The organism is Acetobacter senegalensis, assembly GCF_001499615.1.
Taxonomy (GTDB): domain Bacteria; phylum Pseudomonadota; class Alphaproteobacteria; order Acetobacterales; family Acetobacteraceae; genus Acetobacter; species Acetobacter senegalensis.
This window is the reverse complement of sequence record NZ_LN606600.1, coordinates 230,686-346,028: the sequence shown is the minus strand read 5'-3', so window position 1 is coordinate 346,028 and position 115,343 is coordinate 230,686. Positions and strand designations below refer to the sequence as shown.

Annotated in this window: 96 protein-coding genes, 1 tRNA gene and 1 pseudogene (2 of these 98 only partly in view); 52 read left to right on the top strand and 46 right to left on the bottom strand. The window is 58.8% G+C overall.

The features are described 5' to 3' along the window. The 6 genes in view from topA to gltX are tightly spaced (at most 32 nt apart) and all read right to left on the bottom strand, a layout consistent with a single transcriptional unit that may run on beyond the window. Positions 1-1,364: the 5' portion of a type I DNA topoisomerase gene (topA, locus tag ASN_RS01470; RefSeq protein WP_058987001.1), read on the bottom strand. 1,333 nt of this gene lie to the left of the window's left edge; the window shows 1,364 of its 2,697 coding nt (coding positions 1-1,364); it begins with the start codon at positions 1,362-1,364; the stop codon falls past the left edge of the window. Positions 1,365-1,396: 32 nt separating this feature from the next. Beyond that, positions 1,397-2,614: a DNA-processing protein DprA gene (gene dprA, locus ASN_RS01465; protein WP_058987000.1), complete on the bottom strand. Its 1,218-nt coding sequence runs from the start codon at positions 2,612-2,614 to the stop codon at positions 1,397-1,399. Positions 2,615-2,624: 10 nt separating this feature from the next. After that, entirely contained in the window at positions 2,625-3,266 is a 642-nt protein-coding gene (gene plsY / locus ASN_RS01460) for a glycerol-3-phosphate 1-O-acyltransferase PlsY (RefSeq protein WP_081473560.1), read from the bottom strand. Continuing rightward, on the bottom strand, positions 3,266-4,558 hold the full coding sequence (locus tag ASN_RS01455; RefSeq protein WP_058986999.1) for a dihydroorotase: 1,293 nt from the start codon (positions 4,556-4,558) through the stop codon (positions 3,266-3,268). Before ASN_RS01455 ends, plsY begins: the two co-directional genes overlap by 1 nt. After that, the gene (locus ASN_RS01450; protein WP_006558571.1) at positions 4,555-5,496 is read right to left on the bottom strand and encodes an aspartate carbamoyltransferase catalytic subunit; all 942 of its coding nucleotides are present in this window, start codon (positions 5,494-5,496) and stop codon (positions 4,555-4,557) included. Before ASN_RS01450 ends, ASN_RS01455 begins: the two co-directional genes overlap by 4 nt. After that, a complete protein-coding gene (gene gltX, locus ASN_RS01445; RefSeq protein WP_058986998.1) occupies positions 5,489-6,895 on the bottom strand; it encodes a glutamate--tRNA ligase in 1,407 nt (468 codons plus the stop codon). The genes ASN_RS01450 and gltX overlap by 8 nt, the downstream gene beginning before the upstream one ends. Between gltX and ASN_RS19380 the strand changes: the two genes are divergently transcribed. Both ASN_RS19380 and ASN_RS01440 read left to right on the top strand, forming a co-directional pair. Beyond that, a complete protein-coding gene (locus tag ASN_RS19380; RefSeq protein WP_157765074.1) occupies positions 6,894-7,052 on the top strand; it encodes a hypothetical protein in 159 nt (52 codons plus the stop codon). The genes gltX and ASN_RS19380 overlap by 2 nt on opposite strands. Further along, a complete protein-coding gene (locus tag ASN_RS01440) occupies positions 7,049-9,271 on the top strand; it encodes a ComEC/Rec2 family competence protein (RefSeq protein ID WP_082666534.1) in 2,223 nt (740 codons plus the stop codon). The genes ASN_RS19380 and ASN_RS01440 overlap by 4 nt, the downstream gene beginning before the upstream one ends. Positions 9,272-9,367: 96 nt before the next feature. Here ASN_RS01440 and ASN_RS01435 read toward each other — a convergent pair whose 3' ends face one another. Next, on the bottom strand, positions 9,368-9,706 hold the full coding sequence (locus tag ASN_RS01435) for a carboxymuconolactone decarboxylase family protein (protein ID WP_058989046.1): 339 nt from the start codon (positions 9,704-9,706) through the stop codon (positions 9,368-9,370). A gap of 131 nt (positions 9,707-9,837) precedes the next feature. Between ASN_RS01435 and zapE the strand changes: the two genes are divergently transcribed. The 6 genes from zapE to dld all read left to right on the top strand — a co-directional run bounded on the left by zapE (position 9,838) and on the right by dld (position 20,396). Beyond that, on the top strand, positions 9,838-11,031 hold the full coding sequence (gene zapE / locus ASN_RS01430) for a cell division protein ZapE (protein ID WP_006558576.1): 1,194 nt from the start codon (positions 9,838-9,840) through the stop codon (positions 11,029-11,031). A 284-nt stretch (positions 11,032-11,315) separates the two neighbouring features. After that, positions 11,316-14,192, top strand: coding sequence for a 2-oxoglutarate dehydrogenase E1 component (locus ASN_RS01425; RefSeq protein WP_058989045.1), 2,877 nt, complete (start codon positions 11,316-11,318; stop codon positions 14,190-14,192). 115 nt (positions 14,193-14,307) lie between these two features. Beyond that, complete coding sequence (gene odhB / locus ASN_RS01420; RefSeq protein ID WP_006558578.1) at positions 14,308-15,549, top strand: 2-oxoglutarate dehydrogenase complex dihydrolipoyllysine-residue succinyltransferase; 1,242 nt, start codon at positions 14,308-14,310, stop codon at positions 15,547-15,549. Between the two features lie 78 nt (positions 15,550-15,627). After that, entirely contained in the window at positions 15,628-17,379 is a 1,752-nt protein-coding gene (gene lpdA, locus ASN_RS01415; protein WP_006558579.1) for a dihydrolipoyl dehydrogenase, read from the top strand. A 64-nt stretch (positions 17,380-17,443) separates the two neighbouring features. Continuing rightward, the gene (locus ASN_RS01410) at positions 17,444-18,451 is read left to right on the top strand and encodes a L,D-transpeptidase (RefSeq protein WP_058986997.1); all 1,008 of its coding nucleotides are present in this window, start codon (positions 17,444-17,446) and stop codon (positions 18,449-18,451) included. A gap of 226 nt (positions 18,452-18,677) precedes the next feature. Continuing rightward, on the top strand, positions 18,678-20,396 hold the full coding sequence (gene dld, locus ASN_RS01405; RefSeq protein WP_058986996.1) for a D-lactate dehydrogenase: 1,719 nt from the start codon (positions 18,678-18,680) through the stop codon (positions 20,394-20,396). A gap of 247 nt (positions 20,397-20,643) precedes the next feature. Here the strand turns inward: dld and ASN_RS01400 are convergent, their stop codons facing one another. Next, on the bottom strand, positions 20,644-21,051 hold the full coding sequence (locus ASN_RS01400; protein WP_006558582.1) for a DUF3597 domain-containing protein: 408 nt from the start codon (positions 21,049-21,051) through the stop codon (positions 20,644-20,646). A gap of 463 nt (positions 21,052-21,514) precedes the next feature. Further along, positions 21,515-22,804 (bottom strand): adenosylhomocysteinase, encoded by a 1,290-nt coding sequence (gene ahcY, locus ASN_RS01395; protein WP_058986995.1) that lies wholly within the window; start codon positions 22,802-22,804, stop codon positions 21,515-21,517. Between the two features lie 175 nt (positions 22,805-22,979). Here ahcY and ASN_RS01390 point away from each other — a divergent pair, with 175 nt between their 5' ends. From ASN_RS01390 to ASN_RS01380, 3 genes are all read left to right on the top strand, one after another. Beyond that, positions 22,980-23,681, top strand: a complete 702-nt coding sequence (locus tag ASN_RS01390) for a lysophospholipid acyltransferase family protein (RefSeq protein ID WP_058989044.1) — start codon at positions 22,980-22,982, stop codon at positions 23,679-23,681. A gap of 451 nt (positions 23,682-24,132) precedes the next feature. Then, positions 24,133-24,813: a class I SAM-dependent methyltransferase gene (locus ASN_RS01385; protein WP_167541275.1), complete on the top strand. Its 681-nt coding sequence runs from the start codon at positions 24,133-24,135 to the stop codon at positions 24,811-24,813. 204 nt (positions 24,814-25,017) lie between these two features. Beyond that, on the top strand, positions 25,018-26,205 hold the full coding sequence (locus tag ASN_RS01380) for a DUF2125 domain-containing protein (protein WP_058986993.1): 1,188 nt from the start codon (positions 25,018-25,020) through the stop codon (positions 26,203-26,205). 129 nt (positions 26,206-26,334) lie between these two features. On the opposite strand, the gene gloB is transcribed toward ASN_RS01380, so the two are convergent. Next, the gene (gene gloB / locus ASN_RS01375) at positions 26,335-27,060 is read right to left on the bottom strand and encodes a hydroxyacylglutathione hydrolase (protein ID WP_058986992.1); all 726 of its coding nucleotides are present in this window, start codon (positions 27,058-27,060) and stop codon (positions 26,335-26,337) included. A 78-nt stretch (positions 27,061-27,138) separates the two neighbouring features. Here gloB and ASN_RS01370 point away from each other — a divergent pair, with 78 nt between their 5' ends. The 7 genes from ASN_RS01370 (at position 27,139) to ASN_RS01340 (ending at position 34,716) form a co-directional block, all read left to right on the top strand. After that, positions 27,139-27,903 (top strand): class I SAM-dependent methyltransferase, encoded by a 765-nt coding sequence (locus tag ASN_RS01370; RefSeq protein WP_006560097.1) that lies wholly within the window; start codon positions 27,139-27,141, stop codon positions 27,901-27,903. Between the two features lie 133 nt (positions 27,904-28,036). Continuing rightward, a complete protein-coding gene (locus tag ASN_RS01365; RefSeq protein ID WP_058986991.1) occupies positions 28,037-29,797 on the top strand; it encodes a hypothetical protein in 1,761 nt (586 codons plus the stop codon). Continuing rightward, entirely contained in the window at positions 29,794-30,813 is a 1,020-nt protein-coding gene (locus tag ASN_RS01360; protein WP_058986990.1) for a hypothetical protein, read from the top strand. The genes ASN_RS01365 and ASN_RS01360 overlap by 4 nt, the downstream gene beginning before the upstream one ends. After that, positions 30,810-31,541 carry a hypothetical protein gene (locus ASN_RS01355; RefSeq protein WP_058986989.1) on the top strand — a complete coding sequence of 244 codons (732 nt, stop codon included), beginning with the start codon at positions 30,810-30,812 and terminating at the stop codon, positions 31,539-31,541. The genes ASN_RS01360 and ASN_RS01355 overlap by 4 nt, the downstream gene beginning before the upstream one ends. Further along, on the top strand, positions 31,538-32,659 hold the full coding sequence (locus ASN_RS01350; RefSeq protein ID WP_058986988.1) for a hypothetical protein: 1,122 nt from the start codon (positions 31,538-31,540) through the stop codon (positions 32,657-32,659). The genes ASN_RS01355 and ASN_RS01350 overlap by 4 nt, the downstream gene beginning before the upstream one ends. Continuing rightward, on the top strand, positions 32,659-34,158 hold the full coding sequence (locus tag ASN_RS01345) for a hydrogenase large subunit (RefSeq protein WP_058986987.1): 1,500 nt from the start codon (positions 32,659-32,661) through the stop codon (positions 34,156-34,158). Before ASN_RS01350 ends, ASN_RS01345 begins: the two co-directional genes overlap by 1 nt. A gap of 36 nt (positions 34,159-34,194) precedes the next feature. Next, complete coding sequence (locus tag ASN_RS01340; protein ID WP_058986986.1) at positions 34,195-34,716, top strand: NADH-quinone oxidoreductase subunit B family protein; 522 nt, start codon at positions 34,195-34,197, stop codon at positions 34,714-34,716. On the opposite strand, the gene ASN_RS01335 is transcribed toward ASN_RS01340, so the two are convergent. The 6 genes from ASN_RS01335 to aroB form a co-directional block, all read right to left on the bottom strand. Continuing rightward, entirely contained in the window at positions 34,677-35,612 is a 936-nt protein-coding gene (locus tag ASN_RS01335) for a CDP-alcohol phosphatidyltransferase family protein (RefSeq protein ID WP_227004936.1), read from the bottom strand. The genes ASN_RS01340 and ASN_RS01335 overlap by 40 nt on opposite strands. A gap of 137 nt (positions 35,613-35,749) precedes the next feature. Next, on the bottom strand, positions 35,750-36,439 hold the full coding sequence (locus ASN_RS01330) for a phosphatidylserine decarboxylase (protein WP_058986985.1): 690 nt from the start codon (positions 36,437-36,439) through the stop codon (positions 35,750-35,752). Positions 36,440-36,520: 81 nt separating this feature from the next. Continuing rightward, on the bottom strand, positions 36,521-39,166 hold the full coding sequence (alaS, locus tag ASN_RS01325) for an alanine--tRNA ligase (RefSeq protein WP_058989043.1): 2,646 nt from the start codon (positions 39,164-39,166) through the stop codon (positions 36,521-36,523). Positions 39,167-39,373: 207 nt separating this feature from the next. Next, a complete protein-coding gene (locus ASN_RS01320; RefSeq protein WP_045542369.1) occupies positions 39,374-39,832 on the bottom strand; it encodes a GtrA family protein in 459 nt (152 codons plus the stop codon). A gap of 148 nt (positions 39,833-39,980) precedes the next feature. Then, a complete protein-coding gene (locus tag ASN_RS01315; protein ID WP_039904484.1) occupies positions 39,981-41,117 on the bottom strand; it encodes an OmpA family protein in 1,137 nt (378 codons plus the stop codon). Positions 41,118-41,453: 336 nt separating this feature from the next. After that, positions 41,454-43,187: a 3-dehydroquinate synthase gene (aroB, locus tag ASN_RS01310; RefSeq protein ID WP_082666762.1), complete on the bottom strand. Its 1,734-nt coding sequence runs from the start codon at positions 43,185-43,187 to the stop codon at positions 41,454-41,456. 64 nt (positions 43,188-43,251) lie between these two features. On the opposite strand from aroB, the gene ASN_RS01305 reads away from it, so the two are divergent. The 3 genes from ASN_RS01305 (at position 43,252) to ASN_RS01295 (ending at position 45,520) form a co-directional block, all read left to right on the top strand. Then, positions 43,252-43,539, top strand: a complete 288-nt coding sequence (locus tag ASN_RS01305; protein ID WP_058986984.1) for a hypothetical protein — start codon at positions 43,252-43,254, stop codon at positions 43,537-43,539. A 17-nt stretch (positions 43,540-43,556) separates the two neighbouring features. Beyond that, positions 43,557-44,492, top strand: coding sequence for a site-specific tyrosine recombinase XerD (locus tag ASN_RS01300; RefSeq protein WP_058986983.1), 936 nt, complete (start codon positions 43,557-43,559; stop codon positions 44,490-44,492). Between the two features lie 71 nt (positions 44,493-44,563). Further along, complete coding sequence (locus ASN_RS01295; RefSeq protein WP_039904497.1) at positions 44,564-45,520, top strand: acetyl-CoA carboxylase carboxyltransferase subunit alpha; 957 nt, start codon at positions 44,564-44,566, stop codon at positions 45,518-45,520. A gap of 25 nt (positions 45,521-45,545) precedes the next feature. Here the strand turns inward: ASN_RS01295 and ASN_RS01290 are convergent, their stop codons facing one another. Further along, positions 45,546-46,298, bottom strand: coding sequence for a competence/damage-inducible protein A (locus tag ASN_RS01290; protein WP_035379305.1), 753 nt, complete (start codon positions 46,296-46,298; stop codon positions 45,546-45,548). Between the two features lie 165 nt (positions 46,299-46,463). Between ASN_RS01290 and ASN_RS01285 the strand changes: the two genes are divergently transcribed. From ASN_RS01285 to ASN_RS01275, 3 genes are read left to right on the top strand one after another with little or no spacing between them, the layout of a single operon-like run. Next, a complete protein-coding gene (locus tag ASN_RS01285) occupies positions 46,464-48,092 on the top strand; it encodes a lysine--tRNA ligase (RefSeq protein WP_058989041.1) in 1,629 nt (542 codons plus the stop codon). 18 nt (positions 48,093-48,110) lie between these two features. Then, positions 48,111-50,183, top strand: a complete 2,073-nt coding sequence (locus ASN_RS01280; protein WP_152833945.1) for a lysylphosphatidylglycerol synthase domain-containing protein — start codon at positions 48,111-48,113, stop codon at positions 50,181-50,183. 48 nt (positions 50,184-50,231) lie between these two features. Further along, entirely contained in the window at positions 50,232-50,963 is a 732-nt protein-coding gene (locus ASN_RS01275; RefSeq protein ID WP_058986982.1) for a MarC family protein, read from the top strand. 152 nt (positions 50,964-51,115) lie between these two features. Here the strand turns inward: ASN_RS01275 and ASN_RS01270 are convergent, their stop codons facing one another. Continuing rightward, positions 51,116-51,937, bottom strand: coding sequence for a 23S rRNA (adenine(2030)-N(6))-methyltransferase RlmJ (locus tag ASN_RS01270; protein ID WP_058986981.1), 822 nt, complete (start codon positions 51,935-51,937; stop codon positions 51,116-51,118). Next, a complete protein-coding gene (gene tsaD / locus ASN_RS01265; protein ID WP_052051281.1) occupies positions 51,934-53,049 on the bottom strand; it encodes a tRNA (adenosine(37)-N6)-threonylcarbamoyltransferase complex transferase subunit TsaD in 1,116 nt (371 codons plus the stop codon). The genes ASN_RS01270 and tsaD overlap by 4 nt, the downstream gene beginning before the upstream one ends. A gap of 31 nt (positions 53,050-53,080) precedes the next feature. Here tsaD and ASN_RS19805 point away from each other — a divergent pair, with 31 nt between their 5' ends. The 3 genes from ASN_RS19805 (at position 53,081) to ASN_RS01250 (ending at position 55,280) form a co-directional block, all read left to right on the top strand. After that, positions 53,081-53,257 (top strand): hypothetical protein, encoded by a 177-nt coding sequence (locus tag ASN_RS19805; protein ID WP_167541274.1) that lies wholly within the window; start codon positions 53,081-53,083, stop codon positions 53,255-53,257. Positions 53,258-53,339: 82 nt separating this feature from the next. Beyond that, positions 53,340-54,410 carry a hydroxymethylbilane synthase gene (hemC, locus tag ASN_RS01255; protein WP_006558793.1) on the top strand — a complete coding sequence of 357 codons (1,071 nt, stop codon included), beginning with the start codon at positions 53,340-53,342 and terminating at the stop codon, positions 54,408-54,410. A 12-nt stretch (positions 54,411-54,422) separates the two neighbouring features. Next, positions 54,423-55,280, top strand: coding sequence for a uroporphyrinogen-III synthase (locus ASN_RS01250; RefSeq protein WP_231948318.1), 858 nt, complete (start codon positions 54,423-54,425; stop codon positions 55,278-55,280). 624 nt (positions 55,281-55,904) lie between these two features. On the opposite strand, the gene secB is transcribed toward ASN_RS01250, so the two are convergent. Then, on the bottom strand, positions 55,905-56,402 hold the full coding sequence (secB, locus tag ASN_RS01240) for a protein-export chaperone SecB (RefSeq protein ID WP_035379461.1): 498 nt from the start codon (positions 56,400-56,402) through the stop codon (positions 55,905-55,907). Between the two features lie 376 nt (positions 56,403-56,778). Then, positions 56,779-57,297, bottom strand: a complete 519-nt coding sequence (locus ASN_RS01235) for a histidine phosphatase family protein (RefSeq protein WP_006560135.1) — start codon at positions 57,295-57,297, stop codon at positions 56,779-56,781. 176 nt (positions 57,298-57,473) lie between these two features. Here ASN_RS01235 and ASN_RS01230 point away from each other — a divergent pair, with 176 nt between their 5' ends. The 4 genes from ASN_RS01230 to ASN_RS01215 all read left to right on the top strand — a co-directional run bounded on the left by ASN_RS01230 (position 57,474) and on the right by ASN_RS01215 (position 61,249). Then, entirely contained in the window at positions 57,474-58,154 is a 681-nt protein-coding gene (locus tag ASN_RS01230) for a Tim44/TimA family putative adaptor protein (protein WP_006560134.1), read from the top strand. Then, on the top strand, positions 58,151-58,999 hold the full coding sequence (locus ASN_RS01225; RefSeq protein ID WP_058986979.1) for a DNA-methyltransferase: 849 nt from the start codon (positions 58,151-58,153) through the stop codon (positions 58,997-58,999). The genes ASN_RS01230 and ASN_RS01225 overlap by 4 nt, the downstream gene beginning before the upstream one ends. Before the next feature lie 127 nt (positions 59,000-59,126). Further along, a complete protein-coding gene (locus tag ASN_RS01220; RefSeq protein ID WP_039905741.1) occupies positions 59,127-60,545 on the top strand; it encodes a cytochrome-c peroxidase in 1,419 nt (472 codons plus the stop codon). Positions 60,546-60,556: 11 nt separating this feature from the next. Beyond that, entirely contained in the window at positions 60,557-61,249 is a 693-nt protein-coding gene (locus tag ASN_RS01215) for a Smr/MutS family protein (RefSeq protein ID WP_407922290.1), read from the top strand. Here ASN_RS01215 and ASN_RS01210 read toward each other — a convergent pair. The 3 genes from ASN_RS01210 to hemF all read right to left on the bottom strand — a co-directional run bounded on the left by ASN_RS01210 (position 61,214) and on the right by hemF (position 63,379). Then, positions 61,214-61,909, bottom strand: a complete 696-nt coding sequence (locus ASN_RS01210) for a hypothetical protein (protein WP_157765073.1) — start codon at positions 61,907-61,909, stop codon at positions 61,214-61,216. The two genes, ASN_RS01215 and ASN_RS01210, sit on opposite strands and share 36 nt — an antisense overlap. Then, a complete protein-coding gene (locus tag ASN_RS01205; protein ID WP_157765072.1) occupies positions 61,864-62,340 on the bottom strand; it encodes a hypothetical protein in 477 nt (158 codons plus the stop codon). The genes ASN_RS01210 and ASN_RS01205 overlap by 46 nt, the downstream gene beginning before the upstream one ends. Positions 62,341-62,464: 124 nt before the next feature. Next, a complete protein-coding gene (hemF, locus tag ASN_RS01200) occupies positions 62,465-63,379 on the bottom strand; it encodes an oxygen-dependent coproporphyrinogen oxidase (RefSeq protein WP_058986976.1) in 915 nt (304 codons plus the stop codon). Positions 63,380-63,646: 267 nt separating this feature from the next. Between hemF and ASN_RS01195 the strand changes: the two genes are divergently transcribed. The 4 genes from ASN_RS01195 to ASN_RS01180 all read left to right on the top strand — a co-directional run bounded on the left by ASN_RS01195 (position 63,647) and on the right by ASN_RS01180 (position 67,474). Further along, positions 63,647-64,834 (top strand): cytochrome b, encoded by a 1,188-nt coding sequence (locus tag ASN_RS01195; protein ID WP_058986975.1) that lies wholly within the window; start codon positions 63,647-63,649, stop codon positions 64,832-64,834. Continuing rightward, positions 64,831-65,700, top strand: coding sequence for a cytochrome c1 (locus ASN_RS01190; protein ID WP_058986974.1), 870 nt, complete (start codon positions 64,831-64,833; stop codon positions 65,698-65,700). The genes ASN_RS01195 and ASN_RS01190 overlap by 4 nt, the downstream gene beginning before the upstream one ends. Then, the gene (locus ASN_RS01185; protein WP_006560008.1) at positions 65,687-66,577 is read left to right on the top strand and encodes an S-methyl-5'-thioadenosine phosphorylase; all 891 of its coding nucleotides are present in this window, start codon (positions 65,687-65,689) and stop codon (positions 66,575-66,577) included. The genes ASN_RS01190 and ASN_RS01185 overlap by 14 nt, the downstream gene beginning before the upstream one ends. Positions 66,578-66,652: 75 nt before the next feature. Then, positions 66,653-67,474 (top strand): SDR family NAD(P)-dependent oxidoreductase, encoded by an 822-nt coding sequence (locus tag ASN_RS01180; protein ID WP_039905600.1) that lies wholly within the window; start codon positions 66,653-66,655, stop codon positions 67,472-67,474. A gap of 78 nt (positions 67,475-67,552) precedes the next feature. On the opposite strand, the gene ASN_RS01175 is transcribed toward ASN_RS01180, so the two are convergent. Further along, positions 67,553-68,212 (bottom strand): TrmH family RNA methyltransferase, encoded by a 660-nt coding sequence (locus tag ASN_RS01175; protein WP_058986973.1) that lies wholly within the window; start codon positions 68,210-68,212, stop codon positions 67,553-67,555. A 364-nt stretch (positions 68,213-68,576) separates the two neighbouring features. After that, positions 68,577-70,316 (bottom strand): Hint domain-containing protein, encoded by a 1,740-nt coding sequence (locus tag ASN_RS18405; RefSeq protein WP_082666533.1) that lies wholly within the window; start codon positions 70,314-70,316, stop codon positions 68,577-68,579. 209 nt (positions 70,317-70,525) lie between these two features. On the opposite strand from ASN_RS18405, the gene ASN_RS01165 reads away from it, so the two are divergent. Continuing rightward, entirely contained in the window at positions 70,526-71,119 is a 594-nt protein-coding gene (locus ASN_RS01165) for a recombinase family protein (RefSeq protein WP_058986972.1), read from the top strand. Between the two features lie 170 nt (positions 71,120-71,289). Here ASN_RS01165 and ASN_RS01160 read toward each other — a convergent pair whose 3' ends face one another. From ASN_RS01160 to ASN_RS01145, 4 genes are all read right to left on the bottom strand, one after another. Then, the gene (locus ASN_RS01160; protein ID WP_157765071.1) at positions 71,290-72,987 is read right to left on the bottom strand and encodes an OprO/OprP family phosphate-selective porin; all 1,698 of its coding nucleotides are present in this window, start codon (positions 72,985-72,987) and stop codon (positions 71,290-71,292) included. Between the two features lie 44 nt (positions 72,988-73,031). Next, entirely contained in the window at positions 73,032-74,381 is a 1,350-nt protein-coding gene (gene tcuC / locus ASN_RS01155) for an MFS transporter (protein ID WP_006559443.1), read from the bottom strand. A 154-nt stretch (positions 74,382-74,535) separates the two neighbouring features. Beyond that, positions 74,536-75,537, bottom strand: a complete 1,002-nt coding sequence (locus tag ASN_RS01150) for an Lnb N-terminal periplasmic domain-containing protein (protein ID WP_197603316.1) — start codon at positions 75,535-75,537, stop codon at positions 74,536-74,538. Further along, a complete protein-coding gene (locus tag ASN_RS01145) occupies positions 75,534-77,558 on the bottom strand; it encodes an esterase/lipase family protein (protein WP_058989036.1) in 2,025 nt (674 codons plus the stop codon). The genes ASN_RS01150 and ASN_RS01145 overlap by 4 nt, the downstream gene beginning before the upstream one ends. A gap of 1,422 nt (positions 77,559-78,980) precedes the next feature. Here ASN_RS01145 and tnpA point away from each other — a divergent pair. The 3 genes from tnpA to tnpC all read left to right on the top strand — a co-directional run bounded on the left by tnpA (position 78,981) and on the right by tnpC (position 81,358). Further along, entirely contained in the window at positions 78,981-79,340 is a 360-nt protein-coding gene (gene tnpA, locus ASN_RS19125; RefSeq protein ID WP_058986867.1) for an IS66-like element accessory protein TnpA, read from the top strand. Beyond that, positions 79,337-79,684: an IS66 family insertion sequence element accessory protein TnpB gene (gene tnpB / locus ASN_RS01130; protein ID WP_010510701.1), complete on the top strand. Its 348-nt coding sequence runs from the start codon at positions 79,337-79,339 to the stop codon at positions 79,682-79,684. Before tnpA ends, tnpB begins: the two co-directional genes overlap by 4 nt. A gap of 63 nt (positions 79,685-79,747) precedes the next feature. Beyond that, positions 79,748-81,358 (top strand): IS66 family transposase, encoded by a 1,611-nt coding sequence (gene tnpC, locus ASN_RS01125; protein WP_058986868.1) that lies wholly within the window; start codon positions 79,748-79,750, stop codon positions 81,356-81,358. Between the two features lie 717 nt (positions 81,359-82,075). Here tnpC and ASN_RS01120 read toward each other — a convergent pair. After that, positions 82,076-82,161 (bottom strand) — tRNA-Tyr (locus tag ASN_RS01120). 165 nt (positions 82,162-82,326) lie between these two features. Here ASN_RS01120 and panB point away from each other — a divergent pair. Further along, on the top strand, positions 82,327-83,142 hold the full coding sequence (gene panB / locus ASN_RS01115; protein ID WP_058986969.1) for a 3-methyl-2-oxobutanoate hydroxymethyltransferase: 816 nt from the start codon (positions 82,327-82,329) through the stop codon (positions 83,140-83,142). 88 nt (positions 83,143-83,230) lie between these two features. On the opposite strand, the gene ASN_RS01110 is transcribed toward panB, so the two are convergent. Continuing rightward, positions 83,231-84,322 carry an NADH:flavin oxidoreductase/NADH oxidase gene (locus ASN_RS01110; RefSeq protein WP_058986968.1) on the bottom strand — a complete coding sequence of 364 codons (1,092 nt, stop codon included), beginning with the start codon at positions 84,320-84,322 and terminating at the stop codon, positions 83,231-83,233. 96 nt (positions 84,323-84,418) lie between these two features. On the opposite strand from ASN_RS01110, the gene ASN_RS01105 reads away from it, so the two are divergent. Next, complete coding sequence (locus ASN_RS01105; protein WP_058986967.1) at positions 84,419-84,757, top strand: ArsR/SmtB family transcription factor; 339 nt, start codon at positions 84,419-84,421, stop codon at positions 84,755-84,757. 50 nt (positions 84,758-84,807) lie between these two features. Here the strand turns inward: ASN_RS01105 and ASN_RS01100 are convergent, their stop codons facing one another. The 7 genes from ASN_RS01100 to argH all read right to left on the bottom strand — a co-directional run bounded on the left by ASN_RS01100 (position 84,808) and on the right by argH (position 93,828). Beyond that, entirely contained in the window at positions 84,808-85,791 is a 984-nt protein-coding gene (locus ASN_RS01100) for a zinc-dependent alcohol dehydrogenase family protein (RefSeq protein WP_058986966.1), read from the bottom strand. A 75-nt stretch (positions 85,792-85,866) separates the two neighbouring features. Beyond that, complete coding sequence (locus tag ASN_RS01095; protein ID WP_231948316.1) at positions 85,867-86,760, bottom strand: trypsin-like serine peptidase; 894 nt, start codon at positions 86,758-86,760, stop codon at positions 85,867-85,869. Continuing rightward, positions 86,750-87,736: a UDP-glucose 4-epimerase GalE gene (galE, locus tag ASN_RS01090; protein WP_058986965.1), complete on the bottom strand. Its 987-nt coding sequence runs from the start codon at positions 87,734-87,736 to the stop codon at positions 86,750-86,752. The genes ASN_RS01095 and galE overlap by 11 nt, the downstream gene beginning before the upstream one ends. Positions 87,737-87,818: 82 nt before the next feature. Further along, the gene (locus tag ASN_RS01085) at positions 87,819-90,650 is read right to left on the bottom strand and encodes a DUF4175 domain-containing protein (RefSeq protein ID WP_058986964.1); all 2,832 of its coding nucleotides are present in this window, start codon (positions 90,648-90,650) and stop codon (positions 87,819-87,821) included. Beyond that, positions 90,647-91,990: a diaminopimelate decarboxylase gene (gene lysA / locus ASN_RS01080; RefSeq protein WP_058986963.1), complete on the bottom strand. Its 1,344-nt coding sequence runs from the start codon at positions 91,988-91,990 to the stop codon at positions 90,647-90,649. Before lysA ends, ASN_RS01085 begins: the two co-directional genes overlap by 4 nt. 212 nt (positions 91,991-92,202) lie before the next feature. After that, positions 92,203-92,343: a hypothetical protein gene (locus ASN_RS19800; protein ID WP_166443778.1), complete on the bottom strand. Its 141-nt coding sequence runs from the start codon at positions 92,341-92,343 to the stop codon at positions 92,203-92,205. A 21-nt stretch (positions 92,344-92,364) separates the two neighbouring features. Continuing rightward, positions 92,365-93,828, bottom strand: a complete 1,464-nt coding sequence (gene argH, locus ASN_RS01075; protein ID WP_058986962.1) for an argininosuccinate lyase — start codon at positions 93,826-93,828, stop codon at positions 92,365-92,367. A 211-nt stretch (positions 93,829-94,039) separates the two neighbouring features. Here argH and ASN_RS01070 point away from each other — a divergent pair, with 211 nt between their 5' ends. The 6 genes and pseudogenes from ASN_RS01070 (at position 94,040) to ASN_RS01045 (ending at position 98,535) form a co-directional block, all read left to right on the top strand. Continuing rightward, positions 94,040-94,363, top strand: coding sequence for a hypothetical protein (locus tag ASN_RS01070; RefSeq protein WP_039903225.1), 324 nt, complete (start codon positions 94,040-94,042; stop codon positions 94,361-94,363). A 552-nt stretch (positions 94,364-94,915) separates the two neighbouring features. Beyond that, positions 94,916-95,722 carry an N-formylglutamate amidohydrolase gene (locus ASN_RS01065; protein ID WP_099048332.1) on the top strand — a complete coding sequence of 269 codons (807 nt, stop codon included), beginning with the start codon at positions 94,916-94,918 and terminating at the stop codon, positions 95,720-95,722. Then, the gene (locus ASN_RS01060) at positions 95,719-96,588 is read left to right on the top strand and encodes a shikimate dehydrogenase (RefSeq protein ID WP_058986960.1); all 870 of its coding nucleotides are present in this window, start codon (positions 95,719-95,721) and stop codon (positions 96,586-96,588) included. The genes ASN_RS01065 and ASN_RS01060 overlap by 4 nt, the downstream gene beginning before the upstream one ends. Positions 96,589-96,629: 41 nt before the next feature. Then, complete coding sequence (gene coaE, locus ASN_RS01055; RefSeq protein WP_006557235.1) at positions 96,630-97,217, top strand: dephospho-CoA kinase; 588 nt, start codon at positions 96,630-96,632, stop codon at positions 97,215-97,217. Further along, positions 97,214-97,887: pseudogene (dnaQ, locus tag ASN_RS01050) on the top strand (DNA polymerase III subunit epsilon). The gene coaE and the pseudogene dnaQ overlap by 4 nt, the downstream one beginning before the upstream one ends. 150 nt (positions 97,888-98,037) lie before the next feature. Continuing rightward, a complete protein-coding gene (locus ASN_RS01045) occupies positions 98,038-98,535 on the top strand; it encodes a hypothetical protein (RefSeq protein WP_058986959.1) in 498 nt (165 codons plus the stop codon). Positions 98,536-98,647: 112 nt separating this feature from the next. Here the strand turns inward: ASN_RS01045 and ASN_RS01040 are convergent, their stop codons facing one another. From ASN_RS01040 to purM, 7 genes are all read right to left on the bottom strand, one after another. Continuing rightward, positions 98,648-99,958, bottom strand: a complete 1,311-nt coding sequence (locus tag ASN_RS01040; RefSeq protein WP_058986958.1) for an alkaline phosphatase family protein — start codon at positions 99,956-99,958, stop codon at positions 98,648-98,650. A gap of 279 nt (positions 99,959-100,237) precedes the next feature. Then, positions 100,238-101,353: a glycosyltransferase family 4 protein gene (locus ASN_RS01035; protein WP_058986957.1), complete on the bottom strand. Its 1,116-nt coding sequence runs from the start codon at positions 101,351-101,353 to the stop codon at positions 100,238-100,240. Between the two features lie 11 nt (positions 101,354-101,364). Beyond that, the gene (locus ASN_RS01030) at positions 101,365-103,494 is read right to left on the bottom strand and encodes a heparinase II/III family protein (protein ID WP_058986956.1); all 2,130 of its coding nucleotides are present in this window, start codon (positions 103,492-103,494) and stop codon (positions 101,365-101,367) included. Between the two features lie 81 nt (positions 103,495-103,575). Continuing rightward, entirely contained in the window at positions 103,576-104,250 is a 675-nt protein-coding gene (gene rpe, locus ASN_RS01025) for a ribulose-phosphate 3-epimerase (protein WP_058989034.1), read from the bottom strand. A gap of 81 nt (positions 104,251-104,331) precedes the next feature. Continuing rightward, positions 104,332-105,663 (bottom strand): RsmB/NOP family class I SAM-dependent RNA methyltransferase, encoded by a 1,332-nt coding sequence (locus ASN_RS01020; RefSeq protein ID WP_058986955.1) that lies wholly within the window; start codon positions 105,661-105,663, stop codon positions 104,332-104,334. 62 nt (positions 105,664-105,725) lie between these two features. Then, a complete protein-coding gene (purN, locus tag ASN_RS01015; protein WP_058986954.1) occupies positions 105,726-106,349 on the bottom strand; it encodes a phosphoribosylglycinamide formyltransferase in 624 nt (207 codons plus the stop codon). Continuing rightward, a complete protein-coding gene (purM, locus tag ASN_RS01010) occupies positions 106,346-107,431 on the bottom strand; it encodes a phosphoribosylformylglycinamidine cyclo-ligase (RefSeq protein ID WP_058986953.1) in 1,086 nt (361 codons plus the stop codon). Before purM ends, purN begins: the two co-directional genes overlap by 4 nt. Positions 107,432-107,632: 201 nt before the next feature. Here purM and ASN_RS01005 point away from each other — a divergent pair, with 201 nt between their 5' ends. The 5 genes from ASN_RS01005 to ASN_RS00985 form a co-directional block, all read left to right on the top strand. After that, positions 107,633-108,397, top strand: coding sequence for a P-loop NTPase family protein (locus ASN_RS01005; RefSeq protein WP_058989033.1), 765 nt, complete (start codon positions 107,633-107,635; stop codon positions 108,395-108,397). Positions 108,398-108,549: 152 nt separating this feature from the next. Further along, positions 108,550-110,640, top strand: a complete 2,091-nt coding sequence (locus ASN_RS01000; RefSeq protein WP_058986952.1) for a S46 family peptidase — start codon at positions 108,550-108,552, stop codon at positions 110,638-110,640. Between the two features lie 175 nt (positions 110,641-110,815). Continuing rightward, positions 110,816-113,152: an RNA degradosome polyphosphate kinase gene (locus tag ASN_RS00995; protein ID WP_099048271.1), complete on the top strand. Its 2,337-nt coding sequence runs from the start codon at positions 110,816-110,818 to the stop codon at positions 113,150-113,152. A 65-nt stretch (positions 113,153-113,217) separates the two neighbouring features. Further along, positions 113,218-114,711 carry a Ppx/GppA family phosphatase gene (locus ASN_RS00990; RefSeq protein WP_006557249.1) on the top strand — a complete coding sequence of 498 codons (1,494 nt, stop codon included), beginning with the start codon at positions 113,218-113,220 and terminating at the stop codon, positions 114,709-114,711. A gap of 398 nt (positions 114,712-115,109) precedes the next feature. Then, positions 115,110-115,343 carry the beginning of an adenylate/guanylate cyclase domain-containing protein gene (locus tag ASN_RS00985; protein ID WP_058986951.1) on the top strand. It continues 2,103 nt past the right edge of the window, so the window shows 234 of its 2,337 coding nt (coding positions 1-234); the start codon lies at positions 115,110-115,112; the stop codon falls past the right edge of the window.

The following is a 115,343-nucleotide window of genomic DNA, read 5'->3' as shown; positions in this document are numbered from 1 at the left end:
TTGAGCGGGTCACGCTCCTGCATGGGGGGCAGCATGCGGGATTCATCATCCGCCGGTTTGTCACTGTCATCCCGCCCTTCCGTATAAAGGCGCAGGAAGCCATCAAACGTGATGATGGAGCCGTTGGCGCGTAGCACGGTTTTGCCGGAGGGGCCTGCAATATCTACCGCAACCTGATCAAGGGCTGCGGATTCCATCTGGCTGGCCACCGCGCGTTTCCAGATCAGTTCATACAGGCGGCGCTGGTCCTGCGTCAGATGGGAGGCAACGGAGGACGGCGTACGGAAGACATCCGTCGGGCGGATGGCTTCATGCGCTTCCTGCGCGTTTTTGGCTTTGGATGTGTAATGGCGCGGCTGGGCCGGAACGTAATTTTCACCAATATGCTTGCCAATGTGGGAGCGAATGGCCCCGATGGCTTCTCCAGCCATCTGCACACCATCGGTTCGCATATAGGTGATCAGACCAACGGTTTCCCCGCCCAGATCAATGCCTTCATAAAGCTGCTGGGCCGTGCGCATGGTGACCTGCGCACCCATACCCAGCTTGCGGGAGGCTTCCTGCTGCAAGGTGGAGGTGGTGAAAGGCGGCTGCGGATTGCGCCGTACCTTCCGCCGCTCAACAGATTTGACGGAAAGGTTTTCCGCTTCCACAGCCTTGCGGGCGGCTTCGGCCAGTTCGGCGTTGGCCAGATCAAACTGGTCAAGCTTCTTGCCGTCCAGATGTGTCAGCCGGGCTGTAAATGGTGCACCAGAAGGCGTGGTGAGGGATGCGGTAACGGTCCAGTATTCACGCGGCTGGAAAACTTCAATTTCCGCCTCACGCTCGCAGATCAGCCGCAGGGCGACGGACTGCACGCGGCCCGCACTGCGGGAGCCCGGCAGCTTGCGCCACAGTACGGGAGAAAGCGTGAACCCCACCAGATAATCCAGCGCGCGGCGGGCCAGATAGGCTTCGATCAACGGGAAATCGAGCTCACGCGGGTGCGCCATAGCGTATTTGATGGCGCTTTTGGTGATCTCGTTGAAGGTGACGCGCTGCACCTCCACCCCTTTCAGGGCTTTCTTTTCTTCCAGCATGGACCGGACGTGCCAGGAAATAGCCTCGCCTTCACGGTCCGGGTCAGTGGCCAGATAGAGGTGTTTGGCGCCCCGCAAAGCCTTGATGATGGCGGCAACCTGCTTGCTGCCACGCTCATCAGACTGCCAGGACATGGCAAAGCCTTCGTCCGGGCGCACGGAACCATCTTTGGGCGGCAAATCGCGTACATGCCCAAAGGAGGCCAGCACGGTGTAGCCATCGCCAAGATATTTGTTGATCGTTTTCGCCTTTGCGGGCGACTCGACCACCACAACGTCAGTCATACTCTCTCCGACCTGCCGGAAGCAGCACTTGATCAGCCGTCTTTTCCATGCGGTGCTGCCAGAACAATCCGCCCACCGGGGAGGGAGTCTACGCAGCCGGAAAGCTCAAGTTCCGTGAGCACGGTCAAGACAGTGGAAGCTGAGAACTGGCAGTGCCTAACAAGATCGTCAACCGGTATGGGTGTAAAGGAGAGAAGATCAAGCACTTTTTCCCGCACATTTTCGGGGCTGACTGGTGCCCCGCCGGAGCGTTCTGCCGGTGCGGGAAGAGGCAGGGAAAATGCGCTTTGAACGGCGGATTTGTTCTGGTTTTGTGCAGTTGACGCCTTTTTTACACTCCCTTCCTGCACCGGGCCGGTTTGCGTGGGGAAGAGGGGAGGGTTTTTTTCAGGGCATGCAGGAATGGCGGGCAGATTGGGCAGGATATCCGCTACGCTTTCGGTCAGAATGGCACCCTGGCGCAGCAGATTGTTGCTGCCTCGGCAGCGCGAATCAAGCGGCGAGCCGGGCACGGCAAACAGTTCGCGGCCATAATCCACAACCAGCCGTGCAGTAATCAGGGTGCCGGAATGGGGCGCAGCCTCCACCACAACACAGCCTAGCCCCAGCCCTGCAATCAGGCGGTTGCGGCGTGGAAAATGGCGGGCCGTGGGCGTGGTGCCTAAGGGCGCTTCTGTAACCAGCACACCTTTTTCTGCAATCTCAGCATGAAGGGCGGCATTTTCACGGGGGTAGGGGCAGTCCAGCCCACCCGCAATGGCGGCAATGGTCAGACCGTGCCGGTGTAACGCCCCCATATGGGCCGCACGATCTATGCCGCGCGCTAATCCGGAAATAACCACCAGCCCAGCTTCAGCCAGTTCCGTGGCCAGACTTTCCGCGAGTCTGACGCCGTGGGCCGAGGCATTCCGTGCGCCCACCAGCCCCACCCCCGGTTTGCTCAGGCAGGAGGCATCTCCCAACACACTGATAACAGGCGGTGCGTCCGGGCAGGCGCGCAGCAAGGGAGGGTAGGTGGCATCGAGCAGAGTCAGAAACTGGCCCCCTATTTTCAGGGTGGCGTCTATTTCCGCCTCAATGTGCGCGGGTGATGGAGGGATAAGTTGAGTGCGCCCATTGCGGGCGGGCAGATGGGGTAGGGCGTCCAGCGCTGCTTCCGGGGTTTGGTAGCGTTCCACCAGCCGCCGCCATGTGCGCGGCCCTACCGAATCGGTCCGGGCCAGGCGCAGGCAGGCGGCCAGAGAGGTCATACGCGCGCCGTCATTTCTGTTTTGGCGCAACCCGTGGTTCGGTGCCGTTCAGAATACGGCCAATGTTGGCGTGATGCCGCGCCAGCACCAGAATGCTGATCAGCAACGTGGCCATGGGCTTGGGGGATGCCTGAAAGCTGAACCCATAAAGCGCCCAGTTTACCACCGGCATGACAATAAAGGCGGCAATGGCTCCGGCAGAGGAAATGCGGGTAAGCCGTGCAACGCCCAGCCACGCAGCGCAACCCGCCAGCCCCGTGAGCGGCGAAAGGGCGAGCATGGCGCCCAGCCCGGTTGCGACGCCCTTGCCCCCCTTGAACCCAAGGAAAATGGGATAGCAATGGCCCACAACCACCGCCAATGCGGTGACGGAGGTAATGCGGTCTGCAAAGTCTGGCGGGGTCATGATCCATGCGATCAGAACCGCCAGAAGCCCCTTGGCGGCATCCAACCCCAGCGTGGCGGCGGCAAGGTCCTTGCGGCCTGTGCGCAGCACGTTGGTGGCCCCAATATTGCCAGACCCGATTTTGCGCAGATCCCCCGCACCGGCCAGATTGGTTAGGATCAGCCCAAAGGGAACGCTTCCCAGCACGTACCCCAGAAAAGCCATGGCGGCCATAAGCCACAGCGCGTAGGACGGCAGGGTTTCCATCATGCGCTGGTAGCCTCATACACGCGGCGCCCGGCTTTCCATGTGCCTAGAACACGGCCTTCCAGTGGGCGGCCATCGAACGGTGTGTTCTGGGCCCGGCCGGGCAATTTACCCGCTTCCACCAGCCAGCTTTGTTCCGGTGCAAACAGGCACAGATCAGCTGCGGCCCCTTTGGCGAGGGTGCCAGCCGAGGTGCCAAGCAGAGCGGCAGGCTTGTGGGTCAGAAGGGCAATGGCTTGCGGCAGGGTGAGCGTGCCGTCATGAACGCGGGCCAGCGTCACACCGAGCAGGGTTACCATGCCGGTGCCACCTGTTGCGGCCTGCGCAAAAGGCAACCGTTTATCGTCGGCGTCGCGCGGCAGATGGTCGGACGCTATGGCGTCAATGGTGCCATCGGCCAACGCAGCACAGATTGCCAGACGGTCTTCTTCCGCCCGCAGAGGGGGCGAGAACTTGGCGTAGGTGCGGAAGTCACCAATCGCGTTTTCGTTCAGGTCAAAATAAGGAGGGGCGGTGTCACACGTCACATTCAGGCCGCGTGCCTTGGCCTGACGGATCAGGTTTACGCCTTCCCCGGTCGAGACATGACCAAAATGCAACCGTCCGCCCGTCAGTTCCGCCAGACGGATATCACGGGCAATCATGATGGCTTCCGCCACCGGGGGGATACCGGGCAGACCAAGGCGGGTGGCCAGTTCTCCCGCCGTGGCGCAGCCGGAACCGGCCAGAGAAGGCTCTTCCGGGTGCTGCACCACCATGGCTCCGAACCCGCCAGCATAAGACAGCGCCAACCGCATCAGTTTGGCGGGGTCTATGGCACGCGCGCCATCAGTAAAGGCTACGGCTCCGGCCTCATGCAGCAGGCCGATTTCCGCCAGTTCCTGCCCCTTGCAGCCTTTGGTCAGCGCGCCGTAGGGCAGAATGGTAATGGCGCCGGTTTCCTCCCCACGGGTGCGGAGCAGACGCACCAGTGCGGGGTTATCAATGGCGGGTTCGCAGGTTGGCAGAATGGCAATGGTGGTGATGCCGCCAGCCGAGGCCGCACGGGCGGCAGAGGCGATGGTTTCACGGTATTCATGGCCGGGCTCACCAATTTCAACGCGCATGTCCACAAGGCCGGGGCACAGAACCGCGCCCTGACCATTGATAACCTGCGCGTCTTCGGGCGCGCCTTCGGCTCCGGCTTTGTCCGTGGCGTCAACAACGCCATTGCGGACCAGCAGGCGGCCGGGTTCATCCAGCCCGGAGGAAGGGTCCAGAAGGCGGACGTTTTCAAAAAGAAGGGTGCTCATGCGGAGTGCCTGCTGCGGGTCAGCCGATCAAGCACGGCCATACGCACGGCCACGCCCATTTCAACCTGTTCCTGAATCACGCTCTGGTCTGAATCAGCTACCTGACTGTCAATTTCCACACCCCGGTTCATGGGGCCGGGGTGCATGACCAGTGCCTTGGGTTTGGCCAGCGCCAGCCGCCGGTTATCCAGCCCGTAGAAACGGAAATATTCACGCGCGCTGGGAATAAGGCCGGAAGACATGCGTTCGCGTTGCAGGCGTAGCATCATCACCACATCCACATCGCGCAGGCCTTCTTCCATGGTGTGGAAAATATCCACACCCAGATGGCGGATGGCCCCCGGTACCAAAGTAGGCGGGCCGACCACGCGCACACGGCTGCCCATGGTGGTAAGCAGATGGATATTGGAGCGTGCCACGCGGGAATGGGCGACATCGCCGCAAATGGCTACTGTCAGCCCAGCCAGATGGCCGCAATGACGGCGGATGGTCAGGGCATCCAGCAATGCCTGCGTAGGGTGCTCGTGCGTGCCATCACCCGCGTTTACCACACACGCTTCCACCTTCTGCGCCAGGAGGGCCGGTGCGCCCGACTGCGCATGCCGTACCACCAGCAGATCCGCCTGCATGGCGTTGAGGGTGGCTGCGGTATCCAGCAGTGTTTCGCCCTTGTTTACGGAAGACTGCGCCACGGACATGTTGATCACATCCGCGCCCAGCCGCTTGCCCGCAAGCTCGAAGGAGGTACGGGTGCGGGTGCTGTCTTCAAAAAACAGGTTGATCAGCGTGCGGCCCCGCAGCACATCGCGCGGGACCTTGCGGGAGCGGTTCAGCAGGGCATAGCTTTCGGCCAGATCAAGCAACGGCTCGATCTGATTGGGCGTCATGCCTTCCAGTCCGAGCAGATGCTGTGTGTGACGGCCGGAAAAGCTAGCCATTGAGCACGGCTCCGATACGGGCCAGCGTTTCATCCTTGCCGAGGGCAAAGAGGGTCGCGTCGATCCCCGGTGAGGTGTTGGACCCGGTTACGGCAGCGCGGAGCGGCTGCGCAACCTGCCCCAGCTTATGGCCTTCACGCTCGGCAAAGCGGCGCAGGGCTGCGTCAATCTCTTCCGGGGTGAAGTCCGGCACGGCGGCCAGTTCACGCGCCAGACCATCCAGAATGGTGCGGGCTTCCGGTGTCAGCAGTTTTTCCGCCTTGGCGTTGAAGGGCAGCGGCACATGGCGGCCAAGGAAGGCGGCACTGTCCGCCAGTTCAACCAGAGTGCGGGCGCGTTCCTTCAGGCCGGGCATCAGGGCCAGCACACGGGCGCGGGTGGTCTCGTCCGTTGCAACGCCGTCTACGGCTTTAAGGCGGTCCATCACATCATTGGTCAGGCGGTCATCATCGGCCTGACGCAGCCATACGGCGTTGATGTGCAGCAGCTTGGCGTAATCCATGCGGGAGGGGGAGCGACCGACGCCGTCCAGATCAAACAGCTTGATCTGTTCCTCACGGGAGAGGATTTCCGCATCGCCATGGCCCCAGCCCAGACGCAGCAGGTAGTTGCACAGGGCTTCCGGCAGATAGCCTTCATCGCGGAATTCCACCACGGATTGCGCGCCGTGCCGCTTGGACAGCTTGGCGCCATCCGGCCCATGAATAAGCGGCAGATGGGCAAAGCGGGGCAGATCCCAGCCCATGGCGCGGTAGATCATGGCCTGACGGAAGGTATTGGTCAGATGGTCATCGCCACGAATCACGTGCGTGATGTCCATGTCATGATCATCCACCACCACGGCATGCTGGTAAGTGGGGGTGCCGTCGGAGCGCAGGATGATCATGTCATCCAGTTCCGCATTGGCAACGCGCACTTCGCCCTGCACCAGATCTTCAATCACGGTTTCCCCTTCACGCGGGGCCTTGATGCGCACGGCGTAGGGGGCTCCGGCTGGAGCTTCTGAGGGATCACGGTCACGCCACATGCCATTATAGCGTGGGGGTTTGCCATTTTTCATGGCGTCCTCACGCATCTGCTTCAGCTCTTCAGGCGTGCAGTAGCATTTGTAGGCGAGGCCTTTTTCCAGTAGCTCCAGCGCCACTTCCGTATGGCGGGGCTGGCGGGTGGACTGGAAAACGGGTTCTTCATCCGCCGTAATGCCCATCCAGGCCAGCCCGTCAAAAATAACGTCTACTGCCTGTTGGGTGGAACGCTCACGGTCGGTATCCTCGATACGCAGGAGGAACTCGCCGCCGTGATGACGGGCAAAGAGAAAATTGAACAGGGCCGCGCGGGCGTTGCCGATATGCAGCAGGCCTGTCGGACTCGGGGCAAAACGTGTGCGGATTTTCGTCATGAGGCGCTTCCTTATCACGCACGGGCGCGGGGAGCCATATGGTCTTGAGCGTTCCGGTGCTTCAGCCTGTGCACGTGGCCTGCCTGGAGGGTGCATGGCTGTTCCTGATGCTGGCTTCATGCCGCACAGGATGCTGATGCCGGATGCTCCGTCTTGAGGGAGGGCTCCCTGCGCGAAACAATCGTGTTCCTCAAAAGTGATCTCCTTACCGCCGTGACGGCCCTTTTGCTGGCGGAGCAGAGGCGGTTGGTGCTGTGGGGGCCTGTTGGCATGGCGCTGGGCGTAGCGGGGTATTTCGGGTTGCGGCAGGAGCCTTCCGTATGGGGCGGGGTCGCTTTGCCCATGCTCTGCATCGGGGCGGCTTTGTTGGGGCTGTGGCGTGGCTGGCAGAGCGTGTGGGGGCGCATAGTGGCTGGTGGCTGCCTCGCGGTTGCTGTGGGGTTTCTGGCGGCGTGGCTTTCAACGTATCGGCATCCGCCCATGCCGGAGCTGCCGCGGCGGGCTGTGGAGATAACGGGCACGGTGCAGAGTATGGCCGCAGTAGCAGGGCGGGATGGTGCTGTGCCCGCCCGCATGGTTGTGCTGGCGAACGCCCGGTTGGAGACCCCGCTGGATGCGGACATGCTGCCCCTGAAGCGCACCCTGCGCGTGAAATTGAAGCCCGACGATATGGGGGATCTGGCCCCCGGTGATGAAGTGTGGGTGCGGGTCATGCTGATGCCGCCGCCGTTTCTAGCATTCCCCGGCGGGAGAGACCTTCAGCGGGAGGCATGGTTTGCCAACAGCGCCGGGTATGGCCGGGCTTTGAATCCGGTTGAGCGTCTCAGTGTATCCTCTCGTCAAAGAGGCTGGATTGTCACGGTTCTCGAACCTTTGCGGGAAACGCTGGATGCCCGTATTCGTGCGGTGCTGCCGGGAGCCGTGGGAGCGGTGGCCTCCACCGTGCTGACGGGAGAAAGCACCAGTGTGCCGCGCGCGGTGCGGGAGGATTTTGCAGCGTCTGGCCTGGCGCATCTTCTCGCGGTGGCCGGGCTGCATCTGGGCTTGGTGATGGGCTTGCTGATGGGGCTTTTCCGGCTTGGGTTCGCCCTGTGGGAATGGGCTGCCCTGCGTTGGCCCTGCAAGGCACTGTCCGCTTTGCTGGCGTTGGTGGGCGGGGCCGGATACGCCATGCTGACCGGGCTGCATCTGCCCGTCATCCGCAGTTTGATCATGGCGTCAATCGCTGTGCTGGGCATAGCAGTGGGCAGGCGCGTTGTGTCTATGCGGGGGCTGGCTTTGGCCGCCACGCTTCTACTGCTGATCATGCCGGAGGAACTGTTGGGCGTGGCGTTCCAGATGTCCTTCGCCGCTGTTATGGCGCTTGTTGCCGGTTATGAGGCTCTGGGGCCATGGTTTGCCGGGTATCGGGCGCGGGCAACGGGTATGGCGCACTGGCTGGTATGCCATCTCATCGCGCTGGCGCTCACCAGCCTGCTGGCCGGGCTGGCGACGTTGCCCATCGTTATGGCGCATTTTGGCCAGATCCAGCCCTTTTTTGTGCTCGCCAATTTGCTGGCCGTGCCCCTGATGGCGGTGTGGATCATGCCGCTCGGGCTGTTGGCCCTGCTGCTGATGCCGCTTCATTTGGAAGCGATGGCACTGATGCCCATGGGCTGGGGAATAGAGCTGGTGCTTTCCATGGCGCATGGGGTTGCCCGATTGCCTGCTGCACGGGTGAGTGTGCCGCACATGCCCACATGGGGGCTTGGGGCGGTGTTGCTGGGGCTCTGCTGGCTGTGTTTATGGCGGCAGCGCTGGCGATTGTGGGGCGTGGTGCCTGTAGCGCTAGGCATACTGTCCCCATTATTGCTGGTTCAGCCGGATATTCTGATCAGCCCGGACGGTGGGCTGATGGCGGTGCGGGATGGCGGCCATCTGCTGGTTGCTGGCCGTTCGCGGGATTCCGCGGCTGTGCGGGCTGCATGGACGCAGGCTTTTGCGCGTGAGCCTGAACCGTTTCCTGTAAAGGGGCAGACGCCTGACGGTGTGCTCAGTTGTGGGGAAGATGGAGATCCGGATATCTGTTTTGTCAGCAAAAACGGGCGAATGGCGTTGCTGCGGGTCGTGGATAAAACCGATGGCATGGCGCGTCTGCCTGACGCTCTGTGCGCTGACATGGATGTCGTGATCAGCAGCGCGCCCCTGCGCGACTCCTGCCCCAATGCGCGCAGGCTGGATCGTTTCTTCGCATGGCGGGAAGGAGCGCAGGCTGTATATCTGGAAAAGCAGGGCGTGCGCGTCGTGACAGATCGCGCCGTGCGCGGCGCGCGCCCTTGGGTGATGAAACCCGGAGGGCACGGCATGCCCAACCTGCCCCTTGCGCCTTCTGAATAAGGCGAGGAGGGGCGCAAGGAGGTGGGCGGAATGGCCTGCTTTTTCTGAAAACCAGAAGGCTTTCTGAAAGCAGGCAGCGGCTTAGTCTTTCGTGGCTTAGTCTTTCACAGTGTCAAACGCATCCAGCGCACGGCTGGAATAGACAAGGGCCGCTCCGGCGTTCAGGGCCACGGCTACGCCCAGCGCCTCGGCAATTTCTTCCTTGCTGGCACCGGCTTTTTTGGCCGCAACCGTATGGACGGCAATGCAGCCGTCACACCGGGTTGTTACAGCCACGGCAAGTGAGATCAGTTCCCGCGTCTTGTCGTCCAGATGTTTGTGTTCTGGTGCAACCGTTTCCAGCTTCTGCAAGCCTTCCAGCGTGTTGGGAGAAAGCTTTGCCAGCACTTTTACGCTCTGGCCCAGATGGGCGCGATAGGCATTCCAGTCGGTCACAATGATGCACTCCTGCTTTTGTGAAAATAACAGGCTAGACTGCATCAGAACGGGCAGAGTCTGTCACGACACGGTTAGGAGAGCCTTACGCTCTTGCGGAGCAGTCCGCCCCCCAGCTATCGGCGTAAGGTATGAACGATATGAGCATGAATAAGGCCTCGGCTTTGTCAGGGCAGGGGCCTCTGGCGGTTTATCAGCAGCGTATCGCTGCGGGTGAACTGAAGAGCGATCCGGATCAGGCCCGCGTTATCAAGCGGCTGGACCAGTTGTGGCATGAGCTGAGCACCATGCAGCCTCCGCCGCCCCCGCCCAAGGGGCTGCTGGCCGGGCTTGCGCGCCGTATCAAGCCGCCGCCACCGCCCCAGCGCCCACGCGGGCTGTATATTGTGGGCCGGGTTGGCCGAGGCAAAACCATGGTGATGGACCTGTTCTACAGTTGCGCGCCGGTCAAACTGAAGGAACGCATCCATTTTCTGCGTTTCATGCAGGATGTGCACCAGAAGCTGCACGACCTTAAAGCCGCTAACCCGGGTATGACGGACCCCATCCCGCCGCTGGCCAAGGCGCTTGCCGCCCGTGCTCATCTTTTGTGCTTTGACGAATTTCAGGTGAATGACATTGCTGACGCCATGATTCTGGGGCGTCTGTTCGAGGCTCTGTTTGCCGATGGTGTGGTGATTGTTGCCACGTCCAACACGGAACCGGGTGAGTTGTTTCAGAACCGCCCGGGTGCTGATGCGTTCAAGCCCTTTATCGCCATCATCAAGCGTGAGCTGGACACCGTGGAGCTTGATTCGCCACGGGATTACCGGCGTGGTCGCCAGCAGGACCGCGAGACATGGATCGTGCCTGCCGATGCACAGGCAAAAGCCCGACTGGGCGAGATTTTTGCCCGCTATGCGGAGGGCGAGCAGCCCAAACCTGTCACGCTGGAGTTCAGTGGCCGCACGTTTGAGGTCGATCAGGCGGCAGGCCCGGTGGCGCGCTTTGATTTCAACTCTTTGTGTGGAAAACCACGCGGCCCGAATGACTATCTGGCCCTGGCGAAACAGTTCACGGTACTGGTCATAGATGACATTCCCAAAATGGGACAGGACGAAGCCAACCTTGCCCGCCGCTTCATAACGTTGATTGACGCCTTGTACGACAACGGAAATCTGCTTTTTGCCTCGGCTGCCGCTACCCCGGACCAGTTGTTCACAACGGGGGAAGGAGCGGATGCCTTTGCCCGTACGGCATCACGTCTTGCTGAGATGAGTAGTGAAAGCTGGCTGGAGCAGGGTGCCAAGGCAGCACAGGCGGCGCATCGGCTCTCTAGAGCGTGACAGCCGGCTCTCTTGTTCCTGCCGCAGGCGCGGTCTAGCAAAATCACAGTGCGGCTGGCGGAGAGAGACCTCCAGCCGAAGAAAAACGAATGTGAGGGCAGGAATGGGAAACGAACCGATACCCACAGGTAGCGCGCCATCTTCCTTTCTGCCCGGACAGGGGAAGGCAGGGCATCCTGCACACAGGTGTGGGATGAAAAAAACAATGTTCCGCGTTTTGTTCGGGAATGACACAACAACTGGCTGCCAGCACAGGGTTGGCCGGCAGCAGGGAGGAGTCTGACATGGCGGCTTCAGATGTGCTTGTCACAGCGCTGAATGGCGCAAATATCGCTTATCTGGCAGATCTGTATGCCCGGTGGGCAAAAGACCACAAAAGCGTTGATCCATCCTTTGATACGCTTTTTGGTTCTCTGGAAGATGAAGAAGCCGCCGTTCTGAAGGACGCCGTTGGCGCATCATGGGCACCACGGCCTTCCATCATCACGGGTGAGGAAAAGCCTGCTCCGGCAAAAGGCGCCAAAGGTGCTGCCGCTGGTGGGCTGGCCGCTGAAGACAGTCTGGCCATTGCCCGTCTGGTGCGTGCGTTCCGTGAATATGGTCACCTTGAAGCCAAGCTGGACCCGTTGGGGCTGAAAGAGCCGACAGCACGGGAAGAGCTGGACCCGGAAACATACGGATTTGCTGAAAAAGATCTGGGCCGCGACGTTTATATCGGTTCTCTGCTTTCTCCGCTGCTGGACGGTCCTTCCGCCAAGGTGAGCGACGTTGTGGACGCCCTGCGGGGGGTCTATTGCCACAGCATTGGTGCGGAATACATGTATGCCCGCAACCATGAACAGCGCGAATGGCTGCGTAAGCGGCTTGAAGGCGATAACTGGCAATCCAGCGTGACGGTGGATGAGCAGAAAGCCATTCTGAAAAACCTGACGGAAGCAGAAGGGTTTGAAACCTTCTGCCAGAAGCGGTACGTGGGCGCCAAGCGTTTCGGGCTGGAAGGTGGAGAAATCTCCATTCCGTCCCTGCATGCCATTATTGATCAGGCCGCCGCGCAGGGTGTCTCCTCGGTCACCATCGGGATGGCACATCGTGGGCGTCTGAACACGTTGGTGAACGTGGTGCGTAAACCCTACGTTGCCATTTTCAATGAATTTGCCGGTGGGTCTTTCAAGCCGGACGATGTTGCTGGCTCTGGTGACGTGAAATACCATCTTGGCTCTTCCACTGATGTGGAAGTGGGTGGTCATTCCGTTCATATCGCCCTGCAGCCTAATCCGTCTCATCTTGAAGCGGTTGATCCTGTGGTATGCGGCAAGGTGCGCGCCATTCAGGATGATGCCGGAGATACGGAAAACCGGTCTGGCCATATGGGGATCATCATTCACGGTGATGCTGCCTTTGCCGGGCAGGGCGTGGTGTATGAAACCCTCTCCATGTCCCAGCTTAAGGGATACCGCACAGGCGGCACCATCCATATGGTGGTCAACAATCAGGTTGGGTTCACCACCAACCCTGAAAATGGACATTCCGGCATTTATGGCACGGATGTTGCTAAATCCATTGAAGCCCCGGTGCTGCATGTGAACGGTGACGATGCCGAGGCGGTGATTTACGTCTCCCGTCTGGCGCAGGATTACCGGCAGGCTTTTGCCAGTGACATCATTCTGGATATCGTCTGCTATCGCCGCCACGGGCATAACGAAACGGATGAACCTGCCTTCACCCAGCCGGTGATGTACAAGGCCATTGCGGCACACGAAACCCCGCACACCCTGTATTCCAAAAAGCTGGTGGCTGCTGGGGTAGTTTCTCAGGATGAAGTGCAGGCCCAGTGGGATGCCTTCTTCAACAAGCTGGATGAAGACTACAAAGCCGCGCAGTCCTACAAGGTGAACAAGGCGGACTGGCTTGAAGGTGGCTGGTCCGGTCTGATTGCGCCCACCACGGGCAAGGTTGAAGCCGCTTATCCGGAAACCGGCATGGCGCTTGATAAGCTGCGTAAAATTGGCGCTGCTATCTCCAAGGTTCCGGATGATTTTGATCTGAACTCCAAGATCGCCCGTCAGCTCAAGGCCAAGGCCAAGATGTTTGACACGGGTGAAGGGTTTGACTGGGCAACTGGTGAAGCAATGGGCTTTGGCTCGCTGCTGCTGGAAAACCATCGTGTTCGTCTTTCTGGGGAAGACTGCCAGCGCGGCACGTTCAGCCAGCGTCACGCAACCCTGATTGATCAGACCAACCAGTCTCAATACACGCCGCTGAATCATATTCAGGATGATCAGGCGAAAATTGAAATCTGGAACTCCTTCCTTTCAGAATATGGTGTTCTGGGCTTTGAGTATGGGTATTCCCTGCGCAACCCCAAAACGCTGGTGCTGTGGGAAGCCCAGTTTGGTGATTTTGCCAACTGCGCACAGGTGATTATCGATCAGTTCATTGCCTCGGGTGAAACCAAGTGGCTGCGGATGTCCGGTCTGGTCATGCTGCTGCCGCATGGATACGAAGGGCAGGGGCCGGAACATTCTTCCGCCCGTCTGGAACGGTATTTGCAGCTTTGTGCAGAAGACAACATGTTTGTCTGCAATATCACCACGCCTGCCAATTACTTCCATGCCCTGCGCCGCCAGTTGAAGCTGGATTACCGCAAGCCGTTGATCCTGATGGAGCCGAAATCTCTGCTGCGTCACAAACTTGCTGTGTCTGAACTGTCCGATTTCGGCCCCGGCACGCGCTTCCAGCCGGTTCTGGGTGAGATTGATGCGCTGGGCCCGGATGCAGATATTGATCGCGTGGTGATCTGCTCGGGCAAGGTCTATTATGATCTGCTGGCCGAACGCCGTGAAAAAGAACTGAAAAACGTTGCCATTATCCGGCTTGAACAGCTCTATCCGTTCCCGGAAAGCGCGCTGGCTGAAGAGCTGAAACGCTACCCGAAAGCCCAGATCATCTGGTGCCAGGAAGAAACGGAAAATGGTGGGGCCTGGCATTTTGCAGACCGTCGGATTGAAAAGGCACTGGTTGCGGCAAAACATCAGGCTGGCCGCCCGCAATATGTGGGCCGTGCCGCAGCAGCCAGCCCGGCAACGGGGCTTGCGCGCATTTATGCCGCAGAGCAGGCTGATCTGGTTGAAAGGGCCCTGGGTTTGAAGAAAACGGACTGAAACACACCGTCTGGGAAGGCCGCCCGCCCCGGTGAGGGCGGGCATGAACAAGCCAGTAAGGGTGGGAACAGAAAAGACCCTGCTGGTGTCTGTTTGAAGGAAATGGGGATAGAGGATGTCAGTCGAAATCAAGGTGCCGACACTTGGTGAGAGCGTAACAACTGCAACAATCGCCAAATGGCTGAAAAAAGCTGGCGATACCGTTGCGGCGGATGAACCGATTGTTGAGCTTGAAACCGACAAGGTGAGTGTTGAGGTGTCTGCACCACAGGCCGGGGTTCTTGGCGCGGAAGTGGCCAAGGAAGGGGATGAAGTGGAAGTGGGCGCCCTGCTGACCACGCTTGAACCCGGCGCAGGTGCACCGAAGGCAGCCGCCAAGAGCGCACCGGCTGAAAAACCTGCTGAAAAGAAGGCTGCTCCTGCTGCCTCTGCTCCGGCAGCCGCTCCGGCTCCTGCAAAGGCCGCTCCGGAAGTTGATGCCGCTGCGGCACTTCCTGCTGCCCGCAAGCTGATGGCGGAAAACAGCCTGAGCGCTGAGCAGGTTGGCTCTGGCACGGGTCTGAATGGCCGTATTACCAAGGGTGACGTTCTGGGCTTCCTGTCCCAGCCGCCGGTTGCGCAGCAGAAAGCTGCCCCCAAGCCGCCGCGTAATGATGACCCGCGTGAAGAACGTGTGAAAATGACACGTCTGCGCCGCACCATTGCCCGCCGCCTGAAAGATGCACAGAACACGGCTGCTATCCTGACAACCTTCAACGAGGTTGATCTTTCCAACGCCATGCAGATGCGCGCTGAATATCAGGATGCTTTTGTAAAGAAGCATGGGGTGAAGCTGGGCTATATGTCCATTTTCTCCCGCGCTGTGATTGCCGCCCTGAAAGAGTTCCCGGCTATTAACGCCGAAATTGACGGTGATGATGTTATTTACCGTGATTTTGTGAACCTGGGCATTGCCGTGGGTGGCCCGAACGGGCTGGTGGTTCCGGTTATCCGCGATGCGGACAAGCTGAGCTACGCCCAGATTGAAAAAACCATTGCAGGCTTTGGCAAGGCTGCACGGGAAGGCACGCTGAAGATTGATGATCTGGCAGGCGGCACCTTCTCCATCACCAATGGCGGTATTTACGGCTCCCTGCTGTCCACCCCCATTCTGAATGCACCGCAGTCCGGTATTCTGGGCATGCACTCCATTCAGGAACGTCCGGTGGCAGTAAACGGGCAGGTCGTTATCCGCCCCATGATGTATATTGCTCTGTCTTATGACCATCGGATTGTGGATGGTAAGGAAGCGGTCAGCTTCCTGGTGCGTATCAAGCAGAATGTGGAAGATCCGCGTCGTCTTCTGATTGACGCCTGATTACGCGGAACGGGCCGGGTATGATGTCCGGCCTGTTCTTTTTTCATCTGACCCTGAACGCTAAGCGAGACGAAATTCATGCCGATTGAGATCAAGGTTCCTTCCCTGGGAGAAAGTGTCACAACCGCCACGGTGGGGAAATGGCTGAAGCAGCCTGGTGATGCGGTCAAGGCGGATGAGCCGATTGTTGAGCTTGAAACAGATAAAGTCAGCGTTGAAGTGCCCGCTCCGGCAGACGGACGGCTGGAAAGCCATGCCGTAGCCGAAGGGGATGAAGTGGATGTTGGCGCGGTTCTGGCGACGCTGGAAAAAGGCGCTGCTGGCAACACGGCTTCTGCAAAACCGGCGGCTGCCAAATCTGCCGCGAAAAGCGATGCCAAACCGGCGGAAGCCCCCAAACAGGCTCCCAAGGCTGCCGCACCCGCTGCTGATGCGCCCACGCAAACCGATTACGATGTGATTGTGATTGGTGCTGGCCCCGGCGGGTATGTCGGCGCCATTCGCGCCGCACAGCTTGGCTTCAAGGTGGCCTGTGTTGAAAAACGCGCCACACTGGGCGGCACCTGCCTGAACGTAGGGTGTATTCCCTCCAAGGCGCTGTTGCAGTCTTCTGAAAACTTCCATGCCGCAGGCCATGATTTTGCTGCCCATGGGGTGGTGATTGACAGCGTGAAGCTGGATCTGGCCAAGATGCAGGCCCGCAAGGCAGATATTGTTGGCGCCAACGTGAAAGGGGTTGAATACCTCTTCAAGAAAAACGGCATCACATGGCTGAAGGGCCACGGCAAGGTTGAAGGCACCGGCCGCATTACGGTGGACGGCAAGCCTGTTACGGCCAAGCACATCATCGTTGCTTCGGGCAGTGATAGTGCAAACCTGCCGGGTATTGAAATTGATGAGAAGGTGATTGTCACCTCCACCGGCGCGCTGGAACTGTCATCCGTGCCCAAGCGGCTGGTGGTGATTGGTGGCGGGGTGATCGGCCTTGAACTGGGCAGCGTCTGGAGCCGTCTGGGTGCTGACGTGACAGTCGTTGAATTCCTTGATCGGCTGGTGCCGGGCACGGATAATGAAGTGGCCACCCAGTTCCAGAAACTGCTTGTAAAGCAGGGCTTCAAAATGAAGCTGGGCCATAAGGTCACCAAGGCTGAAAAAACCAAAAGCGGTGTTGTGCTGACGGTTGAACCCTCTGCCGGTGGTCAGGCTGAAACGCTGGAAGCCGATGTGGTTCTGGTTGCTGTGGGCCGCACGGCCGCCAGCAAGAACATGGGTCTGGAAGAAGCCGGTATTGAACTGGATAAACGGGGCCGTATTGTTGTTGATGCCCATTACGCCACCAATGTTCCGGGCATTTACGCCATTGGCGATGTGATTGCTGGCCCTATGCTGGCGCATAAGGCCGAGGAAGAAGGCGTGGCTTTGGCCGAACTGCTGGCCGGGCAGGCTGGGCATGTGAATTATGATGCCATCCCTGGCGTGATCTACACATGGCCGGAAGTAGCTTCCGTCGGCTTTACGGAAGAGCAGTTGAAGGAAAAGGGTACCGAATACAAAATCGGTAAATTCCCCTTCATGGCAAATGGTCGTGCCCGCGCACTGGGCATGACGGACGGCTTTGTGAAGGTTCTGGCCTGCAAGAAGACCGATCGTGTGTTGGGCGTGCACATTATTGGCCCGTGTGCTGGTGAACTGATTGCTGAAGCCACCATGGCCATTGAATTTGGTGCTTCTGCTGAAGACATCGGCCGTGTCTGCCACGCGCACCCGACACTGAGCGAAGCAGTGAAGGAAGCTGCTCTGGGGGCCGATGGTCGGTCTCTGAATATTTGACGATTTCCTTCTTTCTGGAAGGAATGCCATAATCTTCTGGCATGAATGACAGGAGAGACGTGGCATGCAAGGCGTAAACTGTCCGACACTGTTTTTGCTGGCGGGCAGTTTGCTCCTTGCTCCGGCTACCGGGTGGGCTACTGCACAGCAGGACGTACCCGTAGCAAGCCCAACACCTGATAAGGAAAAGGGCCAGCCAGCTCAGGCGGATCAGGAAGGTGCTCCCTCACCAGCACTGCCTCCGCCGGTAGAAGCGCCTTTGCCGATTGATCTTCCTCCCCTTCCTGTTCTGAGCGAAGACGAAGCACGGGAAGAAGCAACACGCCTGAATCATGATTTCCGACATGAAGTGCCTGTGGCTTTGAAAGTGCCAACGGTGCGTAAGGAAGCATGGATTGCGCTGGCCCAGAAACAACTGGAGCTTGCCTCTTATCCGCTTGATCGCCCGCAGGTGCTGGTCATTGTGGACCGTAATCCTGCCGTGCAGCGCTTGTGCCTGATGCTGGCGCTTCCTCACAGTTCAGACTGGCAGGTGATCGGCAGCACCAAAGTCTCTACCGGCACTACAGGCCGAAAATTCTATTACATCACCCCAACTGGTGTGTTCGTGAACACAGCGGATATTCTGGGCTACCGCGCACTGGGTACCAAAAACGCCAACGGCATTATGGGCAACGGCATCAAAGGCATGCGGGTGTGGGATTTTGGCTGGCAGTGGGCCGAAAAAGGCTGGCTTCCATCGCGTGAAAAAGGGCAGATCCGTCTGGAGATGCACGCGACCGACCCTGTGTATCTGGAAAGCAGGTTAGGGCATGTGGCGTCTGAAGGGTGTATTCGTATCCCGGCATCCCTGAACGTGTTCATTGATAAACATGGCCTGATTGACGCGGAATATGAGCGTATGGCGACGGTTGATATTCGTTTCCGTGCCTTGTTGCGCAAGGATCGGGTGGCCTCGCCGCTGGCAGGGGCTGCTGTGGTGGTGGTGGATACATCCGATATGCCGGAAGTGATGAACGTGAATACTGCGGATGCAAAAGCCGTAACGCATCGTCCGGGTGTAAAAGGGTGATGATATGTGGCGCACAAAGCCGCTTTTGGGCCATGATGATGGGCTTAAGCACTGTTCAGTCAAAACTTTTGTAGCAGTGGTGCATTAAGCGTGGGGTATGCCCGGTGCCGCCATCATGGGATGAGGGAATGCCTAGCAGGCATCCCGAGATGAAGATGGTGCCGTATCAAAAAAACGTTATAACAAAAACCAAGTGGCATCAGCAGAACGTGGAGATCCCCTGAACATGACAACCACACAGCTTCCGAGTGACCAGGCGTTGCTGGCCAGCCTGAAAACCATTGTCGGCCATCACCATGTCTTGACGGGTGAAGCCGAAACATACCGTTTCCGGCATGGCTTTCGTTTTGGGGCAGGGAACGTTCTGGCGGTTGTGCAACCGGGAACGCTGGTTGAATTGTGGAAGGTGGCGCAGGCTTGCGTGGCTTCCGGCAAGATTATCATCATGCAGGCCGCCAACACCGGGCTGACGGGTGGTTCCACGCCGGATGGTAATGATTATGACCGCGAGATTGTGCTTATCAGCACCCTGCGATTGACGGGGATTCATCTGATTGGTGAGGGCAAGCAGGTTGTCTGCCTGCCGGGTGCCACATTGTATGAACTCGAAAACAAACTGACGCCGATCGGGCGGGAGCCGCACTCGGTTATCGGGTCGTCCTGTATTGGGGCGTCTGTGCTTGGTGGGGTGAGCAACAATTCCGGTGGGGCGCTTGTTCAACGCGGGCCTGCCTATACGGAAATGGCTGTGTTCGGTCAGGTTGGGGATGATGGGGTGCTTCGCCTTGTCAACCATCTGGGCATCCAGTTGGGGAATGACCCGGAAACCATTCTGACCAAGTTGCAGAACGGCACGTTCAGCGAAGCGGATATCGACTGGAATGCAGGCCGTGGGCACGATGGCAATTACGTCACCCATGTGCGGGAAGTGGATGCGGATACGCCCGCCCGTTACAATGCTGATCCGGGCCGGTGGTATGAAGCCGCAGGCTGCGCAGGCAAACTGGTGGTGTTTGCTGTGCGGCTGGATACTTTTCCGGCCAACAAGAATTCTTCCGTTTTCTATATCGGCACGAACAGCACGGACGAACTGGAAGACTTGCGCCGCCATGTGCTGACAGCATTTGATGAACTGCCGATTGCGGGGGAATACATCCATCGCGATGCGTTCAATATTGCGGAACAGTATGGCAAGGACACGTTCTTTGTCATTCGCAAATTTGGCACCAGTTTTCTGCCGAAGATGTTCGCCATGAAATCCCGGTTTGATATCTTCACCAAACAGTTCGGGTTTCTACCTGAAAACCTGAGTGATCGGATCATGCAGGCGCTGAGTGTGCTGATCCCTAGCCAGTTGCCTGACCGGATGCTGGATTACCGGGATCGGTTTGAACATCATCTGATGCTCAAGGTGACGGAATCCCTCACACCCAAGATGCGTGCTTACCTGACCGAGTATTTTGCAAAAGTAACGGGCGAGTTCTTTGAATGTACGCCAGATGAAGGCACGCGTGCGTTCCTGCATCGCTTTGCGGCGGCTGGGGCGGCGGTGCGGTATCGCGCCGTGCATCATAGGGATGCGGAAGACATTGTGGCGCTGGATGTGGCACTGCGGCGGAATGACCGTGAATGGTTCGAGACCCTGCCTGCCGAAATTGAAGATAAGCTGATCGTCAAACTCTATTACGGTCACTTCCTCTGCCATGTGATGCATCAGGATTACGTGGTGAAGAAGGGGTACAACGCGGTAGCCGTTGAGCACAGCATGCTGCCGGGGCTGGATCAGCGTGGCGCCCGTTACCCTGCCGAGCATAACGTAGGGCATCTGTACAAGGCACCAGATGACATGGTGGCGCATTATCGCAGTCTGGACCCCTGCAACTGCTTTAACCCCGGTATTGGTCAGGCCACCAAGAAGAAAAACTGGGTGGCGGAAAGCGTCTGATCTGCCCGGAAGAACTCTGTGGGGTAGAGCCTGCTTACCAGCCGGAGAGGCTGGCTGGTGAGGAGGAGAGGAGTGGTCTGACGGGGGAAGCCTTCAGCTAGAAGCGCCAGACAAAGCTGGCCAGATAAGGCCGAAACGTCAGACAGAAAAAAAGCGTGCGGGACGAACCCGGCACGCTTTTTTCATATCAGGGCCACGTCAGACTTCCCGCCATGACAACGGGAGAGCCAGTGTGGTCTGGGCTGGATTACAGGCCAGCAGGAACCTTGCCGCCGTTTTCAACCAGCTTCTGGCGCACTTCCTTGATCAGCCACACATTCATGGTGGCGGAATCATTGGTGTCACCCGTGTAGCCCAGTTCACCAGCCAGCTTCTTGCGAGAGTCCAGAGAGCTGTCCAGCCCGAGGAGCTTCAGCAGATCAACAATAGACTCTTTCCAGTTGAGGTTCTGGCCATTTTTGGCAGCCATGTCGCTCAGAACGGCGTCAATGTTGACAGGTGCGCCAGCCGGCGGGGTGGCGCTGGCAGCAGCTTCAGCCGGTGCGCCAGCAGGGGTGGCGGCGGAGGCTGCGGCAGTGGCGCCGGTGGTGCTGTCAGGGGTGGCAGCCTTGGCGTGGTGGAAAATGGAGGAAAGAATGGAGCCGAAAATGCTCATGCTAATGTTTCCTTCTGCAATAGTGGACAGGCTGTGCTGTGAGAAACAGCCGCTTGAAACCCTGTCCAGACACGCATGCAAGCATACAACAGGGGTAAAGGTTGCATAGAGTGCTTGAGGAAAAGCAAAAATTAACTTTAGTTAATCAAATTCATTTCAAAAAGAGAAAGAGACCGCCGTGTTTCTGACGTCTTTTCATGCTGAAATCTATGAAATTACCATGACATTATTTAAAGCCAGTATCAAAGAGAACTCGCTGGCGCGCGAGATCCACGATGTTTTCTGGTGAGGTCAAAGCCACTTTGAGTTTTTGAAAAAGAAAGAGGCTGCGGACGAAAGGTGTTTCCATAAGAAACAAACCGTTTCGACAGGGCGGGCCCGCAGGCGTGGTCTGGCAGGCGGCGGCCCAGACCGAAAAGGGGAGGGCAGCCCTTGCTGGAAAGCAAAGGCCGCCGAACCGTTTTTAGTAGCGATATTCTTCGTGCTTGAACGGGCCGGTTACCGGCACGCCAATGTAGTCTGCCTGGGTCTGGGACAGTTTGGTCAGCTGCGCGCCAACCTTTGCCAGATGCAGGGCAGCCACTTTTTCGTCCAGCTTCTTCGGCAGGGTGTAAACCTTCGCTTCATATTTGCCTGCCGGAGCCGTCCAGAGTTCGATCTGGGCCAGCGTCTGGTTGGTGAAGGAAGCGGACATCACGAAGGAGGGGTGGCCCGTGGCGTTGCCAAGGTTCACCAGACGCCCTTCGGAAAGAACAATCAGGCGCTTGCCGTCAGGGAACACAACTTCGTCCACCTGCGGCTTCACGTTGTCCCACTTGAAGTTGCGCAGGGCTTCGATCTGAATTTCAGAATCGAAGTGGCCAATGTTGCACACAATGGCGCGGTTTTTCATGGCGCGCATGTGGTCAACGGTAATCACGTCCACGTTGCCGGTTGCGGTCACAAAGATATCGCCACGGGGGGCGGCATCTTCCATGGTCACAACTTCATAGCCTTCCATGGCGGCCTGAAGGGCGCAGATCGGGTCAGCTTCCGTCACCAGCACGCGGCAGCCTGCGTTGCGCAGGGAAGCAGCAGAGCCTTTGCCTACGTCACCATAACCGGCAACCACGGCAACCTTGCCTGCCATCATCACGTCCGTGCCACGGCGGATGGCGTCAACAAGGCTTTCACGGCAGCCGTACAGGTTATCAAACTTGGATTTGGTAACGCTGTCATTCACGTTGATGGCCGGAACCTTCAGCGTGCCTTTTTTCTGCATTTCCCACAGGCGATGCACACCTGTTGTGGTTTCTTCAGACAGGCCTTTCACGTTGGCCAGCAGATCGGGATACTTGTCGTGCATCAGCACGGTCAGATCACCGCCATCATCCAGAATCATGTTGGGGGTCCAGCCGTCCGGTCCCTTCACGGTCTGTTCAATGCACCACCAGAATTCTTCCTCGTTCAGCCCTTTCCAGGCAAAGACGGGAATACCGGCAGCAGCAATGGCAGCCGCAGCGTGATCCTGCGTGGAGAAAATGTTGCAGGAAGACCAGCGCACGGTTGCACCCAGCGCCACCAGCGTTTCAATCAGCACGGCGGTCTGAATGGTCATGTGCAGACAGCCAGCAATGCGTGCGCCCTTCAGCGGCTGGCTTTTGCCGTATTCTTCACGCAGAGCCATCAGGCCCGGCATTTCGCCTTCTGCAATGGAGATTTCCTTACGGCCCCAGTCTGCCAGAGAGAGGTCTTTTACCTTGTAGTCGCTCATGTCTGTCCTGTTCGTCCAAGAGAATATGGTGGCTTTCTATACAGGCTGGCTCCTGCTCAGGCCAGATATAACCAACATGTTGGTGGTTAAAGCTGTGCTGCGGCTTGCAAGATTGGCGCTTTTCTGGTCTCCACAGGGCAGTCTGAAGCTGAAAATGTGGTGGTCTGGCGCGGTTATGGCGGTGTTTCGTTCTATCCTGTTCAATGTCCTGGCGTTTCTGCTCACGCTGGTTATGGGGGTGGGGGCGTTTCCGGTGCGCTGGTTTGCCCACGGGCTGGCGCTACCCTTCGCCAAGCTGTGGTCCCGGCTGGTGCTGAGCCTGTTCCAGACCATCTGCGGCGTAGAGGTGCGGATTACAGGGCAGGAGCATCTGGCAACCAATGGTCCCCTGCTGATTGCGTCCCAGCATCAGTCCGCTTTTGATACGCTGATCTGGATGCTGCTGGTGCCAGCGCCCTCCTATGTGATGAAAGGGGAATTGCGCCGGATTCCGCTGCTTGGCCCCATGTTGATCCTGACGGGCATGATGCCGATAGAACGGGCAGATGGCGCACGGGCGCTGCGTATTCTGCTGCGGGAGACTGATACCGCGGTGCAGAAAGGCAAGCAGATCATCATTTTCCCCGAAGGCACACGCACGGCCCCCGGTGAGCACGTCCCCCTCAAACCCGGCATTGCGGCCATGGCGACTCATACTCGGCTGCCTGTTGTGCCGGTTGCCACCAATTCCGGCCGGTTCTGGGGCCGCAACGCGTTTTTTAAGCGTTCCGGGGTGCTGCATGTCGCGATTGGCGCGCCCATAGGGCCGGCTAGCCGCAAGGTGCTGCTGCCTCAGATTGAAAAAGAGTGGCGGGCCTTGGAAAAAGAGTTTTCCTGACCTCTCGAAATCGTGAGGAGGAGAGGGATAACTGCGTCCGTCCTGTGGATAAAGTTGTGGATGTGGTGGCCGAATTCTTGCGTTCTTCTTGGCTGATCTTCCGTTTTTCTGTGAGCATTAAACAAAACTGTCATGAAGAAGTGCGTGTAACACTTTCCGCACGATAGAGATTTTTATGGAAATTCACGGTAAAATAACAAGGTTTCGCAATTTTTAATTGTGAAGAAATTATGACGTGAAGCGCGCTATTCAAAGCGCAGGCAGGAGTCTCACGCGCTTTGAAAACGCTGCAGCCTTGTGGATAAAATGAAAATACCGCTGGAATGACCCTGAAAACAGCCAATTTCCCTGTTCTGTTCTCCCCACGTTTTTCTGCTATTTGGAACGGATATGACTTTTTGGTAAGAACGCGCTTGGAACACAGACGCAGATAGAGTTTTTTATGCCAGGCATGACACCCGCAGTCCCTCTTCCGGAATTTCTTCTGCGGAATGCGCGCATTGTTCCCAATCGGGATGATATTCTGCCGCTTCTGCCACGCAATGCCGTTGTTGCGGAGGTGGGCGTGATGACGGGCGATTTTTCAAAGAAAATTCTGGACGTTTGTCAGCCCTCAAAATTCTACGCCCTTGATCTGTTCACCATTCATGAACTGCCCATCGTCTGGGGGCAGCCCACCACGGATATGTTCGCCAACAAGACCCATCTGGATTTTTACCAGAAACGGTTTGCTGCGCAGATTGCAAAGGGGCAGATGGAGGTTCTGGCGGGAGACAGCGCCGCCATGCTGGAAAGCCTGCCCGATAACAGTCTGGACGTGGTGTATCTGGATGCTGATCACACCTATCCGGCTGTAGCGCGTGAGCTTGACGTGTGCAGCCGTAAACTTAAGCCGCATACGGGCCTGATTGTGCTGAATGATTACATCATGGCAGACGGAGGCGGCCCATACGGCGTTATTCAGGCTGCTCATGAATTCATGCTGAAATATGGCTGGGAAATGCTGGTCTTTGCCCTGCAGGAATACATGTATTGTGACATTGTTATTCGAAAATTGCCTGCCAGCAGACCACGCCGCCTGATGCAGCGCCTCGCCCTGCAATTGGGATATCGTAAGCTGGGTCGGTTCTAGCGGTTTTTCTCGGCACATCCGTTGCCGATGAGCAGGGCGGGCGGCCAGAGTGCGCCCGATCAGACATTCCAGCCGGTAGGGATGGCTCTGCGTCAGGTGCCGTCTATTCTTTCTGAACCACGGAACTAACTGAGCGGATCATACTCTTGCGTCCATACTCTGCTGGAAAGGCAGAAGGGCAGGGTCTGGAAGGCAGAGGGCAGCATGACGATGGTAAGCAGGCGTGTTCTTCAGGCGGGTGCGGCTGGTCTGGCCGGGCTCATGCTGTTGGAAACAGCCTTGTGGTGGGGGGGTGTTACCTATCTCAAACATCGGGTGGCGGCTCTTCACTCCAGAACGGGATGTTCTCTGGTGTCTCAACGCCAGCATGCGGCAGGATGGCCATTTTCCGCGCGCCTCAGGCTGGAGCCGGTGCGTATTCAGTGCGAACTGCCGTCTTCTGAAACCGTGGTGGGCACCATAGGCAGCGTGAGTGTGGAACTGGCTCCATGGCACCCGGCCTCGGTTCACGTTCGGCTGGAAGGGGGAGAGGTGTGGGGTGTGGTTACACCGCCCGAGGCGGCTTCGCCGTTAAATCCGGACGAGCGAAAAACACCTATACAGTCGGCAGTGCGCGTGGTGGCGCGGCGGGATGGGGCACCTTTGCGCCTGTCTTTCCCCTTGCGGTATCGGCAACGGGGGCGGCTGGATTTTCAGACCGACTTTACCCGCCTTGTGGGAGAGGCAGGGCACATGATGGAGCATCCTGTCACGGCGCGCGGCATAGCGGGATATGTTGTCTGGAACACGGAAGCCTCGCCGCAATCCAGCGCGCTGGCGGTCTCGCTTCAGGCGCGGCAGGCCGTGGTCGCCCCATGGCCGGACATGCTGAACGCTGTGGATATTGCGGTGGCTGTGCCCGGGCCTGCAAAAAATGTGGGGCTGTTCTGGCAGGCGCTGGCTGGTACCGTGGCGCGCCCACCGTCCTCTCTGGTGGCGGAGGTGCCCTCCAAGGTGGGAGGGCCACTTCCCTTTGAGCCCAATCTGCTTGTGCAGCATGTGGTGGTGCAGTGGCGTGGGCTCAAGGCGGTCTGGTCTGCCAAGCTGGTTCTGCCCGCAGAAGGCGGGGCAGCGGGAGAAAGCTGGCTGACCCTTACAAACTGGCGGCTGCTTGTGAATGACCTGACGGAGCACAGAATTCTCAGCCCGCAGCAGGCAGCGTTTCTCAACCGCGTTTCGGATCACGTCGAGCAGAAACAGGGAACGCCGGATGGTCCCCTCATGGTGCCGCTGCCGGTAAGGGAGGGGCAGGTGCAACTGGGGGGTATTTCCGTGGATATGCTGTTCGGCTTGGCCCACAAGGCCATGGAGGCTCAGGAACAGGAAAAGCCGCCCCACGCATCGCCTCCGTGACGAGCCGCTTCGGCCGAGGGTGGCGCTGCCAAACCCTGTGGTTTCAGGCGCAGCGTGATCAGCCCGTCTGGCGTTGGGGCAGTTTCAGAGACTTTTCATGAAACAGAAATCAGGCCTGCGTCGTTTGGGTTAGAACGAATCCTTTTCCCGGCGCAGGCGGGCGAAAGTGGCGGTATCCGGCGCGCGGAGGAATGGGTTTGTGGCGCGCTCCAGCCCCAGTGTGGACGGAATGGTGGGTTTCTCTGCGGCCCTCAGCCGTCCCACCTCTTCGGCGCGTTGCGCCAGAGCGGGGTTGTCCGGGTCTACATGCCGGGCGAAGGCCGCGTTGCTTTGGGTATATTCATGCCCGCAGCAGACCAGAGTGTTGTCGGGCAGGGAGTCAAACCGGTGCAGGCTATGGAACATCTGCTCAGGCGTCCCTTCAAACAGGCGTCCGCATCCCAGGCTGAACAAGGTATCCCCACAGAACAACGTTGGGGGATCAGGAAAATACAGGGCTATGTGCCCCTTGGTATGGCCCGGAACGGCAATAACCTGACCACGGGTGTCCCCTACGGCAATGCTGTCATCGTCATGGAGGGGGATATCCAGTGCGGGCATGCGATGCTGTTCACTGGCGGGCCCAGCTACCCGCGCATGGTAGCGGGCACGCAGGGCATCCGTGCCGCCCACGTGGTCCGTATGATGATGGGTGAGCAGGATAAGATCCAGCCGTCCGCCTTCGGCATCCAGCGCGGCTTCAACAGGTGCGGCCTCTCCAGGGTCCACCACGGCGGTGGTGCCGGTTGCGGTATCCCGCAGCAGCCAGGTGTAATTGTCAGACAGAACAGGAATGGCTCGGGTCAGGAGGGTCATGATGGTTTTCTTCCTCTCCAGCAGCAGGGGGCAGTCGCAGCGTGGCATCAGGCACGCAGATCATGATAGGCAGGGTCCATGCAGAATGTCATGCCCCCGACAGGTGTTCCCGCAACTGTCGTCCCGTTTTACCAGTCTCATGAGGGTGAGGTGTGCGCGGCCCTGCTGCGTGATCGGTTACAGTGGTTCTGGCCGGATCTGCGGCAGCAGAGGGTGCTGGGTATTGGATATACGCAGCCTTATCTGGGCGCATGGCGCGGGCGGGGTGCGCTTTGTGTGTCTGCCGTGCTGGGGCGGCACGGGTCAGCCTTAATGACCTTGCAGCAGGAAGGTGGGCGACTGCCGCCGGAGGAGCGGACATGCCTTGTGGATGCCCAACACCTGCCCTTTGGTGACGAAGCCTTTGACCGTATTCTGCTTGTTCATGCCTTGCAGGACGAGGAGCAGGCCGTCACCCTTCTGCGGGCGGCGGGCCGTGTGCTGCGCGATGACGGACGCATGGTGCTGATTGTGCCCAACTGGTTTGGTGGCCGCCTGCGCCAGCGGGGCACGCCCTTTGCGCAGGAGACTGCGTTTACGCGCGGCAGCCTGCGACGTGTGCTGGCCCATGCCATGCTGCATGTGGAGCGGCGGGATGAGGCCCTGTTTCTGCCAGCGGGGCAGGGCTGCACCAGTCTGCAGCGCGGGCAAGCTTCAGATATTGCGGGCAAGGTGCTTTCTCCCGGTCTGGGGAGCCTTCGGCTGGTGGAGGTTGTGAAAGATGTGTACTCGGCCCGCCCGCTGCCTGTTGCCGAGCGTAAGGTCTGGTTTTCAAAGATGATGGTGCCCGTGCAGGACGCCTGACGCAGGGCGAGCCTAAGGGTTTTGGGTACAAACTCTGCCAGAATGGACGCGTGAGTGGGGAACATGCGTTGCCATGAAACTGGACGCATGGTGTTATCCGCTGCTTTTCTGGTAAAGGCTGCACTTCCCTGCGGTGGGGCGTTTTCTTGTGGTTGGGGCTGGTTCCATTCTCACGTCTTTTCTTCTTTGCGGTTTGTTTGTGCTGTTTGTCGGGGCGGGTATTTTGGCGTTGCTGCCGGATCGCGCCTTGCGGCAGGCGGTTCACTGGCGTGGGGAAATGCTGACTGCGCTGTGGGGTGGCATTGGTGTGCTGGCGACAGTGGGGGCCGCGCTGCGGGTTGAAGGCGGCGTAAGCTGGTGCCCGGTTTTTGGTCTGGATGGCCCAACGCTGCCCATGCTGGTGCTGCTGGCGTTTACTGGCGGGATGATAAGTCGGGGCCGACGCGGGATGGCCTGCGTGCTGACAGGGCTGGCGTTTCTGGCGCTTTCTCCGCTGGTGTTTGGTCTGCTGGCCGGCACCGCGCTTGTCATGTTGGCAGACCGGGGGCGGCAGGGTGTGTGCTTGCCGGTTGCCGTTATTCCGGCCTGTATTCCGGCGGATAGCCCTCTTTCACCGCTTTTGCTGTGCCTGATGGTTTTGCTGCTGGGGTGGGGTGTTTCCTCCCAGAAAGGGCCGGAGGCCATGCTGCCTGCGGGGATAGGCCTGTTTCTGTTTGGTCGCCTGCTGGCGGAAGAAGGTATTCTGGACCCCGTGCAGCAGACTTTGCTGTTGTTGAGCGGAGGGGCCGTTGCGCTGGGCGGGTGTGTGCAGGCCTTGCGCGCACCGCTTGCCGCCCGTGTGGCCAGCGGACTGGCCAGTGCGGGGTTTGGCGCTCTGGTGGTGTTGCTGACACTGGCTTTAGGCACCAACCTTGAAGGCATGGAACAGTTTCGTACGGCCACGTTGCTGGGCGCTGGTGCCCCCTTTCTTGCTTTGTTGGCACTCCTGTGGCTGTGCCGGGGAGAGGATGAGGCCAATGCAGACGCACCATTCTTTTCCTCCCGCAGTCTTGCCACGGCAACGCCCGCCGGGCGTGTGTTGCTGGGTATGGCGGTGCTGATGCTTTCTGGTCTGCCGCCGCTGGGTGGGTTTTCCGTTCTGTGGTGTTTGCTGATGGCGGGAGAACTGGCTGCCGTGGGGGCTCAGCCCGTGCAGGCGCTCTGCACCATTCTGGTGCTGGTGGGGGCGGCGGGCCTTATGGTGCTGGGTGTGCTGGGCCTGTTACGGCTGGCGCTGGCTGCTCTTGCCCGCCAGAAAATGCAGGTGGCGCAGCAAACTCCCGCGCCGGATGGATACGGGTTGCTTCTTCTGCCTGCCGGGGTCTCGCTAGGAGCAGCGGTTGCCGTGGCGGTGCTGCCGGGCGGCTGGCTGGCCCTGATGGATCATCTGTTTGTTGGCACGGCCCCGCGTGATTTTTCATGGCGCACCCTGCTGAGCGTGTGGTTTGTGGATACCACCATCAGCTTTACGCCGTTGTTCTGCGTTCTGGCGCTTCTGGTCTGTGTGGGCATGGCCATTACTGTGGGGCGCGTGCTGGGGTTCTATCCATTCCGTCAACCACAGGCCGCGCGCGCCGCATGGCAGGAAGCCGGACCAGTGGTGGCGCTGGGGGATGGTGTTATGGCGTCCAGCAAGACAGCCCCCGCCGTGTTGTGGACTGTGTTGCTGGTCTTTCTTGGTCTGGAGAAGCAGACGCCAGTATCGTGGCCGCTGGTGGAAAAAACGGCGGCAGCCGGGCGTTCCATGCGGAGCATGCTGTTCAGAACGGTAGGATGGTGCGAGGCGCAGGGCATGGTCCTGATCCTGCTTTTTCTGGGGGCAGGCCTGATTTTAGGACTGTTTACCAGCAAATGACACCTGCTTCCTTACCGCACACGCTCTCCTGGGGCTGGATGTTTCTGTCTGCTCTTACCGTTGGCGCGCAGATTGCCCTTATGGTGTTGGTGGCTCCGCTTTTCAGTGGATGGGTGGACCGGCTGGCAGGCCGCCTGGCGGGCCAGACACGTTATCTGGCAAGTGGCCGGTGGCAGGAAATCCGGCATCAGTTTGTGCGCCCCAGCTTTCGTGAGCCGGGTGATGACCTGAGCAGTCTCTCAACCCGCGCAGCGTTTACGTTGGCCGTGCTGGCAGCAGGCATGGTGCCGGTTTACGCGCTGCTGCCCTCTGGTCTTCCGGCCCCGGGCCTGTTGCTGGTGTGTGCTGTGCTGGTGGGGGCGTCCCTCCTGCTGTGCTTGCCGCGTGTGGTGTTGCGGGGGCAGGCAGCATTGTCGGGCTACATGGCGTTCATGGCGGATAGCCTGCTTTTACCCGCTTTGGTGCCAGTGCTGGTTATGGTGGGTGGGCAGGATCTGTCGGCTTTTCTTGCGCATGTGCAGGGGCTTTCTCCGCTAGGCGCTGGTGCTCCTTTTGTGCTGATGGGCGTGGCGCTGTTCGGCGCGGCGGCATGGCGCGGAGCATCGGGGGACGCCGCGCAGATCTGCCCGCTTTCCGGTGCGGATAGAGGGCTGTGGCTTCTGGCCGAAGACCTTGTGCAGCTTTGCTGGGTTACGCTGGCGGGAGACGTTGCGTGGTCCGGCTGTCTGGCCTTGCCAACGGATGCAGGAGTGGAACCCTGGTTTATGGCCTGTCTGCAGGGTGGTGGCGCATGGTTGCTCAAATTGGTGATTGCGGCGCTTGTGCTGGCGGCTATGCAACTGATGGTCCTGCCACCACCGCGCCGCGCGCGGGTGAGGCTGGCCTGCGTTTTTCTGCTGGGGCTTGTGGCGTGGCAGGCTGCGTATCCGGGCCTTGCAACACCGGCAACACAGGATAAAACAGCCGCCATTCAGGTGCAGGACCCTGCCTTTGGCGCGGAAGGAACCACGCAGTGACACTTGCCGCCATTCTGGCCCCGTTGCTGGCCCTGTGCGTGGTGGCGCGTGGTATGGGGTTTCTGCCTGTGCTTGGGGCCGTCATTGCCGCCGCCATGCTGGTGGATGGTCTGGCTCCCTTACAGGAAACCGCAGCCGCTTTTGTGCTGCTGTTTTCTATTGGGCCGGTCTGGTTTCTCACTTACTACCAGCAGGACAGAGTGCAGGAACGCAGTGGTCCTGCCGTGCCGTTTTTTGCGTTGGGGCTGATGGTGGTTCTGCTGCTGGCCAGCGCGCGGTCTGGCGTGCCGCTGTTTCCGGCTGGGTTGTGCGTGGTGCTGGCAGGGCTGGTGGCCGTGACTTACCGGCAGGCCATGATCTGGCAATGGGCCGGACTTCTGACATGCGTGAACGGGATCATGCTTGCAGGGGTGATTGAAAAGCAGGTGATGGTGGTTGGTGTTGCGGCGCTGGCCGGGTGCGTTATCAGCGTGCTGGGTGGCCTGTATGTTCATCGTGTTATGCCGCGTGTGGCTGTGGTGCGGGCGTCAGGCCGTAAGGACGCTGACCGCAAGGGTCATCCTGTCGAGAAACGCTTTCGGGGTGACGCACCGTTGCCGTCAGACCCGGTGCCGGCCTTTGGGGCAGAAAGAGGCGTGCAGGAGCCTTCTCCCCGTTCTTTGCCATCTGATGAAACAACGGAAGATGCGGACAAACCCGCCCCCAAGGCGGAGGATGACCCAGCATGACCGTTCCTGTTTTTCTGGCGGCTCTGGCTTTTGCATGGCCCTTGCTGGGCGCGGTTGTGGTCATGACCGCGCCAACAATGCGCAGTCGGGAGGTTGCCGTATGGATGGCGACCATCGGCTGCGTGCTGGCTCTGGCAGTATTTCTGTTTCCCGCCACCGGAGCCGTGGCCGCCGGATGGGATGATGATCCGGTGCAACGCGCAGGGCGTGTGATGCTGGCGTTTGGCCTGTTGCTGACGGTGCTGGAAAGCCGCGATATGGCAGACCGTTTTTTGCGGGGCCTTCCACATGTGTCCACGGCGTTGGCCGGGTTGGCCTGTGTCACGCCTGATCCGGTGGTGGGGTTGGGTATTCTTGAGGCGTCTCTGGCTTACGGAGTGTTTGTGTTCGGGCGTCCGGCGGGGCAGGCGCGTGCGGGCTGGGCATTGGTGCGGACAGGCTCGGTGGGGCTGTTTCTGGTGTTGGCGGGGCTGCTGTTGCCCAGCGCGTCTCCCTCGGCAGGGCTGATGATGGCGTGCGGTATTGTCATGCTGGCGGGCCTTACGCCGTTCGGGCAGCCGTGGCGCGAGGAAAATGACACCTTCCTGTTCCTTCCCTTTGCTGGTGCGGCCCTGCTGCTGTCCATGCGGTTGCGCCCGCATGGCGGGGAGGCGTTTGACACGGCGCTGGTCGCGGCGGGGTTGGCATCTGTCTGGCTGACAGCCTGTGCAGGCCGGTCTGATGGCGGTCTCCGTCTTTTCCGGACCTTTCCTTCCGCGCTGGCGCTGATTGCCGTAGGGGCACGGGCGGATGTGGCCGCACTTCTGTTTCTGTGTGGCTGGTGTCTGGCCGGGGGCAGCCGGTCCGGACGCTCATGGGCGGCGCGGGCTTTGGCCTGCTTTCCGCCGGGGGCGCCGTTTGTGGGCTGCCTGCTGCTGCTTTCCGTCATGAGTGACTGGTCATGGATGTTCACGGTGCTCACGGTGGCGGGTATTTTGTGTGCCGTGGTGCGGGCTGTGCCAGCAGGCGGCTTCGGGCAGGATATCTGGCCCCGTGATGTTGCAGGCCGTGTGGCGTGTTCCGTGCTGGTGGTTACCGGGTTTCTGGTGCCGCTGGCCATGATGCTGGGAGCCTTCTGATGGACCCTGTGGCCCATATCCGCGCAGGGGCTGAAACCGGCACGCCGTGGCGGTTCCGGCTGGAGGAACTCGCATGGCGGGATCTGGTTGATGGTCTGAAACAGGCAAAATTGCCTTTTGCCGGGCTCTGGTGTGACGGAACAGACGTGCATGTGCTGTTTCTGCCCCACGGCAACCAGCCGCTGGCCGCAACTTTGGCGCTGGAAGACGGGCGCTACCCGGCTTTGTCCCCTGCCAGAGCAGTTTCCAGCCTGTACGAGCGTATGGTGTTTGATCTGTATGGGGCAGAGGCCATGTGGGCGCGCGATGTGCGCCCCTTGGTGGATCACGAGGTCTGGTCCAGCACCACACCCCTCGCAGTAACGCCCGGCCCGGCAGGTGGCCATAAGGGCATGATTGCGTTTGAGCCATCTGAAGCCTTTACGGCGGTGGAAGGCCTCGCCGCAGGTGTTGGACCCGCCACCGGCAGGATGGAAGCGCCGTGTCATGTTGCCCTGACCCTGCGTGGAGAGACCATTGCGGCGGCGGAAACGGTTACAGGTTATGCGCACCGCGGCATGGCGCTGCGCTGGCGTAACAGCCGTGTGGATGATGCCTGCCGCTTAAGTGGACGTGTGGCGGCGGGATGCTCGGCAGCGCATCAGGTGGCGTTCTGTCAGGCCATAGAGGCTGCCTGCGGCGAGCAGATCGGGCATGAGGTCAGCCAGTTGCGCGTGGTGCTTCTGGAACTGGAACGCTGTGTGCAGCATCTCTACACGCTGGCGGCGCTGGCGCGGGAAGCTGGAGCGGTTCTGGTTGCGTCCCGCTGCATGTGGTTCCGTGAGCAGATTCTGAAGGAGGCCGCGCCCGTAATCGGGTCGCGCCTGTTGATGGACCATTGTGTTCCGGGCGGCGTAAGCCTGCGGAGTGCCTCGGAGGTGGGAGACCTCTGCACACGTCTGACTGAACTGGGGGACGACATCTATCCCGGCTTGGCAGACCTTTGGCGGAGCTACCCTGGGCTTTCCGCCCGCCTTGCCGGTGTTGGCGTGCTGGACCGCGCCGGGTGGGAGCGTGTGGGGCTGGATGGACCAGTGGCGCGGGCCAGCGGTGGCGATAGTGACTGCCGCCGCGCTATGCGCCTGTATGATGGGCTATGGCGTTTTACCGCTGGTCGGCAGGAAGGTAGCGTGGAAGATCGCGCCGCCGTGCTGGTGGATGAGGTGGGAGAAAGCCTCCGCATGTTGGGTGATCTGGCTCCGCGCCTCGGCCTGACTGCTGGGGGACGGATTGACCTGTCCTATCAGGATGGAGAAGGCATTGGCATGACGGAAGGCCCATGGGGCAGGGTGCTTTATTGGGTGCGCCTGCTGAACGGGCGGGTGGAGCATGTGTTCCTGCGAGATCCATCTTATCCGGCACTCATGGCCTTTGAATCCATGCTCCCCAGCCAGAACGTTGCGGATGTTGCCCTCATCAAGGCTTCGCTGGGCGTGAATGCAGCGGCGCTGGATGGATAATTCGGGAGAACTGGACGTGAAGAAAGACACACATCCATGGGCCTGATCCGCGCTGTTTTCGATGCAGCCTTTCGTCAGGGTGGCGGGCGGCTCAAGCCGGTGGGGCCACGCTGGCCGCTGCTGCTGTTCCATGTGGATACGGGTGGTTGTGGCGGCTGCGGCATGGAATTGCAGGCTCTGGCTACAGGCCCGTACGATGCTCAGGGTGCGGGGTTTGGCTTTGTGCAATCCCCCCGTGCGGCAGATGCCCTGCTGGTGACGGGGGCCGTGACCCGCGCCATGATGCCGGTTCTTGAAACCACGTGGCAGGCCATGCCAACCCCAAAGGGGCTGATCTGTGTGGGTAATTGCGCCGTGGATGGTGGTATTTTTACCGAGAACTATGCCGTTATGGGCGGGTTGGACCGGAAAGTGCAGATTGATCTGCGTATTCCCGGTTGCCCGCCCTCTCCGCAGGATGTGCTGGAAGGGCTGTGTTCTCTGTTCGGAAAACGGTTGGAAGACAGCGCCGCAGCCGTTCAGGCTGACGGAGCGGGTTCGTCTTCCACCTCTTCCTGAAGGTCTTCCGCTGCTTTTTTCAGCTTGAAGAAGCTCAGACGGCTCAACGGTAGCAGCGCCATGTAAATGACCCCGGCGGCTGCCAGCGCCCCCCATGGATCAGCAACCAGAACAGCGGCATAAGCTCCCGTGCCCAGCATGACGGGCAGCACAAAATGAGCCGGCACTTTGAAGTTCTTGAAAGACCAGACCGGCAGAGTGGATACCAGCAGAAATGCGGTGCTGATCAATGTAAAGCTGGGCAGATAGGCTAGACGAGTGAACTTGTAGAGCCACACAATATCCAGCTTTTCAGCTTCCAGCCCCAGAAACAGTGGGAACAGGGCCAGCCCCGCCCCAGCCGGAGCCGGGACGCCGGTAAAGAAGTTGCTGGCGTATTTGGGCTTTTCCTCGGCTTCATCCAGCGTTGCGTTGAACCGGGCCAGCCGCAGCGCCATACAGACCGTAAACATCAGGCACGGCAGAAAAGCGTAACGTCCGCCATCCCGCAAAGCCCAGAAATACAGCAGGAAGGAGGGAGCCACGCCAAAGCAGAGAAAATCTGAAAGGCTGTCAAATTCCGCGCCAAATCGGGTGGAACCACGCAGCAGGCGGGCAATACGGCCATCCAGCCCATCAATGAACGCTGAAATCAGCAGGGCAATGGCTGCCGCCTGAAACCGGCCATCCACGGCAAAGCGCATACCGGTCAAACCGGCGCACAAGCCAAGCATGGTCAGAATATTCGGGATCAGCCGGTTGAAGGATGGTCCCTTGATTTTGTTCCGCACACGCCGACGCAACCGCTTGCGCCGCAGCCCACGCGGGCGGGACGGATCTTCCGTCCGGCTGCCCGATTGAGAGCCGCCTGCGGCTGAATCTTGCGATGCGCCGGGCTGGATGGCGTTGCCTGCCATGGAGGATGTGGTGCCCGGTGTTTCCGTCACTCCATCAGGCGGAGTGTGCCCTGTGGAGGCAGAATTGGCCGGGGTGCCAGCCGGTGCGCCGTTATCAGAAGGGAAGGCGGAAGAAGGAGGGTGCACTGTCACGGGAATCAGAGACGCGCCATCACGGTTTCACCGCCCACCATGGTCTGGCCAACAGAAACCAGAGGTTCCACACCCGGCGGCAGATACAGGTCTGTGCGGGAGCCAAAGCGAATCAGACCAAACCGTTCCCCCGCTTCCATCTGCATGCCTTCGGTGACACTGCACACAATACGGCGGGCTACCAGCCCGGCAATCTGCACAACGGCCATCATGCGGCCATCCGGCAGCGTGAGGCTGAGGGCATTGCGTTCGTTCAGTTCAGACGCCTTGTCCAGACTGGCGTTCAGAAACTGGCCCGGATGATAGGCAATGCGGGTGACAGTCCCTGCTGCGGGTATTCTGTTCACATGCACATCCAGCACGGACAGGAACGTGGCAATGCGCCACACAGGCACCGGGTTCATGCCCAGTTCAGCTGGCGGGGCGACTTTTTCAATAGAGACAATGCGTCCGTCTGCGGGGGCTACCGCAACATCGGCGCGGGCAGGCGTAATACGTTCCGGGTCACGGAAGAAATACAGGCAGAAACCAAAGAACAGGCCACTGGCGGTGCCAAGGAGCTTGAGCTTGGGGCATGAGAGTTTTCTGGCCAGATAGCGCGTGGCGAGCGTGGCGGCACCAGAAGCCAGAAGAAAAGGCCGTGCCTCCGGGTGGGGAGGGGCCATGACCATTTTAAGCGAAGCAAGAAGAGACATGAGGCTGGTCCTTATCAAGTGAGCCGGGGCATGAACAGAAAACAGGGGCGGGTGCCAGCCGTTCCCTGTTTGTGGTCTGCGTCAGGCCGCGCCTGCCAGCGCCTCACGCACGGCGGTTAGGGCCGCATCTGCCGCGCCGGCATTGGGGCCGCCTGCCTGAGCCATGTCCCGTCGGCCACCACCGCCTTTGCCGCCCATGGCCACACTGGCCGCACGCACCAAGGCGACGGCGTCCACTTTTTCAACAGTTTCCGGCGCCACGGCAGCGACAACACTGCCTTTGTCACCCGCTGTTGAAATCAGCACCACAACATCCGCATTGCCCTGCTTCAGAATGGTTTCTGCAAGCCCTTTCAGTTCACGCGGGGCGGTGTCCCCCACGTTGCGGCTGGCCAATCTTACGCCACCAACGTCTTCCACACCGGCGGAGGCGGCATTGCCTGCTGCCAACTGGCGCTGAAGCTGGGAAATCTGCCGTTCCATGGTGCGGCGCTCTTCCAGCAGCAGGGCCAGACGTTCCGGTGCATCTGCGACGCTCACCTTCATCATGGCGGCCATCTGGTTGAGGCGCTGCTCATTGGCGAGGGAAAGCGTTTCAGCCGCTTTGCCTGCAACGGCTTCAATACGGCGCACGCCAGCAGAAACACCGTTTTCCGCCGTAATGCGGAACTGGCCGATATCGCCCGTGCGGTTCACATGCGTGCCACCGCAGAGTTCGATCGACCATGCGCTTTTGTTTCCATCGGCACCGCCCATGGAAACCACACGCACTTCATCACCGTATTTTTCGCCAAACAGGGCCATAGCCCCTTCAGCTACGGCTTCTTCTGGCGTCATGGAGCGGGTGAGGACCTGAGAGTTCTCACGGATCAGGCGATTCACCTCAGCTTCCACTTCCGCCAGTTCTTCCGCCGTGATCGGGCGCGGCTGGCTGACGTCAAAGCGCAGGCGGTCTGGCGTGTTCAGGCTGCCTTTCTGGGCAACATGCGTGCCCAGCTTGCGGCGCAGAGCCTCATGCAGCAGATGCGTGGCGGAGTGATGCGCACGAATGGCGGAGCGGCGGTCATGATCCACGGTGGCAGTTACAGCCTGACCGGGGCGCAATGTGCCCTCTGTCACGGTGCCATAATGCACGATCAGATCGCCGGCTTTTTTCTGCGTATCGGTTACGGCAATGCGCAGGCCGTTCGCTGTAAGGGTGCCGGTATCTCCGGCCTGCCCACCACTTTCTCCATAGAATGGGGTCTGGTTGAGCAGCACGGCTACTTCCGCACCAACCGGGGCTTCTTTCACAAAGCCATTGCCCACAACCACGGCCTGAACTTCGCCATCAGCCTGTTCTGTGCTGTAGCCAAGGAATTCAGACGCACCAAACTTGTCGCGTGCTTCAAACCACACAGTTTCCAGCGCCGTATCGCCAGAGCCCACCCAGGAGGCACGGGCGCGTTCACGCTGCACGGTCATGGCGGCATCAAAGCCCTCCACGTCCACCGGGTGACCGCTGCCGCGCAGGGCGTCCTGTGTCAGGTCAAGCGGGAAGCCGAACGTATCATACAGGCGGAAGGCAACATCACCCGGCAGGGCAGCGCCCGGCGTGAGTTTGTCGGTTTCTTCCGCCAGCAGGCCCAGACCGCGATCAAGCATGGCTTTGAAGCGTTCTTCTTCACCACGCATGGTTTCACGGATCAGGGCTTCGCCCTGCACCAGTTCCGGATAAGCCTGACCCATCTGCTGGATGAGCACGGGCAGCAGTTTGTAGAACACGGGCTCGCGCGTGCCCATCATGTGCAGATGGCGCATGGCGCGGCGCATGATGCGGCGCAGCACATACCCTCGGCCATCCTTGGAGGGCAGAACACCATCGGCAATCAGGAACGCTGTTGAGCGCAGATGGTCCGCCACTACGCGATGACTGGCTTTGAACGGGCCATCAACGCTTTGGTGGGTCAGATCCGCAGAAGCCTGGGTCAGAGCCACAAACGTGTCGGTATCGTAGTTGTCGCGCTTGCCCTGCATGATGGCGGCAAAGCGTTCCAGACCAAGGCCGGTATCAATGGAAGGGCGAGGCAGCGGAGAGCGCACGCCCGGCGGATCTTCAAAATACTGCATGAAGACCAGATTCCAGATTTCCACAAACCGGTCCCCGTCTTCATCAGGGGAGCCAGGGGGGCCACCGGGAACATCAGGACCGTGATCAAAGAAAATTTCGGAGCAGGGGCCGCAGGGGCCGGTATCACCCATCCGCCAGAAATTGTCAGACGTGGGAATGCGGATAATGCGGCTGTCATCCAGCCCCGCAATGGAGCGCCACAGTCCGGCGGCGTCTTCATCTTCAGAGAAGACGGTCACCAGCAGTTTGTCTTTCGGTAGGCCGAAATTCTTGGTCACCAATGTCCAGGCGAGTTCAATCGCTTCGGGCTTGAAATAATCACCGAAGGAGAAATTGCCCATCATCTCAAAGAAGGTGTGGTGCCGGGCTGTATAGCCTACGTTATCCAGATCGTTATGCTTGCCGCCTGCACGCACAACTTTCTGCGCCGTTGTGGCGCGTGAGTAGGGGCGGGTTTCCTGCCCGGTAAACACGTTCTTGAACTGCACCATCCCCGCATTGGTGAAAAGCAGGGTGGGGTCATTGCGCGGCACCAGAGAAGAGGAAGGCACAATCTGGTGCCCTTTCCCGGCGAAATACTCCAGAAAGGTGGTGCGAATTTCGTTTGTGGTCAGCATGGCGTGAGGCAGACGGTCCTGAAACTGGTTGGGCGCGTGAATTCCCAAAGCCAGCCTTTTCCGGATGCTCCGAAAAAAGTTTGCTTCAGGGACAAGTCCTCACGGCCAGGTAGAAAGCACCCAAGCTTTCCTTAACCCGTTGCCAGATGTAGCGCACCCGGCGCGTTACCGGAAGGGGTTAGCGTTCAGCCCCGCCTTATCGTCATATTAAGACTCAGATGTGGGGTTTTTGTGTGACGTTGACACGTCCACGCTCAGTTCAGCCAGTTCCAGGGCGGACTGAGGTGGTTTTTCCTTGAACACCATTTTCTGGCTGAGGTTGAAATTGGCGAACATGCCTGCCAGCGCACCGGCTGCCAGAGCCAGCACCGGGTAGGTTACGCACAGGGGCACGGTATAAAACAGGGTGTAAACCGTGCCGCGATTAAGCAGGAACCCAAAACTGTTGGCGGTAAGAAAGCGCAGCCATTGCAGGAGCGGGTGATCATGCAGGCCAACGCCTTTGAAGGTCCATAGCCGGTTGAGCAGCCAGTTCAACGTGGCGGCGACAAAATAGGCGACCAACGTTGCAGCACTAAGCCCGATTGCTGGACGCAGCGCGTAAACCGTGCCGGAATCCCACAGAAACCCTAACCCGCCTACGGTGCCGAATTTCAGCAACCGCATGAGCTTGGTTCTGGTCAGGCCAAAAGGGAGGGGAGACGGGGCGGTCTGGGTCACGCCATGGGCCTACGCGAAAGGAGAAGGGGAAAACAAGACAAAAAAAGAGGCACCCGAAGGTGCCTCCTCTTTTGATCACGAAGATCAGACCGAATTAGTGGAGGATGATTTCCACGCGACGGTTCTGAGGTTCGCGGGTGTTCGGGCCGGTCGGCACCAGCGGCTTGGATTCACCATAACCGTGGACGTCGATCGCGGTGGCCGGCACGCCGTCACGGATCAGTTCAGCCTTCACGCTGTCAGCACGACGCAGGGACAGACCCAGGTTGTACTTTTCACCGCGCGGACCAGGGTGAGCAGCGGAGTTATCGGTGTAACCGTTAACTTCGATGCGGGTCGTCTGAACGTGCGTCGAAGCCTGAGCAGCTTCAGCAACGATCTGGCGGGCGCGAGCCGTCAGGACAGACTTATCCCAGTCGAAGAACACCAGGTAGGAGCGAGCCGGCAGCGGAGCCGGAGCAGCAACAACCGGAGCCGGCGGCGGCGGCGGCGGAGCCGTATCGAACGCGTAGCGCAGACCCAGGATGAACTGGTGGTTGAAGCGGTGATCGAAGTTCGTGTTGCCACGACCGCGCTGACCGTTGGTATAGTTTGCCGTGGAGGTGAACGCACCGTCCGTGAAGGAACCCGGCTGGCCGATCATACGGTATTCCGTGGTGATCTGCAGGCCCGGAACGCCAACATCATAAGCCGCACCGACGATGCCCTGGTAAGCAAAGCCACCGTTCGTGCCGCCCAGACGGCTGGTGTTGCCGTTACGGAAGTTGGACTGTGTCGGGTTGTAATGCTGCCACAGGTAGCCAGCACCGATACCAACGAACGGGGTAACCGGAGCATCGATACCGAACTGCTTCAGGTCGATATCATACAGCAGGTTGATCAGGCCACCGTAGGACTGGTCGCTACCGCGAGTGTGGCTCGCTGCAGCGCCGCTGCGGTGATCAATGTTGGAGTAGTTGTACACGCCTTCAACTTCAGCGCGCAGGCCGTTGCCGAAGCCCCAGCCGAATGCACCGAAACCGGTGAAACCAGTGTTGTGACGGTACTGAGCGGAGCTGCCGTTCGTGTAGCTGTCACCACCACCGAAACCGGAAGTGTGAGCATGCTGATTCTGGACCAGGTTGTAACCACCGCCCAGGTCAACATACGGGCCTGTAATTGTGGTGGCAGATGCGGCCGCCGGAGCCGCTGCCATCAATGTCGTTGCAAGTAACGCCGTGCGGAGACGCATTTTTTCGTCCTCAATATTTCATCTGTTCGACTCTGCCGCCAACCATTCAGCGGTCAGACCCAGCAAGATGCCTAAAGCCGTATAAAACGATCGGTTCCAAAATAGAAACCCGAAGCTTCATACTCTTGACGATTAGAAGCCATAACCGTGGTTTATTTGCAACAGTTCATTTCGGTTTCCCAAGATGTCCTAGTTGCGTGGAAGTAATCAGCCTTAAACGTCTTGCCATGAACATTGCGTATTAGCGAATGCCGCGCCTCTCTCCGGTCTGAATAAGGCGGAATTGAGGCGTGGATACTTAATTGCCACAGGTGCGTAAAGTTAAGTGGCGGTTTTCTAGGGTGCGCAGCCATCTTCAAGCAGTACCTCACGCACCAGTTCAGCCGGTACATCCCGTGAGGTGAAGGCCTTGCCGATTCCACGAACCAGAACAAATGAGAGACGGCCATCCTGCATTTTCTTGTCCCGTTGCATGTGGGCCATCAGGTCTGTTGCGCGGAACGAGTATGGCAGGTCTCTAATGCGCGCAGGCATGCCCAGCGTCTCCAGATGGGCAGTTACCCGCTCCAGGTCTGCCTGAGGGCAGAGGCCCAGTTTGACGGACAAGGCAAAGGCCAGGCGCAGACCTATGGAGACTCCTTCACCGTGCAGAAGGCGGCCGTCATAACCCAGTTCAGCCTCCAGAGCGTGGCCGAACGTGTGGCCCAGATTCAGCAGGGCGCGCCCATCCGTGCCTTGCTGTTCCCGCTCATCCGCCGCCACAACGCGGGCTTTGAAGGCGCAGGCCTGCCTTACGGCTTCTGTCTGGGCTTCGGGGTCAAAATTCAGGACCGATTCCCCGTGTTTTTCACACCATTCAAACAGTGCGGGGTCACCAATCAGGCCGGACTTCACAATTTCGGCATAACCCGCAATCAGCTCCCTTTTGGGCAGGGTTGCCAGTGCCGATGCATCTGCCAGCACACTTAATGGCTGATGGAACGCGCCGAGGAGATTCTTGCCCCAGCGGGTGTTAATGCCGGTCTTGCCGCCCACGGACGAATCAACCTGAGAAAGCAAAGTGGTGGGAATCTGCACAAAGGGCAGCCCGCGCAATGTGGTGGCGGCTATAAACCCGGCAAGATCGCCCACCACACCGCCGCCAAAGGCAATGATGGTGGTTTTGCGCTCCACGCCTTCTTTCAGAATGGCATCAACCAGCCGCTCATAGGTGGCCAGGCTTTTGGACTGCTCGCCCGGTTGCACGGTAAGGGTGCGGAACGCGATGCCAGTGTCATGCAGGGACGCTTCCAGGCGGGGCAGGTGCAGCGCTGCCACGTTCTCATCCGTGATGATGACAACACGCTTCTGCGGCAGGACCGGTGCCAGCAAAGCGCCAGCCCGGCTGATCAGATCCGTGCCGATCACCACATCATAAGACGTATGGCTCAGGCTGACAGGCAGGCGCACGGGGCGGCGGGAAAGGGCCATGGCCTCAATCACGCGGGAAGTGCTGTGGTCCACGTTGTGGTCTCCGCAATCAACAATAATGTCCGCTTCTGCATAAATGGGGTGCCGGACGGTCATCAGCCGTGCCAGCACATCACGCGGGGGGGCTTCATTCAGCAGGGGTCGATGGTTGCGCCCCTGAACCCGGCGCAGCAGAACGGGCAGGGGGCAGCGCAGCCATATGGAAATGGCGCGCTCCCGCACCAGGCTGCGGGTGCTGGCATCCATATAGGCGCCGCCGCCGGTGGCCAGCACCATGGGCGGGCCTTCCAGCAGGCGGCGGATGACGCGGCGCTCTCCGTCACGGAAGGCGGCTTCTCCATACAGGCGAAAGACATCGGCAATGGAGCAGCCAGCGGCACGTTCTATTTCAATATCGGCATCAACAAAGGGCAGGCCCAGCCGCGTGGCCAGCCTGCGGCCAATGGTGGTTTTGCCAGCGCCCATCAGGCCAACAAGAACAATGCTGCGCCCGGAGGGGATCAGCCCGGTGCTCTGCCGGTTGCCGACCCTTTCCAGATCAAGCGGAATCGGCGGTGGGTCCGCCGTATCGTGTGGGGGATACGAGATACGTGATGACATGAAACGCAGCTTACCATAGAGCAGGGAGAACACACCTATCTCTGTTGTTATGGAGCAAAGCCTCATGAACCGTACGGTTCTTATTGTTGCAGCCGTGGTCTGCGTTGCCTTGGTGGGCGGGTTTGCAGCACTTGGCCTGACAGCCCACGCCCCTGTGCCTCAGGCCGTGCATCGTGATGTCGCGTTGGCGGCTCCGCCTGCGGCCGCACCGGCCCCAATGGCCCCGGTTCCGGCTCCGCCGCCTGCGCCTGTTGTTACCCCGGTTGTGCCCGTGCAGCAGCCTGCCGCCGCACCGGCTGCTCCTGCTGGCGCGCCGGCCGTTTCAGCTCCTGCTGCCCCCGCGCAAAAATAAGGGCGCTGGAGTAAAAAATGTCCGGCAGCCGCGAGACGGAGCTGTTTCTGGAAATGCTGGCGGCAGAACGGGCCGCCGCGCCGAACACGCTTTCTGCCTACGCCGCTGATCTGGAGTCCTGCTCTGCTTTTCTGGCGGCGCAGGGTATGTCTCTTATCGAGGCCGATACCAGCAGTCTGGCTGCATGGATGGCTGACCTAGGGGCGGAAGGGCAGGCACGGCGCACTGTGGCGCGTCGGCTTTCCTGCATCAGGCAGTTTTATCTGTTTCTGCTGCGCGAAGGGATGCGGGCCGATAATCCCGCCGCCCATCTGGAATCGCCTCAGCCGGAATCGACCCTGCCGCATTTTCTCTCCGAATCGGAAGTCGTGGCGCTGATCGAGGCCTGTGTAGCCCCCGCCGAGGCTTCTCCGGCCAAACAGCGCCGGGCGTTGGTGGCGCGGGCGGCGCTGGAATTGCTCTACGCCTCCGGCTTGCGGATTTCAGAACTGCTCACCCTTCCTGCCGATGCCCTGAAAAACGAAAAGCCCATGCTGGTGATTCGCGGGAAAGGCGGGCGGGAACGTCTGGTGCCCATCTCGGCCAGTGCGCGGGAGGCTGCTCTGGCATTGCGGGCATGGGATCAGGCGTTGGAAAGCCCCTGGTTGTTTCCGGGCCGGGATACGCGCCGCCCTCTTACCCGGCAGGCCTTTGATAAAATCCTGCATGAAGTGGGCTGTCAGGCCGGGATTGATCCTGCCCGGCTTTCTCCGCATGTGCTGCGCCATTCCTTTGCAACCCATCTGCTGGCGCATGGGGCGGACCTGCGGGCATTGCAGATGCTGCTGGGGCACGCGGATATCGCCACCACCCAGATTTATACGCATGTGCAGACCGAACGGCTGAAAAAGGTGGTGGAAACCTATCACCCGCTTGCCACACAGAGCGAAAAAACGCGCGAAAAAGCAGGCTGAGCCACCTTCATGTCAAGCATGATGCACGAAGTGGCTTGGTTTTACGCGTGACTGTGCTATCCGCTTTGCCCATGCGTCAGTTCCTGGATTTCGAAAAGCCCGTCGCCGAACTTGAGAACAAGATCGACGAACTGCGGCAAATGACCGACCCGAACGGGGTCAATATTGCAGAAGAGACGGCCCGCCTTCAGGAAAAGGCGGAAAAGCATCTGCGTTCCATCTATGCCAAGCTTACGCCATGGCAGAAGGTGCAGGTGGCCCGTCATGCGCAGCGTCCGCACACGCAGGACTATATCAATGCCCTGCTGACCGAATTCACGCCTTTGGCAGGGGATCGGCTGTATGCGGATGATAAAGCCATTATCGGCGGTATTGGCCGCTTTGATGGTATGCCCGTGGTGGTGATCGGGACGGAACGTGGTTCTGATCTTGAAACACGTCTTGCCCATAATTTTGGCATGGCGCGGCCGGAGGGCTACCGTAAGGCGCAGCGCCTGATGAAGCTGGCCGGACGGTTCAACCTGCCGATTCTCACCTTTATTGATACCGCTGGCGCATGGCCCGGTATTGACGCGGAAGAACGTGGGCAGGCGGAAGCGATCGCCCGTTCCATTGAAGTCTGTCTTGAAGCGCCTGTGCCGCTGATTGCGACCGTGATTGGGGAAGGCGGATCAGGCGGGGCCGTGGCTCTCGGCGCGGGAGACCGCGTCATGATGCTGGAACACGCCATCTACTCCGTGATTTCGCCTGAAGCCTGCGCCTCCATTTTGTGGCGTGATCCAAAACAGGCCAGCACGGCGGCTGAAACCCTGAAACTGACCGCGCAGGATCTTTATCGTCTGGGTTTGATCGACCGGATTATTCCTGAGCCGATTGGTGGCGCTCAACGCGCCCCGCAGGAAGCGCTTGATGCAGTCAAGCAGGCTCTGGGCGATGAACTGAAGGAGCTTGTGCCTCTGGCTCCTGCGCGCCTGAAAGAACTGCGGCGTGAGAAATTTCTGGCAATGGGGCGTGAAAGCCTGAGCTGATCAGGCTTTCCCCTTACTGACCGGATCAGGGCGGTGGTTCTCCTTCAATGGGGTCACCGCCCTTTTCTTTGATCAGCGTGTAAATGGCCCGAGCAGCCTCATTCACATCATCCGTATTCTGGCCTTTGGCAACCAGCGCCACACCTCGGCGCCCATCATCCCGATGGAAGGGGTAGGACCCCAGATCCAGCGCCGGAAACCGGTTCTGGATGGCTTCCAGCCCATCCGCAATCGTGCCTTCAAACAGGGAGGTGGTGTACCAGGTGCGGGAAAACACGGGGTTGCCACGTTTAAGGGTAGGGGCAAGTTCATGGAACATCGCCCGCATGATGCGGGGCACCCCGGCCATGACATGCACGTTGCCAATGCTGAACCCCGGCGCGCGGGAGACTGGGTTGGGGATGGGCACGGCGCCGCGGGGTAGTTTGGCCATGCGCTGGCGGGCCGCGTTGAAGTCCTCACCAAACTGTTCTTTCAGCATGTCATAGGTTGCCGGGTGGAATTCCCACGGCACCCCGAAGGCCTCTGCCACACAGGGGGAGGTAATATCATCGTGCGTTGGGCCGATGCCGCCGGTGGTGAACACCTCGTCAAATCGGGCGCGGAACTCCACAACCGTGTTTACAATCGTTTCCCGCACGTCTGGAATGACGCGGATTTCCCGTAGGGGAATGCCCAGTTCCCCCAGGTTTGTGGCCAGAAACTGGATGTTGTCGTCCCGGGTGCGGCCAGACAGGATTTCGTTCCCGATCAGAATAAGGGCAGCGATACGACCCATGAAAATCGGTCCTTTCAGCAAGGTCTGATGGTTGGGAGCAGAAGATGTGTGGCAGGATGGAACGCGCTTTCTGCGGGGTCAATGCTTCAGAAAAGCGCAAACACACCGCAGGCTGTGTGTGTTTATGGATTGACCAGCCGCTGCCCAGTTCATAGCTTTCGCGCCATGTCAGATAGCCGTACAAAAACCGAACCCACCCTTCCGCGCGCCTGGCCCTTTGAAGAGGCGCAGAAACTTGCCACGCATGTTGAGGCCCGTACGGCTAAAGCCGGGGCGGATGATGATGCACGGCCCGCCCTGCTTGAAACCGGCTATGGCCCTTCTGGCCTGCCGCATATCGGCACGTTTGGCGAGGTTGCGCGCACATCCTGGGTGCGGCAGGCCTATACGGCGCTGACCGGCCGCCCGTCCCGGCTGTTGGCGTTTTCTGATGACATGGATGCGTTGCGGAAGGTGCCGGACAACGTGCCCAACCGCGAGATGCTGGAAAAGTTTATCGGCCAGCCGCTCTCCCGCGTGCCCGATCCGTTTGGTACGCACGAGTCGTTTGCGGCCCATAACAACGCGCGCCTGTGCAGTTTTCTGGACAGCTTCGGCTTTGATTACGAATTTGCGTCATCCACCCAGTATTATACCAGCGGTCGGTTTGATGCGGCGCTGAAGCGCGTTCTTGAAGTGCATGAAGAAGTGGTGGGCGTGATTGCTCCCACTCTCGGGCCAGACCGCCGCGCCACGTACTCGCCCGTTCTTCCCCTCCACCCGCGCACGGGTGAGGTGATGCAGGTGAAAATGGACGCCGTGAACCCGGAAGCCGGCACGGTGCGCTGGACAGACCCCGCCACGGGCGAACAGTTTGAAACGCCCGTAACCGGTGGCCATGCCAAGATGCAGTGGAAGGCGGACTGGGCCATGCGCTGGTACGCGCTTGGCGTGGATTATGAAATGTCCGGCAAGGATCTGATTGATAGCGTGCGTCTGTCTGGCCGCATCTGCCATATTCTGGGGGGCGAGCCCCCTGCTGGTCTGACTTATGAGCTTTTTCTGGACGAGAACGGCCAGAAGATCTCCAAATCCAAGGGGAATGGGCTTTCTGTGGAAGAATGGCTGCGTTATGCGCCGCAGGAAAGCCTTGGGCAGTTCATGTTCAATCAGCCGCAACGCGCCAAGCGGCTGTATTTTGATGTCATCCCCAAAACGGCGGATGATTATCTGACCCATGTTGAAAAGGCCAAGGCGCTTCAGGCCGCAGACCTCACGGGGAATGACCTGCGTGCCAATCCGGCGTGGTTCATCAACAAGGGTGAAATTGCCGAAAACGCAGGCTCTCCGGTCTCCTTCGGCATGTTGCTGAATCTGGCCAGTGTGGCCAATGCGGAAACCCCGGAAGTGCTGTGGGGCTTTATCCGCCGGTATGACGCAACGGTTTCGCCCGAAACACACCCCATGCTGGCGTGTCTGGTGCAGCACGCCATTGCCTATTACGCTGACTTTGTGCGTCCGGCCAAAACCTTCCGTGCCCCAACGGACAAGGAACGCACAGCGTTGGTTGATCTGGCGAACAGCCTGCGTGGGTATGAAGGTGAAGCGGCGGATGCCGCAACCTTGCAGAATCTGGTGTTCGAGATTGGCAAGCGGCACACATTTGAACCGCTGCGGAGCTGGTTCGGTTGCCTGTATGAAGTTCTGCTGGGCCAGAAGGAAGGGCCACGCTTTGGGGGGTTTGTCGCCCTTTATGGCGTGCATGAAACCGTGGCGCTGATTGAGGCCGCATTGCTGCGAGAGCAGCAGGCCTAAGCGCGGGTTTTTGTCTCCATGGTGAAGACTGTATCCTCATCACCGCAAGGACAGGAGCCGGAACACAAGCCTAAACCTCAGGGATGGCGGCGGTGGCTGAAGCACCTGCCGCATCTTGTGGGGCTGCTGCTTATGGTGGCCGCCATTGCCGTGGTGCAGCATGAACTGCGGCACCTGCGCATTGCCGATATCCGTCACGCCATGGAGGCCATTCCCGGCAAGCGGGTGTGGCTGGGCGTGGCGTGCACCTTTCTGTCCTATTTTGTGCTCTCGTTTTATGATCGGTTGGCCGTGGTGCAGGTGGGGTATGGACAGTTGTCCTACCGCCGCACGGCGTTTGCGGCTTTCTGTTCTTACGTGCTCTCCCACAATCTCGGATTTTCTGCGGTTTCCGGGGCGGCGGTACGCTACAGGCTGTACCGTAACTGGGGGGTAGGCTCCTTCGCCATTGCGCAGATTATCGCCTTCTGTTCCGCCACCTATCTGCTTGGGGCGGCGGTGCTGATTGGTGGCGTGCTGATCTGGGAGCCCTCAGTTATTCCCATGGCGGGCAACCATGTGCCTGGGGCAGTGCTCACGCTTGTGGGTGTGCTGCTGTGGCTGGTGGTGCTGGCTTATATCGGGCTGGCCTTCCGGGTAAGGGAGTTCACCTTCCGCAAATGGACCATCTCCCTTCCGTCTCCTACCATGGCGGTATTGCAGACGGTGGTTGCCGCAGCGGATGTGGCGGCAACGGCTGCCATTGCCTTTGTGTTGCTGCCACCTGAAGCCGGGATAGATTACGGGTCTTTTCTGGCCATCTATATCGCCTCCTACACGGCGGGACTGGTGGCGAGCGTGCCGGGTGGTCTTGGCGTGTTTGATGGTGCGATGCTGCTGGCGCTGGGGCCTTATATGCCCGCGCCGCAGATTTTGGGCGTCGTACTTATTTTCCGCCTGTTCTACTACATTGTTCCGCTTTTTCTGGCGGGTATCATGTTTGCCGCGCATGAACTGTTCCTGCGTGGTGATGATGCGCTGGCGGCCAAGAAGCGCAAGAAGCAGGCACATCCCGACCAACCGCGCCGGGTGCGCCCCAGCCAACTGGTGCGTGAAAGTGAAGCCGGGTTCTCCGTTGCGGTGGCAACAGGCACGGTCTCCTTGTGCGGCATCATGCTGGTGTGTCTGGTGCTGCTGGACCCCGTGGCCAAATACGCGGTGGTGCAGGGGCCGTGGTTCGGCTGGGTGGGGGCAATCAGCACCTATCTGCTCTCGCTGATGGGGGTAGGGCTGATCGGGCTGGGCATTGGTCTCTCCCAACGGGTGACGCTGGCATGGCGCGGCACGCTGCTTCTGCTGGTGATGGCTGCCGTCATGACCTTCCTGCGGGGCAATACGGTTTTTGTGCCGGTCATGCTTGGGTTGTCCGCGTTTCTCATCGCGCCCTTCCGGTCCTGTTACTATCGTCACGCGCGCCTGTTGAGCGAACCTCTTTCAGCGTCCACGCTGCTGTCTCTGCTGTTGCTGTTCGGGTGTGTGATTGCGCTGGCCACGCGGCATGGGGCGGGAAGCTGGTGGCAGATGGTGTTTGTCTTCCCCGCATCCGGTGCCGCACGGTGGACAGTGGCCCTTGCTGTGCTGCTGGCTCTGGTGGTCATCGGGCGGCTTATGCTGCCGGGGCGCATTGCCATCCAGGAATGGGATGCTGAAGCCTATGAGCGTTACCACACGCTTGATCATGCGCTCCCCACTGTGCAGGACATGCATCCGGAAGGCTATGTGACGGGTGAAGCCGGTGAGGCCGTTATTCCCCTGTGCCGCTGTGGTGAATTTCTGGTGGGGCTGGGCGACCCTGCGGGTTCCGAAGATGATAGTGTTTCTGCCATCTGGCGGCTGCGGGATGTGGCCTTGCAGGAAGGGCTGAAGCCCGTGTTCTGGCAGGTAGGCAACACCTTTGTGCGCATTTACGATGATATCGGGCTGAATGTCTGGCCGCTGGAGGGAAGCGAGGGGCTGAATTTCTGTTGTCCGGCGGATGATATTGCACTCGCTTCTCGTGTGATCGCCGCCTATAAGGACGGCGATGCCGAGCCTCCTGTCCCGGCGTCATGACCATTTTTCGAGAGGCTTCCTCTGGGGCCGCATAAGCTGGGTTAAGGGATGTCTGCTCACTTTACCGCCTCCTTCCTGCCGGGAGGCGTTATGCCGGTTGCCACGGCAACCACATCCTTTCTGCTGGCCTTTCCGGCCCTGTTTTCCATCGTCAATCCGCTTGGGGCCTCGCTTATTTTCGCGCAGGCCACCACAGGCCGTTCCCGGCGTGAAATTCTGGCATTGGCCAAGCTGGTTGCGTTCTATTCTTTTGTGCTGATGCTGGTGTCCATCTGGCTGGGCGGCAAGGTGCTGGTGTTCTTTGGCATTACCGTCAGCGCGTTGCGGGTGGCAGGTGGCCTGGTGGTGGCTGTTCGGGCCTGGAATCTGCTGCAAAGCCCGGAAAGCATGGAAGCAAAGAAGGAAAAGCAGGCTCTGCAAGGCGGCAAGACCGTCATGTCCCCCAACTGGTCAGATTCTGCGTTCTTTCCGCTGGCCATGCCGTTTACGGTGGGGCCGGGCACCATTGCCGTAGCCATTGCATTGGGATCAGGTTGCCCGGCAGGCGAATCTTTTCTGGCCTATGAACTGGGCATCACCATTGCTGCTGTCTGCGTGGTGCTGATTGTGTGGGCCGCCTATTCTGGCTCTGAAAAGCTGGTGTCCATGCTGGGCGTGACAGGCACCCGTATTGTCAGCCGTCTGGCCGCACTGGTCCTGCTGTGCATTGGTGTGCAGATTCTTGCGGCTGGTGTGCAGGGTTTTGCCGTGGAAATCTGGCAGCATATGAAGGCGGCCTGATTTCCACCGTCTTCTTCTCAAAAGTGCTGTGAGGCCCGGACGGCAGAAGGCTGCGTTGGTTGCCGTGTATCCGGCTTCTGCCAAGGCCCCTCTGCTTTGGAAACTCCTGCCTTCAACGGCGGGAGGGCAGGCGGCCTCTGAGGCTTTCAGTCCTATTCGGGCACAATCTGCGTAACAGACCATTCATGCGCGTTAAGCCGGGTTTTTAACCGTTCAAGCTGCGCTTTCGCCTGTTCGGCAAAGCCAAAGGGCGGTTTGATAACCAGCAGACCGGAACCGTTCAGGTGGTCCGGATCAACCGGAGGGCGCATCAGCAGTTCTGCCGCCAGAATGTCCCGCACCCCAGCATCCTGCAACGCCATATGAAACGCCCTTACGGGTGTCCGGTGTTTGATGGGATACCAGATGGCGATCATCCCATTGGAGAAGCGGGCCTGAATGGTCTGCACGGCGTTTTCCAGCCGTGCGAACTCGTTGGGTTCTTCAAATGGCGGGTCAATCAGCACAAGGCCCCGTTTGGCTGTCTGCGGCGGGAGGAGAGCCCGCAAGGCCTCATACCCATCGCGTTCATGCACAGTGACGTTTGGGGTGCGGGTAAAGATGCCATAGAGTCTACGTTTGTCTTCGGGATGTTTTTCGCAGCAGATCAGGTGATCGTGCTCCCGCAGCATCATGGAGACCAGCAGGGGTGAACCGGGATATATCTCTGGGCCGCCCGCTTTCCTGACCAGATCCAGCCACGGTGCGAGCGGACTGTCAGGCCCTTCTTCTGTCAAAAGCCCGATGCCGGTCCGCCATTCCTGTGTTTTTTCGGCTTCCTCGCAGCGCAGATCATACCGGCCGATACCCGCATGCGTATCCAGCACCATGAAGGGCGTGGGTTTGCGCAGAAAGCTGCCAATCAGTGACACCAGAAGCGCATGCTTCATGCAGTCAGCAAAGTTCCCGGCGTGGTAGGCGTGGCGATAGTTCATGCCGGGATATCCTGCGGGGCGAAGCGAGCTGCCATGTCTTCCAGCGGCCAGCGGGGGCGAGGGCGAAGGGCTGCGTCGTCGGGCTGTGGCAGGCCGCGTTCGGCGGCTTCACGGCAGGTTTCCAGTGCCGCCCAGCCCACCATCACGGCGTTATCCGTGCACAGGCGCAGGGGCGGGGCGGCAAACTGCAAACCGTGCCGGGCGGCTACATCTTCCAGCCGGGCACGGAGCACCGTATTGGCGGCAACACCGCCAGCGGCAACCAGCAGTCTGGCTTCAGGCATCATGCGCAGGGCATGTTCCATCCGGTTGGCGACCACATCAGCAACGGCCTGCTGGAAGGAGGCAGCCAGATCCGCCGCAAACTGGCGGGGGAGGGGAGCTTGCCCATATGGGGCCAGTTTCTGCGCAATGGCTGTTTTCAGGCCGGAGAACGAGAAATCACAGCCTTCACGGCCCATGAGGGGACGCGGGAGCGGAATGGCCGTGGGGTCTCCCTCCCGTGCCAGTTTTTCCAGCGCCGGGCCGCCAGGCCAGCCAAGGCCGAGCATTTTGGCAACCTTGTCAAACGCCTCGCCCGCAGCATCGTCAATCGTGCCGCCCAATTTGCGGTAACGGCCTACCCCTTCCACGGCAATGCACTGACAATGGCCGCCGGAAACAAGCAGCAGCAGATAGGGGAAGGCCGCGCCACCGGGCACAAGGCCAGGCAGGCGGGCTGTCAGGGCATGCGCTTCCACATGGTTGACCGCCACAAAGGGCTTACCCAGCGCCAGCGCCATGCCCTTGGCAAAACCGCTGCCAACAATCAGCCCCCCAATCAGCCCCGGCCCCGTGCTGGCGGCAATCAGCCCGACCTGCTGGGGTGTGAGGCCCGCATCCTGCAAGGTGGCCTGCACGAGTCCCGGCAGCAGAGCCAGATGGGCGCGTGCGGCAATTTCTGGCACCACCCCCCCGAAATCTGCATGACCGTCCTGAGACACAACCCGTTGGGCGAGGCACTCGCCACTAGCGGAGAGAATCGCGCAGGCGGTTTCATCACAGGAAGATTCTATGGCGAGCACTGGCCCCGGCATGGGTGCGGCGTGTGTGCTGGAAGTAGGGTCGGGCATGCTGTGCTCAGAGGCTGAATTTGAAAGGTTCATGGTTTTTTCAGGATATGCCGGGGAAGAGACATGTGAGGATTATGGTATGGTCGCGCTGTTCGGCGGGATGCCAGAAGCCTTTGTGGCGAGGTCTCTCCCGTATTTTTCAGATGTGCCGTATAAAGGGCTGGCAAAGCGTTGCGTGGCCGGAATGTCGCGTGGCGTGGCGGTGTAGCCACCGGGGGCGCAAAGTTTTCAGACCTGCCGGGCATCATGGCTGCTTGTCCTTTCATCGTTCCCGGTAATAGACACAACTCATGGACTCAGCCTACCCCTCCGTATCCGCCCCCTCGTCCGCGCTGCAGAAAGTTGCGGCTGAAGCGGCGGCCCGCCAGAAAAAGACAGCAGGGCACGCTGCCCGCCGTCATCTGCCCCTCCGTGTTGGAACCCGCGGGTCTCCCCTTGCGCTGGTTCAGACGCGCGCGTTCCTGACCATGCTTACGCGCTTCTGCCCGGTGCTGCGTGATATGGGTGCGTTTCAGGAGCACCAGATCAACACCACGGGCGATCAGGTGCAGAACAGGCGGCTGGCTGAAATTGGCGGTAAGGGCCTGTTTGCCAAGGAAATTCATGAAGCCCTTTCCGATGGGCGGATTGATTTTGCCGTGCATAGCCTGAAAGACCTTGAAACCGATCTCCCGCCCGGTCTGGTGCTGGCCTGCACATTGAAGCGCGAAGATGCGCGTGATGCGCTGATCCTTGGTCCTGATCTTGTGCAGACAGATCCGGATGATCCGTATTCCGCTCTGCCGCAGGGTGCATTGGTGGGCTGTGCGTCCGTGCGGCGGCAGGCACAGATGCTGCATGTACGGCCAGACCTGCAATTTGGTCTGCTGCGGGGCAACGTGCAGACGCGAATCGATAAACTCGCCGCGCGCCAGTGTGACGCAACGCTTCTGGCACTGGCCGGGCTGCGCCGTCTGGGCATGGCGGAGCGTGCAGATATTGTGCTGGACCCCACCGTAATGGTGCCTGCTGCGGGGCAGGGGATTGTGGGCGTTACGGTGCGTGAAGACGATATTGAGCTGCGTGAGCTGCTGGCAGCCATTGAGGATTATGAAGCTCGCGCCGTGGCCACAGCCGAACGCGCGTTGCTGGCCGAACTGGATGGGTCCTGCCGCACCCCCATCGGCGGTTATGCGCAGCTTATTCCCGTTGTGGCGGGAGAAGAGCCCAAACTGCATCTGACAGGTCTTGTGGCGCGGGAGGATGGATCCTTCCTGCTCAAGCGGGCGATTAGCGGCGCGCCGGAAGATGCGGCCTATCTTGGCCATGAACTGGGCAAAAGCCTGCGGGCAGATAGCCCGGATGACATTTTTGAGGAATGAGGAGGCTGTGTTTTGACAGCCTCTTCCTCACGGAAAAAGGCTGCCAGAGGCCGCGTGCCCTTCAATGTCGAGACTGAAGAGGCCAGCCTGCCAGAAGGGACCAGCGGGACCAACGCTTCCTACGGTTTAAAAAAAGGCGAGCCAGAAGACGTTCCTGCCCGCCATTCCACCGGTGTGATTGTGACCCGGCCAGAACCAGGCTTGTCCGAGACAATGGCTGCCGTTCAGGCGGCTGGGTGGCGCGCGTACTCTTCCCCTTCCTTGGAAATTCTGCCTCGTATCGTGCCGCCTTTGCGCCGGAAGATACAGGCGGTTGTGCTCACCAGCGGGCAGGCTGTGCCCTCCGCCGGGCAGGCTGTGCCGCTTGATACACCCGTTTATGCGGTGGGTGATCGCACTGCACAGCGCGCGCAGGCGGCGGGGTTTGCGCATGTGGTCAGTGCTCAGGGGGATGCGGAGGCCTTGGCAACCTTGCTAAGGGACGCTCTGACACCACAGGCCGGGTTATTGCTGTTGCTTTCAGGTGCAGGGCAGGGGACGGGCTTGGCTGCGGACCTCAGACAGGTCGGGTTCCGGGTCGTGCGGCGCGTGGCGTATGAGGCTCGTCCTGTGCATGAGATGTCAGCCGAGGTTCAGCGCGTGCTGGCCGCAGGGCAAATCAGCCATATTCTGTTTTTTTCCGCCGAGAGTGTCCGGGGGTGGCTGAAAGCTCTTCCCGGTTCTCTGCTGGCTCAGGCCGCGGCTGCCACGGCGATCGTGATGTCTGAAGCAGCAGAAGACATCCTCCGCCATGCTGGGTGGCGGGATGTGCGTATAGCTCCGCACCCTAATGCTGCAGCACTTCTGCTGGCCTTGGGGGCGTGCAGGTAGGGAGTAACTCTAAGATCCCTTCCTATCGCAGGTTTGGTTCTTCATCTTCTTCCGTCTGCCGCCAGCTTTCTTAACCGCTTAGCCGCGCTTTCATTTCCGCTTCGGGTGAGATCGAAAAGTCAGTGCCAATGCAGTGTCAGCATCGGGAGGGCAAAGATGGGGGCGCCTGTAAACTGGATGGGAGCAGCCCCGAACGGTTCCTGTGCTGCCACGTAGTCTTCTTCCGTAAAAAGCGTCTCTCAGGTGAGGGTATGGGACGTCGCGGGAAGACCGCTTAAAAGGTTGAACAGGCAGGACAGATACGGGATTTTTGAGGCGGACAGGCGGACAGGCGGACAGGCGGACAGGCGGACAGGCGGATTCAAAGGGGTAAAGACCTGAAGGCTTTCCGTTTGATGAGGCAGCTGTGGCGTCTGGACGAAAATTCCATGCAGGATGCCTTTATCGTTCACCCCCGAAAAGCCCAGCCAGGCTGATCTGGCAGATTTTTCAAAGGTTTGCTGAGTATGCGCAGTCAGAAAGAGCAAACGCATTTTCGCATGAAAAAAGGCTTTCAAGCGGATGCCTGAAAGCCTTTCTGTGTGCTGGAGGGAAGTCTGAACTCCCCTCTCGCGGGCCGTTAGATCAGGCGTTGCCTGCGGTCTGCGGGAATTCAGCGCGCTTGGCCTGCCACAGGGCCACAAAATCAATCGGCTGCAGCACGATGGGCGGGAAGCCGCCATCACGCGTGACATCGCTGATGATGTTACGGGCATACGGGAAGATAAGGCGCGGCACTTCAACCAGCAGCATGGGCTCAATGAGTTCCTGCGGCGGGTTGGTAAGGGTAACAACGGCAGCGTAGGCCAGTTCGGCAATAAAGACGGTACGGCCAGGCGTGCCACCTTCCTGTTCCGGTGCTTCCTTGGCTTCAGCCTTGATGGCCAGCGTCACTTCATACACGGCCTGATCATCCTGCAGGCGGTTGGCCTGCACATCAATGTTCACGGCAATGTTGGGCTGAGAGCGCAGGGTGGCAAAAATTTCTGCCCCTACCGGTACCTCGAAGGACAGATCCCGCGTGTATTGCAGGTTAATGGCCAGCGGGAGGGCGGGCGGGGTGGACTGGTCAGATTCAGACATGGAAAAAAACAGCTTTCTTGTCAGGTCATACTGAGATGTTCGGCGGTAGCATGATGGTGTCCCTTCGCCAACCGTCCGAATGGCCCAGGGGCCAGACAAAGAGGGCACTTCCTGCCGTTCTCTGCAAGGGGAAAAGAGCGTGGGGCGGCGACTAAGTGGCTGTTTCAAAGTCTGCCTGATTGATCTCGCAGGTCTTTTTATGCCGGAACAGGTGGCTTCCGGGGCTTACTGTCTTCGCTCTGCAGGGGGCATTAAAAACTATTTTTTAACGTGAAAATCCTCTGCCGGGCTATGGCGCAGACTTTTCAACTGCTCTCTCGTCAGTATCGCCACGGGTTAACTGACGGCACGCTCTAAAGCGGCCTTGCTGGCCTGATCAAAGGTGCTCGTGCCGCCAGTCCCCATTTTCCAGACTGTCTCCGCACAGGCCCAGCAGGAACCACCAGTGCGAGACAACAAGTGTTTCTCCGCTGGCCGGTTGTGCCGCCATGAAGGAGCGGAAACGCTGCACCCGGCTTTGCAGATGGCGGTCACTTTCCGGCAGGTCAGACCACCAGATTTCGTCCAGACCCGCAAAATCAAGCCGGGGCCATGCAGAACAGAGGGCAGAGGCGGGAGAGCCTTCATCGCAGGAATACATGCCGCGTTCGCGTACCAGCGGTGTGATCTCCGGCGTAATGCCCAGCGCTTTGGCAATGGGAGCCGCCGTTTCCAGCGCGCGAGTGAAAGGGGAGACCAGAATGCGGGTAATGTGTTCTCCCGCAAGTTCGTGCACCAGCCGGCGCGCGTGCTCGCGCCCCTGAGCAGACAGACAGGGGTCCGCCACACCGGGGTCTCGCCCTGTCAGGGTGTAGAGCCGGTTGAATTCGCTTTCGCAATGCCGCAGAATGATCATGTTCTAGCAGATAGTGAGAAAACAGGGGTTTTCGCAAGGGCGCAGCGTTTATTAAGGCTGCGTGATACGGGCTGCTCATTGTAACAGGCAGGGGGCTTGTCTATGTGTAAAGAAAGCCCAGTTCCTGAGTGCACCGCGCCAAAGGGGCGGCCACGTAGAAAATGGACATGTGAAAGATGGATTTTTCCTTCGGCCACTTCCCGGTCGATCTGATTCTTTTTGCCCTTGTGGCGGCCTTTCTGGCTCTGCGGCTGCGCAGTGTTCTGGGGCGGCGGGTTGGCATTCAGCCTGCACCCATGCCTGTAGCACCCCGGCCTGATCCGGCTGGTGTGGTGATTGACGGCAAAGCCGTGCCGCAGGAACAGGCGGTGGAGTATGATATTCCGGCTGCCGGAACCCGCGTAGGGCAGTTGCTGGCCGATATTCGGGCGCAGGATGCGTCCTTCACGCCGCAGCAGTTTCTGGCCGGTGTGCAGACAGCCTTCCGGCAGGTGGTGACAGCATTTGCGGAAGGTGATCGCACAACGCTGAAAAACCGACTGACCCCTGCTGTCTATGCCTCTTTTGAAGCCGCCATTGCCTCCCGTGAGGCTGCCGGGGAAAAGCAGCGGACCGAGATCAAGACGATTCGGTCCTTGGGCATTGAAGATGTCCGCCTGACCCCACTGGCTGTTGGGGTGGGTGCTTCTGTGGATGTGCGCATTGTGTCTGACCAGATCAGCCTTGTTCTGGGGGCAGATGGTCAGCCGATCAGCGGCATGGATGCCGTGACAGAATTTTCAGACCTGTGGACCTTCGAGCGTCTGCTGGGAACGGCTGGCAGCAGCTGGCGTCTGGCGTCGGCGCGTAGTGCGTGAAGGCATCAGGACGGCCTGAGCCTGACGCGCCGATTCGGTCACGGCGTTACAAGGTTGGGCAGCAGGAAATTGTGCGTGGGGATTGTCTGCGCGTTCTGCGGCGCATGCAGGCGGATTCAGTGGATGTGGTGGTAACCTCTCCACCCTATAACATTGGCCTGTCTTACCGCAGTTATCCGGACCGCAAGGAAGAAGCCCATTATCTGGACTGGATGATGGAGGTAGCCGCGGGGTTGCAGCGCGTGCTGCGTCCTGATGGCTCGTTTTTCCTCAATATTTCAGGATCATCCGCTCAGCCGTGGCTGCCGTTTGAACTGGCGGTACGGCTGCGCTCGCTGTTTGTGCTGCAAAACCATATTGCGTGGGTCAAATCCATTTCTGTGGGTGAAGACAGCTTCGGCCACTTCAAGCCCATGAACAGCAAACGGTATCTGCACCGCGGGCATGAACACCTGTTTCACTTTACCCTGAACGGGGATGTGATGCTGGACCGCCTGACGGCGGGTGTGCCGTACAAGGATAAATCCAACATTGCGCGGCGCGGCCACAAACAGGACCGTCGGTGCCGGGGGGATGCGTGGTTCATCCCGTATGAAACTGTGCGGGACCGGGCTGAAAAATTTGATCATCCCGGCACATTTCCCGTAGCACTGCCGGAACAGTGTATTCTGTTGCATGGTCGGAAAGAGGCCAGTGTGCTTGATCCGTTCATGGGCACCGGCACCACCCTTCTGGCAGCGCAGCGGATGGCATGCCGGGGCGTGGGAATTGAGATTGATGCGGATTATGTGGCCATCGCCCGCAGGCGGCTGGAAGAGGATCAACTCTGCACTGAAGAAGGATGATCGAAAACTTTCATCATTCTGATAAAAATAATCCATTTGACTGTTTGATATGTATCAAACACAACCCTGATGAGAACGAATAAAAGCTTTTCCAGCATTATTTGAAAAATCATCAGGAGTTTTGGTGTTGCGTAGATTGATAGCTTCTCTGGTCGGGGCGGGTGTTCTTGCTTATGGCGGGACAATTGCGTTTTTGACGCATTTCGACCATGTGACAGCGCCTGAACTGCCCGCCACTTCTCCGACAAAGCAGGACCCCGTTGCTCTGGCTGCGTTCAATGCCTTGCGTGAGGCGCGGTGTGACTACTGCCACGCTACGGGCCGGGATCTGCCCTTTTATTTCAAGGTGCCCGTTGCCAACCAGTTGATGGAAAAGGATCTGCATGAAGGTCTGCGCCATTTCCGGATAGAGCCGGTGCTGGCAGCCTTTGATCAGGGCAAACCACCAACGGAAGAACAGCTTTCCCGTATTGAGGAAGTCATTACCCAGAACCGCATGCCCCCCACCATGTACCTGCTGATGCACTGGCATGCGCATCTGTCTGATGCCGAACGCCAGTCCATTCTGCACTGGGTGGAAGAAACGCGTCGCAAATATTATGCGGATACCGGGGCTGCCGAGAAATTTGCAGCCGAACCTGTGCGACCGGTTCCGGAAAGCGTGCCGGTGGATGCTGCCAAGGTTGCCTTGGGCCGCCAGTTGTTTTTTGACAAAACCCTCTCTGGTGATGGCACGCTGAACTGCGCAAGCTGCCATGATCTGAACCATGGTGGCGTGGATCATCTGACAACAGCCACGGGCATTGGCGGCCAGAAAGGCCCCATCAATGTGCCAACAGTTTATGATGCCTATTTCAAGGTGGCGCAGTTCTGGAACGGCCGTGCGGCAGATCTGGCTGAACAGGCTGGTGGCCCCGTGATGAACCCGGTTGAAATGGGCTCGCACGACTGGCCGGGTGTGGCTGCCAAATTGCAGGCAAATCCGGAATATACGGAACTGTTCCAGTCAGCCTTCGGGCCAAATGCGAGCATTGATCAGAACACCATCACCACGGCCATTGCCGAGTTTGAAAAGACACTGATCACGCCTGATAGCCCGTTTGATGAGTATCTGAAGGGCAACGCTACGGCCATCAGTGATCAGGCCAAGCGTGGTTATGAAACCTTCAAGCGGATTGGCTGCTCCGGTTGCCATAGCGGTATTGCACTGGGTGGCGGTGCTTATGAGGCAATGGGGCTTGAAGGAGATTACTTCAAAGACCGTGGTGGCAAGGTGACGGACGCCGATGAGGGGCGTTACGCGGTAACCCACAATAATGATGACCGCTTCCGTTTTGTGGTGCCCACCCTGCGCAACATTGATCAGACCGCACCATACTTCCATGATGGTAGCGCCAAGACGCTTGATGAGGCTGTGCGCAAGATGGCCCGTTATCAGACGCCTGATCATGACATTACAGATCAGGATGTTTCGGATATCGTGGCGTTCCTGAAAACACTGACCGGTAAATATGAAGGTCGTTCTCTGGCTGATATGGCCAAGTAATATCCGGTTCTTTGCTTGAAACAGGCCCGCCCGCAGGTGATAGACTTGCAGGCGGGCTTTTTTTATGGGGTTGCACGCGGATAACGGGAGACAAGGGTGTGGTGAAGCGGCGTCGGTTACAGGAAGAGGAAAAGACGCTGTGGTACCACGTCATGCGGGATGTTGTGCCGTTGCATGGAAGCGGTTCCAGCGCGGAAGCCGAAGGGGAAACACCCGCTACGGCTGAAGCGGCGAGTGAAGTGCCTCCGCTTGCGTCTGTTCGGCCTCTGCCGCGCAAGCGCCGGATGCGCACCGTTGATGTGCCCTTGTTTGTGCCACCTGCCCAACCGGCCGTGCGGGTGCAACATGCGCCTCACCCTACGGAAGAGATTGGGAAGCGCTATCCCGGCGTGGATAATTACAGTTGGCGTACGTTTTCACAGGGAGACATGCGGGTGGAGCGGCGGCTGGACCTGCATGGGCTGGTTGCGCAGGAAGCGTTCCGGCGGCTGATGGAATTCATGGATGTTGCGCAGGTGCGAGGCCTGCGGTGCGTGGAAATTATCACCGGCCTTGGCTCCGGGCAGGAGGGCGGTATTTTGCGGCGTGAACTGCCCCACTGGCTCGCTCGCCCGGAAATTCGCGGCCGGGTGCTTGGCCTGTCCTACCCGCATGCGGGGAACAAGGGCTCAGTCCGCGTATTGCTGCGCCGCCGCCGGGGCTAAAGGCGCATCCCGCCACCGGGGCACATTGAAGGCCAGCCAACGTCGGAGGGCGAGCACAACGCTAAGGTCTGGCATCATGGTGGCATAGGCGCTGGTGCAGGCGGACCCCGTGAGCACGATCTGGTTTTCATCCCGCGCATGGGCCTTGAGATCATGGGATGCAGCAGCGATCTGGCTGGCGTGCCGCCATTGCGCCACCGTGGCCGGAAGAGAGAGAATGGGCAGCATCAATCCGGCTTTTATGGCAGTGGCGGTCGCGGTGGCAGACCACGCCTGATAGAGCAGCGCGTTGGGAGTCCGGTGCCGTTCCTGCGTAAAAACCGTGTTGAAATCCAAAGGCAGACCTTGCCGCAGGAAGGGGCTGTTGGCAGGCGCATTGGAAAAAAGCGGGAGAAACCCGTCTTCCTGCAGCGCTGCCATCCGGCCTGAAAAATCGACATCAAACGGAAGCTGGATCACATCCACCGTGCCGGCCCGCAAGGCCTGTAAGGCAGCCTCCGCCGTGCCGAAACCAGTCAGAGGCAGAGGGCGCATACCCAACAGATCAAGGGCCAGCAGGGTGGGAAGTTCTGGCCCGGTATAGCGGGAGACCCCTACCCGAAGCGGCTGCCCCTTCAGAATGCTGGCAACAGACCGATGCAGCGCGGCCTTGCCCACCACAACAGTAGGCTGGTGGCTGAGAAAAGTAGGAACCCAGCGCTGATAATCATAATGAACGCGGCTATCCCCGCCAACGCGGCCAGAATAGCGGTGCCCGGCACCATCAGCCCTGCGGGGGGCGTGGCTTGCTCCTGCTGGGTGTCAAACAGATTTGCGCCGGTTACACCGTCCCACCCGGTAGTGGTGGTCAGCGGGAAGGCGGAGGAATACTGAAGTTCATCCGCCAGAATGGGTGCGAGCAGAGAGGCCCATTGCCCGCACTGGCTTTCCGCCACGCCCGCGACAATAAGAGGAGCAGGGATGGCGGACCCGGCACGGGCGGTTGAAACGCTGGCAACAGAATACAGGCCAGAGAACAGTCCGGCCATCATCATCCTGCGGGACAGGACGTGTTTTTGTTCGGGCTGCTCTGTCTGCTTTCGACCTGGCACGTTGTACAATCCCCTTTGGTCCTTATACTTGACCATTTTCTGCAGGCATAGCGCGGTCAGGGAAAAGGCCCGCTGCACGCCTGATGCTTTTAAAAACGCAACACGGCAAAATCAGGGCTGGCTATCAGGGCCATTTTACCTCGGGCGGCATGCTCATCAGAATGGCTTCCGTGTGGCCTCCGGTTTTCAGGCCAAACAGTGTGCCGCGATCATGCAGCAGGTTGAATTCCACATACCGGCCACGGCGAACAAGTTGTGCATCGCGCTGCTCCGGTGTCCACGGCTCCATCATGCGGCCGCGGATAATCTCCGGATAGGTTTCCAGAAATGCGAGACCTACGTCCTTGGTGAACGCAAAGTCTTCGGCAATGTTGCCGCTATCCAGCCGGTCATAGAAAATGCCGCCCAGACCACGGGGTTCATTGCGATGGGGAAGGTAGAAATACTTGTCACACCACGCCTTGAAGCGCGGATAATATTCCGGATCATGCTTGGCGCAGGCCTGCTCAAAACCGGCATGAAACCGGGCGGCGTCATCAATGGCTTCCTCGGACGCCGGAAACATGGGGGTGATATCTCCGCCGCCGCCAAACCAGCCCTGTGTCGTGATGATCATGCGGGTGTTGAAATGGGCCGCAGGCACCAGCGGGTTGCACATATGGGCCACAAGGCTGATGCCTGTGGCAAAAAAGCGCGGATCTTCTGAAGCGCCGGGAATAGTAGCGGCAAACTCCGGGCTGAATGTGCCTTCCACAGTGGAAACGTTCACGCCCACCTTTTCAAACACACGCCCATACATCAGGCCCATCACGCCGCCACCGCCGGGTGTGCCATCCTGATTCAGTCGATCCCAGCTTTTACGTTCAAAGCGGCCTGCTTTTTCATGTCCGGCCAGAATGGGGCTGCCCTTCTGCACGGCGTCTTCTTCAATCTGCTCAAAAGCAGCGCAGATTTTGTCCCGCAGGGCTTCAAACCAGGTGCGGGCCTCCGTCTTGAGGGCGTTGTGGGCCGGAACGGAATCAGCTTTGGTCGGAATCATGCCGGGTCTTGTATCCTCTCACACGCAGGGTTTCTGCCAGTTTCCCTAGGGGTGCGCTTTCTTGGCGATCATTGCAAGATCACCCTGTTCATCGCTAAACACGGGGGCGCTGTAAAGGCTGATGCCGCAAATCCCTGCTTCCACAGGGTTGCGCCCTCCTTTACGGAGTGAGGGTGGCGCAATGGCGCTATCCAAAAATCAGGCGGTTGCGGAGGGGCGTGTTCTCTTGGGGCGTGTTCTTTCTGCCTATACAGCAGGAGAGAGCGGATGGAGGGCAGCCCATCTTGCAAGGACCAGACAGGCCGGAGGCATGAGGCTGCTGGCGTGGTGGCCTTTGTAAAAGACTATATGGGGTTTCTGCTCCCTGCGGACTTGAACCTGCTGTGGACTATTGGTGCCATGCTGGTCGCCGTGCTGGGCCTGATGCTCCTCAGCGGCCTTACGCTGGCGTTGTCCTATACGCCGGATGCATCCTTGGCTTTTGGCTCGGTCGAGGCGTTGGAACGGCGCATGCCATCCGGCTGGTTGCTGCGAAGCCTGCATATGACAGGTGCCAGCTTTTTCATGGCTGCTTTGTACCTGCATGTGTTTCGTGGCCTGTATTATGGTTCCTATCGCGCGCCACGCCGGGGGCTGTGGCTGATCGGATCGGCCCTGTTGGTCATGGTCATGGTTACGGCCTTTGCAGGGTACGTGCTGCCGTGGGGGCAGATGTCCTACTGGGGCGCAGATGTTGCCGGAAAAGCCGTAGGGGCCGTGCCGGTCATCGGCTCCCTGCTGGAGCGGGTGTTTCTGGGGGGCGATGCCCCCGGAACGCCGACCTTGCATCGCATGTTCGTGCTGCATTTTACCTTGGCGTTCAGCATTGTGGGGGCTGTGGTACTGCATGTGGCCGTGCTGCATGCCAGAGGCAGCAGCAGCCCGTCTGGCCCACAGGGGGAGACCCCGGCACGGATGCTGCCTTTTTATCCCTATTTTACCATCAAGGACACACTGGGCGTTGTGGTGATGGCACTGTTGTTTACGACGGTGATGTGCTTCTGGCCGGGCCTGATTACCGAGCCCGCGAATTATCGACCAGCCAACCCGTTGCATACGCCAGCAGATATTGAACCCGAATGGTACTTTCTGCCCTTTTACGGAATGTTGCAGGCTGTGCCTTCCAAGTTTGGCGGTCTGCTGGTGTCTGCCGGGGCCGTGGTGGTTCTGTTCTGTGTTCCGTGGCTGGATCGCGGGCTGGGATGGACTGGGCCGCAGTCAGGTATGCGGTGGCTTGCGTGGCTGGCAATGAGTGTTCTAGTGGCGTCTTTTGTATTGGCCGGGCTTGCGGGGAGCCATCACGTACAGGGCGTTTGGCTACTGGTTGGCCGCCTGGCAACGGTGGGATATTACGCTTACTTTCTTGGTTTTCTGCCGTTTTACGCAAAGCTCGCTAACTGGGGAGAACGTGCGTGACCAGAACGCAGGTATTGTCCTCCTCCATTGCGCAGGCCCGTAAATGGGGGGGCGTGGCGCTTTTGCTGGGCGTAGGGCTGGGTCATGGTCCGGCGGGGTGGGCGCAGTCTTTGGCCCCGGCACAGGCTCCTGTTCAGAACTGGTCTTTCAAAGGGCCGCTTGGTCATTTTGATCTTGCCGCCGTTCAGCGTGGCTATGCCGTTTTTGCGGGCGTCTGCGCGTCCTGCCACGGGCTCACACAGGTGCATTTTTCTGATCTGGCAGGAATGGGCCTGACATCGGAACAGATAGCGGCCCTGGCCGAGGCATGGCAGGTGCCTAACGGTCTGGATGCGGAAGGGCGACTGAAGCACCGCAAGGCGCAGCCTGATGATGCGTTGCCGGAGCCTTATCCCAACGCACAGGCAGCCCGTGCTGCCAACCGTGGCGCGGTGCCGCCTGATCTGTCTCGTATCACGCAGGTTTATCCCGGTGGGCCGGACCGCGTGTTTGCGTTGCTGACCGGATATGGTGCCCCGACGTCCCATCAGAGTGGGCAGGGGAGCGCTGCTGGCGAAGGTTTGGTCGGAGGGGCTCACCCTGCAGGCGTGGCAGGCGGGGAGGGCGGCTTTGCCAACCCCTATGCCATTGGGCACCGTACCGCCATGCCGCCGCCGTTACGGGATGGCGCGGTTGTGTTTGCCGATGGCACACAGGCCACTGCAGAGCAGGAAGCGCGCGATGTCACCGCCTTTCTGGCATGGGTTTCCAACCCGCATGCGGATAGCAAGCGCAGGCTGGGTGTTGGCGTGGCGCTGTATCTGTGTTTTCTCGCCACTCTACTTGTGATCCTGAAACGGAGAATCTGGTCTCATGTCCGAAAGTAATGTTGTGGAACCCGTGATCGGCCTTATCGGCGGGTCTGGCCTGTATGATATTGATGGGCTGGAAGACAAGGAATGGCGCACGGTTGAAACCCCTTGGGGCAAACCGTCTGACCAGCTTCTGTTCGGTCGGCTGGATGGTGTGCAGTGTGTGTTTCTGCCCCGCCATGGTCGTGGTCATCCCATTCCGCCCTCTCGTCTGAACTACCGCGCCAATATTGCGGCCATGAAGATGTCTGGCGTGACGGATATTGTCTCGCTCTCCGCCGTGGGGTCCTTGAAGGAAGAACTGCCGCCCGGCCATTTTGTGATTGTCGATCAGTTTATCGATCGCACCATCTGGCGGGAAAAGAGCTTCTTTGACACTGGCTGCGTGGCCCATATCTCCATGGCTGATCCGCTGTGCCCGCGTATTGGCGATGTGCTGGAAGCCCAGACCAAAGCGCTTGGCATTGAAGCCACACGCGGTGGCACCTATCTGGTGATGGAAGGCCCACAGTTTTCCACTCGTGCCGAAAGTGAACTGTACCGCACATGGGGCTGCTCGGTTATTGGTATGACCAACATGCCGGAAGCCACTTTGGCGCGTGAAGCAGAAATCTGCTATGCAACTGTTGCGATGGTGACGGACTATGACTGCTGGCACACCGAGCACGACAACGTAACAGTGGAAAGCGTGGTGAAAACCATGCAAGGCAATTCAGCCAAGGCCAAAGCCCTGGTAAAGGCGGTTATCCCAGCGCTGGGCAAACCCCGTGGCCTTTGCCCCGCCGGGTGTGATCGTGCGCTTGAGCATGCCCTTATTACCGCACCTGAAGCACGTGATCCGGAACTCATCAGCAAGCTGAAAGTGGTGGCCGGTCGCGTTCTGGGAAACTGATCTGTAAGCCTCCCTTGCGTGTTGGCGCAAAGCAGTGAATGTTGGGACAAATTAAAGATTGGCCTAGCATCTCTTATGTCTTCAGTTCGTTCTTCTCACTCTTACTCCCGCCCTGTGGCTCTGGTAACTGGGGCGGCAGGGGGTATTGGGGGCATGCTTGTCAGCCGCCTTGTGGCGGAAGGGTACCATGTGCTGGCGTTCAGCCGCAAAGGGGAGCCCACGGCACAGCCTTTTGTGACCCCTGTTGCGTGTGACCTGACACAGCCTGAGCAGATTGAAGCGGCCGTGGCCGATCTGGCCAACCAGAATGTGGCGCTGCAGGCTGTGGTGCATTGTGCCGGTGTGATCACACCGCAGCGCATGGGTACCACGGATACGGCGTGTGTTTCTGCCCAGCTGATGGTGAATCTGGAAGCCCCCATTCTGCTGACCATGCGGGCGTTACCCTTGCTGCCCCCTGGTGGGCATATCGTGTTTATCAATTCCATGGCCGCGCTGGTACCGCTGGAAGGCAGCAGCATTTATACGGCCAGCAAGTTCGGCTTGCGCGGTTTTGCGTTGTCTCTGGCGCAGGATGTGCAGAAGAGCGGTATTCATGTCTCCTCCGTGTTTCCCGGTGCTGTTGATACCCCCATGCTGCGGCGGGAAATTGACAACGGTGGCTCACCTCTGAATTTTGTAACGGCTCCTGCCACGGCGGATGAAATTGCCGCCATTGTGCAACAGCTTCTGCGCCGCCCACGGGCAGAAGTGTTCTGCCCCAGTTCCGATGGCATACTGGCGCAGCTTATGTTGATGATGCCGCGTGTCTGGCGGCTGATCCTGCCTGTTCTTTTGAAAAAAGGCCGTAAAGGTCAGAAAAAATATCTGGCTGCGCAACAGAAACCGCCAGTCTGATTTTATGGCCGGGAAAGTTGTTTCCCGGCTCTCTTTTCAAGCCGGCGGACGGTGGGTAACGGGGTAAAACAGAACGCCTTACGGGGCTACATGATCAGGTGTGATGACAGTTGGCAGCGGTTCTTCCCGTGTGCCTCTTTTGTTACGCCATTTGTATTCGCTCTGATAAGCCCGCCTCTGCTTGGTGACTTCATACAGCATAATTCCTGAACTTGTTCCAAGGTTCAGGCTTTCAATCATGCCGAACATGGGAATGCTCACGCACATTTCGCTGCGTGCCACAGCCAGATCACTGATCCCGCGCGTTTCATTTCCAAACCAGACAGCAAGCTTGGGGTAGGTGGTGTAATCCCCTTCATCAAGAAAAATGCTGGTTTTCCCTTTTACATGAGGGGACGTGACAAGGGACGTGAATCCCATTTTTTCGAGATGATCAAAACAGTCTGCCGTGCTGTCAAATCGTTTTACAAACGTCCATTTGACGGCCGAGACTGATGTTTTGGAAAGTGTTTTCTGTTCCCGCAATTCCTGCCAGTCATCGGAGAGCGCACGGTGCGGATCAACAATATAGACTTTCTCCACCCCAAGCGCGTTAACATTGCGGATGACAGTACCAGTATTTTTTATGTTGCTGGGGTCTTCAAGAACCGCAATCAGATTCTGGCACCGGAACGCCTTTATGGAATCCGCCCGTATGCGTGCAGGCCTTTTTGCTTCATCTTTTATCTCTGCATTCATGCTCACAATCCCTCTTTTGAAAATATGAAGTTTTAAGATGATCGGACTTTTTTGCCTGAGGGTTATCCTTCAAAGCCCATATTCTTACATGAGAAATCAGCTTTGTGCTTTAAAGAGCGTGCCGCAGGGAATGCTTCGAGCATCAGCAAACAATGATCCATAGGCAGATGAAATATAGGAAACACTGAAAGGGAAAATTTTAACAATACTCTTTCTCCATGAAGAGAAAGATCAAGAAGACTATCGAGTGCACATAATACCCTTACCTCGTAAGTAAGGGGTATTGCGAAAAGAAGCCATTTAACAAAGCAGGCCCTGCTCAACTGAACAGGGCCTGCGGCAGAGAGACCGGATGTTACGCCAATCAGGCGATGCTGGTGGCCTGCACTGCCTGCTTCGTGGTGTCAGCCGCCAGATAAGGACCAGCAGCGCGGATGGTGAGGGAAAGGAGTGCCATGTCTCCTTCTACCTGCTGAGCATCCAGTGGCAGAAGAGCGTTTCCGTTCGTCCAGGCTACGCCATTCCACCCCATGTCAGCGTGCCAGCCGTCGGGTTTGTCTTCCTGAAGGTGTGTGGTCACAGTATGCTGACCTTTTGCGGTCACAAGTCTGACTTCGCCCACGGCAACCCCCATCTGGCGGCGATCATCCACAAACGGGCCGATCACATCCGTCGGGCGGCTGGCGCGGGAGAGAATACGCACAGACTGCGTGCCAGACGGCAGCATGAAGCTGTAATGCTCGTCCCGATGCCGTACGGGGCGCAGGGTCGCCCCCTTGTCCGTTATAAGGTGCAGGTCGGCGTCATGCACAAGAGCGGCTTTTTCCGGCGCTGGTAGAGCCTGTGCGACGCTCTTTTCACGATGTTCCAGCACATGGAACAGAGGTTGCACAAAGGAGCGATCCACACATAGCGGTGCCCCGGCATCATCCTGCCAGCTCCGTGCAGTGCTGCGCAGGGTTGCCACTTTGCCATCCTGACGGAAGGAGGAACGGTTACCGGTATCCAGATAGCTTTCCGTCAGCATGCCATCAGCAGTGATAACGGAATGAAGTTCCGTTTCCACGTGATAATAGTCATAGGACAGGATAGATTTGTCATAGAAAATGGTGCGCCCGTTTACCAGCATCCGCACTGGCACAAACCGGTCTTCAAAGAACAGGCAATGTTCAGCAGTAATCAGCATGTCCTTGTAAGGCACGCCATCTGCAATGGCGTCTTTCAGAACGCGCACCGGCCACCCTGCTTCATCATCCGCAAGATGCGGCCGCACCACCGCACGGGCCGTACCAACCCACACAACGGAACGCAGAATGTTGCGGTTGTTCTTCCAGTCAAACGCAACAACCTGATCACCAATGGTGATGTCTTCAACCGCTACATCCCCATTCGCGGTGCGGATCATGCTGCCAGCAAGGAAGCATACCTCACCTGGCTTACGGCCAGTCGCGTTTTCGCCATATATTATTGTCCAGTTATTATTTCCATTAACACCATTACGGAGGGCAGGCTGGCCGTTGCTATCTAGATCATAACCCTGTGTTACGGTAAGTGTCGTGCCTTGTCCTGCATTTGTGTTTTGAGGCGCTCCACTTAACCAGTCCACTGTAATCTTGGCGGGGCTTTCAGATGTTCCAATTTGCGTATTGGTGGCATCAGAAGAAAACTGGTAGTGGACAATATGAATATTATTGCCTGTCAGTTCATAATTTCCTGCCTGTGCATTGCTTACCCCACCTGTTTTGGCATCTTCAAATGTTCCCAAGACAGTAAACGATGTATCATTTGTGGTAATTTTTGAAGCTGCCCCCATTCCACCGATAATGACATTGCCGACTTCTACTGGAGTTGAGCTATTAATGTTCGGGGTATTATTTTTAACAATATTATTGTTATCGACAGCATTGGGGTCGGTATTGTTTTCAAGAAGATACCCTGCTTCGCGAAGAGTATGTCCGTCAATTATAAGGGCGGTGTCCTCTGCTGTTGGGACTCCTGTTTCTGATGTAATTGTCGACCCATTAAGTAAAAGCCAGTTATTTGGATTGTTCCAATCTGTACCGTCAGAACCTGTCCATAGATATGTAGAGCCAGAATTCACCATTTTCCAATTTCCTGAGTTGCGCAATTTTTTTTCGTTAATATTTTCCGATCGGATTTATGTTTTTGTTGTATTAACAATTTGGGTGAGTTAATAATCTTAACGGTTTGTTAACCTCTGCAGCCCTTAGATTCGGGCTTGCGCAACTCAGGAATTAAGCAAGAAGCTCGTGCGTTCCTTGCTTTGGTTAAGTAAGAATATGAGTTGAGAGTATGGACCGGAAAGTGGGCTACGCACGCGTCAGCACGGTAGGGCAAGCCCTTGATACACAAATAAAATCTCTCAAAAAATTTGGATGCAAACGAATTTTCAGAGAGAAGGCGAGCGGGGCGGACGGTCAGCGCGTTCAGTTACGCAAAATGGTGCAAACCTTGCAGGAGGGGGACACCGTAGTGGTTACCCGCATAGACAGGCTGGCACGCAGTACATTTGATCTGTTTAGTATTGTTAGGGATATTACCCAGAAAAAGGCGCGGTTTTACTCATTGGCGGAGCCATGGGTTGATACCGCCACCAGTACGGGCCGCCTTATGCTTGCGGTTCTGGGTGGTCTAGCTGATGTGGAGCGTGATCTGATCCGCATCCGAACGGCTGAAGGGCGGGCCAGAGCGATCGAACAGGGGAGGCGTATGGGCCGTCCTCGGCGGATTACTGATGCCCAGCGGCAGGAGATTGCAATGCGGCGACAAGAAGGGGAAGCGCTTCATTCCATTGCAAGTGCATTCGGGATCAGTGACAGCACGGTCTCTCGTATTGCGAGCGGGAAAGATAGTCATGCCCACAGGAAACTCACGGTTTCATGCTGAGTAGAGGCTGCTTTTGAAGGAAGATGATTTTGTAAGCAACTTTTGCAGATTATGATGCGTTAGCTTTATTGTTTGCGGAATTCACCAATCTGGGCAGGAGTGGTCTGGTAAAGTTCTTTGGGGTAAACAAAAGATCACCAGACCACTCGAGCAGATTGTCAAAAACAGTTCTAAAACGTTACAGCGGAGCGCATGCCAATAATGTTGCCGCTGTTGGGGCCAATGTAGTTGCCGGTTTTGTTGGTGACATCGGCATGGGTGTAGTTCAGCATCAGCCGCGCAAAGCTGAGTAGATACCAGTTTACGCCGATGGTGGCTGTCCAGGCGCGGCCACCGGTGGGGATGGAGGTCGCATCAATCCAGTCCCATCGGGCGGCAACTTCCCATCCGCCAATTCCGCCATCTGCAACAGGATGGAGGATGCGCGGTGTGGCCCATTGGCCCGTATGGGCAAAGTAGTTGGGGGTCTCGCCTGTCAGGAACGCGCCAGTCTGAAAGCTGAAGGCCTGTTCCGTGCCTTGTGCGCCCAGATTACGCGGGCTGAGTGTCAATCCTGGCACGGTATCTCTTAGCTTCATATGGCGCGCGCCGTATTCAACCAATCCCCATGCAGGCCCCCAGATGCCGAAAACCTCCACGCCGCCTGCCATGGAATTGGCAAGGGGTACCATTGGTCCAAACTGGAGACCGAATGCGTCATCTGTCCGGGCCAGCAGGCGTACGCTTTGCGAGAATGTGGCGGCGGGTTTGACATCTTCATAAAAACCCCATGCCCCCAGATGAATAAGAGCTTTTTTGCTCCGCCACGGAATGTAATGGGTGCGCAGCATGTAGGTCAGATCATCCCGCACGTTATTGGTTACGTTGGCGCTGTTGACGTCATCACCCGTAATCTGGGTGGCAACATGCCAGTTGCTTCCAAAAATCTTGAAGGCACCGCCAAGGCCGTACCAGCCTTTGACCGGCAGAAGCGCACTGGCAACAAGATCACGGTCAAGAAATACGGTCTGATCCGAGCCGGTGGAGCCATCAAAGGAACGCTCGTTGAACTTGTTGCCCAGCGTGTATTCAACAAGATGCCCCGCCATCTTGTCGCTCCACGTCATGAAGGCGCTTACGACTGAAAGCTGATTGTTGGCGTAATCACCTTCAAAAACCCAGGAAAGCTGATGGGCGTTTCCTTCCACGCCAAGACGTGCCGCGCGCAGCGTGGTGCGGGAGACATTCTGTGCGGGAAAGCGGGAACCAAAGGCCGCACCATAATCGGCCAGAATACGGCCGCGCATGCGGAAAGAGTAGGCGTTGTCCGGCGTGGTGATTTCTGGCAGGCCCTTGCCCCATTTCAGAACCAGACCGCCAACGGTGGTGCTGCGGTTGGAAGTGGGAATCTGGGATGCCACGCCCATGACCGGAGCCGAGCCGGATGGCATGTTGGAGATTGCCCCAAAGGTGCCCGGAGCAGCCGGAAGCAGCGGATAGCTGGAGCTGCGGGTGTCAAGATAAAGCGGGCTGCTTTTGGCGGGCTCATCCCCGGCAAACTTGACGGGCTCGACAGGGCCGGATTTCAGCGTGGGGGATGTGCGCGCAACGGAGACCGGCGGATAGAAAGCAGGGCTACGAAAGGTCGGTTTTGGGGGCTCCAGAGGGGCATTATGCGCTGCTGCCGTGCCACGGGTAGCAGCGGAGATATGCACCGCATTTTTCTCCACTTTTGAAAGGCGGGATTGAAGTTCATGAATCTGTTGGGCCTGCATTTTAACAAGGCGTGTCAGTTCCTGCACTTCCGGATCGGCTGCGGCAGCGGATGCGTGTGGCGGATGGGCGACCAGGCCGAGCATGCCCAGGCTGAGGGTAATACGAGTGCGCATGGTGGTATCTGCTACAAGAAAAGAGAAAGTGTGGCGGACGGGTATCATTGAGATGTCTTGGCGTAGGGGCGTGCCATCAGGCTGGCGGCAAGCCCACACAAAGCGGCCAGGGCAAGCCATGCACCGGGAATGGCGCGGTTACCCGTGGCATGAATCAACCATGTGCAGACTGTGGGCGTAAAGCCACCCACGCAGGTTGCCAGACTGTACGCCATGGAAAAGCCGGTTGTGCGGATGCGTGGCGGCACGATTTCCGTCAGATAAACAACCGCCGCGCCATTATAGACACTGTAGAGAACGGCCAGCCAAAGCTCTACCGCCAGCAGACGCAGGAAGGAGGGGGAAGCCACCAGCCAGCTCATGGCTGGATACGCCGTCAGAATGGCCAGAACAGTTGACGTAATCAGTAGTTTTTTGCGCCCGATACGGTCTGATACTGCACCAAATAACGGCAGGCACAAAAAGTTGGTCAGTCCCACGCATAGCGTGACAACAAGGCTGTCCGTTGTGGAAAGATGCAGAACAGCACTGCCAAAAGAGGGCGTATAGGCGGTAATGACGTAAAAGGAGGTGGTGGTCATGAGCACCATCAGCAGCCCGATGGAGACAACCCGCCATTCGCGCGCAATGGTCTGCACAATTTCTGAAAAATGGGGTGGCTTGTGTGTTGTGGCGAAGGCTTCTGTTTCCTGCAGATTGCGGCGCAGGAAAAACAGGACAGGCACAATCAGGCACCCGATCAGCAGCGGAATGCGCCACCCCCACGCGGCCATGTCTGGTGGAGAGATAACGGAGGCCAAAGCTACCCCAATGGCTGCCGCCGCCATGACGGCAATCTGTTGGGAGGCGGACTGAAACGCAACAATAAAGCCCCGGTTATGTGGCTGTGCAATTTCCGCCAGATAGACCGAGGTCGAGCCCAGTTCCACCCCGGCGGAAAACCCTTGCAATAATCGTCCGCACAGCACCAGCAGAGGGGCGAGAATACCAATGGCGGCGTAACCCGGCGTGAGGGTAAGCGTGAGGGTGCCAATGGACATGAGGGTAAGGGTGAGGATAAGCCCCTTCCGCCGACCAATTCTGTCCACATAGGCGCCAAGCAGCAAAGCGCCTAATGGCCGCATGAGGAAACCCGCGCCAAAAGTGGCGAAGGACATCATGAGTTCCGCATAAGGATCTGTGGACGGAAAGAAGGCGCGCCCAATGGCGGCGGCATAATAGCCGAACACCATGAAATCGTACATCTCAAGCATGTTGCCGCTCGCCACCTGTGCGGCGGCTTTCATGCGTTCTCGCATGGTCATGGGGGAGGCGGCCGGAGCATGGGTATCTCCATGAAGAGAGGTGTGTGTTTCGGGAAGGCTACCCAAGGTCGTGCTGCTGCTTTGTGTCATGACTCATTTATCTTGATGCTTTTTGTTATTGAGCCCGCCTCACAGGGCGAAGCGAGCAGCATAAGCACAGATAAATAGTATAATCTTCATTAAAATGAGCCGAGCGCAGGAAAATGACCTCAACTGTGTGTTATGCGCACCAACAGAAAAGGTATCAGGGTGTTATTACAGGAAGGTTTTTCCTGATGTCCTCGGAATATGTTTCTTCTGGTGTTGCATTGGCAGGGCGGGTAATGCGGCTGTGTTGTTTCAGGGTAGGAAAATCCAGCCCATCTGTCTGTAAAAGCCCCAGATCATAGGCGAGAGAGGCCGTATAGCCGCTCAATAGTATGCGCCAGTCCAGCCGGTACCGCAGCTTGGCCTGCGCCCGTGTCAGAATACCCGTGGTGCAGTTATCGGTTAGCGTATTGTACCATGCTGGGTGGTGGGCCAGCAGATCTATTTCGGTCAAGTAACTTGTAAAGAGCCGCTCCCTTGCTTGCGGAGAAAGAGCGACCCTGTAAAGGTAAACACGCTCTTTGCGGATATCGGTTCGTACGCCTATCAGATCGCGCTCATCGGCTGTTACGTAGAACAGTTCGTAATGATGGAAGAAACCGGCAATGGTGGAATAGGCAAATTTCTTCTGCCTGCGGGTTTCAATGGAAATGGCCAGATGTTTGCCATCACTGAACCCGAAGCTGAGAAACACATGGGCAATGGTTTCTCCTGCCCAGTAAGAGGTAATCAGGTCAAGCGATGTGAGTTTGTCCAGATCATAATCGGCATCATAATAACGGGGCGTATAGTCCTGCGGCGTGCGGTAAATGAAATTGCGCACATGGTGGACGTGGGCAATGCGCCCTTCCATGGAGACATCGGCAGGGATGGCGTATTCCCCCGCCCAGTCCCGGTTGTTTTGCGGGGGATCAGTTACATACCAGAGAAAAAATCCGCCAAACAGGATGATACGGGCAGCAATTTTCAGACGCAGTGAGGAAACGAAAAATGTGCAGCCCACCAGCACCGGAAACAGAAGCGTCAGCATGATGCGCAGCACGTCTGGCTCAAGCGTGGAATAATAAAAGGCGGCAGCCCCAAATAGCGCTACACACAGAACGCCGATAACGCTCAGCCGGTGTATCCATGGGTGGCGGGATCGACCAGAGCGGGTCAAGGCGTTGGCCTCACGCTCTTGCCTGTGCGGGCAGGAGGTGTTGTTGTGGTTGGCTGATTATCATTCTGGGGTGCAGCTATATGGGTGCGTGTTGTGGGCACATACTCGCCTCCCAAGGTCATGATATCGTTTCGGGTTATCAATTCGGCAGTTTGTGGTGGGCGGGAGCCATTGTGCAACTGTGCCAGCAGAATACGGCGAACTTCCGCAATGGTAATGGGGTTGGATTGCGTTGAATGGCCAGATCGGCGCACCACCAGTTCTGAATCAACATCTGGCACGTGCGCGCTTTTGTAAGACACAACACCATCATTCTGCTTGTCCAGCGGGCCATCACCCAGCACCGGTATGATGGAATGCGCCGTGATCTGGTTTGCCACCGGAATGGTGGCAAGAGAGCGGATAAAGGAACTGTGCGGAGACATGCCATACACGCTGCCAACGCGCCATGGGCGCATGTTCAGCCGCCGAATGTTGGGGTCACTTTCCATAACGGCTTTGGTTACTTCCGTAACCGTTATGGGGAAAGTGACCATCCGTCCCACCAGATGCGCGAGTGAAAACCCGGCTATATAACTGCCGTGTTGCGGTGTGGAGATAAACACAACACTTTTGACCTCAGGGAGAGGTTTAGGAAAAAGTGCTTCCTGCAACAGGGTTTTACTGTTGGTGGACAGATTGAGACTATCCAGCGGGCGGGAGATCATGCCGTCCCATAATTTATCGCCCGCATCAATGGCCAATAGCTTGATCAGCAGCCCACCCTGACTGTGGCCAATCAGGGTCATTTCTCCCAGTGCCGGGTCGGCCTGCACGCCGCCAAGCTGACTGACGGCCTGTTGCAGCGCCTCGCGGAGTTGCAGGGCAGAGTAAGGGATAGGGTTGCCTGTGGCATAGGAGAACAGCCAGAATTCGTAATTCTGGCGGATTTCAGTGTCTTCCAGCAGATCATTGATCATGTCCGCCCAGCGGGCGGCGCTGGATGCTGTGCCGTGAACCAGAATAACCGGCCGGTGCCCGTGCTGGTGCGGTTCAATAGTAATAAGCTGGGGAATGCTCCCTTGGTCAAAGAGTCGCCCGTCCAGAAACCCCTTGTATTCGGTGGACCAATCCATAGCCTCGTTCAGGCTGAGCCCTCGGGCGGCGGTCTGATCATATTGGAGAGGTGTGCTCTCTTCCTGCGGAGGGGATGGCTCCGGGTCATCAATGGCCGCAAGATGTAGAGAGGCTTTTTGCACATCGGCCAGTACCTGCTGGCGTGCGTTGGTCATGACCAGTTGCAGATTGAGCGGAACGCGGAGCTTATCCGTAATCTGGAACGAACGGCTTTCCTGCTGCGTCAGGTGAGGAAGGCCCGCAACCGGTTCTCCCAGCCCGACATGGCGATAGATGTTTTGTAATCCCTTGATGGACAGCCGCGCCAAGGGGCGCAGATCTGTAAGAGAATGGCCGTGCCATTGGAAAGGGGTGGCGGAGGCTTCTACATCCAGCGTGCCATATGGCAGGGTCCACCGTTGGGCAGAAAGCGTGATGGGGGCACCAAGAGCTTCCGTAAGGGCAAACATATAAATATCGCACGCCTGCCGGAAATGAGGGTCATATCCACTGGGGCGATCAGCTTCCGGGGCCGAGGGATTCAGATAGGCATAAGCGTAAAGGGCCGCTGCCATAAACTGGGCCCGATCATGCGTTTTACGGGCGCGCTGGTAGCTGAGTTCTGCAAGCGCGAAAAGCTGATCTTCCAGTTTATGCGCGTAAAAATGCCGCTGCGTCATGGCGCGGAGCGTAGCGATTGTCCGGGTGGGCTGCGTCTCCCACAATTTCAGCAGGTTCTGCCGTTGCAGGACGGTGTGGGTCGTATTGCTCAGCAGGCTGCCGTTCAGCGCACTGCGGGACCGGTCCATGTAGGCGCGTTGCAGGGACATTTCATGGACAGAAATCGGGGATGTGCATCCGGCAAGCAGAAACAGGGTTGCCCCATAGGCGGCGGTTCTTGACGAAAGGCGGAGGCGTCTGATCACGGGCACATCGCAGGGCAGGAAGTAGAAAGGGGTGTTTGGCTAGCCCCTTTGTATCCCTTTTAGGCTTTTCCGTCACCCAGCGGTCAGAGTGACAGCGTTGCAGGCCACAGAGCAGCAGCGGACACGGCATGCCTTCACTGGGTGGAAGAGTGTCAGGCTCCAGCAGATGGGTTTGCGCGTGGTTCTTACAGGAAGGCTTTATGGTGAGTCGGCGGCCTTCTTTTCTGTCGCCAGACAGCCTTGCCGGGTGCAGCGCCGGAAAAGGAAGTCGTGGCTACCATCCCATGAGCGCTGCCGCTGCCACGCAGACCATTTGTGCCCCAGCAGACGGCAGAGCATGCGAGATCTAAACCACCTCATTCTTTTTCCTTTTCGGCCTCAAAAAACCTTCGTCAGCCCTTCAAGCGCAGACTCACCAAGCAGCCAGAGAGGCAGCTTGTAACAGAGCCACGGAATGATGAATGACTGTGCAGGGTTATAAACGGTCAAACCGGGTTCTTGTCCACCCAACCTGCCAAGCCCTGCTATGAAGTTTTCCTGGGTCCTGTGTAACAGGGTGGTGTGGGTAAGGCCAAGCAGGGATGAGGAGCCCGGCACCATGAGAAAAATGTCTCAAGGGAGGCTTTTTCTGCGTGTTAGCGCTTGTCCTGCTTTGTTCCGGAAATATCTGTCATTTTTTAAAGATAATGTATTTTTATACCAATATCCGTCAGTCTTATGTTGTCTTTTGTTAAATCTGAAGCGACTATCCCACGGATGACGTTCGTATCTATCGCTTTGGTCTTATCGCTATAAATATCTATTTTGTATGGTGTTGGGTGGAATGTTTTTGGGGCAACCCGTTCTGGTTCATATATAAATATCAGTTCTATTGCATTGGCGTTATTGAAGATAAGTCCAGCCCGTGATGTGCAGTTATGATACTGGCAGGCGGTAAAGACGGACATATCGCCAAGACTTATTTTAGGGTTTGGTGGCCCATCTCAATACGATATCGCAATTTCTGTGGCTGAAAAATGTCTGTAATCCGTAAAGTAAGGGGATCCTTTTAAAAACAGCTTAATTTTCTTTTCGAGATCAGGAGGTATGAGGTGATTGATGGTGCGACAACTGGAAACGCTAGCAAGCGTGCAGTGAGGTTGAGCGACCGCTATCTCTGAAAATAACAGCGGCAAAATCAGCGCTGTCAGGGTATGTTTGCAGGATAGTATCGGGGCTTCTTATTCCGTTCAGTTTCCTTATTAGCAGCAGCGTCTTTTATCTATCGGGTAGAATTTTCCGCGAGGAAAAAAGCTTTCTCTATTAAAATCGTTATCGCCTTTAACGTAACCGGCCGTTTGAGGCCGCCTTATGATTAAAGATTGTGACTGGTAACTTACCGTCGTTAACGACGTCGTTATTGACGTCATTTGAGAGGTAAGAATGGCCCAGGAAATCCTGATTGGTGTTGAACGCCGTCGCCGCTGGTCGGATGAACGCAAACTGGCGATACTGTCTGAAGTTGGTGTGGATGGAGCGAGTGTATCGGATGTGGCACGTCGGCATGACCTGACCCGCCAACACCTTTACCAATGGCGGAGTTCATTCCGTCAAAGACTATCTTCGCCAGATCAGTCTGTGGCGTTTATTCCTGTTGCTTCAGTGACGACACCTGCTGTGACATCTGGCGGTGGACCTGACGAACTGGCCATAGTGCTGCGCAATGGCCGTAGTATCAGGGTGACGGGACATCCTGCCGAAGATCTTCTGGCCCGGGTCATCCAGATTGCGGAGACGGCATGATTGGCGTGGGCAACGGCGTGCGTGTCTATCTGGCCTGCGGGGTGACCGATATGCGCAAGGGCATATCGGGTCTGGCAGCACTGGCACAGGACGTGCTGCGTCAGAACCCGACATCAGGGGCGCTCTTTGCTTTTCGTGGTCGCCGTGGCGACAGGATCAAGCTTCTGATGTGGGACGGTCAGGGGTTCTGTCTTTATTACAAGGTGCTTGAGAAGGGACGTTTTCCATGGCCGTCTCCGGCAGAGGGCGTTGCACGCCTGACGACAGCACAGATGGCCATGCTGTGGGAAGGCATGGAGTGGAGACGCCCTTCCTGGTCTGCACCACCGTCTCGCGTAGCCTGATTTTTATGGCGTGATCGTGTAGAACCTTTTGAATTTTCTTAGATTTTCTGCTATTTTTTCATAATGACGCCTGCACCCGTGGTCCTGCCTGATGATCCGGATATCCTGAGGGAAATGATTGTTTCCCTGCAGACCGAAGTGGCCCGGCTTTCTGCGTCGGCCCGTGCGTATGAGGCTCTTGTCCAGTCTCTCAAAATCCGGATCGCACGCCTTCAGAAACAGAAATTCGGGGCCAGTTCAGAAAAGATAGACCGTGAGATTGAACAGCTCGAACTGCTCCTTGAAGATGTAAAAATCGCCATCGCGGCAGCCGATCCTTCTCCTGATATCAGGGAGCATGATGTCAGCGATGATGCAGTCTCTCCCCCACGGCAGCGTGGCAAACCACAGGTTTCTGACACGACACCACGGGAGCGTATTGTTCTCGACCCGGGTGAGGCCTGTCCTGCCTGTGGCGGTCCTCTGCGTCTTGTAGGCGAAGATGTCACCGAAATACTGGACTTTATTGCGGCAAAACTGAAAGTTGTCGAAACGGCACGGCTGAAGAAATCCTGCCGCCATTGCGAAACGATGGTGCAGCCTGAAGCACCGTCGCGCCCTGTTCCACGGGGGATGGCTGGCCCCGGGCTTCTGGCCCATATCCTGGTCTCGAAATTCGATGACCATATCCCGCTTTATCGTCAGAACGAGATCTTTGCCCGTCAGGGTGTGGACATTCCCCGTTCAACCCTGATCGACTGGTGTGGTCAGGCCGTTGCCGTTCTGCGTCCTCTCACAGATCTGATCCGTCAGGATGTCGTAAAGGCAGACCTGCTGCATGCCGATGATACACCCATCCAGGTTCTTGATTCCCGTCTGCGCCAGGCTGGGAAACCACGTGGTGTGAAGGAAGGGCGGATCTGGACCTATCTGCGCGATCCCCGCCCCTGGGGCGGGAGTGATCCGCCCGCCGTGGCCTACTGGTTCTCTCCCGATCGCAAGGGGATCAATCCCCAGACCCATCTGGCACAGTTCCGGGGCATTCTGCAGGCTGACGCCTACGCGGGGTTCAGGGATCTGTATAAACCCGATGCAACGGGAACCGTGCATGTGCGCGAAGCGGCCTGCTGGGCTCATCTCCGCAGGGCCTTCCATGATGTCTGGAAGGGCAGTGATTCGACAATCGCAAGGGAAGCACTCGAGCAGATCGGGGAACTCTACGATATCGAGCGGCAGCTCACCGGGTCTCCTGCTCCGTATCGTCTGGCTGTCCGACAGGAAAAAAGCCGCCCTCGTGTCACAGCATTCCACGCATGGTGCGAAACACAGCTCGCCCGTATCCCTGGCAAGGGGGAACTGGCAAAAGCAATCCGTTATGCGCTCAACCGGTGGGCAGCCTTTACCCTCTTCCTCGAAGATGGTCGTGTTGCCATCGACAACAATCCTGCCGAACGGGCCATACGACCGGTATGCGTCGGGCGGAAAAACTATCTGTTTGCCGGTTCAGACGCCGGGGGCGACAACATCGCTGATGCCATGACGCTTATCGAAAGCGCAAAACTTTCAGGCCTCAACCCGCACGATTACCTCGCCGATGTTCTCGCCCGCATCAACGAACACAAGATCAACCGCCTCCACGAATTGTTGCCATGGAACTGGCAACCCGCGAATACGCTTCACAAAAAGGCCGCATAATCAAGGCGGCACAGAACGGCCGGTTACCCTTTAACATTATTTCCCGTCTCCTCTTTTTGGGTTCTATGAGAACGCGGGACGGGGGAGTTAATGTTGAGATATCCAACAGGAAGCTATTTGAAAAATCAGCAGTTGAACGCTGGAAAGTCGTTTTTAAGGTTGAAACGATGGATAGAAGGTTTGTTGATGCAGGATTGGCAGGATAGGAAACCAACATATCAGTCCTCACAGAACCGTCGGGCAGACTGAACAGACTTTTCAGGTTGCCTCTGCCCCGTATGTTGGCTGTTCAGGCTCTGTTTAAGAATGGGCTTAGATTATTGAGTGGCGCAATCCGGGCCGCCATTTGAGGCACATAGTGCTTGGCGATGAACTCTCAGATTTAAGGTTCTTAATTAACGCGGCTTGCATGCGTAATCTCGCCTGAGACTGTCGTCGTGGTAAGTCCGTGCGATGTCTTTGTTCGATCTTTCGAGCGGTAGGTGGACGACGAGGGCGATGTCGTGTGCCTGAGGATCAGTAGAAGAGGCGCAACAACGCTTTCCGGGCACGCGTTTCTATCCCGTTCAAGCCTCGCATCAGAGAGGCGCTGTTGCGAACGAGTCTGCGCTATCTTCGCATATGGGCAAAGGCTACCAACAGGCAGCGACCGACACGGAAGACGCAAAGGCTAACCGCTATCTTTAACGAAATGATTTTTCGAGATTTTAGGAAAAATGGTGGAAGGGGTTGGATTCGAACCAACGTAGGCGTACGCCAGCGGATTTACAGTCCGCCCCCTTTAGCCACTCGGGCACCCTTCCGACTTGTTGAGGAGTGAACTAAAGGCAGGGGGGAGCATTGTCAATGGCCTGTTTTCATTCTCTTTCCTCTTTCTCCAAAAAACTTTGTCTTGAGCGGCTGGACAGAGTGTCGGCTTCTCGGTGATGGTGCGGGGATTGCTGATTTTTTGAGCGGGAGAAACTTTTTTGAGCAAACATGTTGCGGCCAAACGGCATACTCCGCGCTCGCTGGCGGCGTTGGAAACGCCTGTTGTGGCCCTGACGGCCTACACAACCCCCATGGCCAAACTGCTGGACCCACATTGTGATCTTCTGCTGGTGGGAGATTCGCTGGGAATGGTTGTGTACGGCATGGACTCAACATTGGGCGTCAGCACGGACATGATGATTGCCCATGGGCAGGCCGTGGTGCGTGGCAGCCAGCAGGCGTGCGTGGCAATTGATCTGCCCTTTGGCACTTACCAGCAAAGCCCGCAGCAGGCGTTTCAGACATCTGCCGGGATCATGGCGCGAACAGGAGCGGGATGCGTCAAGCTGGAAGGGGGCGTGGAAATGGCGGAAACCATCCATTTCCTCACCCAGCGCGGTATTCCGGTCATTGGGCACATTGGTCTCAAACCGCAGGCCGTGCATACGCATGGCGGCTTCCGGACCGTTGGGCGAGGGGATGAGGCCGAGCAGATCATGCAGGATGCACAGGCCGTGGCAGAGGCCGGAGCGTTTGCCATTGTGATTGAAAGCACCATGGAGCCGGTAGCGCGCGCCATTAGCGAGGCCGTGCCCGTGTTGACCATTGGCATAGGCGCATCACCAGCATGTGGCGGGCAGGTGCTTGTGGGCGAGGATATGCTCGGTCTGTTTTCTGATTTCACGCCCCGCTTTGTAAAGCGGTTCGGAAATCTGGGCGCAGAAGTAGATAAGGCTGCTGCTGCCTATGCAAAAGCGGTGCGTAGCCGTGAATTTCCGGGGCCCGAACAGTGTGTGGGGATGCCCAAGGGCTAAGTTAAGATCAGAGCCATGCCGGGGAAGAAAGTTTCACCGGCATGGCTCTGGGATGTCGCTCTGTCAGAGCACAGCGGAAGGCGTGCGGTTACTGGTAGCGCGCCAGCCACCAGCCGTAAGATTTTGGCAGCAGAGCGGGGGCTTCCTTGTTATGTACGGCGCGCGCTGCGGCATAAGGCCAGTGCGGGTTAGCCAGCAGGGGCCGCCCGATGGAAACCATCTCCAGGCCGCCGGTGCGGATTAAAGCATCGGCCTGCCTGCCTTCACTAATGTACCAGGATGTGGAAACAGGAAGGCCAGTTTCCTCACCCACGCGCCGTGCCCATGGGCCCATGAACGCCGGACCCCACGGAATTTTGGCTTCCGGTGTAGAAAAGCCGATGCTGACATCCAGAAAATCCAGTCCTGACGCACGAAGTTTCTGAAGAAGGCTGATGGAGTCCCGGAATGTTTCTTCATCCCGGCCATCAAATTCAATGACCCCAAAGCGGGCGGAAAGTGGCAGATTGTCTGGCCAGACCGTTTTGACGGCTTCCAGTGTTTCAATAAGAAAGCGCGCACGATTATCCGCGGACCCACCATACTGATCTGTCCGTTGGTTGGAATGGGCGGAAAAGAAACTTTGCGCCAGATACCCATGGGCAAAATGCAGCATAAGCCACTGGAAACCGGCATCCCGTGCACGTTCTGCGGCTTTGACAAAATCGGCTTTCACGCGTGCAATATCATCCAGCGTCATCTCGTGGGGCACGCGGGGAAGGTTGGCCCCGAAGGCAACGGGGGAGGGAGCAATGGTCTGCCAACTGCGGGGATCATTTTCCGGAATATGATCATCGCCTTCCCACGGCACATTCGCGCTAGCTTTGCGGCCTGCATGGGCAATCTGGATTCCGGGCACGGCTCCCGCCTTGCGGATGCTTTCCACAATGGGAGCAAAGGCGGCAGCCTGTTCATCATTCCACAAGCCAAGGCAGCCCGGCGTGATGCGCCCTTCCGGAGAAACCGCAGTGGCTTCCACCACCACAAGGCCGGAACCACCACGCGCCAGAGAGGCATAATGCACACTATGCCAATCATTCGGTACCCCGTTCTGCGCCATATACTGGCACATGGGGGCTACCATGATGCGGTTGCGTAGCGTGATGTCCTTGAGGGTATAGGAGTCGAAAAGACCAGCCATGAAAAACACCTTTTGTTGGACTCATTCTGGGGAATGTATAGTTCGACTATAATCGAACTATTGAAACCTGCAAGAGGCTGACAGTAAGGAGACGGTATGAAGCAATATGAGCATCCTCCGGCTGACGCTTTTGAACTAACGGCAGTCCTGCACGCATTGGCGGACCCGTATCGTCTGTTCGTGGTGCGCAGCCTGGCGCAGGTTCAGCCTCAGCCCTGCGCGCCGCTACAGGCCGGTCGGCCCAAATCCTCTACCTCTCATCACTTTATGGTGCTGCGGAAGGCGGGGATTGTGCGGACGGAGGTAGTGGGCACCGCCCACATGAACAGTCTGCGTGATGCTGAACTGGAGGCCCGCTTTCCCGGTTTGTTGGTTTCCGTGCTGAATGCGGCCGAAAATATACCGTTAGAGGCTTGCGCTCAGCCCGCTTCCTGACAAGCGTGAGCCGTGAGCCGTGAGCCGTGAGCCGTGAGCCGTGAGCCGTGTTAGGGCACCAGCACGGCAGCACCATCAAACCGACCATGTCGCAGATCATCCAGGGCTTTGTTGGCGTCTTTCAGGGCATAGGGCGTGGTGGTTGTGTGAATCCCGATTTTGGGTGCAAGCGAGAGAAAATCCAGCCCGTCCTGACGCGTGAGGTTGGCCACGGACACGATCTCCCGTTCCTCCCACAAACTATCATAGGAGAACGCAGGAATTTCGCTCATATGAATACCTGCGCACACCACCTTGCCGCCTTTGCGCAGGGTTTTCAGTGCGGCGGGCACCAGACTGCCAACGGGTGCGAAAATAATGGTGGCATCCAACTGTTCCGGGGGGAGTTCATCCGAGCCTCCGGCCCAGCTTGCGCCAAGTTCGCGGGCAAAATCCTGCGTTTTGGTATCGCCGGGGCGTGTGAAGGCGAAAACCTTCTTTTTCTGCCGCACCAGAACCTGCGCAATAATGTGAGCCGCTGCACCAAAACCGTATAGCCCGACCTTCTGCGCATCACCGGTTTTGATCAGAGACCGCCACCCGATCAGCCCAGCGCACAATAGCGGGGCTACTTCCACGTCTGATCCCTCTTCCCCTAACGGAAAGGCGAAGCGGGCATCTGCTACGGCTTGCGTAGCGTAACCGCCATCACGCGTGTAACCGGTAAAAACGGGATGGTCACACAGGTTTTCATGGTGGCTGTCACAATACGGGCAATGCCCGCACGTATGGCCTAGCCACGGAATGCCCACACGCTGGCCAATGGCCAGAGAGGATACGCCGATGCCAAGCGCATCAACACGCCCGACAATTTCGTGCCCCGGTGTTATGGGCAGTTTGGGGTGTGTCAGGTCTCCATCCACCACATGCAGATCTGTGCGGCAGACACCACAGGCCAGAACCTTGACCCTGATTTCGCCTGGTCCAGGCGTAAGATCCGGCAATTCCTCCCATTGCAAAGGGGTGCCGGGTTTGTGCAGGCGCATGGCAAACATGGGACAGAGAACCTCCCTTATGCGAATAATTGCCTTATTTGTCTCATGAAAAGCAGGTCGTGTCCTTGATCCTGCTCATTGCTGTGCTGATGGGCTGTTTAGCAGGGGGACGGCGCGGCCCCCGGCCTGTTGGGTACTGGCCTGCACCTGAACGCCAAGAACCTGCCAGCCACCCTGCGTTTGTGTCAGAACGGGTGCGCCACTGCTGCCATGGGTGCCCGCGCAATCATGTGTAAACAATGTATGCCCGCCCAGATCCTGTGAAAGGCCAGTGATATGGCAGGCCAGATCCGCGGTGATGATGTCGGGCTGATTCTGCTCGTAGCCGCCCAGCATGATCGGCGTGCCGGGGGCGATATCGGCCGGTCCCGCGGTGACATGAAACACGTCATCCGGTTTGGCGACGGGATGATCGAGCACCAGTGTGGCGTGATCCAATCCGGCGGTGCGGGCCTCCTCGGCTGTGGTGTAACCGGGTGGGATCATCACCCGCACCACGCGGGCATGGGCAATGTAATGATCTCCACTATAAGCGCGCAGGAAGTGCACGCTGGTTGGGCGGATAAATCGTGCAGTGGGAGAAAGCCACAGGCAATGGGCAGCGGTTTCCACCAGCACAGGGCTGATCAGAAAACCTGTGCACCGGCTCCCCAGTTCGGTTTGCACCCGGCCGATGGCGGACCATGGCATCTGGGTTGTATCTACTCGTTGGCGAGGATCTTCAGGCCCGACGCCGGGTAGGTGGGTACGATAGGCAGGCCCTTCAGCATGGGCCGCAGAAAGTGAGGGTCCTAGCAGAAACATTCCGGCAACGGCGGCCCGCGCAGCAGAAAAGGTAAGCCAGAAGAGGAAGGTGCCGGAAGAGGCTGAAAACCGGAGGGGCCGGTTTTCAGCCGGTAGGCAGGCAGCAGAAAAATACGGCCTGCCATTAAAAAAGGCTGAGAGGAAAAGGCGGGTTTTACGCGCCATAGCCCTGCGGGTGGACCTTGCGCCAAGCGTAGGCGGTTTCCACAATCCGGTCGATATCGGTGAATTCAGGAGCCCAGCCCGTGGCGTCCATCAGGCGCGCGGGGCTGGCCACCAGGCATGGAGGGTCACCCGGGCGACGATCACCCGCCTTCCACGGCACGTCCAACCCGGTGACGCGTGCCACACTTTCAATGATCTCACGGTTGGAGTTGCCGCGCCCTGTTCCCACGTTGAAGGTCACGCTTTTTTCGTTCAAGAGTGGTAGAACCGCCAGATGGGCGCGGGCAAGGTCGGTGACATGCACATAATCCCGAATGCAGGTACCATCCGGGGTAGGGTAGTCCTGTCCGAACAACGTAAGCGCAGGGCGGCGTTGCAGGGCGGCGTCAATCACCAGCGGGATCAGGTGCGTTTCCGGCCGGTGATCTTCCCCAGCGCGGCCAGCCGGGTCTGCCCCTGCCGCGTTGAAGTAACGCAGGCATGCACTTTTTAGCCCATGGATGCGGTCTGCCCAGTAAAGAGCGCGTTCCACCATGTATTTGCTCTCACCATAAGGCGAGCCGGGGTCTACGGGGGTGTCTTCACTGATGGGGGCATCCCCCGCAGAACCGAACAGGGCGGCGGTGGAGGAGAACACAAACCGTTTGATACCGTGACGCACGCAGGCATCAATCAGGCCGAACCCGATGCCCGCATTGGCGGACATATACAGCATGGGGTCCTGCATGCTTTCGCCAACCAGAGAGAGGGCGGCAAAATGGAGCACGCCGTCCCACGGGCCTTCCGCCAGAACCTTGTTCAGGCAGTCCAGATCAGCCAGATCTCCGTGAACAAAGCTGGCCTGTGCTGGCACAGCCGCCCGGTGGCCGGTGCGTAGGCTGTCAAACACCACAACGTCATGCCCGTCATCCAGCAAGGCAAGAACAACGTGGCTGCCAACATATCCGGCGCCACCGGTCACAAGAAAACGGGCCATGAAAGACGATACTCACATCTATGAAAAAGATGGCGGAACCTTAAGGTATTTCACAGCCAAGGCGCAAGCAGCCTTCACGCCGTCAGAACGGTTTCAGAAGCCTGTCCAGATAGTCCAGTTCCTGCTGGGGGCGGGTGCGGTCTGAATCACGGCGGCGCAGTTCCTGCTCAATTTCGCGCGCACGCTGGCGGGCGACGTTATCGGGCACGTGCGTACCATCATCCGGGGTCTGATCTCCGCCTTCACCAAGACGGCGACCCAGCGGGTCACGCTTGCCTTTCTGCTGGTCCTGTTCGTCACTCTCGTCCGTATCGTCGGAGGGGGTGGAACCATCATCACCGCTGCTGGCGCTGCCCTGCCCCTGCTGGCCATCACCGTCGCCGCTACTGCCAAAGCCGGGAATAAAGCTGGGGGCACTGCTTTTGCCATCGCCTTTCATGGCGTCCTGCATCTGCTGGCGGCCTTTGCGCAGGGCCTCCAGCGCTTTTTCCTGCGCCGTGGCTGCTGCTGAATCTTCTCCATCGCTCAATGCCGTGCGGGCGTCCTTCATGCTCTTTCGGGCATCATCAAAAGCGGGTGGCGTTTTGCCTGTCAGTTCCTTGAATTCATCTTTCAGTTCGTCCAGTGCCCGTTCCAGCGCGTGCTGGGTGGCGCGGTCCGTCCGGCGGGCGGCAGCCTGCTCTTCCGCTTTTGCCGGGTCGATCATCGTCTGCGCGGAAGGTTCCTGTTGTGTCGGCGAAGGCTGGCCGGGGTGAGGGGGGGCACCACCCGGAGGCCCGTCCTGCTGGTCCGTGCCGGGAGGGACAGGCAGGCCGAGCTTACGGAGAAGCTCGGAGGTAGACATGCTGCCGTAATCCTGATCCCCATCACCGCCATCATCTTCCAGCGCGTTCTGCTGCCGGGCCTGCGCGCGCAGTACCTCATCCAGTCGGGATTGCGCGTGGTCCAGCAGGGAGGTTTGCTTGCTGGTGAGGTCTCTGAGCGCGGCGGCCTGTTCACGCGCCTTCTGCTGCGCCACCATCTGGCGGGCAAGGGCGGCCATGTCCTGCGGGGTGGCGTTGCGCATCCGCTCCGTGGCGTCTTCCATCTGTTGCAGGCGCTCCAGCGCATCGCCCGAACGGCCATTGGCGGCATCATTCTGCAACTGCTTCATCAGCTTGGAAAACGCCTTGTCCCCCGCGCGGGAGAGGCCGGGCAGATCAGGAATGGCGGTGTGGTCCCGTAAGGCTTGGGCGGCAAGCGCCTGCATCTTGCGGGCAATGGCGTTTTTCAGGGCTTTCAGCCGCTCTTCCAGTTCCTCACGCGCCTGCTGATCCTGTTTTCCGTCCTCACGCATGTGGCGGAGTTGCTGTGCGACAGCAGCCTGAGCAGCTCGGGCATCAATCGAGGCCTGTGCGGACGCATCATCCCCGTTGCGCCGGTCCTCAATATCCAGCGCCAGATCCCACATCAGACCAACGGCCCCGGTCCGGGCAGTTTCATCGCTGATATCAGCATTGTCCAGCATGGCGACAATGCTGGTGAGGTTCAGGAACATGCCCGTATGATCATTGATCGGGCCGGGTGTTTCACCAAGGGCGGCGAGGTCCGTTGCCGTGCCGCTGCGGCTTTCACGCTCCAGCGCATAGCGTTTGCGCAGATCCAGCACCGCGCGCGCCACCGGCGAATGGAAGACGCGCGCCCCAAGCCGGAATGTGACGCTCTGGCTTTTGCCTTCATGTCCGCTGATGGACTGGGCAACCACCCGGCCCGTGACGTCCTCTCCGGCCCAGGGGTCTTCTGACAGGTCTGGTGAGACAACGCCTTTTACGGATTTGGGATGACCGGAAAGCGGAAGTGGAACGGTGAGGTTACGCGCAGGGCCGCGCCCCGGATGAACCAGATGCAACTGTACGGAGAGAGAAGCCAGCCCATAGGCATGTGCGGCCTCATAGGGCAGGCGGGTGCGCCAGTCTCCTTTGCCTGCGCCGGGGTTGGGCCCCCATTTGGCCGTGGGCGCGGCATCAGGCAATACGGTTACTGGCCACTGGGCCAGAGTGCGCCCCCGGCCTGCCAGCCGGATGACGCCGGTGTGGTCAAGGGTAACTTCCAGTTTCCAGTTTCCAGCATCAAGCCTTTGGCGGGCTTCATCCTTGAGCACCATGCCATTTGCGCCATGCACAACCGGATGCGTGGAAAGCCCGGTGACAATGGCTGTCAGCCGAGCTCCTTCCGGCACGCTGGGTGCCGTGCGCCCGTTGCCCAGAAAGACAGGGGCATCTGGTGCATAGGCGGGAGGGGTAATCCATGCCTCCACGTGTGGCATGGGAACGTTCGGGTCATCCCGGCCGGGAATGAAGGCGGCCAGAATACGGCCCGGTGCGGTAGGGCCAGCGACAATGCCCGCAGAAACCAGTGCCAGAAGGAGGGCACCAGCGGCAGCGCGGCGGTAAGCTGTTGCGGGAAGCAGGTTGGGCCAGCCTGCCCGCAGGGTGCCAAGAGAGGCCAGAATCCGCTGCTGGTGCGCCTGCCACAGTGACAGCGTACCATCATCCACAGCCCCGGCGGGTTTGTCTGTCAGGGTGGCAAGGGGCTGGTTGCGCAAGCCGGAGGCACGTTCAATGCGCCGGTCCACCGCGTAGCGGGAAGGGGAGCGGAGAGCAGAAAGGTCACGCTGCAACCGCCAGCCGCACAGGCTGAGCCAGCCCGCAACCACCACCAGCCGCAGGCCATCGGGCAGGTGTTGGGGCAACCGAAGCAGGCCAGCCAGACAATAAAGGCCCAAAAGCCCGGCTGTGGGCTGAAGAGCAGGCCATAGACGTTCCACCCGCAGCACAAGGGCCGCGTGTTTGCGGGCAGAGGCAAGCCGCGCGGCCAGCGCGCCGTCCTGCGCCGTGGTGGAGGCCAGATCGTGTTTCAGATCACCTGTCTTCATACGGTCCCGGCGAGATGGGAGGGCACAATTTCATCCTGCCATAGTTCTTCAACAGTCTGCCTGCTGCGGATAACCTGCCATGTTCCATTGTCCACCAGCACTTCCGCCGCCAGTGGGCGGCTGTTGTAGGTGGAACTCATAACCGCACCATAAGCGCCCGTGTCCAGAATAGCTATGCGGGAACCGCGCTGCATGGGGGGCAGCAGACGGTCCCGTGCAAAGGTATCACCACTTTCACACACCGGGCCAACAACATGCGCGTGGGCCGCGGGCAAAGCGGCCTCATGCGCGCTGAGCGGCACAATGCCATGCCATGCATCATACATGCTGGGGCGCAACAGATCATTCATGGCGGTATCCAACACCAGAAATGGCGCTTCGTTTCCGCGTGCCTTGTGCAGGATGACGCTTCCCAACAGCACACCCGCCGGGCCGATGGGCCAGCGGCCCGGCTCAATGGCCAGACGCACGTTCAGATGCCCAAGCTCCGCCTTAATGGCTCCGGCCAAGGCTTCCGGCTGGCCCTCAGGCTCATTGCGGTAGGAAATGCCAAGACCGCCGCCGCAATCAATGACTTCCACCGTTTGGCCCGCAGCACGGACGGTCTGCACCAACTCCGCTATGCGTGCATAGGCGGCGCGATAAGGGGCGGTGGAGAGAATCTGACTGCCAATATGGGTGGAAAACCCCACGGCCCGGATGCCGGGCAGGCTGGCTGCGTGCGCGTAGAGAGAGGCCGCATCATGAAACGGAATGCCAAATTTGTTCGCCGCCAGCCCCGTGGTGATCTTGGCATGGGTTTTGGCATCCACGTCCGGGTTGACGCGCAGGGTTATGGTGGCGGTGCGGCCCAGCTTTTGGGCAATGGCGGAAATAACATCCAGTTCTTCCGCACTTTCCACATTGATCTGGCCCACGCCCAGCCCAATGGCCTGTTCCAGTTCCGCGTCTGTTTTTCCCACGCCAGAGAACACAATCCGTTCGGCTGGCATGCCAGCCTTTATGGCACGGGCCAGTTCTCCGCCGCTGACAATATCCGCACCAAACCCCTCGGCGCGGAGAAGAGACAGAATGGCCAGATGATCATTGGCTTTCACGGCGTAATGGATGGCGACATCCAGCCCGGCCTGCTGCATGGCAGACTGCATACGGTGCATACGGCTGCGGAGCGTGTTCCCGCCAATCACCCAGCAGGGCGTACCCACGGCATCGGCTATGGCGTTCAGGGGCACGCCTTCCAGCATCAGGCCGCTATGAACATCCATTTTCAGGTGCGGATGCGTGGCCAGAAGCTCTGCAACGGAAGGGTCTGCATCAGTATAGGGAAGAACGTCGGCCATTGGATGAGGGAAGCCTTGAAGTCGAATAAGAAACTGCGGCTTCTGTCAGAATGCCGCAGCGTGGGAGAACGGAACAGCACAGCGATATTCCCGGCATACATACCGTTTTTGGTATGTATGCCGGAAGTATCACCCCGGATCATGCCAGACTCACCTGCCTTTGCCCATGGTGCAGTGGGTGGAAGGCAATGGCAGGCAGTGTTTTTTCAGGCTTAATCGTTCGGCGGATAAGTCCGTGGGTAGGTAATCCTGTCCGATGGGCCGGGCGCATGGGGCGAGCCCTTCTTGCCGCATCCGCTCAAAGGCAGGGCAAGAAGAACAAGCGCCAGAAAGCCCAAGGTGAAGCGTGTCATGCCTGTGGCGTCCTTTCCGGGCTATTTGGCCGCGCTATTTGCTGAGGTGGAAGGTGCATCCGCCGCAAGGGCTTCCTGCCATTTCCGGGCTTCCCGCAGAACATTGGTGGAGGCGGTGCCCCCCTCGCTGGTGCGGGAGGCAATGGAGGCCTCAACAGTCAGAACGGAATAGATGTCATCCGTAATGCCCGGTTCTTCCGCCTGCATTTCAGCCAGAGAAAGATCCGCCAGATCAACGCCCTTTTCTTCAGCCTTGGCGACCAGACGACCTGTTACATGGTGTGCAGTGCGGAAAGGCACCTTGAGCACCCGTACCAGCCAGTCCGCAATGTCTGTGGCCGTGGAGTAACCCGAGCCTGCCAGAGCCCGCATCTGCTTTGTGTTGGCCGTCATGTCTCTGATCATGCCGTCACAGGCGGCAAGGGACAGGGTGGCGGCATCGGTCGCAGCAAAAACGGGTTCTTTGTCTTCCTGCATGTCCTTCGCGTAGGCCAGCGGCAGGCCTTTCATCACCGTCAGCAGGCTGACAAGGCTGCCGGTAATGCGGCCCGTTTTGGCGCGTACCAGTTCGGCAGCATCCGGGTTGCGCTTCTGCGGCATGATGGAGGAGCCGGTGGTGAACGCATCGGACAGGCGGATGAAGGAGAAGGGAGAAGAACACCAGATAACAATCTCTTCCGCCAGCCGGGAGAGATGCATGGCCATGATGGACAGCGCGGACAGATATTCCAGCGCAAAATCTCGATCAGACACGGAATCGAGCGAATTGGCGGTCGGGCGGTCAAAGCCCAGCAGGCCAGCGGTCATGCTGCGGTCAATGGGGAAGGACGTTCCCGCCAGCGCGGCGGACCCCAGTGGGCATTCGTTCAGGCGTTTGCGCGTATCAGCCAGACGGCCCCGGTCACGCGCCAGCATTTCCACATAGGCCATGAGGTGATGGCCAAACGTGACAGGCTGCGCGGTTTGCAGATGCGTGAAGCCGGGCATGGGGTCTGCGGCGTGTTCTTCTGCACGGCGGGCAAGGGCCCGCATCAGGGAGGCCACCTGCTGGTCCACCCCGTCAATAGCGTCACGCACCCACAGGCGGAAATCTGTCGCTACCTGATCGTTACGGGAGCGGGCAGTATGCAGGCGTTTGCCAGCCTCGCCAATCCGGTCGGACAGGCGCGCTTCGATATTCATGTGAATATCTTCCAGCGCTTCTGAAAATTCAAACCGGCCCGCTTCAATATCCTGCCCGATGGCGGTCAGACCATTGCGGATGGCAGTTTCATCATCCTTGGAGATGATGCCCACATGCGCCAGCATGGCCGCATGGGCGAGTGATCCCGCAATATCCTGTTTCCACAGGGCTTTATCAAAGCTGATGGAGGCGTTGATGGCCTGCATGATCTCTGAAGGGCCAACGGCAAAGCGGCCGCCCCATTGCATGTTGGCATCTTTCTGTGATGCGGTTTCTGTCTTGCTTGCGCTGCTCAGAGACATGTCATGCCCCAACCCGTGTCCTTAAACCTGATACGAAAGCACGCACCCTACTGATGCGTGCCCTGTGGCGCAAACGCTAGACGCAGGGCATGATGCATTCCAAGCCTGTTGTGGGGGCGGGGCTGCCCTGTTGCGCGGAATGGTTTCTGCCCGGCAGGAGAGGCCGTATCCTCCGCAGGAACAAGGACTTGAATTTCAGGAGCTTCTTATAATGACTGCCACAAAAAACCTTGAAACCTTTGGTGTGATTGATCCGGGCACCAACATCCTGCTTGAAGTGATTCGCTCCCCCAGCGCTATTGAAGCCGTAAAGCGGCTGGAAGAAAAAATGCGGGGCGCGGAGTATGTGGCATCTCGCACCTATGCGCAGGGCGGGGAAGAATCGCTCAACGGCACGGACCCCGTTTATTGGGTCTATACGCTTGACGACTCCGGCCTGGACGCCGAAGGGCTGACCCGTGATGATGCCGGTCTGGTGCGTGAAAGCGCCGATGAAGTAGGCGTATTTGTCTCTTCCCCCAAAGCCACCAGCTAAGAGGCTGCGCGTAGCGCGTCTGCCCTATCGGGCGGATGGGAATTTTGCGTCTGTCTACTTAATCGGACGGCAGGCGCAAAATAAGGAGCATTTTTCGGACGAATCTTGTGAGGCGTCCGGTTCAGAATGAGAATGACGGAGGGCGTAGCTTAACGCCTTTCACCGCAAGAACGTAGCGGAAAGCGGATACCCAGTTATGGTTGCCCTGCTCTCGCGTATGGCGGCGGGGTGGATGACCTTCTCAGGTAACGGGATCAGTCGTTCAAGTGGGGGCGAGTTTTGACCGAACTTTAGGGGCAAGGTTGAGTAGGGCCACGTTTGAAAGGCGCCTTGTGATCGGCACCCGCGAGGAGAGCACCGGCAGGGAAGACCTTTCGGGACGATCATTCTGAAAGGGTTGGCTGTTCAGAGCTGGTTTGTTCCGGACTACCCCTTTCGGGAAGAATGGATTTTCCTTGCTGGTGGTGTCTGCTAACGCCGCCATCAGTATGCGGGTTGCGGCAGAGTGATAGTGAAAGAGCTGGATTGAGAGAGGGCATGACGGGCGAGGCAATGACGGACGAGAAGGAAGCGCCCTGCGTGGCAGTTTACGGAACGGATGGCGGCGGCCCGTTTGTGTTGGTCAGCGATCATGCTGGCCGGGCTGTGCCTTCTTATCTGGGTGATCTGGGCGTGAGCGCCGAAGACCGCGCCCGCCATATTGGCTGGGATATTGGTATAGACGGTGTGGGGCGCGCTCTGGCGCAGAAGCTTCAGGCTGTGCTGATAGAACAGGTTTATTCGCGGTTGGTGATTGATTGTAACCGCGCGCCCGGTCATCCCACCTCCATTGTCAAAATCAGTGATGGCACACCAGTTCCAGCCAACCATGCGCTTACGGCGGAGCAGATTGCGTATCGGGAAGATACCATTCTCCATCCTTACCATGCGCGGATTACGCAGGAGCTGGATGCGCGGCTAAAGGCCGGGCGACCGACTGTGGTGGTGGCGCTGCATAGTTTTACACCGGAAATGGGCGGCCTGAAGCGTCCGTGGCAGGTAGGGTTACTTCATAATCATGACAACCGGCTGGCCGTTCTTCTGATGGAACTGTTGCGCAAGGAAGGGCTGACCGTAGGCGATAATGAGCCTTACGCCCTGACCGATACCTCTGATTACACGGTTCCCACACATGGAGAAAAACGGCAGTTACCCCATGTGGAAATTGAAATCCGGCAGGATCTGATCGATCACCCCGCCGGGCAGGAGGAGTGGGCCGCACGGCTGGCGCGGTTGCTGCCGCAGGCATGGGCGCTCTTCTGCCAGACCTATGGGGTAACACCCGGCGCGCAAGCTGATGCGGAAGGGGCTATGGCATGACCGCACACCCGAAAATGCCTCCTGTGCCTCGCCAAATTCTGACAGGCAAAGCCCGGCTGGCTGGCGTGCTGGGCTGGCCCGTTTCGCACTCACGCTCACCCGCGCTGCATAATTACTGGCTTTCCCGTTATCAGATTGATGGCGCGTATGTGCCCTTGCCTGTGGAGCCCGCCCATTTTGTGCAGGCGGTGCGGGGGTTGCAGGCCGTGGGGTTTAGAGGGGCTAACGTGACCCTTCCTCACAAGGAAGCAGCATATGCCATAGCGGATGATCTGGATCATTCCGCGCTGCGTGCCGGGGCTGTGAATACGCTGGTGTTTCAGCCGGATGGGCGTATTCGCGGGGTCTCCACGGATGGGGATGGTTTTGTAGCCAGCATGGAAGCGGAAGGACTGGCCCCCAAAGGGCGTGCCCTTCTGCTCGGGGCGGGTGGTGCGGCCCGCTCGGTCGCCGCAGCGTTGCAGGATTATGGCATGGAGGTGGCTGTGACCAACCGTACGGCGGAGCGCGCGGAAAAACTGGCCGAGGCTCTGCCCGGACTGGGCGTGGTGCCGTGGTCCGTGTGGGAGGAGCAGCTTGGTGCGTATACCCTGCTGGTCAACACCACATCCCTTGGTATGGAAGGCGGACCGGACCCGATGTTCCGGCCCAGCCTGCGCCATGCCGCTCGCCATCTGGTGGTGGCGGATATTGTTTATGTACCGCGCCTGACACCTTTGCTGGCCGAGGCGGAACAGCACCGCCTCAAAACGCTGGGTGGGTTGGGAATGCTGTTGCATCAGGCGCGTCTGGGCTTTCGGGAATGGTTCGGGCACGACCCGGAAGTGGATGCTGATCTGGAAGCCTACGTGCGCGCCAGCGTCTGAGCGGAACAAAGGCAGGGCAAGACGTGCGTACGCATCGGGGCATGCATATTCTGGGGCTTACAGGCGGCATGGGCATGGGCAAAAGCACCGTGGCCACCATGTTGAAAAAAGCGGGGCTGCCTGTTTTTGATTCGGATGAGACCGTGCGCCGCCTGCAGGCCGATCATGGTCCTGCATTGCCTGCCATAGCCAGACTGGTGCCGGATGCCGTGCAGAATGGGCGGTTGGATCGTGCGGTGTTGCGGCGCGCTGTTACAGGCAATCCGGGATTGTTGAAGCAGCTTGAACGGGTGATTCACCCCATGGTATGGGCAGCCCGTAACCGTTTTCTGGCCCACTATCGGCGTGTCGGCACGCCGTGGGTGGTGCTGGATGTGCCCCTGCTGTTTGAGACAGGGGGCCAGAAAATGTGTGATCATGTTCTGGTGGTCTCCGCTCCTGCCCGGGTGCAGGCGGCGCGTGTGGCGCGGCGGCGCGGGGTGCCTATGGCCGAAGCCCGAAAGCTGATTGCACGCCAGATGCCGGACGCCAGAAAACGGCGGCTGGCTGACACAGTGATAGAAACAGGCGTGGCGCTGCCCGAAACCAGACGGCAGGTGCGCTGCTTACTCAAGGCATTGAAGCAATGAAACGTTCCATCCTGTTTGATACGGAAACCACCGGCCTTGATCCGGCCACCGGGGACAGGGTGATTGAAATTGCAGCGGTGGAACTGGTGGGGGACCTGCCCACCGGCAAAAATTTTCGTGTGCTGATAGACCCCGAGCGTGACGTGCCGGAAGAAGCATCCCGCGTGCATGGGTTCACGGCGGCGGATCTGGAAGGGCAGCCCAAATTTGCCGAAATTGCAGATGAGTTTCTGGCCTTTATTGGCGATGATCCGCTGATTGCCCACAACGCACGTTTTGACTTTGGCTTTTTGAATGCGGAACTGAAGCGCGCGGGCTACAAGCCGCTGGATATGGCGCGGATGGTGGATACGCTGGACATGGCGCGGGAACGTTTTCCCGGCATGCCCAACAGTCTGGATGCGCTTTGCCGCCGCTTTGGTGTGGATCTGTCTGCCCGAACCACACATAATGCGCTGCTGGACTGCAAGCTGCTGGCTGATGTGTATCTGGAGCTGATGGGCGGCCGTCAGCACGGGCTGGGGCTGGTGGCGGATGGTGAGCAGGCCCCCTCCGTCACATATGAAGGCCCGGCTCAGCGCCGCGTGGTGCGCGTTGTGCCCACGGCGGAGGAACTGGCGGCACACCCGCGTTTGTTGCCAAGATCAAAGAACCCGTGTGGAACGCGTAACGGTTTCCTGCTTCAGTTTTTAAAAAACTGTGGTCATTTGTTGAGTCTGCCATGTTTCTTCTTTCTGGAAAACATGGCACAACAAACAGACGCTGCCTCTGGACCCCCGGAAATTTTGCGGCCCGTCTGTTTGAAGTAAGGAGCCTCTTGATGCGCTCTGCATCTGTTCGCGTTGTTGCTGCCTTGGCCCTGTGCGGCTCGTGGTCCCTTACCGCGTGTGCCCAGTCTCCGCTGGGACCTGTAACCGGCGAGGTTTCTTTCCACACACGTTCTGCTGATCTGGGTCTGGGCTACACATGGGGAACCGGGGTGCTGACCTACGGTGGCCGCACATATCCTTTTTCCGTCAAGGGTGCTTCTGCCGCAGCGGTTGGTTATTCCTCGGGTGATAGCGTCGGCAAGGTGTACAACCTTCAGCGGATTGAAGATTTTCAGGGCACTTTCTGGGCGCTTTCAGGCGAGGCCACGGTGGGTCGCGGTGTAAGCGGCGTGCTGATGGAAAATGATAACGGCGTGCGCATCCGGCTGGATTATACCCGCAGCGGAGCCCGCTTTGCTGCGTCTCCTTCCCGTTTGACCGTCCGTCTGCTCAAGCCGTCCAAGCCCGCTACGGAGAGTGCACACCCGGCCCCCGGTGCGCATTCCTGATCGGTTTTACAGTTTTCGGCTGATATTTCAGGCAGCCCTATAAAAAAGCCCGAACACCGGATGGTGGTCGGGCTTTTTCTGTTTCAGGAGCCGGATCGTTGTCCGGACTGGTTTACTGCGCTTGCGTTGAGGGGGTGAGCACAGATTCAAAGGGCTTCAGGTTGCCGTCACTCGGGTTGGCGGGAATATGCAGAAGCGCCATGACAAGGGAATAGACATCCACGTTGTCAAACGGAGGCAGAACCTGATGCGGCTTGAAGTCAGGGCCGTGCGCAACAAAAAGAGCGCTCATATCCGGCAGGGCAGGATCATACCCATGTTCCCCACGAATGGGGGCTTTTGACGCATCGGGCGTGGTTTCCAGAATAACCCACCCCTGCTGGGCAAGGCAGATATAGGCGGGAACACGCGGGTTTGTGCCGTAGTGGAAGCGGGCGGGGAGAGCCTCCTTTTTCCAGCATTCCATATGGTCATGCGGGCGCAGCAATGCTTTTTCCAGCTTTGCCTGCTTACCGGGAAGGGGATCAACCCCGGCATAGGCCCCGCCAGTAACCCATCTGTAGCTGGAAGTGGGCGCAACCTTGTCCATTTCAATAATTTGGCCGTTGCCCACACTGGCCATGCCGTGGTCAGCCACAACAATGATATCGGCAGGAATGTGACGCTTCTTCAGACCGTCCACCAGACGGCCAATTCCCGCATCCACATCCTGAAGCGCTGCGTTGACCTCGGGAGACTCCGGCCCGAAATGATGGCCCGCCGTATCAACCACGTTAAAATACAGGGTTGAAAAATGCGGACGCTTTTCTGCCGGGGCATCATACCAGGAGAGCAGTTTGTCCACGCGGTCCGTGTCAGACATCTTGTAGTCAAAGGGCAACCATTCATCGGGCCGCGTATCATGCACGGCACTTTCAGAGCCGGGCCAGAACAATGTCCCCACATTCAGGCCATGCTGCTTGGCTGTGACCCAGATCGGGTCGGCCTCACTCCACCAGAAGGAATCCGTGCTCCGCATGGTGAATTTCTGGTCGGGATGGTCCGGATCATAAAAGGTGTTGCCAACAATCCCGTGGTGATCGGGCCGCAGGCCCGTGACCAGCGTATAATGATTGGGGAATGTGATGGAGGGGAAAGACGGATGCATGCCCTCCGTGGTTACGCCATCTTGCGCCAGAGCCTGAATATGGGGTGTCAGCCCGCGGGATAAATAGTCCGCACGGAACCCATCCAGAGATACCAGAATAACGGCAGGCGGTCCCTGCCAGGCAGTGGAGGATGTGGGGGAGGAAGCACAGCCACTGGTGAGCGCCAGAAGAGCCGCGCCTAACAGGCTTGGAAGGAATTTTTTCATGGAGGCAAGTGTAACAGTGCCACCCGTGGCGCTACAGATATTATTGCGCGATGGGTACGACATTTTCATGACATGTCTGACGAAATGGCCAGATGAAAATGGTCACACAAGCGGCGATGGCGGGCTCACTTCGCTGTATCGTTGCTATGGGGGGCAAGGACTATTGTGGTTGGTAAGTAAGAGGCTGATTGAGCTGCTGACCGTTGAGAGTGCCGGGTCTTTCTGAAGTAGGTGAGGGAGAGAACGCGGCTCTAAAAGCGTAGTCGCGTGTTTTCTGGCAAAACACAGCGTATTTCGCTGCAAAAGATGCGCCAGACCATTCTGGCGTGCTTTTTAAACGGTCTCTTGTCAGGCCGTCTCTGTCAGAAGGCGCACCGTTCTGGTCAGCACGACACGCTCGTCAAACAGGGCGAGGGCACGCGCGCGGGCGGCGGTGCCCATCTGAGCCCGAAGCGCGGCGTTCTGTGTGAGGATACGCAAAGCCTCAGCTAGTCGGGTCGCGTTGGCGGGAGGAACCAGTAGGCCCGTTACGTTCTGCACCACCTGTTCGCGCGGGCCGCGGATATCGGTGCTGACCACGGGCAGTTCTGTCAGCATGGCCTCAATGATGGACATGGGCAGCCCCTCAAAGTGGCTGGGTAGCGTAAAGATATCAGCCGCAGCCAGAAGGGCGGGAATATCCGTGCGGTAGCCAAGGCATTTCAAGCGCGGGCCGAGGGCAATGCGGGCCTGTTCAAAACAGGTATCCAGCATGCTGCCATGGTCGGACGGCAGGCGCTCCCCTACCACCCAGAGTTCTGCCTGCGGCACGGCGCGCATGGCTTCCAGCAATTCCGGATAGCCTTTGTGGCGCACCAGGCGGGAGACAACAATAATAACGGGTGTATGCTCTGATGTGCCCACTTCCTGCCGGATACGTGCGCGCGCGGCATCATCAGGGCGGAAGCGTGTACTGTCCCGCCCGTTACCAACGGCGATGGGGTGCGGATGAATATGGAGACGGCGTGCGTCCTCAGCTTCTTCCTGTGACACTGTCAGGAAAATATCCGTGACATGCCCGCAGAGTTTTTCCAGCACCAATGCCAGAATACGGCGTGCGTGCGAGCCGGGCTGATTGAACAGAAACCCATGGCATGTGTAGGCAATACGCGGCACGCCGCATAGCTTGGCTGCCAGCCGTGCCAGCACGCCGCTTATGGGCATGTGTGCGTGGACTAGATCAGGCTTTTCGCGCCGTATGAGGCGGACAAGCGCCAGAAAGGCGCGGGCCTGCGCCAAGGGGGAAAAGGACCGCGCAAACGGCAGAGCCTTCACCCGGAAACCTTCCGCGCGCGGCTGGGCAAGAAGAGGGCCTTCCGCGCAGACCCCCACCACATCATGGCCGTCTTCCCGCAAGGCGCGCATCAGCGGCAGCAGGAAATGGGTGAGTGAAAAATCGACGTTCGTGATTTCCAGAATTTTCACGACACCACGACTTATTCACTCACCAGAGACAATGCCCAGCGGATAGGCGGGCAGAGCGGTGGTTGCAACGCGGCTTGCGGCGTCAAGCTGGAAGGGGCAGAAACCGGCTCCGCGCTGGAGGCGCGAGCGGCTTCTGCCTTTCTGGCCTGCCGTGCCGCAGCGGCTTCTGCCGCAGGGGTGCGGTTCTGTTCGGCAAACAGGGATTCCGCCATGCTCGCGGTGTTCTGCCGTGGTGTGTAATGCAGATGCGCAACCCCGGCGAGCAGAGAGGGCACGCTGTCGGCGGGAGGAGGATCACGCATGATCGGTGCGTATTCATCCTCTTCTTCCGGCAGGGGAGACTGCTCGGCCGCAGGCTCTTCCTGCAAGGGCGGAAGGGGCTCTTCTTCTTCCGGCAAAGGGGGGAGAGAGGCGTCTTCCTGTGGGGGAACGCTCGGCTCTTCTGGTATGAAAGGGGGAGCGTCGTTGGCCGTGTCCTGTGGCTCCAGAACGCCCGTGTCTTCGGCCACTGGTAAGGGGTTAACCGCGTGTTCTGTTGCCGCGTCCTCACCGTTTTCCACGGCAGCGGCGCTTTCTTCTTCCACGGGCGGCGGTTCTGGCTCAGGGGGCAGCGTGGGGAACAGAACAATCTGGAGCGTTGCCACCCGTTCCGGGCCACCCAGATACACGCTCTCTTCTACGCTTGCGTGAGCATCTGACTGGAAGAGCCAGCTTTCTTCCTGCGTATAAAGCAGAAAACCATTTTCTACCTGCTCAACCATAACTTCGGGGTGCAGATGGAACCTGACACAGAAATCTGCCCGCGTGCCGCCATGCAGCGTTTCCTCACCCCGAAGGGTCTGGCCATCCTTGCCCAGATAAAGCTGGCGGGAATAGAGGCCACCGCCTTGTGGCTGATAGCCATCATGCGTCATTTGCAGCCAGTGCGCGCCATCCTGCGTAACATGGGTGCGGGTGATTTTTGGCCGTTTGATAACGGCCCCCGTGGCGTCAACCACCATGGGGGAGATATCTGCAAATTCCAGCACGGAATGCGCTGCCGCCTGCCGCAACGCCTGAGCCCATCCGCGCTGGGTGCTGGCACCACAATTAACAATCAGGCGTTGCCTGCCAGACGAGAATTCAAAGGATAACATGCCCGCGTGGGCGGTTTTGTCATGCCCTGGCGCGGCAGGGGCACCTGCATCTACAAGCAGCAGAGCACGCCCACTGGCCAACCGCAGGAAGCCAGTCTCCGGCAGGCTTGCGGCCAGAACGCGACTGCGGGAGGCCCGGTTGAGCACATGTTCCACCAGCAGGGGGTTTTGTTCCGCACTGCCGTTAAACAGCATCAGCCCGCCGTCTCCATGGCGCATGGCGCGCAGGGCGGGAGCAGCGCGGTTTGCCGCTTCCATTAGAGTGGTGGGGAGCGGCAGGCGCGCCAGTTGAAGGATGCTGAGCATTTCAGCCAGTTCACGCACAGCCTGAAACTGGTCTTCCGGGCAGCGGGTTACGGGGCCACCATCCGGCAGAAACTGCTCGCTGATAGCGTTATCTATCAACCGGAGATAGCGGGAGAGAAATTCCGGCTGATCTGGAATGGCGACAGCAACGGCAAGCAGGCCTTTCAGGGCGGTCAGCGCATGCCAGCCTTGTACCTCTTCGGGCATGAGAGCCATGATGGAGCGGGCTTCCATCATGAGAGCCGCCATCAGGGATTTCCGAAATCCGTCATCAGCGGCGGCGGCAAAAAATTCGTAATAGGACAGCCACGCAGCCAGACGTGCGCCGGTAATGGACGGGTCGGAAATGGGGCGGTCGGCCGCAGGCATGGCAATCCATGTTGCCACTAGACTGCGCGCTTTGATGCGGGCGGATTCTGCCCCCAGTTCTCGCAGATCCCGCAGCCAGACAAAGCTTTGCAGCCATCTGCGGTAGGCATCCGGCCATGCAGGATTATCCCACTGCCGATGTTGCAGGTTGCGGAGCTCGCCTTGAAAAAGCGTCTGGTTGCGCACCAGTTTTTCGCCCACAATTGCATCACCGGGCCATGGGTCCCGCAAGGTCTGGGCCGGGCCTTCCGGCACACGGCCAAAGCCGCCCAAGGGATTACGCATGGCGTAGGCAAGGCGGGCGGTTCGGGTCCAGCGGCGCAGGGGCATCAGATGGTGGGTGCTCCGGGGCTAGAGGTGATCTGACTGCGGGGGTTCAGAATAAACGCCCCACAAGACGAAAAAGAAGGTTCAGGATACGGTAATTTCTGGCCGTAATGCGGCAATGGCGGCGCTGTAATCCGGTTGGGCGTAAATGGCGCTGCCTGCAATCAGCACGTCTGCCCCTGCCGCAATGGCCTGATGCGCTGTGTGAGAATCGATCCCGCCATCCACTGCCAGCCGGATATCCCGTCCACTTTCCGCAATCATCTGGCGGAGGCGACGGATTTTGGGCAACTGGCTGGACAGGAATTTCTGGCCGCCAAAGCCGGGGTTCACGGTCATGACCAGAATAACGTCCACCATATCCAGAATTTCGCTTATCGCTTCCGGCGGCGTGGCAGGGCAGAGCACAATGCCCGGCTTGGCACCCAACGCACGGATCTGCTGGAGGGAGCGGTGTGCATGCGGTCCGGCTTCAATATGGATGAGAATATGATCGGCCCCGGCCTTGGCAAAGGCTTCCAGATACGGGTCCGCCGGTTCAATCATCAGGTGCACGTCAAAGGGCAAAGCGGTGCGGGGGCGCAGCGCTTTGACAATTTGCGGGCCGAAGGAAATGTTGGGCACAAAATGCCCGTCCATCACATCCAGATGGATCCAGTCCGCTCCGGCTTTGATAACGGCGTCAACTTCTTCACCCAGGCGGGCGAAGTCAGCGGCAAGGATACTGGGGGCAATGAGCGGGCGCGTTAAGGAAGTCATAAGACTGGTTATCCGCAATCCCGCCGTGCCGCGCAACTCCGTTGAGTGGGGTTTTCACGTCTTTTCTGCGTTGTGATGGTATCACGCTTTGGGCAACGTAAACCGGGCCGCAAAAAAGCCATCCATTCCGCCTTTGTCAGCCCACTGGCCGGGATGCGTGCGCAGCCAGCCTTCCGGCGTTAGCGCTTCGGTTAGAAAAGGCAGTTCTTCTGGCGTGAAGGGTGAAGGTTCCAGCCCCATGGCCGCTGCCGCACGGGCGCGAGCGGGCCCTTCTTCCTCTTGCAGCGAGCATACGGCGTAGATCAGCCGCCCACCCGGTTTGAGCATGGCTTTTGCTGCCGCCAGAAGACGATCCTGCCCGGCGGTCAGGGCTGTAAGGTCGCGCGGGCGTTTGACCCACAGCACATCCGGGTGGCGGCGTGCCGTGCCTGTGGCGGAGCAGGGGGCATCCAGCAGAATGGCGTCAAACAGGGCGTCCGGTTTCCATGTGGCGGCATCGGCCTGCACAATCTCTACGGGGTAGGACAGGCGCGTCAGATTTTCACGCAGGCGGGTCATGCGGTTGGCGTTCTGTTCAACCGCAGTCACGCTGGCACCTGTTGCAGCAAGCTGGGCGGTTTTGCCGCCCGGTGCGGCGCACAGATCCGCCACGCTTTCACCCGGCTGGGCGTTCAGCAGGCGGGCGGGGAGCGTTGCAGCGGCATCCTGCACCCAGAATGCCCCTTCCTCATACCCCGGCAGTTCGGTCACGCGCGTCCCGGCGGGGAACCGCACAGATCCGTTGGGCAGAACTTCTCCGCCTTCAGGCACAGGTGCGCCGGGGCGTAGCGTGATATCCAGCGGCGCTTCCTGACTGATGCCACGGGCAATGGCGCGCGGCACACCTTTGCCGAGGGTGCTCCATGAACTCCACAGCCATGCGGGAATATCCAGCCGTGCCTGATCAAGCCCTTCAAGCAGGGCCGGGCCCTGATCAGCCACCTTGCGCAATACGGCGTTAGCCAAGCCTGCAAAGGGAGCCAGCTTGCGGCGGCGCAACAGAGAGACGGTGGTGCCTACTGCGGCATGGGGTGGTGTTTCAAGAAACAGCAGTTGGGCGCAGCCCATCATCAGCGCCACGCGTACAGGTTCCGGCGGTTCCTTACGCAGAAATGGCTCCAGCACGATACGCAATGTGCCCATATGGCGCAGCGTGGCGGCAGCCAGACGATGTGCCGCGGCCCGGTCACGTGGTGGGGCGTCATGCTCCGAAGCCGAGCGTGAGAGGCTGTTTTCCAGCATGCGGCGGTGTTCCACCACGCCGCACAGGATATCAAAGGCCACATCCCGCGTCGGATCAGCAGGCTGAGGGGCGTTTCCCGGGCGGGAAGCGCCGCGCTGTCTGGGTTTGCGGGGGCGGGATTCTGCTGTCATCAACTCACTATCAGGTCTGGCTATCGGGTCTGGCTAAAACGTAAAAGGAAGCGCGCTGAGGCTCAGGCCACCAGCAGCACGCTCTGGGCTTGGCAGGAAGGCGCGCCTTTGTCCAGAAAGCGGCGCAGGGCAAGCGGATAAAGCTGGTGTTCTTCGTGCAGAACACGAGCCGCCAGATCATCCGGCATATCGCCGGGGAGCACAGGAACGGCGGCCTGCCCCAGAATGGGCCCTTCATCCATGCCTTCCGTTACCAGATGCACGGTGCACCCATGAATGCGCACTCCGGCTTCCAAAGCCCGTTCATGCGTGTGCAGGCCGGGGAAGGAGGGGAGCAGGCTGGGGTGAATGTTCAGCATCCTGCCTGCCCATGCGGTGGTCAGAAACGGCGTTAGCAGGCGCATGTAACCGGCAAGGCACACGGCTTGCGCACCAGATTCTTCAAGGCAGGCATGAATGGCCTGCTCATGGGCTGCGCGGTCTTTCCCGAAGGGACGGTGATCTATGGCTTTGGCAGGAAGGCCAGCCTTACGCGCCACGTCCAGACCCGGAGCCTGCGGGTTGTTGCTGAGAACAAGACAGATACGGGCTGGAAAATCTGGCGCTTCACAGGCGTGGATCAGGGCAGTGGCATTGCTGCCCCGGCCGCTTAAAAGCAGGGCGACCGGTGTTTTTTCAACACTCATGCTGCGTGAAAATCCGGACAGGCCTTCATGCGCAGGCCAGCTTTGGCTGTGCTCTCTGCTGCTTTGGCAATATGGCCGATCAGCGTTGCGGTTTCACCCATGTCTTTCAGGCTGGCCAGAACCTCATCAGGCTTGGGGGTTACCAGCACCATGCCAACGCCGCAGTTGAAGACGCGCAGCATTTCATCATTGGCGACATTGCCGGTGCGGGCCAGCCAGTTGAACACGGGGGGAACCGGCCATGTGGCATCAATCACGGCATCAAGCCCGTCTGGCAGGATGCGGGGCAGGTTGCCGGGCAGGCCGCCACCAGTAATGTGGGCGGCTGCATGCAGCAGGCCCGCACGATGCAGGGCCAGAACCGGCTGTACGTAAAGGCGTGTAGGCACCAGCAGGGCTTCACCCAAATTATGGCCCAGTGCAAAGGCGGCGGGGTCTGTCCATGCCAGATGGGCATCGGCCACAATGCGGCGCACCAGAGAAAAACCGTTGGAATGCACGCCGGAGGATGGCAGGGCGATCAGCGCATCCCCTTCGGCAATGGCGCCGGGTAGCAGGGCGTTCCGTTCAGCCGCCCCAACCGAGAACCCGGCCAGATCATAATGCCCGTCTGCATACATGCCGGGCATTTCGGCGGTTTCACCACCCACCAGCGCGCAGCCTGACTGCTCACATCCCTGCGCGATGCCACGCACAACCTTGGCTGCGTTTTCTACAGACAGACGCCCCGTAGCGAAGTAGTCCAGAAAGAAAAGTGGCTCCGCGCCCTGCACAATCAGGTCATTCACGCACATGGCCACCAGATCAATGCCCACGGTTTCGTGCAGGCCGGTATCAATGGCCAGGGTCAGTTTGGTGCCCACGCCATCGGTGCAGGAAACAAGCACGGGGTCCTTGAACCCGGCGGCTTTCAGATCAAACAGCGCGCCAAAACCGCCTAGTCCCCCCATGGTGCCGGGGCGGTCTGTTGCTTTGGCAGCCGGGCGGATGGCGTCAATCAAAGCTTCGCCTGCTTCAATATCCACGCCAGAGTCACGGTATGTCAGGGGAGAAGGCGGGGTGTTGGCAGAATTGGACGTCATGCGGGCGCTCTTGGTCTGAATAAGGGGTCGATGCAACAGGCAGGGTAGGGTAGCTTCCCTGCGGACAGTCTTTACGGCAGGTGAAGCGACACGCAAAGCGGCATGAAACGGATTGTAGGAACAAAAGCGGCGTCAGACGCCCCCAATGGCCCGGAAAGGGAGGTGGATGCCCCCGTGCAGCCCGGTGCGGGGGCCAAAGATATGGCAGGCGTGCCACCAGCGCAGTCTTCCGCACCGGGTGCGGAAAGCAGGCGGGAGCGTGCGCGCGCCGAGCAGATTGCCCTGCCGTTTGCCTATCGCCCCCGATTCGGTAGGTCCGATTTTGTTGCGGCCCGTTCCAATGCGGCTGCGCGGGCGTGGGTGCTGGATGCTGAAGCCCTGTGGCGCTGGCCGGAGGGACGCATGGCGCTATGGGGAGCAAGCGGCACCGGCAAGACACACCTGTTATCCGTTTGGGCGGCACGGCATGGTGCGCCGGTTATTGAAGGCAGCCGCCTGAATGAGCGGGATGTAGCTGATCTGTTCAGCGAGGGCGGATTTCGGGCGCTTGCGCTGGATAATGCAGACCACGTGCGGGATGAGCATGATCTGCTGCATCTGATCAATCTTGTGCGGGAGCAACGCATGGCGTTGCTGTTGGCCGCACGTTTGCCCCCCGCCCGCTGGGCAATCAGGTTGCCTGACCTTGCCAGCCGTGTGCGGGCAACGGCTTCCGTGCCGATCGGGCAGGCGGAAGAAGAATTGCTGCATCGTCTGTTTCTGCGCCTGTTGGCGGAGCGGCAGATTGTCGTGGCGCAACCCGTTACGGAGTGGCTGTTGCGGCGCTTACCCCGCAATGCCCGTGCTATCAGGGATATGGCCGCGCTTCTGGATCAGGCAGCGTTGGCCTCGGGTGGTAAAGTGACCCGCGCACTGGCTGGTTCCGTGCTGGAAACCCTGCTTCAACAGGAAACAGACCGGGACTGAGCGCCTGGTCTGGCAGCATGGGCTGCATTTGATGCGCTACAAAACATGCGCCTGCAAACTGCATGACAGGCTTGCTCTGAGGGAGCGACTGAGCCAAAGTCGGCTCACCGAATGTTATGGTGTAACATTATTGCAGAAAGAGTAATTGAAACATGGCAAAATTTTTGAGGCACGCACTTGTGCCCATGGCGCTGCTGGCCTGTGCGCCTGCCATAGTGCCCTACGCCCATGCTGATGAAGGCATGTGGACAATGGATAACCTGCCGGTAAAGCAGATGCAGGACCGGTATCACTTCACGCCATCCAAAGAGTGGATTGATCGTGTCACCAAGGCGTCTGCCCGGCTGGCGCTTGGTTGTTCGGCTTCTTTTGTTTCAGCAGATGGGCTGGTGATGACCAACCATCACTGCGCGAATGAATGTTTGCAGCAACTATCTGACAAGACCCACAACTACTTTCAGGACGGCTACAGCGCCAAAAATCCGGCGGCTGAACAGCGCTGCCCGGCGATGGAGCTCAACCAGCTTGATTCCATCACGGATGTGACGGACCGCATGCAGGCAGCCCTCAAGGGCAAGGAAGGCGAGGCCTACACCAAGGCGCGTCAGGCAGAAGAAAGCGCCATTGAGAAAGAGTGCGCCGGTGCGGACGCCAAGACGTGGCGATGCGATGTGATCAGCTTGTATCATGGTGGGCGCACAGCGCTGTATCGCTATCGGCGGTATCAGGATGTGCGCATGGTCATGGCGCCAGATCAGAACACGGCCTTCTTTGGTGGGGACCCGGATAATTTCAACTTCCCGCGCTATGACCTCGATATGGCGTTCCTGCGGGTTTATGAAAACGGCAAGCCCGCCAAGGTTGCGGCCTATCTGCCGTTTGATGCCGAAGGCCCCAAGGATGGAGAACTTGTGTTCACATCCGGCAACCCCGGTTCCACCGAGCGCGAAGTGCCACTGGCAGATCTGGAATTTTCCAGAAACGTGACAGTGCCTTTTGTTATTGACAATTACTCCGCACTGGATGGCGCTTTGTGGCAGTACAGCCGCGAAAGTGTTGCGCACCATCAGGAAGCGCAGGAACGTATTTTCGGGATTGAAAACAGCCTGAAAGTGTATCGTGGGCGCGTGCCGGTGCTGGCCGACCCCAAACTGCTGGACGCCAAAGCCAAAAGCGAAGCCAGTTTGCGTGACTGGATCAACGCGGATGAGGGGCGCAAGAAAACCTATGGGGACCCATGGGCCAAAAACGCACAGGCTCTGGCCGTCAAACAGCAGATTTTCAAGCCGTACATCATGCTGGAAGGCTCTTTCGGCCTTCAGGGAGATCTGTTCTCCTACGCTAAGCTGCTGGTGCGTGGCGCATATGAACGCCAGAAGCCCGATGCCGAGCGCCTGACCGCGTTCCATGATGGCCGTCTGCCTGCGCTGGAAGCAGAACTGGGGTCCATCGCTCCGGTCTATCCTGACCTTGAAAAAACGGAGCTGGCATTCTCGCTCACCAAGCTGCGGCAGGTGCTGGGCGCGGATGATGAAAGCGTCAAACAGGTGCTGGGCAAGGCGGCTCCGGATGATCTGGCGGTCTCTTTGGTCAATGGCAGCAAGCTGGCAGACCCCAAAGTGCGTCTGGCGCTTTGGAAAGGAGGCGCAAAGGCCATTGAGGCCTCTCAGGACCCCATGATCGTGCTGGCCCGCAAGATCGAGCCGCAGGCCCGTGCGCTGCGTAAGCGCATGGATGACGAGGTGGCAGCGCCATCCCGTCAGGCAACGGAAGCCATGGCCAAAGCCCGTTTTGCGCGTGATGGTGTTTCGTCCTACCCGGATGCCACTTTTACGCAGCGCCTGTCCTTCGGGCAGGTCAAGGGCTGGGATGAAAACGGCAAACAGGTTGCGCCGTTCACCACCTTCGCGGGCTTGTATGACCGCGCCACCGGGTCTGATCCGTTCAAGCTGAGCAAGCCGTGGCTGGACGCCAAGGGACGGGTGAACCTCAACACACCGTTCGATTTTGTCTCCACCAACGATATTATTGGCGGGAACTCAGGCTCTCCGGTGATTGATGCGCAGGGTCATGCCGTTGGCCTGATCTTTGATGGCAATATTCATTCGCTGGGCGGGGATTTCTATTATGATGAAAGCACCAACCGCGCCGTGGCCGTGGACAGTGCTGCCATTCTGGAATCGCTGAAGTCTGTTTATAAAAATCAGGCGCTGGCGGATGAACTGGTTAAAGGGCACCTGTAAGCTGTTCTTTCTTCCAGCTTTTATCTGCCCCTCAACAGCAGGCCCGCCGGGGAAATCCGGCGGGCCTGTTCCGTTTTGTGATGGGTGCTGCTGACACAAAACCGTAACATATCGGGCGCTTTTCCTGTGCAAATGCTTTGCAGTATGCTTTGCTTGGGCAAAAGAAACGGGCTGAATGAGCGTCATTCGGCCACCGGAATGTGACAGTGGCGAGGGAGAAATATTTGTGACGGCACAGGGGAAGCAGCGACCAAAATCCACCGGTGCCACGCGGCCTGCCCGCAGGCGGCGCGCCACACAAACCACACCCCGCGCCCCGCGCGCACCCCGCAAAAAAAATGTTCCCCCACCAATTACTCTGGAAACCCCGCAACGGTTCATCAACCGTGAGCTTTCCTGGCTGGATTTCAATCAGCGCGTGGTGGAAGAAGCTGATAACGCCCGCAATCCCCTGCTGGAGCGCCTGCGGTTTCTGTCCATCAGCGCCAGCAATCTGGATGAATTCTATTCCGTGCGCGTGGCCGGTCTGGTCGGTCAGGTGCGTGAAGGGCTTGTTGCACTTTCCCCGGACGGCCTGACACCCGTTGAGCAGCTTGAAGCTGTGCGGGAACGCTGCGCTGCCCTGCTGCGGGAACAGCAGCGTATCTGGACAGAACTGCGTGGCCTGCTGAATGAAGCCGGCGTCGTGCTGTGTGAGCCGGATGATTTGTCCGCCGCAGACCGTTCATGGCTTGAAACCTGCTTCATGGACCGTGTTTTCCCGGTTCTGACCCCTCTGGCGGTGGACCCGGCGCATCCATTGCCCTTTATCCCCAACATGGGGCTGGCGCTTGGCCTGCGCCTGCTTTCGGCCGAGAACGGCGCGTTCGCCATGAACGCTCTTATTCTGCTGCCCGCACAGGTTGAACGCTTTATCCGCCTCCCCACTGAGCCAGGTGAGGCTACCGGCACCCGTGTTGTGCGGTTTATCCGTCTGGAAGACCTGATCACCCTCTGCATGGACAAACTTTTCCCCGGCCTGGCGGTGGGGGAAAGCGGCATGCTGCGCGTGGTGCGTGATACCGACGTTGAGTTTGAAGATGAGGCCGAAGACCTTGTCCGCTCATATGAAAGTGCGCTCAAGCGGCGCCGTCGCGGCGTGGTCATTCATCTGGATATGGAAAAACGGGTGCCAGCAGAATTGGCGGAGGCCATAGCCTCCGGCCTTGATCTGCCATCCGAGGAAATAGCCGTCCATTCCGGCATGATCGGCGTGGTGGATCTGAAGCAGATGATTGTGGATGACCGCCCCGATCTGCTGTTTACCCCCTACACACCGCGCTTTCCTGAACGGATACTCGATTTTAATGGCGACTGCTTTGCCGCCATCCGCGCCAAGGATCTGCTGGTGCATCATCCGTTCGAGAGCTTTGACGTGGTGGTGCAGTTCCTGCGTCAGGCAGCGCTTGACCCGAACGTGATTGCCATCAAGCAGACCCTGTATCGGACATCGCGCGACTCTCCCATTGTCAAAGCGCTGATCGAGGCCGCCGAGGCCGGAAAATCTGTTACAGCCATGGTGGAGCTACGGGCGCGCTTTGATGAGGAAGCCAATATCCGGCTGGCCCGTGCGCTGGAAGCTGCCGGAGTGCAGGTTGTGTTCGGGTTTGCTGACCTGAAAACCCATGCGAAGCTCAGTCTTGTTGTGCGTAGGGAAGGCGGACAGGTTCGGTCTTACGCGCATTTTGGCACCGGTAACTATCATCCCATTACCGCCAAAATTTATACTGATCTGTCGTTCTTTACCTGCAAGCCGGAACTGGCGCGGGATTCCGCCCGCCTGTTCAACTATGTGACCGGCTATGCCCTGCCTGCGGAAATGGAAGCAATTTCCTTTTCCCCCATCACCATCCGCCGTACGCTGGTGGAACTGATTGAGGAAGAGATTGCCCATGTCAAAGCGGGCAGACCCGGCACCATCTGGCTGAAAATGAACTCGCTGGTGGACCCGGCGTTGATTGACCATCTGTATCGGGCGTCCTGCGCCGGGGTGAAAATCATAGGGGTCATTCGCGGGATCTGTTGTCTGCGGCCGGGCGTGCCCGGTCTTTCAGAAAACATCCGGATCAAATCCATTGTCGGGCGTTTTCTGGAACATTCCCGTATTTTTGCTTTTGGTAATGGCCATCGTCTGCCATCTCGTTACGCCAAGGTTTATCTGTCCTCAGCCGACTGGATGACACGCAACATGGACTGGCGTGTGGAAAGCATGGTGCCGGTCACCAATCCAACCGTGCATGCGCAGATGGTGGGACAGATCATGGTGTCCAACCTCAAGGACAATCTTCAGTCCTGGATTCTGGAACAGAATGGCGTGTGGCGCAGGCTGACACCTGGTGCGCGCCCGTTCTCCGCGCATGAGTGGTTCATGACGCATCCGTCCCTTTCCGGCAGGGGGTCTGCTGCGCATGAAGCACCCATCCGTACACCGGCGTCTCTTCCGTCTTCAAAGGATCTGATGTTTGATGAGTGAACAGGCCGCCTCAGCCAGCGTGACCGGGGTTTTCCCGGCGCGCGTTCCAGAGTAATAACGCCAGCATGCAAACTGATACGCCGCGCCGTTCGGCCGTTGTCGATCTTGGGTCCAATTCGGTGCGCCTCGTTGTGTTCGAGGGCGTTTCCCGTAACCCTGTTCCTATTTTCAATGAAAAAGCGGTGCTGCGCCTTGGGCGTGGCCTTACAGCCACCGGCCGCCTGAATGAGGAAGGGGTGAGCATGGCCATGGAGGTGCTGGACCGCTTCCATGCCATTGCCCGCGCCATGAATGCGGAACCGTTTGAAATTCTGGCGACAGCCGCCGTGCGGGATGCCGCAAATGGTCCGGATTTTGTGGCTGCACTCCGTGCCAACATGCCCGACGTGCCTATTCGTATTCTGTCCGGTGAGGAAGAGGCCGATCACTCCGCCATTGGCGTGATGTGCGGTATTCCCGGTGCGAGTGGTCTGGTGGCTGATGTTGGGGGCGGTTCTCTTGAACTTATCCGCATCACCAGCGATGGCCGTCATGATGCCAACACCCTGCCGCTTGGCGTGATCCGTCTGAGCGATCGGGCCAAGGGTGATCTCAATACCGCCAAGGCGTTGGCGGATGCGGATATCGGGGCGGTAAGCTGGCTCCCTACCGTCAAGGGCGGAACGCTGTATCTGGTGGGGGGCGCTTTCCGTGCGCTCGCCCGGCTGCACATTGCCCGCATGAACTACCCCCTCAACATTGTTCATTACTATACGCTGGGCTTGGAAGAAGCGCGGGAAATGACCGGCTGGCTGCTGCATGCGCCACGCCGCAGTCTGGAACGCCTGCCGGGGGCACCCAAAAAGCGGCTGGATGATATTCCCTTTGCCGCAACCGTTCTGCGTCGGCTTTTGCGCAAGGTTCAGCCTGACCGGGTTGTGTTCTGCGTAGATGGCCTGCGTGAAGGGTGGTACATGCTGAATGTAGCCCCTGATTGCCTGACGCAGGACCCCATGACCGTGGTGGCGCAGGATATGTGTGCCCGGCTGGGCCGAAGCATCAAACTGCCTGATGTTTTGATGCGGTGGACCAACGCCCTTTTTGCTGACGAGACACAACGCCAGACCCATTTACGCCGGATTGCCTGCTGGCTTTCTGATGTAGGAAGCCATGATCACCCGGAATATCGGGCCGAGCAGACGTATTGGCGTATTCTTCGCCTGCAAGGGGTTGGGTTTGACCATGAAGCCCGCGCCTGGCTCTCTCTGGCGCTGGCTGTTCGGTATGCGGCTGATCTGGACGCGGAGTTTCTCTCCACCTCCCGCACATTGCTGGATGAAAAACAGTGGAAGAAAGCTGTGGTTCTGGGGCTGGCGCTACGGCTGGCTTACTCTGTTTCCGGCGGGACGGCAGCGCTGCTTGAAGGAACTGCTCTGACATGGGACCGCAAGGATCTGATGTTGAGCCTTGGCGCTGCATGTGTTGCTGTGCGGGGGGAAAGCGTGGGTCGGGGGCTGAATCGCCTCGGGCAGGCGCTGGATGTCTCTGTTCGGCTGGATGCGGAACCCGACAAAAAGTGATCTCTGGCGTTATCGGCTAGAGGTAGACGCAGCGGACCTGACGATTTCTCCCTCAGTGCCTGCCGGAAAAACGGGCAGGTACTGAGTGGACAGGCGGGCGGACAAACGCCGTTTTGTTCCGTCTTCCTGTTTTTTCCATGAAAAACTGAGGATGGGGTGAAGCCCTCAAGCAGCAGGCCTCTCAATGGAAAGGCCGCCTGCGCAATAACGGCGCACGCAGGTAAGCAATGCGTGGAATGGGAGGGCCACCCGCTTTAGGGTGGACAAGCCAGTGACTTCTGGGCACCCTGTAATTCTTACGCCTGCTCCGGCATCTGTCTGATTTTCAGGCAGGAATTGGGTCAACACCCTGCGGGAAAAGGGGATCAGTGGCCAGTTAAGTCAGTGGAAAATATCACGTGTCTTCTGATGAGATAGTCGATCCAACTCTCCAGCACGATGTGTCCGTGCGGCGTGTGCTGCTGCATCTGGTCCTGCCTTTGCTGGCGCTTGTTCTGGGTATTGTGGCCGTTATCGTAATCGGCCTGCATTCCTATCGTACCACGCGGGCGGGCGTGGAATCTCTCACGCATGATCTGCTGGGAGCAGTGCAACATTACATTGCGCAGGAAGTATCCGATTACATCATGCCG

Excerpts from the sequence above, each read along its gene's own strand:
- dprA (WP_058987000.1), bottom strand. The coding sequence starts at position 2,614 with ATGACCTCTCTGGCCGCCTGCCTGCGCCTGGCCCGGACCGATTCGGTA.
- plsY (WP_081473560.1), bottom strand. The coding sequence starts at position 3,266 with ATGGAAACCCTGCCGTCCTACGCGCTGTGGCTTATGGCCGCCATGGCT.
- ASN_RS01455 (WP_058986999.1), bottom strand. The coding sequence starts at position 4,558 with ATGAGCACCCTTCTTTTTGAAAACGTCCGCCTTCTGGACCCTTCCTCC.
- ASN_RS01450 (WP_006558571.1), bottom strand. The coding sequence starts at position 5,496 with ATGGCTAGCTTTTCCGGCCGTCACACACAGCATCTGCTCGGACTGGAA.
- ASN_RS19380 (WP_157765074.1), top strand. The coding sequence starts at position 6,894 with ATGAGGCGCTTCCTTATCACGCACGGGCGCGGGGAGCCATATGGTCTT.
- gltX (WP_058986998.1), bottom strand. The coding sequence starts at position 6,895 with ATGACGAAAATCCGCACACGTTTTGCCCCGAGTCCGACAGGCCTGCTG.
- zapE (WP_006558576.1), top strand. The coding sequence starts at position 9,838 with ATGAACGATATGAGCATGAATAAGGCCTCGGCTTTGTCAGGGCAGGGG.
- ASN_RS01425 (WP_058989045.1), top strand. The coding sequence starts at position 11,316 with ATGGCGGCTTCAGATGTGCTTGTCACAGCGCTGAATGGCGCAAATATC.
- odhB (WP_006558578.1), top strand. The coding sequence starts at position 14,308 with ATGTCAGTCGAAATCAAGGTGCCGACACTTGGTGAGAGCGTAACAACT.
- lpdA (WP_006558579.1), top strand. The coding sequence starts at position 15,628 with ATGCCGATTGAGATCAAGGTTCCTTCCCTGGGAGAAAGTGTCACAACC.
- ASN_RS01410 (WP_058986997.1), top strand. The coding sequence starts at position 17,444 with ATGCAAGGCGTAAACTGTCCGACACTGTTTTTGCTGGCGGGCAGTTTG.
- dld (WP_058986996.1), top strand. The coding sequence starts at position 18,678 with ATGACAACCACACAGCTTCCGAGTGACCAGGCGTTGCTGGCCAGCCTG.
- ASN_RS01400 (WP_006558582.1), bottom strand. The coding sequence starts at position 21,051 with ATGAGCATTTTCGGCTCCATTCTTTCCTCCATTTTCCACCACGCCAAG.
- ahcY (WP_058986995.1), bottom strand. The coding sequence starts at position 22,804 with ATGAGCGACTACAAGGTAAAAGACCTCTCTCTGGCAGACTGGGGCCGT.
- ASN_RS01390 (WP_058989044.1), top strand. The coding sequence starts at position 22,980 with ATGGCGGTGTTTCGTTCTATCCTGTTCAATGTCCTGGCGTTTCTGCTC.
- ASN_RS01385 (WP_167541275.1), top strand. The coding sequence starts at position 24,133 with ATGACACCCGCAGTCCCTCTTCCGGAATTTCTTCTGCGGAATGCGCGC.
- ASN_RS01380 (WP_058986993.1), top strand. The coding sequence starts at position 25,018 with ATGACGATGGTAAGCAGGCGTGTTCTTCAGGCGGGTGCGGCTGGTCTG.
- gloB (WP_058986992.1), bottom strand. The coding sequence starts at position 27,060 with ATGACCCTCCTGACCCGAGCCATTCCTGTTCTGTCTGACAATTACACC.
- ASN_RS01370 (WP_006560097.1), top strand. The coding sequence starts at position 27,139 with ATGCAGAATGTCATGCCCCCGACAGGTGTTCCCGCAACTGTCGTCCCG.
- ASN_RS01360 (WP_058986990.1), top strand. The coding sequence starts at position 29,794 with ATGACACCTGCTTCCTTACCGCACACGCTCTCCTGGGGCTGGATGTTT.
- ASN_RS01350 (WP_058986988.1), top strand. The coding sequence starts at position 31,538 with ATGACCGTTCCTGTTTTTCTGGCGGCTCTGGCTTTTGCATGGCCCTTG.
- ASN_RS01345 (WP_058986987.1), top strand. The coding sequence starts at position 32,659 with ATGGACCCTGTGGCCCATATCCGCGCAGGGGCTGAAACCGGCACGCCG.
- ASN_RS01340 (WP_058986986.1), top strand. The coding sequence starts at position 34,195 with ATGGGCCTGATCCGCGCTGTTTTCGATGCAGCCTTTCGTCAGGGTGGC.
- ASN_RS01335 (WP_227004936.1), bottom strand. The coding sequence starts at position 35,612 with ATGGCAGGCAACGCCATCCAGCCCGGCGCATCGCAAGATTCAGCCGCA.
- ASN_RS01330 (WP_058986985.1), bottom strand. The coding sequence starts at position 36,439 with ATGTCTCTTCTTGCTTCGCTTAAAATGGTCATGGCCCCTCCCCACCCG.
- alaS (WP_058989043.1), bottom strand. The coding sequence starts at position 39,166 with ATGCTGACCACAAACGAAATTCGCACCACCTTTCTGGAGTATTTCGCC.
- ASN_RS01320 (WP_045542369.1), bottom strand. The coding sequence starts at position 39,832 with ATGCGGTTGCTGAAATTCGGCACCGTAGGCGGGTTAGGGTTTCTGTGG.
- ASN_RS01315 (WP_039904484.1), bottom strand. The coding sequence starts at position 41,117 with ATGCGTCTCCGCACGGCGTTACTTGCAACGACATTGATGGCAGCGGCT.
- aroB (WP_082666762.1), bottom strand. The coding sequence starts at position 43,187 with ATGTCATCACGTATCTCGTATCCCCCACACGATACGGCGGACCCACCG.
- ASN_RS01305 (WP_058986984.1), top strand. The coding sequence starts at position 43,252 with ATGAACCGTACGGTTCTTATTGTTGCAGCCGTGGTCTGCGTTGCCTTG.
- ASN_RS01300 (WP_058986983.1), top strand. The coding sequence starts at position 43,557 with ATGTCCGGCAGCCGCGAGACGGAGCTGTTTCTGGAAATGCTGGCGGCA.
- ASN_RS01295 (WP_039904497.1), top strand. The coding sequence starts at position 44,564 with ATGCGTCAGTTCCTGGATTTCGAAAAGCCCGTCGCCGAACTTGAGAAC.
- ASN_RS01290 (WP_035379305.1), bottom strand. The coding sequence starts at position 46,298 with ATGGGTCGTATCGCTGCCCTTATTCTGATCGGGAACGAAATCCTGTCT.
- ASN_RS01285 (WP_058989041.1), top strand. The coding sequence starts at position 46,464 with ATGTCAGATAGCCGTACAAAAACCGAACCCACCCTTCCGCGCGCCTGG.
- ASN_RS01280 (WP_152833945.1), top strand. The coding sequence starts at position 48,111 with ATGGTGAAGACTGTATCCTCATCACCGCAAGGACAGGAGCCGGAACAC.
- ASN_RS01275 (WP_058986982.1), top strand. The coding sequence starts at position 50,232 with ATGTCTGCTCACTTTACCGCCTCCTTCCTGCCGGGAGGCGTTATGCCG.
- ASN_RS01270 (WP_058986981.1), bottom strand. The coding sequence starts at position 51,937 with ATGAACTATCGCCACGCCTACCACGCCGGGAACTTTGCTGACTGCATG.
- tsaD (WP_052051281.1), bottom strand. The coding sequence starts at position 53,049 with ATGCCCGACCCTACTTCCAGCACACACGCCGCACCCATGCCGGGGCCA.
- ASN_RS19805 (WP_167541274.1), top strand. The coding sequence starts at position 53,081 with ATGGTTTTTTCAGGATATGCCGGGGAAGAGACATGTGAGGATTATGGT.
- hemC (WP_006558793.1), top strand. The coding sequence starts at position 53,340 with ATGGACTCAGCCTACCCCTCCGTATCCGCCCCCTCGTCCGCGCTGCAG.
- secB (WP_035379461.1), bottom strand. The coding sequence starts at position 56,402 with ATGTCTGAATCTGACCAGTCCACCCCGCCCGCCCTCCCGCTGGCCATT.
- ASN_RS01235 (WP_006560135.1), bottom strand. The coding sequence starts at position 57,297 with ATGATCATTCTGCGGCATTGCGAAAGCGAATTCAACCGGCTCTACACC.
- ASN_RS01230 (WP_006560134.1), top strand. The coding sequence starts at position 57,474 with ATGGATTTTTCCTTCGGCCACTTCCCGGTCGATCTGATTCTTTTTGCC.
- hemF (WP_058986976.1), bottom strand. The coding sequence starts at position 63,379 with ATGATTCCGACCAAAGCTGATTCCGTTCCGGCCCACAACGCCCTCAAG.
- ASN_RS01195 (WP_058986975.1), top strand. The coding sequence starts at position 63,647 with ATGGAGGGCAGCCCATCTTGCAAGGACCAGACAGGCCGGAGGCATGAG.
- ASN_RS01185 (WP_006560008.1), top strand. The coding sequence starts at position 65,687 with ATGTCCGAAAGTAATGTTGTGGAACCCGTGATCGGCCTTATCGGCGGG.
- ASN_RS01180 (WP_039905600.1), top strand. The coding sequence starts at position 66,653 with ATGTCTTCAGTTCGTTCTTCTCACTCTTACTCCCGCCCTGTGGCTCTG.
- ASN_RS01175 (WP_058986973.1), bottom strand. The coding sequence starts at position 68,212 with ATGAATGCAGAGATAAAAGATGAAGCAAAAAGGCCTGCACGCATACGG.
- ASN_RS18405 (WP_082666533.1), bottom strand. The coding sequence starts at position 70,316 with ATGGTGAATTCTGGCTCTACATATCTATGGACAGGTTCTGACGGTACA.
- ASN_RS01165 (WP_058986972.1), top strand. The coding sequence starts at position 70,526 with ATGGACCGGAAAGTGGGCTACGCACGCGTCAGCACGGTAGGGCAAGCC.
- ASN_RS01160 (WP_157765071.1), bottom strand. The coding sequence starts at position 72,987 with ATGCGCACTCGTATTACCCTCAGCCTGGGCATGCTCGGCCTGGTCGCC.
- tcuC (WP_006559443.1), bottom strand. The coding sequence starts at position 74,381 with ATGACACAAAGCAGCAGCACGACCTTGGGTAGCCTTCCCGAAACACAC.
- tnpA (WP_058986867.1), top strand. The coding sequence starts at position 78,981 with ATGGCCCAGGAAATCCTGATTGGTGTTGAACGCCGTCGCCGCTGGTCG.
- tnpB (WP_010510701.1), top strand. The coding sequence starts at position 79,337 with ATGATTGGCGTGGGCAACGGCGTGCGTGTCTATCTGGCCTGCGGGGTG.
- tnpC (WP_058986868.1), top strand. The coding sequence starts at position 79,748 with ATGACGCCTGCACCCGTGGTCCTGCCTGATGATCCGGATATCCTGAGG.
- ASN_RS01110 (WP_058986968.1), bottom strand. The coding sequence starts at position 84,322 with ATGGCTGGTCTTTTCGACTCCTATACCCTCAAGGACATCACGCTACGC.
- ASN_RS01105 (WP_058986967.1), top strand. The coding sequence starts at position 84,419 with ATGAAGCAATATGAGCATCCTCCGGCTGACGCTTTTGAACTAACGGCA.
- ASN_RS01100 (WP_058986966.1), bottom strand. The coding sequence starts at position 85,791 with ATGTTTGCCATGCGCCTGCACAAACCCGGCACCCCTTTGCAATGGGAG.
- ASN_RS01095 (WP_231948316.1), bottom strand. The coding sequence starts at position 86,760 with ATGGCGCGTAAAACCCGCCTTTTCCTCTCAGCCTTTTTTAATGGCAGG.
- galE (WP_058986965.1), bottom strand. The coding sequence starts at position 87,736 with ATGGCCCGTTTTCTTGTGACCGGTGGCGCCGGATATGTTGGCAGCCAC.
- ASN_RS01085 (WP_058986964.1), bottom strand. The coding sequence starts at position 90,650 with ATGAAGACAGGTGATCTGAAACACGATCTGGCCTCCACCACGGCGCAG.
- lysA (WP_058986963.1), bottom strand. The coding sequence starts at position 91,990 with ATGGCCGACGTTCTTCCCTATACTGATGCAGACCCTTCCGTTGCAGAG.
- ASN_RS19800 (WP_166443778.1), bottom strand. The coding sequence starts at position 92,343 with ATGACACGCTTCACCTTGGGCTTTCTGGCGCTTGTTCTTCTTGCCCTG.
- argH (WP_058986962.1), bottom strand. The coding sequence starts at position 93,828 with ATGTCTCTGAGCAGCGCAAGCAAGACAGAAACCGCATCACAGAAAGAT.
- ASN_RS01070 (WP_039903225.1), top strand. The coding sequence starts at position 94,040 with ATGACTGCCACAAAAAACCTTGAAACCTTTGGTGTGATTGATCCGGGC.
- ASN_RS01065 (WP_099048332.1), top strand. The coding sequence starts at position 94,916 with ATGACGGACGAGAAGGAAGCGCCCTGCGTGGCAGTTTACGGAACGGAT.
- ASN_RS01060 (WP_058986960.1), top strand. The coding sequence starts at position 95,719 with ATGACCGCACACCCGAAAATGCCTCCTGTGCCTCGCCAAATTCTGACA.
- coaE (WP_006557235.1), top strand. The coding sequence starts at position 96,630 with ATGCATATTCTGGGGCTTACAGGCGGCATGGGCATGGGCAAAAGCACC.
- ASN_RS01045 (WP_058986959.1), top strand. The coding sequence starts at position 98,038 with ATGCGCTCTGCATCTGTTCGCGTTGTTGCTGCCTTGGCCCTGTGCGGC.
- ASN_RS01040 (WP_058986958.1), bottom strand. The coding sequence starts at position 99,958 with ATGAAAATGTCGTACCCATCGCGCAATAATATCTGTAGCGCCACGGGT.
- ASN_RS01030 (WP_058986956.1), bottom strand. The coding sequence starts at position 103,494 with ATGCCCCTGCGCCGCTGGACCCGAACCGCCCGCCTTGCCTACGCCATG.
- rpe (WP_058989034.1), bottom strand. The coding sequence starts at position 104,250 with ATGACTTCCTTAACGCGCCCGCTCATTGCCCCCAGTATCCTTGCCGCT.
- ASN_RS01020 (WP_058986955.1), bottom strand. The coding sequence starts at position 105,663 with ATGACAGCAGAATCCCGCCCCCGCAAACCCAGACAGCGCGGCGCTTCC.
- purN (WP_058986954.1), bottom strand. The coding sequence starts at position 106,349 with ATGAGTGTTGAAAAAACACCGGTCGCCCTGCTTTTAAGCGGCCGGGGC.
- purM (WP_058986953.1), bottom strand. The coding sequence starts at position 107,431 with ATGACGTCCAATTCTGCCAACACCCCGCCTTCTCCCCTGACATACCGT.
- ASN_RS01005 (WP_058989033.1), top strand. The coding sequence starts at position 107,633 with ATGGCAGGCGTGCCACCAGCGCAGTCTTCCGCACCGGGTGCGGAAAGC.
- ASN_RS01000 (WP_058986952.1), top strand. The coding sequence starts at position 108,550 with ATGGCAAAATTTTTGAGGCACGCACTTGTGCCCATGGCGCTGCTGGCC.
- ASN_RS00995 (WP_099048271.1), top strand. The coding sequence starts at position 110,816 with ATGAGCGTCATTCGGCCACCGGAATGTGACAGTGGCGAGGGAGAAATA.
- ASN_RS00990 (WP_006557249.1), top strand. The coding sequence starts at position 113,218 with ATGCAAACTGATACGCCGCGCCGTTCGGCCGTTGTCGATCTTGGGTCC.